Origin of the sequence: Cryobacterium sp. Y11, from assembly GCF_002929535.1 — a bacterium.
In the GTDB taxonomy this organism is placed as follows: domain Bacteria; phylum Actinomycetota; class Actinomycetes; order Actinomycetales; family Microbacteriaceae; genus Cryobacterium.
Genome location: NZ_PJJO01000053.1, coordinates 57,672 through 169,336 on the forward strand (window position 1 = coordinate 57,672; position 111,665 = coordinate 169,336).

Genomic DNA, 111,665 nt, shown 5'->3' on the forward strand with positions numbered 1-111,665 from the left:
GTGTTCTGCGAAACCGGCTGAGGCTGCGGCGGCTTGGGCCGCGCTTCGGCTTGCGATTGGCGTGATTGCGCCGATTGCAGGGCAGCGAGCATACCGAGGGACCGCTTGATGCGGTTCTCAGCGTTCTCGTCGACGTGGCTCGCCGCCATGTTGGCCTCGATGACCGCACGCAGCACTTCCTCGCGTTGAATTTTCACCCCGCGCGGGGCGTCGATTCCGATGCGCACGCTGTCGCCGCGCGCGTCGAGCACGGTGATGACGATGTCGTCACCGATGAGGATTTTCTCCCCGAGTTTGCGTGTCAGGACCAGCATGGACCAAGCCTATCCTTTAGGCCTGCCCCGAACGTGCCGCCCGCCGCCCGCTGGGGGGCGCAGTAACGCGACCATCCATCCATTCCACTGGCAGCCCGAACGACTCCACGGTCGCTGGCGATGTCGTGAACTGCCGTCCAATAGCGGCAACCGCGTCGATCGGAACCACGGCGTTGATCGAGTTCACCCAGCGCGTGCTGTCTTCGGGTTTGCGCCCGGCATCCACGACAACCCAGACCTGGTCAGCGCCGAACGCCTCGAGCGCGGAGGCGCGCTCGGACGCGTCCGCAGTCGGGTCGAAGCCGTAAGCGATGAAGGCGCTGCTGCCGGTTTCGACCCCGCGGGCACGAGTTGCCTGGGCGCCGCGCCGGTCATCCACTCGGTTGGGCCCGACCAGGGCGCCGCTGGTGTACACGTTGCCGCCGCCGGCGAGCCGGTGCATAAGCCGGGCGATGGTGAGAGCGTCCTCGGCGAGGCCAATAATGAGCACGAGGTCGCCCGGCCGGGTCAGCGGCGCCGGAACGGCCAGGTTGGCAACGGGGCTGCGCCCAGCCGCAGCCGCGCCCGCGCCGCCGTCATACACGTCGGGAACCGGCATCGCCGACGGTCGGGTAGTCGCGAAAGTCAGCTCATCCATCAGCGCAGCGAACCCGTCCGATGCCGTCGACAGCTGCGGGCCGGAGCGAGCAATTTCCATTTCGGCGTCGTCGGCGTCGTCGAGCAACGCTGCAATGCCGAGTCGCTTGTTGAGGTCGAGGCCGGAGTGGGCGGAACGTCGCCGGTCTTCCGGCACAGGAACCTCGACGGTGACCTCGTAGTGAAATCGGGCGAAAAAACCGCGGATGCCGCCGACGGTGACCCGATCGGCCTTAATAATGACGGCATCCTTACCGTGCACGATCAGGATTCGCTCCTGAAGCTCGCGCATCGTCGCACCCTCAAGCAGATATCGAGTCGGTCCCACGAACCACACCTACCGTCTCAATAGTTACGTTGGCCGAGGTGACTTCCTGGTACGACAGCACCGGCAGACCGCCGGTTTGGGTCGAGACCAGCCGACGGATGGCCGGTCGCAGCGCCGGAGCACAGACCAGCACGGCTGACAGGCCGCTCGCTTCGACCGTCGCCACCGAGGCACGCACCGAAGCGAGAACCGCTTCGATCCGGGCCGGATCCATCAAAATCTGGGTGCCCTGGTCGGAGGGGCGCATTCCCTCGAGCATGTTTTGTTCCAGGGTAGGTTCGATCATGATCACACGCAGCACGCTTCCGTCGAGATATTGCGAAGTCAGCGCCGGGCCCAGAGCCATGCGTGCCGCCTCGATCAGGCCTTCTGGATCGTTCGAGGTTTTCGCGCGCAGCGACAGCGCCTCGTAAATGCGCGGCAGGTCGTTGATGGGGATCTGCTCGATCAGCAGCCCCTGCAGCACGCGCTGCACCTCAGCGAGCGAGAGCAGGCCGGGAATCAGGTCATCGACCGACGACGGGTTGACCTGCTTGACGCCGTCGGTGAGTATCCGCACGTCTTCCCGGGTGAGCAGTCGGGCTGCATTGGTCGTGATAATCGACGACAGGTGAGTCACGACGACGGAGACCCGGTCGATCACCGTAGCACCGGTCATCTCCGCGCTGTGCCGCATCTCGCTCGGAACCCATTTGCCGGCGAGCCCGAAAACGGGTTCAACCGTCGTGGCGCCCGGCAGCGAATCGAGAAAGTCGCCGAGCGCGAGCACCTTGCCGACCGGCGCAATTCCGCGGCCGTATTCGACCCCGGCAATGCGAATGACATAGGTGGACGATGGCAGGTCGACACTGTCGCGGGTGCGCACCGGAGGCACGACAACACCGAGGTCCATGGCAATCTTGCGCCGCAAACCACGCACCCGAGCGAGCAAGTCGTCCGATGCGCCAGACACGATGTCAACGAGGTCGGGTGCGAGCATGATCTCCAGCGCGTGCACGCGCATCTGCTCGATCAGGTCTTCGGTAGTATCCGTTTTTGCGACGTTCTTCTCAGCCGCGTCGGCCGCCACCTGGGTGGCCGCGCTACTGGTCTCGCGCACCTTCAATCGTTGCGCCAGCACGATCAGACTCCCGCCGACGATAAGAAAGGGCAGCACCGGCATCCCGGGAATGAGCGCCATCAAGATGGCAGCACCGCCGGCGATGACCAGGGCGAACCGTGACTGGGTCAGCTGAGCGGATGCTGTCGACCCGATGTCGGTCTCGGCGTTCGACCGGGTCACGATCATTCCGGTGGAGACGGCCATCAGAAGTGCCGGAACCTGAGTGACCAGGCCGTCACCAATGGTCAGCAGCGCATAGGTGTTGAGCGCGTCGCCGATCTCCATGCCACGCTGCAGCATGCCGATGGCGATGCCACCGATCAAGTTGATGATAATGATGATGAGGCCGGCAATGGCGTCACCCTTGACGAACTTCGATGCGCCGTCCATGGCGCCGTAGAAGTCGGCCTCTGCGGAGACCTCGGCGCGGCGTTCCTTGGCCTCGGCATCGGTAATCAGGCCGGCGCTCAGGTCGGCGTCGATCGCCATCTGCTTGCCCGGCATGGCATCGAGGGTGAAGCGCGCACCGACCTCGGCCACGCGCTCGGCACCCTTGGTGACGACGACGAACTGAATGACGACGAGAATGAGGAAGATGACCGAGCCGATGATGATCGATCCGGCGACGGCGACGTGGCCGAAGGCTTCAATTACCGCTCCGGCATAGCCGTCACCGAGCACCAGACGAGTGGATGCGACGTTGAGGCCGAGCCGAAACAGGGTTGCCACGAGCAGCAGCGACGGAAACACCGAAAACTCGAGCGGCTTCTTGACGAACATCGTTGTGAGCAAGGTGACCAGGCCGAGCATGATGTTGACGATGATCAACATGTCCAACATGACGGCCGGGATCGGCACGATGAGCAGCAGAATAATGCCGACGACGCCAACCGGAACGGCTAGCTTTGCGAGGTTTTTGTTCACGTCAACGGCCTCCGGCTGTCTGGGTCTGAGTGGTCTGGGTCTGGCTGGATGGCATGGGCCTGGCGCTGGAGAACGGCGGCGCCGACATAGTGTGCACGCCGCTTGACGTGCTGCCGCGGGCTTTCAGGGCCATCACAAAGGCGAGCACCCTGGCCACCGCGTTGTAGTGGTCGGCCGGTATCTCCTCGCCAATCTCGCAGGCCGCGTGCAGCGCGCGCGCGAGCGGGATGTCCTGCACGATCGGCACCTTGTCGGTGCCGGCCTGCTCACGAATGCGGAGGGCGACGTGACCGAGGCCCTTCGCGACCACCCGCGGCGCGGACCTGCCCGGTTCGTACTTGAGCGCGACGGCGACGTGAGTCGGGTTGACCAACACGACGTCAGCATCCGCTACCGACGAGATCATGCGGTTGCGGCTCATCATGATCTGACGAGACCGGCGCTGGGATTTGATCAGCGGGTCGCCCTCTGCGGCCTTGTTCTCATCCTTGACCTCTTTCTTCGACATGCGCGTTTTCTTGCGGTTGCGCCGCATGACGACGAATACGTCGGCGGCAGCGAGCACGAGGCCCGCCAGAACTGCTGCCTGTAGCAGGGCCCCGGCACCGTCCGTCGCTGCGACCATAAGCTCAGACACGGGGAGTCCGCCTGCAGTCATGAGAATGGGCATCAGGCCCTGAATGATCAGGTACAGCACGACGCCGACGGCGGCGGTCTTGGCCAACACCTTGACCCCCTCCCACAGTGCCTGGCCGCCGAATATCCGCTTCAGGCCACTGATCGGGTTGAACTGTTCGTATTTTCCGGTGAACTTTTTAAAATGGATGCCGCCCTGCAGCGCCGCTCCGGCCAGCACGACCACCACGACGACGACGAAAAACGGGGTCAGCACATTCACCATCGACATCAGACCGTTTTCGAGCGCCTGCATCGCGACAGCGGGATCTGGAGTGGAGGCGAGGGTGCCGATCATGAACATCTGGTCGGTTCCCGCTGCTGATCCACGCTCGATCGTCATGGGCAACATGATGCCGGCCGCGCCGACGCCGAGCCAGGCGGTGATGTCCTGGGACTTGGAAAGCTGACCCTTTTCACGCACCTCTTTCATGCGTTTCTGGGTGGCTAGTTCGGTCTTTTCACCCGAGTCGTCAGCCATTTATTCCACCCCCATGAGCGCATCGAGCGCCTCACCGGTGAGGGAGGAGACGATCTGGGGCAGGGCAACAAACACGGTCGCCGCGAGAGCGAGGGTGATGAAAATCTTGAGGGGAAAGCCGAGCGCGAACGCGTTGAGGGCCGGCGCGACGCGCGTGAGCAAGCCGAGGCCGGCATCCGCTAGAAAAAGCACGACCAGCAGTGGGCCGGCGATCTGCACGGCCGCGAGGAACATCTGGGTGACGGCGGCGATGAGGGCCTGGGCCGGATTGGTGAAGTCGATGCCGCCGCCGAGCGGCAGCGCGGTGAAGCTGCGGGCGAGGCCGCCGATGATGAGCTGGTAGGCGCCGGAGGCGAACATGAGAGCGAGGGCGGTCATCTGGAAGAGGCGGGTGAACTGGGCGCCGTTGACCATGGACTGCGGGTCGAATCCCTGCGCCATCTGAAATCCGCTGAACATATCAATGAGACCACCAGCCGACTGCACGGCAGCGAAGATGAGGTAGACCAGAAATCCGAGCAGGGCGCCGACGATAACTTCGAGCATGAGCGCGCCGAAGAAGCCGGCGGTGTTCTGCGACACATAACCATCGGCGACACGCGGCGACATGGCCAGGGCGAAGGCGACAGCGAGCATTCCTTTAATACGCAGCGGAATCGCGTTGTAGGAAAACGGCGGGGCGATCACGATGAACGCCACCATGCGCACGCCGGAGAGCATGACCGCTTCGATCCAGGAGTAGTTGAGAACGAATTCCACTCAGCCACCGCCGAGGAGGGAGGGAATCTTCTCAAACATCTGGTGGGTGAATGCAATGGACTCGGCGATCATCCAGTGGCCGCAGATCAGCAGGGCGAACGAGACCGCGATGGCCTTAGGAACGAAGGAGAGCGTGACCTCCTGAATCTGCGTGATCGACTGGAACAGAGAGATGGCAAAGCCAACGACGAGCGCGGTGATGAGCATCGGCGCGGAGAGCTTGGCGGCGAGAATCAGGGCCTGGAGCCCGATATCGAGAACGGCGTTAGTGTTCATGCGACCATCTGATAACTGCCGATGAGCGAGGTGATAATAAGGCCCCACCCGTCAACGAGAATGAACAGGAGAATTTTGAAGGGCAGCGAGATCATCACCGGCGGGAGCATCATCATACCCATGGACATCAGCGCGGCCGAGACCACGATGTCGATGACCAGAAACGGGATGAAGATGACGAAGCCGATGATGAAGGCTGCACGCAGTTCGGAGATCATGAAGGCCGGAATGAGCGTGAGCAGGGTGACGTCAGCGGGATTGTCCGGGTTCGGCTGGTCGGCCGCGCGGGTCATCAACGCGAGGTCTTCACCCCGGGTATTGGCCATCATGAACTGCCGCAGCGGTTCGGAACCGAGGTTGAGCGCGTCGGCGAAGGTCATGGTGCCGTCGAGGTAGGGCTGCAGGGCAACACTGTTAATGTCCGTCAGCACTGGCGCCATGATGAACAGCGACAGAAACAGGGCCAGGCCGGCGAGCACCTGGTTCGGCGGGATCGACGGCAAAGCGAGCGCGTTGCGGGTCATGGCGAGCACGACGAAGATCTTCGTGAAGCTGGTCATCATCAGCAGCAGGGCCGGAGCAACCGAGAGCAGCGTGATGCCGAGCAGGGTGACAATGGCCGACGACGGCGCGCCGTTTGGACCGTTAATATCAACGCTCAGACCGCCGCCACCGCTGTCGGCGGGGTTAGCCGGGTCGCTGGGAGCGGTCGGGTCTGTCGGTGCGGCCGGGTCGACCGTGACCGCATGGGAGGCGTGAGCGCCGAGCCACAACATCACGGCGGTGATCAGTACGACAAACAGAATCACGATGCCGACGCGAGCGTACGTCACCCGGTTCGCCGACAGCACCGTGGTCGACGGCGCAGCGGCGGCACTCAACGGCCGTTCCGAATGGCGGCGGCGGTCTGGGTCCAGGTGGCTGGTGACAGGATCGATCCGGCCAGACGGGAGGCCGGTGCGGCCTGCGTCGACTGCGATGTCTTGCCGGCTGTTTTGCGGCGCGGTCGGAACTCGAGTGGGGTGGTCAGCGCCAGAGTCGAGTCGGGCGCAGCCATGGTGCTGATGGTCTGGTCCGTCGCGGAGTGCAACGAGCGGGCAAAGACGGTCCCTGACGCCTCGATTGGGGCTGGGAACGGTGTGTGGGCGGGGAGAGAGGCCGTCTCGGCTGCGGAGGTGGCGGCATCCGTTTGACTGGCGTCATCGATGGAAACCGTGCTGCCGTGCAGCACACTGACCGCGTGCTCGGTGACACCCAAGACGAGGCGCTGGCCATCAACGTCAACGACCACGACGGATGCCTTCTGGCCAACGTTGGCGCGGCCGACCACGGTGACCAGGTTCGCGGAGACCTTGGCCCGGCCGCCCGTGACCAGACGGCGCTGCAGATACCAGAGCAGGCCGAAGACGACGCCGAGGGAGAGGACTACGCGCAATGCGACCATAACGGTGTCCATATATTAGAGGCCCTCGGCGACGTCGAGAATCTGGGTGATGCGTACGGCGTAGTCCTGGTCAACGACGACGATTTCGCCGTGCGCAATGAGGCGGCCGTTGAGCAGAATGTCCGCGGGGGCACCGGCGGAACGGTCCAGTTCGATGACCGCGCCGGGTTCGAGCGAGAGTACGTCGCGAACGGCCATGCGGGTACGGCCAATCTCAACGGTCAGGGTCATTTCGACGTTGTTGATGCGGCCGAGGTTGCCGAGAGCGGCCTTGTTTAGGGTCGCGGGTCCCCCACCGACAGTGCCGTCGGAACGCAGACGAATGGCGAACCATCCAGTTACGACGCCGACCGCGCTCAGTTCGAACACCTGCGTGTCAGCGGCAAGGAACAGCGCCGAGGCATCTTCACCGCGGGAGTCGCCGAGCACGCCGATACCGAGTACGCTCGCGGCGCTCTCGAGGGCCGGTCGCAGAACGTCCTGGCTGTTGATCAGGGCCGGAACCGAGCCGGACGCTGCATCGAGCGAGGAGGCATCCATGAGCACGATGGCCAGGTCTGCCGAGGACGTTCCGACAAACGATGCCACCACTGCGGAACTGAAGCGGGCGCTCAGCGCGGCACTACCGCTGTGGGCGGTCGCGTGCAGTTGAACGCCGGTGGGCAACACACGCAGCAGCGCGTCGACAGCGGCTTCAGAAACAGACTGGGTGGAGATCATGAGGTACTCTCTTCGGTGTCGATGACGATGCAGGCGAGACGATTACCGTTGGCTCCGACGGCAGCTCTAGCCAGGGCCTGTAGTCCGACGGCGAGGTCGAGCGGGCGATGCTTGGGGTGCGGGATGGGAAGCACATCCCCGACCATGAGCGAGAGAATCTTGCTCGGCAGTACCCGGGTCGGCGTTAACCGCAGCGCAACATCCACCGGTACGGCGGCCAGCTGAGCCTTGAGGTATTCGACCGAGTTGGTCGCGGTGCTGGTCGGGTTAGCTTCCCCGAGCTGCGGCATGAGTGCCGAAGCGGGGATCGCGATTGTAGCCTTCGTGGTGTTGCGCTCAATGCGGATCGAGAACGTCGCCACGATCATCAGGTCGGCAGGGGTGGCCGCCTGGGCGAACTGCGAGTTGTATTGGATTCCATCGACGGCCAGGTCAGCGACCAGCAGCGGACCGAAAGAATAACGCATGTCTTCGAGAGCCTCGGTCATCATCTGACGCATCAGTGCGAGCTCGATCGGGGTGAAGTTGCGTTCTTCCGGAATTTTCTGGGTGCCATTGCCGCCGAGCATGTGGTTCACCCAGGTCAGTCCGGTCACCGTCGGAAGCTGGATGACCGACTTGGCCTCGAGCCCGGCAATCGTGCAGAGCACCATGGCCGTCTTGGACGGCAGCGACGCGGCATACTCGTCGTAGGTGTTCATCTGCACGACATCGCAGGTGATCGTGCACAAAGCCCGAACGCGAGCGGTAATCTGGGTGCCCCACTGGCGGGCGAATGTCTCAAAGGCGAGTTCAAGGACGCGGGCGTGATCGCGCGCTAACGTCGTCGGCCGGCGGAAGTCATATGGCTCCACCGACTTGGGCGTCTTAATGGGCGCACTTCTTTTAATTTGTTCCTGGACCGTCACGTTTGCACTATCGGCCGATCGGGCCTCAATGTTAGCGGTTGAGTAATGGTCGTTTATTTTTGCTGCGGCACCGGGTTAGTGCCCAGCCTTAGCTGGCTCAGTCGACCCTACCGACGTGGCTGGCGTAGCTGGCCCGTCGACCGCCCCGGGGATGAGAGCCCGAACACTGTCGGTCTCACTCGAGAGAAGCACAATGTCGACGCGCCGGTTCTGGGCCATGTCGGCCAGGGTACTTCCGGTCGATGTCGGCCGAGCCGATCCATACCCAACTGCGCCAATCAGGGTGGGATCAACACCACCCTGCTCAACCAGCCGACGAAGTACCTGTGTTGCACGACCGGAGGACAATTCCCAGTCGGTGGCAAAAGCTCCCGACTGGCCGTGCACATCGGCGTGGCCTTCAACCGATATCTGCAGCGCCGAAGCAACAATTTCTGGAGCGGCGGCACTGAGCACCGCAATTGAGATGTCGCTGAGCGCGGTACTGCCGGGCGCGAAGAATGAGTCTATTCCGACCAGCCCCATGGTCAGACCACGCTCGCCAACGGCGAATTCGACCCGATTTGCCATGCCAGCAGAAGTCAGGCTTGTCTGAATATTTTCTCGGATCGTAGTGAGTCGGTCGACCTCGGCGAAAGCTTTTTCAGCGTCGGTCACGGGTGCGTCGGTGAATCCCTCGGCCTGGTCGTCGACCATGTTGCCGGGCACGATGACGTCTTCCGCGGTGTCGACGCTGGCCGTCTTGACCGAGCCGAAGCCGACGGCGAGCGAATTGGCGAGCTTTTCAAATTTTGCTTGATCGATATTTGACATGGCAAACAGCACGATGAACATACACATCAGCACGGTAACCATGTCCATGTACGACGCCATCCAGCGTTCGTCGATGTGTTCTACCTCATCGTCGAGTCCCGTGCGCTTACGCCCGCGCCCACTCATGCTGCTTCGGCGCTGTTTTTAACCGTGGACTTGGACTTCTTGACCTTCCTTCCGGCTGCCTCGCCCGGAATGTCGCCGACCGCTTTACCCTTCGCGTTGGCCTTGGGCAGGTCTTCCGTCGCCACCATGGCACGCAAGCGTTCGCCGAGCAGGCGCGGCTGAATGCCAGACTGCACGGCGAGCATGCCCTCCATCTGCAGGGTCAGTCGGTCGATTTCAATGTCGGACAATCGGCGTAGCCGCGCACCGACGGGCAGCCAGAGAAAGTTGGCCGAGAGAAGTCCCCAGAGTGTAGCCACGAACGCTGCGGCAATCATCGGGCCGAGAGTCTCCGGTGTATCCAGGTTCTCCAGAACGTGGGTCAGCGAGACGACGGTACCGATGATGCCGACGGTTGGCGCGTAGCCGCCGAGGCTGGTGAAGAACCTCGAGGCGCTGCGCCCCGATTTGGCTTTGGTCGCGATTTCGTCTTCGAGCAAAATGCGGAGTTCATCACCGTCGGTACCGTCTGCGATGTTCTGTAGCGCACCGCGCAAGAATGGGTCTGTAACGTTGTCGGCTTCTTGCTCCAACGCCAATAGGCCCGATTTGCGCGCAGTTTCGGCGATTCCGACGACCTGATCGATGACCTGCACCGGCGGCGTGGTCTTGCCCCGAAACGCTCTAGGGAGTGCCTTGAACGCGTTGACGGCGTCGCGAATCGTTCCCCCGGCGACACCCACCGCGATTGTCGCGCCAAATACGAGGATCATCGGCGCTGGGAGCAGGAGGGACGATACGTAGCTGCCCTCGATGGTGAGCATGGCGTACAGGGCGCCGAAGGCGACCACAATTCCGATTATTGTTGCGGGATCCACTAGATCGCCCGTGGGCCGCGCGGTAGGTCGCTCGCCGTCGGGTCGTAGGCGAGGGCAATGACGTGAGCGCGATAGGTCGCGATCTTTTCAATGACCTCGTCCATGGACTCGGTCACGATGAAGTTGGCGCCGTCGACCATGACCAACGTCGTGTCTGGGTTGGCGTGAATGCGTTCAATCAGATCGGGATTAATCGCAAAGTGGCTCTCGTTCAGCCGCGTAAGTACGATCATGAGCTCTTCCCTTTTTATGATGCCTCGAGCGAGGCGTCAACGGCTACTGTCGGTCAGTCCGAGGGTCGCGTTAGCTTGCGTTCGCCCCAGTCCGTTATTAGGAGTCCGCCTCGAGGATCGCCGGATCAGAACGGCAAAGCGCCCCATCCGCTTGGCGGGACCGGCCTCTCCTAAGGGGATGCCGCGACATCCGTTCACGCCCTATCCCTGCGCGACAGGCCGGCCGGCTGCACTGACTGGCCGTCTGGCCGTCTGGCTGTCTAGCTGTATGGCCGTCTGGCTGTGCAGCCCAGCCATGCCGTCGGTTGAGCTCCGCGGCCGATCGCGTCGGGGCTATTTTTCCCAGTTGGGTTTCTCGGCGGGGGTGGCGGCATGGTTTTGGCCGGCGGGTCGTCAGGTTTGGGTGGGTTCGAAGATGAGGGGTCCGCGGGCCCAGGGTCGGCCGTCGATCATGTTGATCTCCCAGCCGGAGGTATCGATGCTGAATGCGCGGCGTTACATAACAGGACGGCGTTATCGATGTTGGCGAGGCCGCCGTGCCGCCAACCACTGACGTGGTGCACCTGCGTCAGGTGCGTCGGCACTGTGCAGCCGGGGTTCGAACGGGACTCACCGGAGTTTTCCATGAATATGGGCGCCATCGCCTCCTTCACAACGATCTACTCGGAATCAAATATAAAAGCGGGGGAACCTCATATCTATTTTTACGCGAATTTCGGTGCGGCAAGGTATTGGCGGGTCTTCCTTCGCGAAGTTACACCCTTGGCCGATCCGCAATTAGAGGGTTCGTGCCATCGAATGCACGGAGGTGGGGGCACGTGTCGTATCAAAGTAATTTTCGAATCTCGTAAATCATTTCGTACAGGTCAGACTCGACAGTTGGAACACCCTCCCGATCCGCCAACAAGGCGCGGGGGGATGCTGGGCCCATGTTGCGACAGTGGGCCCAGGATCAGTCATGGGCCGACTGACCGGGCGCGGGCCCGGACAGTGGGCGGCCCGGATCTCGCGCGGGCCGAAAAATGGGCGACCGGAACGCAGGCACGCACGCAGAAGGGCACCCCCGCTGAAGCGGAGGTGCCCTGTGCTGGTACCGCTGGCTTAGCGCTTGAGGTTAGTGAGCTCCTGCAGAACCTCGTCGGAGGTGGTGATGATGCGGGCGTTGGCCTGGAAGCCACGCTGCGCGACGATGAGGTTGGTGAATTCCTGCGACAGGTCAACGTTGGACATTTCGAGGGCGCCGCTGGAGAGCGTGCCGAGGCCAGCGCTGCCGGCGGTGCCCACGGTCGGTGCCCCGGAGTTGAACGTGGCGCGGTAGGACGAGCCGCCGGCTTTTTCGAGTCCGCCCGGGTTGACGAAGTTGGCCAGGGCGATGCGGCCGATGGCGAGCTGCTCACCGTTGCTGAACAAACCGACCAGGGTGCCGTCGGCGCTGAGGGTGTAGGAGTTGAGGGTTCCGGCGGCGTTGCCGTCGGTGGCGGTGCCCGCGACCGTGCTGAGATTGGCGTAGCCCTCGAGAGCTGACAGGTCGATAGTGACCGTGTTGCCCTTGACCCTGAAGATGGCCTCCGTCGGATCCGCTGCCGAATTCTGCACCGAGAAGGTACCGGCGTCGGACTGCAGGTAGACGCTACTGCCCGAGGCCGGGTCTGTGACCGTCCAGCCGTCGGTTGCCGCGGGCAACGCCGCAGGATCGAAGTCGCGCGTGAATGTAAGCGTCACCGTGCTCGATGCACCGAGCTCGTCGAAGACCACGAAGTCACGCTTAAGTTCCGTGCCGTCGGCGACGTCCGATGGCAGGTTGCCCTGAAAAGCCGCGTTTTCCGACGCTGTCGCTCCAACGATCGCACCGACCGGCAGCGTGATGTTGCTGGTCGGGCCGCCATCGGAGACGACACCGTTCTGCGCGCCCCACCCCTGCACGATGGAACCGTCAGCGGTGACCAGACGGCCGGCGGAGTCGAAGTCGAACGAACCGGCCCGGGTGTAGAAGGTTTCGCCGCCCTTCTGGGTGATGAACAGGCCGTCGCCGGAGATGAGTAGGTCAGTGGACTTGCCCGTGGCCTGCGAGGAGCCCTGCGAGAAGTTGGTCGCGATGCCGGCCACCTGCACGCCGAGGCCGATCTGGGCCGGGTTGGTTCCACCGACCTCGCCCTGCGGGGCGCCAGCGCCGGAGGTCAGCTGCGAAAGGGTGTCCTGAAACTGGGCGGCAGAGGACTTAAACCCGGTGGTGTTCACGTTGGCAATGTTGTTACCGGTGACGTCGAGCATGGCCTGGTGCGAGCGAAGACCTGAGATACCGGAGTAGAGAGAACGAAGCATAAGAATCTACCTTTCAAGAAAACGAATGAATGAAAAAGTGTAAAAAATGGAGGCGGAGCTGAGTTAAGAAGAAGCGGAAGAAGCAGCCGTAGTGACCCCGGAAATGGAGTCGAGGGCGATGGACTTGCCGCCGATAGTGACCTGCGGCACCGCATCCTTGAACGAGACCGAGGAGGCGACGCCCGTGGCTTCGGTGCCGTCGTCCTGCGTGTAGGTAACGGTGTGGCCCACGAGCGCGGCAGCCGAGGAACGCATCTGCAGCGAGAAGCTCTCCTGGCTCGCCGTGGCGAGCTCAGTCATCTTCTCCATCATTGCAAGCTGAGTGGTCTGGGCGATCATCTGATTGGTATCCATCGGCGACGACGGATCCTGATTTTGCAGCTGGGTGACCAGCAAATTCATAAACACCTTGGAATCCATCGATTGGCTCGGCGCGCGGGTGGAGGCGGCGCCCGAATACAACCCGGCGGATGAGGCGGCAGCTACTGCGTCTACAGGCATGGGTGGTCTCTTTCTACGCCATCACGTCGATGGACGATGCTGTTCCGAATCTGAAGGGGCGAAGCGGTTGCTCGCTGTTAGGGATATCGGGGTCGCGCGCGCGTAGGTTTCGCGGCGACTGCTCGGGCCGCGGCTGTTTGGCACCCGGTGAGTCACCGGCCAGGTTTCCGGCCTGATTCTGCGACGAGAGGTCGAGCTGAGCGCTCAATCCCCCGCCGGCCAGGTCGCGGCGCAGGTCGGGCATGATGGCCCGCAACGCCTCACGGGCTAGATCCGTCGGGGCGAACAGCTCCACCCGAATGTTGTCGGGCGAGACGTGCGCGCGCACGGTGACCGGTCCGAGGTTGTCGGGGCTCACTGTGATTGTGAGCACGTGCTCGCCCGGCGCCACATTGGCTAGGGAAAACAGCGGCTTGGCAATCTGTGTGGTCAACGGCACCGGCAGAGCGGATGCCACCGGCGCGGCAGCCGCAACCGGCACGGCCGTCTGCACGGTCGGAGTCGGCGCGATCAGGCCGGGCATCGCGGCCGCGGCCGCGGCATCCGCTGTCACGATGCGAATGTCGCCAAGCTTCGATCCAAGGCCGGTTTCGGCGGCCACTGGGGTCAACAACGCGGCAGCGGCGATTCCGGTCGAGAACGCGGCTGCGGTCGGCGCGACCGGTACGGCTGCCCCCGGCACGGTCGGTACAACGCGAACGGCAGCATTGTCGGCGGCGTTGTCGGCAGCGTTGTCGGCGGTCGCCGAGCCAGTCGTCGAAGCGGCACCCGCAACGGCGGCCGAGCCCATGGACGAGTCCGTGGCCGGTTCCGAGGCCTGGCTCGTGGCCGCACGGCCGGTGGACCCGGTCGAACCCGTGGCGGCGACCGGCGCGGCCACTGCACCGACGAGGCTCGTCGCCGCGAGCGTGGCGGCGGGAACGTTGTCGAGAACGGCAGGGTTCACAGGATCCTCGCTGACGGCGGATTTGGTAGCGGCGACAACTGCGGAGTCGGTGGCGATGAAGTTGTCGCCGAGCGTTCTAGTGCCGATTTGGAAGGCTCCGAGGCCAGGGGCTCCCGGCGCGACAGCGTCAACGGGTGCCGGGGCCGGCGTGACCGCGGCAGTATCAATCGCGCGTGCAATTTCGGCGGCGGGATCGCTCGACTGACCAACCGACGTCTGCTCGGTCGCCGAGCGTGCATCACGATCGGCAGTCGCCCGGTCCCTGTATTCGAGCTCGGCGGCGGCTACAACAAAAATCGCGGCAATGGCCGATGAGTCATTCGCTCGGTCAGAAACGCGGTCTGCAGCGCGATCAGACGAGCGCTCGGCTGCACGATCCTGCAGCGCGACCGGGCAGTCGGCCGCGTTCGAACTGTGCGCCCGATAGGCCGAGGGTCGATCGGTGGCATGGGCGCGATGGGTGGAACGTGCCTGATCGGCAGAACGCGCGTGGTCGTCGGCACGAGCCTGATGGCTGGACCGGGCACGGTCGGCATCCGCTAACGCTGAGCGTTTTGCGGTCGCCAGGTCAGCGACGGAATCGGCCATGGCCGAGGCGAAACCGTTGGTTCCAGCCGAGGGCGTGCCTGCGGCCGAGCCGGTACTCGGTGAACCGGGCAGGCCAGCAGCTCCGCCGGATCGAAATTGATTCAGAGCGAGGCTCATGCCGCGCCGCCTTTCGCCATCGCGGCGAAGGCCGCACTGAGCATGTCAGCGCCACTGGAAGCGCCGGCGGTCGCGGTGGGAATGATGCGACGAATGGTCGTGATCTCCGAATCTGACATATAGACGTCCCGCAGGCATACGTCGCGCCCGGGGTACGGTGCATGAATGATTTTGTTGTCGCCGGCGTAGATGAGAATGTGGTCGCCACCGCCGGTGACGATCAGGTCACCGGGCTGAGCCTCGGCCAGCGACGCCACCTCGGTACCCATCTTCATCTGGCCGGAAACCAGGCGCGGCATGTCTATTCCAACATCGGAATATACCTTCTGCACGAGGCCGGAGCAGTCCATTCCGCTGGCGTTTTCGCCGCCAAAAACATAGGGAACGCCGAGGTACTTCTTCGCAGCGTCGACAACGTTAGTGCCGGTCGCACCGCCGGTGGCGCCAACAGCGGATGTTCCGGCAGCTGATGCTCCGCTGGCGGTCACGGTGCTGAGCGCCGAAGCCATGGAGGCGGCAAAGCTGTCGGCCGAGGTTGTCGAAGCCGAGGCCGTTGCTGCTGTGGCCGTTGCTGCGGCGCTCGTCGTCACGCGTGACCCGCTGGAGAGCTGCTGCATCATCGTCTGGATCTGTTCGATCCGGCCCATTGCGGCGATCATGGTCATTGTGCGTCTCCGTTCCTGGGCGTGCTATCGGTGTCTGCGTCTTGGTCTCGATGCCACCGCGTTGACGCGATTTCATCAAGCACGATTTGTTCTGCGCGCAGGTCATCGGCTTCAACCGTTTCGTGGTGGCGAAGTTCGAGCTTTTCTAGGGCGATCGCCTCGGCGCGGGCGGAGTCGAAACTCGCCTGCGCCTCGCCGAGTGCTGTGGCGTTACTGCGGCCCAGGGCATCGAGGTCGGCGAGCATGCTGCGCGACGACGACCGAGCTGCAGCCATGGCGTTCATCGCGGCAACGGTGTCCGGCGTGATCGACGTGGCAGTGAGTGCCGAACGTGCCCGGCCACGCCGTGCCTCATTGGCCGCAACACGAGCGTTAGCTTCGGCCAGGTCGGCCGCCGCCTGGTCTTGCTGCAGGTGGCGTAGGCGCAGCAGCCCGGCCAGCGGAAAGAGGCGAATCATTGAACGCCTCCCAACCTGCGGGTGAGCCCGGCGAGCTGCTCCCAAGCCGCGTCTGAGGGAGTCTGGTCGTCCATCCGCTGCTGCAGAAACGACTTGATGGCAGCGTCGTGCGCCACGGCGGCGTCGACCAGCGGGTTGGTGCCGGTGCGGTAGGCACCGACGTCGAGCAGATCCTGGGCTGCGGAGCGCGCGGCGAGCACCGTGCGCAGGGTCGTCGCAATGGCGTTGCGTTCGGGTGAGTTCACCCGGGAAGCGACGCGCGAGATCGAGCCGAGCACGTCGATGGAGGGAAAGTGGCCGGTGATGGCGAGTTTGCGGTCAAGGACGACGTGGCCGTCGAGAATGGACCTGGCGGCGTCGGCAATGGGTTCGTTGTGGTCGTCGCCGTCAACGAGCACGGTGTACATGCCTGTGATCGAGCCGACCTGGTCTGTTCCGGCGCGTTCGAGCAGGCGAGCGAGCACCGAAAAGGTCGAGGGCGGGTAACCCCGGGTAGCCGGCGGTTCGCCAACCGAGAGACCGATTTCACGCTGGGCCATGGCAACTCGGGTGAGCGAATCCATCATGAGCATGACGTCTGCGCCGCGCGAGCGAAACGATTCAGCGATGCGGGTGGCGGTGAAGGCCGCGCGGAGGCGCATCATGGCCGGCTCGTCGGAGGTCGACACCACGACAATAGACCGGGCCAGGCCCTCGGCACCGAGGTCATCTTCGAGAAATTCACGAACCTCACGGCCGCGCTCCCCGACCAGCGCGATGACCGACACTTCGGCATCCGTTCCGCGGGCAATCATCGACAAGAGCGACGACTTGCCCACACCACTGCCGGCGAACAAGCCCATGCGCTGGCCGCGGCCGACCGTGGTGAGGGTGTCGAGCACGCGTACGCCGAGGTGCAGCGGCGCGGTGATGCGGGCGCGGTGCATGGCCGATGGGCTGTCATTTTCGAGCGAAACGGCACCGTCGGAGACGAGGGGGCCTTTGCCGTCGATCGGTCGGCCGAGGCCGTCGATGACGCGGCCGAACAGTCCGGCTCCGGTGGGAACGAGCAGGGGGCTGTGCGCGGCGCGCGCGCGGGCGCCGGCCCGCAGCCCCGTCATGCGGCCAAGTGGCATGCAGCGGATGCTGTCACGCGTGGTCGCGACGACCTCCGCGTCGATGCCAGCGGCATCCGTTTCGCCGCCGAGTACCACGAGGTCGCCGATGGCGGAGCGCAGGCCCCGTACCTCGACGCCGAGGCCAACGATCGACGACACGACGCCCATGCGCTCTGGGCGCGCAACCTGTAGCGCAGTGGCAAAAGCGTCGGCGCGCGGGCGCCACACGGTACTCATGAGGTCTCCCCCGCAATGTCGGCGAGCAGAATCTCTCGCGCACGCGCCAGAGCGGTCTCGATACGGGCGTCGAGAATTCCTTCGCTGAACTCGGCAATGGCATCGCCGCGATTAACCTCTGCGTCGGCCACGAACGTGACGCCGCTAAGACGCACGGTCGTTGCGTCAAGCAGGGGTAGGTCGTCGGGATTCATGCGGATGCTGTGGGCCTTCGCGGTGTCCCCGGCCTCGACTGCGCGCATGGCCCGGTCCAAGGCGCGTCGAGCCGACGGTTCGGTGCGGCTGAGTTCGTTGCCGATAATGGCCTCGGTCAATTGCAGCGCGCACGCTACGAGGGTGCTTTCGGCGTCGATAAGTACCGGCAGCATGCGTTGATCGAGAGCTTCGGCTGCGGCGTTGAGCACGCGCACACCGCGATCCATTTTGGCCGCCGCGAGGCGCGCGCCCTGCTCACGTTCGGTCTGCAGGTCGAACTTGATTCGATCGATTTCCACCATCGCCGCGCGCAGGCCGGCCGCGTACCCGGCTGCGTGCCCCTGGGCGCGCGCAGTTTCGTCGGACTTGGACTTTTCTTCGTCGTCGATGCGGGGAAAGCTGATGCGGCCGAACAGTGTGTTAGCTGACATATGCGTCATCCAATCCACGCTGCACGGTAATGATTCCGTGTGCTTCCATGTCGCGAATGGCGCGCACAATGCTGGCGCGGGCATCCTCGACCTGGCTCATACGAACTGGGCCGAGGCTCTTGATCTCGTCGTCGAGCACAACACGGTTGCGCTCGGACAAGTTAGCCCGAATGACTTCGGTAACCGCATTGGAGGTGCTCTTCATGGCCATGGCCAGAACGGTCGTGTCGATTCCACGCAGAATTTCCTGCACGTCGCGACTTTCCAGCTTGACGATGTCGACGAAGGTGAGCATGCGGGAGCGGACTTCTTGGGCTAGGGCCGGGTCGCTCTCTTCGAGTCCTTCAAGCAGGGCGCGCTCGGTGGCGGCATCCGCTTGATTGAGAATATCGACGAGCGGCTGAATACCGCCGATGACTTCGATAACTTCGCGTGAGGCGATGGTGCCGGCACGCTGTTTAAGCGACTCGGTCACGACACGAATTGCTTCGGGGGTGGCACTGCCCATGGTCGCAATGCAGCGGGCAACCTCGGTTCGAAGAGCCGGATCCATGCCGGAGAGCACTCCGGAGGCTTGGTCGCGGCGCAGGTGCGCGAGCACGAGGGCGATGGTCTGCGGCATTTCGCCGTCGAGCAGGTTGAGCACGTTAGCGGATTCGGAAGAGTCCAGAAATTCGAACGCCTTGCTGGCCATCGACGTCGCAACACGCGTCATCATGCCGGCAGAGCGCTCGGCACCGAAGGAGGCTTCGAGCAGGCCCATGGCGAACTCCTGGCCGCCGCGGGCGTGCCGGCCACCGCGCTGGGTCATCTCATGAAATTCCACCATGATAGCCTCGGCGATCTCCGAGTCGACTTTGCGCAGCTGCATGATCTCCAAAGCGATCACTTCGGCTTCACTGTCGGTGAACTGCTGCATGACCTCGGTCGCGCGCTGGCGATCCATGTTCATTAGTACGACGGCAACTTTCTGGGTGCCGGTAAGTGTTACGGGTGCTTTCGGGGCCGGAACGGCCACTTTTTGAGTGGCCATGCTTGCGGTCTCGGTCACGCGTTCTCCCGTTCATCCATCAGGCCGCGCAGCTGTTCAGCCATGCCGCGGGGGTCATTCTGGGCCAGGGCGTCGATTTCGCCGCGACGGATGTCGGCTTCGGTCGGTTCAAAGTTAACCGTACGAATGACCTGGGTAGGCAGATCGCTTGGGTTGAAGAACAGCGAGCCCGGGCCGACAGTCGACGAGTTCGAGGGGTTGGCATTGGGACCGGTGATGGCGCCGACGCCACCGGTGCCGCCGAGCATGCTCTGCGCCTGACTGAGTTCGCCGATTTCAACGGATTCGCGGCTCTGACGGCGCGAACGACGTGCGTAGAACACGAGGCTGATGACAATGGCCGCTATGACGCCCAAGGCGATCAGGGCCGCACGAATGATTCCGGAGAGCGACTCGGCTGCTGCGGCATCGGTTGCTGCCTTCAGCGCGTCGGCGGCTGCAGTGGCCTCCGCCGTGCTGAACGGCACGACCTCAACGGTCACCGCGTCGCCGCGCACGGCGTCGACGCCAGCGGCCGATGACACCAGCGACGTGATGTTCGCCACGTTCAGAGTGCCGGCGGCTGCAGCGTCGACGGCGACCGAAATAGTCTGACGACGGATGGCACCGGCGGGCACCGTACGGTTTTCCGTCACCTTGTTGACGGCGTTGTTCTTGGTGGTCGTTCCGGAGGTGAATGTTCCGTTGCCGTCGGTCGCGGCACCGGTGGCTGCGGTGTCGGTGCCGAGTACACCAGCGGCGGCTCCGCCGGTACCGGTGTAGTTCTCGGTGGCGACCGATTCGTTCAGAGCGGGGGCGTCAACGGGCGTCGTAAATGATTCCTCAACACGGGAGGCGGATTCGGTGGTCAGGTCTGCGGCAACGACGACGGTGGCGTTTCCGACACCGACGACCTTGTCGAGCATCGCCTGCACTGCGCTCTGTACGCCGGTCTCATAGTCGGAGGCCTGCTGGCCGGCCGAACCAGTGGCGCCAACGCCCACGGCGGAGAGCACGGTACCCGCCGAGTCGATGACGGCGACGTCGGTGGCCTTCATACCGTCAATCGACGCGCTGGTCAGGTGCACGATGGCCTGAACTTGGTCGTTCGACAGTGTGGCGCCGTTGCGGGGCTGCACGAAAACGGATGCCGTCGGCGCGTTCTTCTCGGACACGAACACGCTGTCCTTGGGAATGGCCAGCTGCACCGACGCGGCCTGCACGCCCTCCATCGCTCCGATGGTCTGGGCGAGTTCGCCTTCGAGCGCACGCTTGTAGGTCACCGACTGCTGAAACTCGCTCGAGGTAACGCCCATGGTGTCGAGCAGCGAGTATCCGCCGGTGCTCGAGGATGGCAAGCCGGCCGCGGCCGCCTTGATACGTTCGGCGTAGACATCCGCTTCGGGAACCAGAATGCTGGCTCCGCCGTCAGCGAGTTCGTAGCCGACGCCGTCTGCGGTCAGCTGGTCGACGATGCTGCTGGCATCCTCGCCGCTCAAACCGGTGAACAGCGGCGTGTATGCGGGTTTGCTCACCCACATACCGAGAGCGGATGCGCCGAGCACGAGCACGGCGACACCGATGATGGCGACCGTGCGCTGCGCAATGGTGAATTCGCGAATCGCATTGCCGAGCCGGCGAAAGATGGATGTTACCTGACGGGGCATTAGGCCTGCATCCTCATAATCTCGTTGAATGCATCGACGCCCTTGTTACGTACGGCTGCAACGAGCTCCATCGTGAGCTGTGCACGGGTACTGGCAATGGTGGCGGTATGAATGTCATCGAGGCTGCCGTTGACGGCCTGAATGGACAGTTCGTTGGAGGTGGCCTGCAGACCTTGCAGGTTACCGATGGCGCCGACAAGAATATCGTCGAAGCCGGCTGCACTGGTCGCGGTAGAGCCAGAGGAACCCATGACGCCGCCAGTGGTGCTGGCACCGATGGTGGCGGGAGGAAAACCGATTGCGCCAATGGACATTAGCCACGCCCAATCTGCAGTGCTGCTTCGTAAGCGGTCTTGGCCCGGTCAACCACGGCCGCGTTGGCCTGGTAACCGCGCTGGGCCATGATGAGATGGCCCATTTGTTCAGCCATGTCAATGTTGGGGTAACGCACGTAGCCGGCCTCGTCGGCGAGCGGATGCGTCGGCTCGTAGATGAGGGTTCCGGCCGCGTCTCCCAAGTCGGCCGAGGCCCTAACCCCGGAGGTGCCCTGACCTTCTTGAGCCAGCACGAAGCGCTCCTGAAAGGCGGGGCCATCCGTCGCCTTGACCGTGTTGGCGTTGGCGAGGTTGTCGGAGATGGCGTCGAGCCATTTGCGGTGCAGTGTCATTCCACTGCCGGAAATGCTGATTGCATCGGTCATCAGCTGGTCCGTATTGCGCTGCGGATGGCCGATGCGGGGCCGTCAATGGCCCTCGCCGCGAACTGATAGCGCAGCAGGGCATCGATATTGGCGAGCGTCTCGGTGTCGAGGTTCACGTTGTTGCCGATGAGGTTCGTCGCCTCGATGGAACGCGTCGTGGACGCAGTCACCTTGCCATCACCGGCCTGCACGGATTTTGCTAGCGCGTTCTCGAAAGAGACGACCTTGGCGTGGTAGTTCGGTGTGTTGATGTTGGCGATATTGCTCGCGATGGTGCGCTGACGCAGCGCAAGGCCATCCAGTGCGCTGGTGAGCGCAACAGAGGTCACGGAATCTAGCATGACTACCCGTTTCGTCGACGAAAGACATAAACGGCCAATCCTTGGCCCGATTGTGAGCAATCCGTGCTCAACAGTACCTATCGGAGTCCCTAGTCACTTCGTTAGAAGTTCTGTGGAAACTTTTTAAAAATTGTTGCGATACAGCTATTCAGCCGGCGACGTCGAGATAAACGGATGCCCGCGCGTCGCGTTTCGGCGGCACCGCGCGCACCGCGGCAAGGTGCTTCGCGGTCACATTGCGTGCCGTTTCAAGCTCACCAATGAGCTTGTGCTGGTTGTGCACCAAATCCCGCACCCGCTCGGCGAACTCCGCCGGAATATTTCCGAGCCCCCGCGGAACCTGCCATGTGTCGTTGGCCGAGCTTGCCGAGACCGCCATCCCAGAAACGGACCCCGACCGCCCTACGTCGGTGACGCCCGTGATTGCCCGCGCCGCAGCATCCACTCGCAGCTCGAGATCTTCAAGCACAGCCTCCCACGCCGCGCGATTACCCAATGCCGAGCACTCCGCCCATACGAACCGCGGGCGCCGGCGCAGCCGGCAGCATGCCGGCCGCCTCATGCCAGGTCTGCCGCAGCGGTTCGAGCAGCGCGATGCACTCGCGAGTGCGCTCCGAATTGCGGCTCGTGTTCGCGCTCATCATGGCCGTCGACGCATACGTATATAAGGAGAACAGCCCCTCACCGCCGTCCCACGCGTCAACGTTGAGTGACGTGCTCAGCTCAGACACAATCGCCTGCGCGTGCAGGAGATTATCCGACGCGATCTGCCAGTCCTGACGCAGCTGCGCGGCCTCCGCCCGGTTCAGATCGAGCAGCAGGCGGTCGTACAGCATGGTCAGCAGACGCACCGGCGTCGCCGAGAGTACCGCGTCGCGGTTGTAGCGCGAGCGCTGGGCCTGGGTCGCTGCAGTCATTGTCATCGTCGTCACTTCGTCGAGCTGGTTAGTGAGCTCACCTGGGCGGTCAGCCACGCGGATTGTGCGTTCATATTGCTGAGCTGGACTTCCATGGCCGAGTACGTGCGTTCGAGGGTCGAGCGCCGCGAGGCCAGCCTCACATCCCAGCTATCGATCTGGGTGCCAAGGCTCTTCACGAGCGATTCCTGCCCGGTAATTCGCGACGTGATCCTGCCGTCGTACTTATCCGATGCGTTCTCGGCGACGGCCTCGACCCGTGCGGCAATCGTGGCGAGCACGCCCTTCACGTAGTCAGGGTCGGCGGCCATGGCCGTGGCAAACTTGGCCGAGTCGAATTCCATCGTGCCTGACTTCGTGATGCTGATGCCGATCTCCGACGGGGAACGCCCATCGATCGGCTGGCTGGCGGCATTCAAGATTTGCTGCTTCACGTCGCGCACGGTGCCGTCTCCGCTGAACACGCCGGCCGACAACACGGCTTTGCCACTCGAATCGGTGCTGTTCACGACGGCGCTCTTGGTCGAGATCAGCGCGAACACCCCGTTCAGGGCGCTCACCAAGTCGGACGCAATCGTGCTTACTGCGGCATCGTTGCGCGACACGCTGACGGTCACTGCTTCAGTCGAGACAGCGGATGTCGTCACCGACACTCCTGGAAGCAGGTCGCTGAAGGTGTTGGTCGCGCTCGTAATGGCCTGTTCGGCGGCAGTACCCGCCCAGAGCCGCACGGAGGCATCCTGTGCAGCTGTGATTTGCGTCATGCCGGGGGGTGTGATCGCCGCATCATAAGCAAACGAAAATGCACTCGACGCGCCGGTCGAGGTGGCGGTGAACTGCAGGCGATACAGCGCATTGCCGCCGCCATCGGTGCCGGCGGCAACCTTCACGGCCTTCACCCCGGCATCCGACGCGTTCACGGCAGTGACGACATCGTCGAGGCTCGCCGAGTCGGCAACGATGGCCGTCGCGACGCCCGCCGAATCTACGATGGAAAAATTCGATCCCGGCCACACCGAAACGGCACTAGAAACCGATACCTGCGCCTTTGCCAGCTGATCGACGACGATGTCGATCGACCCGGCGGTAGCGGATGCCCTAGCGGTAACGGACACCGCAGTCGAGCTGCTTTTCGCCGCGTACAGGTCGAGCGCATTGGTCGCCGTCGCTTTGCCGGCGAGGGTCGCGAGCGACGCAATCTGAGAATTCAACCCCTGCAGCGCTGTCATGAGCGTGTTTGTGCTGGTGACCTTGGCCCTGAGCTGGTTTTGTGGACCAGCTTCGAGGGTCATCAGGGAGTTGATGAGGGAGGTCGTGTCCAGCCCGCTGATGAGCCCATCGACTGCCATCGACATGGGGTGCCTCTCCTGGTACTCGGTGAATCAGTTAATACGGGGTCTGTATGGCGGCAGCGTTGGGCGAGGTCCAGTTCGCCGGTTCGCTGCCGCCATACAAGTTTGGGGATCAGCCTTAGTCGTGGACCGGCTGGGGGTGGGGCGGCATCGTGAACGCGGCGGCGGCATCCGCTCTGATCAGGGAAAGACCTCGGCCAAGGTTCGGCGAATGCCGTGCGCCTTGGCGGTCAGCGTGATTCGCCGCACTTTGTGTGTCTTCTTGCACGCTAATGATGAGTCCTCCATGAACAAATGATGCTGCACCGGCCCATCCATGGGCCAGCACCATAAGCTATCGACCGCGCACGCGCGCCGGTTAGAAAACGGCACAGAAATCTGGGCGTGAGACCGGCTCGCGGCGGCGCACGATGAGCGCGCCCGATATCGGTGCGCGCTACGGTAACCGGCGTAGTGCTCACCCAGATCGGGCGCCCTCATGAAGCGCCCGGCCAATTGCTCAGCTGTGACCCGCATCACGGGCTCTCCCCCGCCGTCGATCGAGCCTGCCAGAGATCTCCATCGACCAACGCGACCTGTCTCAGGTCGCCGCCGGGCCGCCCACATCCGGCGGCATCCGCTTGACCAGATCCACAATCCGCCCCTCCATCAAGGCGACCCGTTTCTTGCGGCCCCAGTTCTGCAGCTGCTTCTCGCGCCCGTAGGCATCAATCATCAGCTCGTACTCCTCGAAGTAGACGAGCACGACGGGTCGGCGGGCGGCCGTGTAACTGGCGCCGCCCTCTTCTTTTCCGTGATTGTGCTGCCAGATCCGCCGCTCCAGGCTCCACGTGCTGCCGATATAGAACGACCCGTCGAAGCACTTCACCATGTATGTATAGGGCATGGCCATCAGAGTGGCACTGTGCCCGCCGGCCCGTAAAAGTTATCCACAGGCCGGGCAGCGGATGCGAAATGGCTGGCTTCCCGAGACCGCTCACGTCAGTCCACGCGGGTCTCGGCAAGCTCGACCAACGGGATGGGGACGTTCCTGAGACCGGCACACGCCAGTCTCGCGCGGGTCTCGACAGCCCTCCCCCAACCGCTGATCGAGCTCGCCGAGATCTCCATCGCCCAACGCGAGGCATCTCGACGAACCAGCCATCACACTCAGAGATGGCGCCGTTCGCGACGTTGGCCAGCGCCAGTCCACGCGGGTCTCGGCGAGCTCGACCAACGGGATGGGGACGTTCCGAGACCGGCTCGCGTCAGTCGACGCGGGTCTCGGCGAGCTCGACCAACGGGACGGGGACGTTCCGAGACCGGCTCGCGCCAGTCCACGCGGGTCTCGACGAGCTCGACCAACGGGATGGGAGCGACTCGTAGGTCGCCCGCGACACTAAGCGACCTCCACCCCCACCGCTGATCGAGCTTGCCGAGATCTCCATCGACCAACGCGACCATGTCTACGAAACAGAGGTCATGACATGAAAATAGCCTGGCCACAGCCGAGGGGCGACGTCCAATTCGCTCCGCGGCTGCGGCCAGGCTCAGATCAAAATCGACCTGTTCGTTCGGTTGTGCTGGTGTTACTGAAGCAGCTGCAGCACTCCCTGGTTGCTCTGGTTCGCCTGCGCGAGCATAGCGGTTCCGGCCTGTGACAGGATGTTCGCACGGGTGTACTTGACCATTTCCTCGGCCATGTCGGTGTCGCGAATACGCGATCCGGCAGCGGTGAGGTTCTCCTTCGAGACGGCCAGGTTCTTGATGACGCTCTCGAACCGGTTCTGGTACGAACCGAGCTCGGCACGTGCCGTGGAGACGGCCGTGATCTGCTCGTCGATCGCAGTGATGGACGCCTGCGCCTCTGCCGCAGTGTTGAAGCCGAGTAGTACATCGTCGCGAACCATGACGGGACTGCCGGTGGTGCCAGCCGCTGCGGTCTCGATTTGAGCACCGGTCTGGAAGGCGACGGTAGTAATGAGGTCACTCCCGTTGCTTTCCGGATCTATCTCACGCCTCGCGATAACAAGCGTGGTAGCTCCTGTCGGCTCACCGTCCACGAGCACAGGTTCATTCGTCGCAGAGTACGTGCGACTAAAGTCCTCATTGGCATTGAGAGCAGCTGCCAGCTCTACGTCCGTCCTAGCGGTGCCGTCGAGAAAGACGTTAACGTCCTGGTTCCCTGTGGTGAACGTGATCTTGGCGTCCGCGGGCCCGGTACCGGCGTCATCCAGGTAGGAAGCATCATCCGCGATTGCAGTTCTGATTGTGCTCAGGTTTGCATCGGCGAGATCGAAGGACAGCGCCTCACCCACTGTCGTTCCAAATTTGAGCGCGTTAGCTACTTCTCCAATGTCGCTACTCTCAAGATCCACCGACATCTGGCTGGCGGAATTGCCGTCAGCACCGATCTGGAAGTTGAGGATGCTCGTACCTGCGGCATTGGGACCATCCAACAGCTTGGTGCCGTTGAAGTTGGTCGAGTCCTTGATGCGCACGAGTTCTTCGTGAAGGGCGGTGACCTCGGTACTGATCGCGTTACGGGACTGCGCACTGTTCGAGTCGTTACCGGCCTGAACAGCGAGGTCACGCATGCGCTGCAAGATCGAGGTGACCTCGTTGAGCGAACCTTCAGCGGTCTGGATGACGCTGATGGCGTCCTGAGCGTTGCGGCTGGCGACCGTGAGGCCACCGACCTGCGACTTCAGGCCTTCGGAAATTGCGAGACCAGCTGCGTCATCCGCTGCACGGTTGATGCGCAGGCCGCTGGAGAGCTTTTCCAGCGACTTGGACAGGTCGTTCTGCGTTGTTGCGAGGTTGCGGTACGCGTTGTTTGCCGCAATGTTGGTATTTACCTGCATGCCCATGATGAATCCTCCGTGATTGGGTCTAACTATCACCGGCCCATCCATGGGCCAGCACCCCAAGCTATCGGCGCGGGTGCAACAAAGGGTTAGAAGAAATCACGAAAAAGTTTGCGGCACGACGAATAAGCCCGGCGGCATCCGCTGCACGAATTTGCATTCATGAGCGGATGCCACCTTGCCTGGATCCGACTTCGATCCCGCTGGTGACGCCTCTTCAGGTGTTACTGGAGGAGCTGCAGCACTCCCTGGTTGCTCTGGTTCGCCTGCGCGAGCATGGCGGTTCCGGCCTGCGACAGGATATTCGCACGGGTGTACTTGACCATTTCCTCCGCCATGTCGGTGTCGCGAATACGCGAACCCGCAGCGGTGAGGTTCTCCTTGGAGACGTCCAGGTTCTTGATGACACTCTCGAAACGGTTCTGCTGCGCACCGAGGTCGGCACGTGAAGTTGAAACCGTGCCGATTTGGGCGGTTAGAGTCGCAATCTCGGCTGTAGCTCCAGCTGAAGACGAGAAGTCCAATGCGGACGTACCCGCAGCGGCAGGAACATCCGTTCCAGCGCCCGTTCCAGTTGTCGCGTGAGAAAGCGCCAGGTCAACCGTTCCCCCGACCAATGACTTGATGCTCATCTTGTTAGACGAGTCAACACTGGCATAGAGATTGTTCTTGAACTGATCGTCTGCATTCAATGCCGCGGCGAGCTGAGCAACAGTCTGCACGCCGCCTGCCGTGAATGACGCCGTCTTGATAGAGGTGAGCGTGTTGTCAGCATTTTTTATATTGAAAGACTGGACACCGGCAAGTGTTTTTGCAGTCGCATCAGTTCACGCGTTGTAGACCACGGAGGCCGGAGACTGTTTCAGGTTGGCCGCGACTGTTTCAATGTCTGCGAGACCGACGGAGATCGTGTCGTTCGCATTCGCTCCGACCTGAAAGCTTAGGGAGCCACCCTTGAGCAGGTCGTTATCGGTGAAATTCGTGGTATCAGCGATTCGAACGAGCTCTTCGGTCAGCGCCGTAGCTTCCGTCGTAATCGCCTCTCGTGAGGCCACGCTGTTCGAGTCGTTACCGGCCTGAACAGCCAAATCGCGCATGCGCTGCAAGATCGAGGTGACCTCGTTGAGCGAACCTTCAGCGGTCTGAATGACGCTGATGGCGTCCGAGAGTTTCGGCTGGCGACCGTGAGGCCACCGACCTGCGACTTGAGTCCTTCCGAAATTGCCAGACCAGCTGCGTCATCCGCGGCACGGTTGATGCGCAGGCCGCTGGATAGCTTTTCCAGCGACTTAGACAGTTCGTTCTGCGTTGTTGAGAGGTTGCGAGGTTGCGAGGTTGCGGTCAGAGTTGTTTGCCGCGATGTTTGTGTTGACCTGCATGCCCATGATGATTCCTCCGTGAGTGAGTGAGTGAGTGTTGTTAAACCGGCCCATCCATGGGCCGGTACCTACATCTACCGGCCGCCCCCCGAATGGGGGTAAGAAATCCGGCGATTTAATCTCATTAACTTTAATTTCTCCGTTCTCGCTCTGTCCAAGAGGCCCGTCCCGCGCTGGATCCGGCGGCACTTTCACCCGTTCAATCTCGATTCAACCGCGTTGTTACGCGGATGTCGCGGCTCACGCCGTCCACGCCGCCCCGCCTCCCCCAGCCCTTCGGCCCTAAAAACACGCCACCCCCGCTTGCGCGACAGCTCTACTCCCCCGCTGTCGCTCCAGTCAATGCGAAGTCCCCGAGTGGGTGTATTTGTTAAAAACCAGATCAAGACCATATTCTTGAATGAACCACGCGACACGCCGTAGAATTTTTTTTGCGTCGAATTCTTTGACCCCCATATCGAGGTTCAGTTGGTCTATGCCAGCAATCAGTAGAAATCGATGTTCAATGTAGCAACACGCCGTAGCCCCCGTTTTACGCACTTTTCCCTACACCCCATTTCGGGTTGCGCCGTGTCTAGCCCGACATCGACGTCGGAGGCGCTCGTCGGAGAGGGTGCGGCAGCATCCATTTAGGCGCGGCGGAGCTCATCGGGTCTCACGACTCGATGAAGAGCGTCACGGCACGCGTTTGGGAAGCCCGCACTGGTTTGCACACGTGCCGCGAGCTCAAACACGTGCCGCGACGGCACATCAGCCAACTACTGGCCAACTCCCGCGCTCGCTATGCAGAGAAGTCAGCCGCAGGCATCCGTTCCGGGGCTACCGCGCTCTATCAGGCCGGCACGGCCCTCTACTTACGCCTAGGGTCCGAGATGCTCGCTGCGCCAGATCTCACTCGGCCTGCAACGCCATAACAGCCTCGACGTCAGCGACGTTCACAGGGGAACGGTGTCGCGCAGAATGGGCCGGCCAACACGCGCCGCCTGGGCCTGGGCGAACACGGTTTCGTGAGCGATCACATCCACGTGGAGCCCTATCAACCGACTGAGGGCTTCGAAGAGACCGACCAGGTCGCGAGGATTTCCGTCATGAAAACAAACGAAGAGGTCTAAATCAGACGATGGCACGACTTCGCGTCGGGCCACGGAACCGAAGACCGCAGCTGCGGAAACACCGTAGGAAACAAAAACGGCACGGATAGCGTCTCGATCGCGGTCAAGCGACAGTTCGCGGCAGCACCATGCTCCTGGCGAAGCTCCTTTGCCGAGGAGACCGCATCGTGCCGCACCCTTGCAAGAATTCTAGAGCTGCCTCGCCAGCGACCCGCCGGGCCGGCCGAACAGGAACAACAGGTGCGACTCTGCTGTACCGAGAAGTTCGGGGCCGCGACCGATGGTCCAGTCAGCGTCCGTCGCCAACAGCGTGCGCACCCGCAGTACGGCTTTAATCTCGGTCGGTGCAATCAGGCTTCGGCGCAGGGCTACGGCGCCCACTGCCGTCGACGCGACCGGCAATGTCAGACCGAGCGGGCGCGCCAGGTCAATGCCATGTACGACTGCCTCGGTGAGCTCGGAGATACCGTGGCGCCCCTGACCGGCGGCTTTCTCCGCGGCGATCTGCCTGATCTGCGCGATGAGTTCTGCGGGGGGCGCTTCGGCTGCGGCACGGCTGAGCACATCGATGGCCCGGTTGGGGTCGATGAAGTGACCCAGGTAGGCGCGGGCCGCGGTGCTCACCAGCTTCCGGTTTGAGCTGCCGACCCGCCAGATAATGTGACCGGCGACATCCCGAACCCGCCATCCGGTGCAGAGGCTCGGCACCTCCCACTGCTCGGGAGCGAGCCCGGCGAGCAGGTCGGCGGTCGCCGTGAGCGTGGAGACCAGATATTCGCGCCAGTTCGAATTCACGCCGGATTCGTCACCGCGAGGGCGCTGACTGAGCGGGAGGTGCTTTGACAAATCGACCATGCCGTAAAGCCTAAATGTCCAGTCGCCTGAGGTGTCGCATATCGACCCTTTTCGTGCGCGGAACGATCGATCTGCGACCCCTCAGGGCGCGATGAGCCGAAAAACCCCAATCCCGCCGACTCAAGTCGACGGGGCAGGTACAACCCCGCAGCCGCTGGAGCAGCTGCGACGACTACTTACGTGCGGGCTGGAGCAGATGCAGCACGTCGGAGTTCGACTGGTTGGCCTGGGCCGACATGGCTATACCCGGCTGCGCGAGGATGTTCTCCTGCGTGTGCTTGCTCATCTGAGCCGCCATCTCGCCATCACGCAGCGGCGTACTGGCGGCGAGCTTGTTCTCAGTCGCGACCTTCTCTGTAGTCACGGTAGAGGCCTTACCGTTGAATTCGACGGTATCACCGGCACGATCCCGAACACCGCCAGAGAGTGCGACGGTGGGCTGAGCGAGCCCGCTTTGCGACGCTGCCAGGTTGCGCAGAGCCGTCGAAGCGGAGTTCGAAGTGTTGACCTGAATGCTCATGAGTTTGTCTTCCGTGAGATGTTATTATCACCCCGGCCCATCCGTGGGCCGGTGCTGTCTTGTGAAGTGGAGTTACGTATTGAACTGCTACTGCGGGGTCAGGACGCGATCCACGCGGCTTCGGGTACGTCAACCCCGATGAGTGGCCCTCGCACCGCGCGGGTCATCCCCACGGCTGCCAGGTCCGCCAGTCGAGCGAGATAAGCGCTGCGACGGGCTGGCGCGATGCGTGACTCCGGCTCATATACAGCCTCGGTATCATCGGCGTAATGTGTGCTTAGACCATCACGCAACAAGCGGATGGCCTCGGCTCGGGTTTGAGACACGGCCGAATGGGTGGTTCCCAGCTCTGCCGCAATCTCTTTCACCGATCGGTCGTCGAAGTAAACCTTCTCGACGATCTCGCGCATTTTCTCCGGCAGGGCCGCGATGGCAGCACGCAGGTACACCAAGCGCTCGTCGGAGAGCAGCGAAGCTTCGGGCATGGCCGTGTCAGCCACCAGAAATTCGGCGGTCGTGCCGTCAAGTGTCGAGAGCGTTCGAGCGGCGTCCGCCAGGCCCGCCGCAGCGGTCTCCCGATCGACGCCGAGTGCAGAGGCTATTTCTTCAACGTTGGGCGTGCGACCAAGAGCCGCTGATAGCGTGTCCTGCACCGAGAGAGTTTCTTTGATGCGACGACGAGCGGTGCGGGTGGCCCAGTCGTTGGAACGCATTTCGTCGGCGAACGCACCGATGATGCGACGACGGGCGAAGGCACCAAACGGAACCCCAAGATCGGGATTGAAGGCATCCGCTGACGTGATGAGGGCAACCGAGCCGGCCGAGGCCAAGTCGTCACGAGACAGGTGACGGGCCTTGGCCCACAACTCGGAAACGAGGTAACCGACCAGTGGAAGATTCTCGACGACGAGGACATTGCGGTCAGTCCTATTCACAAGCCGGCCCCCCAAAATATTCAACTATCTGTCTCAACGTGCCTGCTTGCGCGACGCACGTGATAGACCCCCACGGCCTGTTAAGTCGAATCTACCCTAAAAAAAGGGTAAATGGGTAGTACTTCTTTGCCCATCTGACGAATTTTCTGTCACTCGAAGTGGGGATTATCACCCATCGGGTCGTCTGGCCATGCTTTCAGGCGGCAGGTTTATAGCAAATTGTTGGTCTTGGCGGTGAATTCCGAAGTCTTTTCCTAACGCATTTGGGTGACCTGCCGAGAGTGGGAGTGAAGGAATCGATGCGGCTACGTGGGTGGCTGCCGGCCTGAACCGGTAAAGGTGGTTGGAGAACTGATGGGCGCCAATGAACTCTCAGCGTTGCTTTGGCGCGAACGCGAACTCCTAGAACTGCTGGTGTTCAAGCTCGAAGAGGAGCAACTGCTGCTGCAGGGTGGCAAGTCACGTTGGTTGCAGCACGCCACCCGAGAGGTCGAACAGGTCTTGAACCTGGTGCGCGAAGCCGGCCTCGGCCGTTCGGTCGAAGTAGCCGCCCTCGCGACCCAGTGGGGAACGCAAGAGGAGTCGACGCTGCGCGAGCTCGTCGCCAACGCCCCGACCGGCCCGTGGGGCGAAATCTTCGCCGCCCACCTCAAGGCCATGGGTGATCTCACAACGCAGATCAAAGAACTGCGCGACTCCAACGAACGCTTTATTCGTAACGCGGCCCGATCGACCCAAGAGACCATGGCCAGCGCGGGCGTCGGTACCAGTGTCGGAGCCAAGACCTACGACGCGAGCGGAGCGACCGGCGCCCCGGTGACGAACGCCCGCATCTTCGACCGAAACCTGTGAGAGGAATGCGATGAGCACCTTCAGCGGTCTGAACACGGCCTACTCGGGACTCGTCGCGGCCAGAAAAGGTCTCGACGTCGTCGGGCAGAACATCTCCAACGCCAACACCGTGGGCTACACGCGGCAGCGGGTGACCACATCGGCCGCCGGTAGCGTGGCCGAAACCGGCCAGCTCACCGGCGGCGCACGCGTGGGCCAGGGCGTCTCCGTCGACGGAATCGCCCGCCTCGGCAATGCTCAACTGGACGCCCACGTACGCAACTCAGCAGCGGCCGCCGGTTACACCGCGGTGCGCGCCAACTCACTGAGCACCCTGGAGACTTCGCTCAACGAACCAGGCGAGAACGGTATTTCCGCCAAGCTCGACAGTTTCTGGGCCGGCTGGCAGGAACTCTCCAACGGCTCCGACTCGGCCACTCCCGCAGCGCTGCTTCTCTCTACTGCCGGAGCACTCACCACCATGGTGGCCCAGGGCTACCAGGCCGTCAGCACCGAGTACTCCTCGGTGCGCGGCGACCTCGGAAGCATGGTGACCGAGCTCAACACCGCCGCCAGCCAGGTGGCCGCTCTGAACACGCAGATACGCACGACCCTCGCCACCGGCGGTAACGCCAACGAGCTGCTCGACCAGCGCGAACTGCTCACCACCACGATCTCGGCGCTCACCGGGGCATCCGTTGTCGCGCAGAGTGACGGCACCGTTAATGTGCTCATCGGCGGCAACGCACTCGTCAGTGGCGGCACGGCGAATGCACTCGCGGTGTCTGGCGGCTCGACTCTCGATGACGCCATGGCTGGCACCGAACTCACCCTGCAATGGGCGGATGCCTCGCGCACGACCCCCGTAACCATCGACGGCGGCGAGATGGCCGGCGCATTGACGCTGTTGGCACCCGGCGGCGACCTCACCCGAGCAGCGGATGCCTACAACCAGTTCACCGTGGACCTCGCAGGCAAGGTCAATGACATTTATACGACCGGCACGAATGCATCGGGTACGTTGTCGAACGCATTCTTCACCTTCGACGAGAACAACGCGGCGAGTACTTTGGCCGTTATTCCTCAAACCGGCTCGGACGTCAACGCTGGCAATATCGCCAACGGCGCCTACGACGGTTCCATCGCCGACACGATCGCCCAGCTCGGCGCCGGCCAGGCCGTTGATTCCACCGGAGACGCCGTCGTCTCCCCCAATGCAACCTGGTCAGACTTCGTCTCCAAGATCGCCGTCGCGACTCAGTCGCAGCTACAGCAGGCTAACCTGGCCAGCACAACGGCCACCTACGCCTCAAGCCAGCAGCTCGCCAACTCCTCCGTCGACCTCGACGAAGAGAACGTGAACCTGCTCATGTTCCAAACCGCTTACCAGGGCGCTGCCCGGGTCATGACAGCCGTGGACGAAATGCTCGATACTTTGATCAACCGCACCGGACTGGTAGGCAGGTAAATCATGATCACTCGTGTCACCGGCCAGACTCAGATGCGCGCGGCCCAGCGCAACCTGCAAGACAACATGGCGCAACTTTCCAAGCTGCAGGAACAGGCCAGCACCCTCAAGGGCATCAACCGATCGTCCGACGACCCAACCGCTGCGGCATCCGCTCTCGCGGTGCGGGCCGAGCAGGCTGCGACAGGCCAGTACAGCCGCAACGCCGACGACGGTGACAACTGGCTCACCACCATTGACTCCGCCCTGTCGGCCACCAGCGACATCATGAATCGCGTTCTCCAGCTCACGGTGCAGGGTTCCAACGGCGCCGTGAGCGCCACTGCGAAAGAATCCATCGCGGTCGAACTCGAAGGCTTGAAGGCCGAGCTGCTCACCCAAGCGAACACCACCTATGTCGGGCGCAGCGTCTTCGCTGGCAATTCGGATGCCGGAGCGGCGTTCCAAGACGACGGCCTCGGCGGCTATAGCTACACGGGCGGGGCGGGTACCGTGGAACGCCGAATCAGCGCCGATACCACTGTGCAAGTGGATGCCGACGGTGCCACCATTTTCGGTGGGAGCGCCGGGGCATCCGTTTTCGACCTGCTCGACAAAGTCGTCGCCAGCCTGCGCGATACCTCGGGTGCTGAGCCGTCAATCGGTAGCCACCTCACGGATATCGACACCCGGATGAGCACAATGACGAGCCAGTGGGCCACCACTGGTGCCCGGCAGACGCAGATCGAACGTGCACAAGAGACCCTGCTGAGCAAGACCGGCGCGCTCGAAACCCAACGAATCGGACTCGAAGACGTCGACCTCACCCAGATCGTGCTCGAACTGCAATTGCAACAGGTTTCTTACCAATCCGCCCTCGCTGTCACCGCCAAGGTATTGCAGCCCACACTGATGGACTTTCTCCGATGAGCTCTTCTTCGATGCCCCCTGTGTCACCCAGCACGGTGTCACCGAGCACAGTGTCGCCGAGCGCTGCGCTGGTAAGCCCGCTGCTGAGTTTCCTCACCCCGCCACCAGGCCTCGACCCGCACACCGACTTTCGGCTCAGCGAAATCGAGGGTGCCTCGGGGTTGTACTCCCTTCAAGCCGCCGCCGAACCCGAGACGCGAATGTTCGTGCTTGACGCCGGCGTCTACCTGCCCGACTACGCCCCGGTACTCTCGACCGAGCAGTCCGATGCGCTGGCGATCGTGGTGCCCGCCGATGCGATCGTGCTCGTCGTGGTCAACCCAGGCGAAGAGGCGACCACGGTTAACCTTATGGCTCCGATCGTCGTCAATACCATCACGGGCGTCTGCGCCCAGTTCATTCTCGACGGCCAGGACTGGCCCCTGCGCGGCGAGCTCGGAGCCCTAGCCGCCTAAGACACTACGCTCGCGCTCAGCTTTCTTTTCGAGCTGTCACCCCTCAGCTCCTCACCTTCGCGAGCTGCCACCGCCACATCCGACCTTCGCGATATGCCACCTTTGGCCTCTCACCGGGTGCGAGCTGCGAACCTGCGCTTCTCACCTTCGCGAGATGCCACCCTCAGAGTCCCATCTCGCGGGCAGCGCGGGAAACTACTGCGACTCAGCTTCGATCAGAGCAGCCTCGAAGGCTACCCAGGGCAGCATGGCGCACTTGACTCTGGCCGGGTAGCGCGAGACTCCCCCAAAGGCTGCGGCGTCGCCGAGAATCTCTTCGTCGGGCTCGATCTTGCCACGGGAGCGCAGCATCTCGCGAAAGTTTTCGAGCAGAGCGCGAGCCTCGGTGACACTGAGGCCGCGCAGCGTATCTGTCAAAATCGAAGCGGATGCCTGCGAGATCGAGCAGCCCTCCCCGGCCCAGACCAGATCGGACACCGCGGTATCCGGTGAAGCGCCAGCGGTCGAGTCAGGGGTATCCGTCTCGGGAGAAGCACCAGCACCGAGCGAGACGCGCAACGTCACCTCGTCGCCGCAGGTCGTGTTGATCTGGTGCGATTCGGCCACGCGCAGGCCGCTCGCGGCGCCGCGGGATACGGCGTCCGTCAGCGGCGCGAGGTCGACGGCTCCGTGCCTAGCTTTAGAGTGCTCCAGAATGATGGTCTGGTAGAGAGTCTGCAGGTCGCTCATCGCTTGACTCCCCCGTTCACGCCGAAGAACGGAGCAACCTCGGCGAGGGTGGCCAGAAACAAGTCGACCTCGTCGGTTGTGTTGTAGAGGTACGTGCTGGCCCGAGTTGACGCGGTCACGCCGAGTCTGCGGTGCAGGGGCTGGGCGCAGTGGTGGCCGACGCGAACGGCGATGCCGGCATCGTCGAGAAACTGGCCGACATCGTGGGCGTGCACGCCGGCGACGTCGACGGCGGCGAGTCCCAGGCGCTCCACGCCGAGTCCGGGGCCAAGCAGGCGTACGCCGTCAATCTCCGCAAGGCCGGTGACCAGGCGCTGGCCGAGCTGGGCCTCCCACGCTGCGACCCGATCCATGCCGGTCTCCCGCAGATAGTCGACGGCCGCGGCCAGCGCGATGGCCTGTGAGATGCGCTGGGTACCGGCTTCGAAGCGCTGCGGCGGCGCCAGGAATTCGGCGTGAGTCATATCAACGGTCGTGATCATCGAGCCGCCGGTCAAAAACGGTGGCATGCCGGCGAGCAGCTCGGCCTTGCCGTAGAGCGCACCGATGCCGGTCGGTCCGAGCATCTTATGGCCAGAGAAGGCGGCGAAGTCCACATCGAGGGCCTTCAGATCCACGGGCAGGTGCGGCACGGTCTGGCACGCGTCGAGCACGACGAGCGCGCCCACCTTGCGGGCCAGGGCCACGAGTTCGGCCACCGGGTTGATCGTGCCGGTGACGTTCGAGCCATGCGTGAAGGCGAGCAGTCTCGTGTGGGGGCCGACAACATTCGCTGCGGCGAGCAGGTCGAGGGTGCCGTCATCGAGTACCGGAATGAAGCGCAGCGTGGCGCCGGTGCGCAGCGCGAGTTGCTGCCAGGGGATGAGGTTGGCGTGGTGTTCCATTTCGGTAACCACGATCTCGTCGCCGGTACCGAGACTGAACTGGCGGGCGGCCAGGCCGCCGAGGCCGAGCGAGGCGTTGGAGAAGCTATAGGTCAGCAGGTTGATGGCCTCGGTGGCGTTGGAGGTCCAGACGATCTCGTCGGCCTGCGCGCCGACGAACGCGGCCACCGTCTCGCGGGCCGCTTCGAACACCTCGGTTGCCTCGACAGCGAGCGTGTGCGCGCCCCGGTGCACGGCGGCGTTGCGCTGCTCGTAGTATTCCTGCTCCGCTTCCAGCACGCTGATCGGGTTCTGCGAGGTTGCGCCGGAGTCGAGATAGGTGAGCGGATGCCCGTTCACGCTTTGGTGCAGCACCGGAAAGTCGTTGCGAATGCGTTCAACATCGATGTTGGTCAGCGGGACCGATTCCTGGTGCAGCGCAGTGGAGCTTGCGGACGATGGAGCGAGAGACGTCATACCCCAAGGATATTCCTTCACCCTGAGTCCGGGTGCCGCACGGCGGTGTATGACAAGGCGGTGGAAAACACGGCTGCACCGTGTGAGGCTTAAGGGGTGACCAAGACTGCCGAAAAAACCGAGCTGCACAGCGCTATCGCACTCGACCGCCCCTGGGTCACCCTGGTCTGGGATGACCCGGTCAACCTCATGTCATACGTCGCATACGTCTTTCGCAGTTACTTCGGGGTTACGCCCCAAGAAGCCGAACGACTCATGCTGCAGGTGCACAACAACGGTAGGGCCGTCGTGGCGACCGGCAACCGCGAAACGATGGAACGCCACGTCGAAGCCATGCACGGCTACGGTCTCTGGGCGACGCTCGCCAAGGCCGAAGAATGAGTGCCATCCAGCGGTTCACCGTGCAGCAGGACGGCGCCCTTCTCGGCCGGTTCGAACCGATCGAGGTCGACCTGCTGCGCTTGGCCACCACCCAGCTTCTGGAAATGCTCGACTCCGGCACCGCCAACCCCGAGCTCGCCGCGACCGACGGAATCTTTGGCCGGCTGCTCCCCGACGCTTACCGCGACGATGACGAAGCGGCGGCCGAGTTTCGCCGGTACACGTCGGTCAACCTGCTCGCGCAGAAGGCACTGAACGCGCAAACAGTGTTGAGCTCGCTGCACAGTGACGTTCGAGCGTCGGACCCGATCGCCTCACTCAGCGCCGATGAAACGGACGTCTCTGCTGCCGACACCGCAGACCGCCAGCCGTATACCGTCAGCATCGACCCAGACGCCGTGCAGGCCTGGCTCCGCAGCCTCACCGACCTGCGGCTGACCCTGGCCGACCGGCTGCAGATCTCCCCCGACGGAGTCGTGAACCTCGCCACCGAAGACACTCCGTTCCTGCGCGAACTGTACGACTGGCTCGGCATGCTGCAGGAAGAACTCGTCTACGCGATCGACATCTGACCGCCGAGTTTTTTTCGGCGCGTCGATCCATGTTTCTTCGGCACGTCGACCAGCGTGAATGCTGCGTTCCTGGTTAGGTAGCCTGCTCTGTGCATCCCGATTACCGTGCGCCCATGGTCGCTCGCACGGCTCGACCCAACCACGCTCAGCCTGACGCTGTTTGGCCTCTCCCGGCACTCGACGGGGCCCCGTGGACGTCTGTGCTGTAACCCGAATCATTCCTGCCCGGCAACGCAGCGATCTTGACTCCCTCGCACCGACCGTCGCGCCGCTGGTCGGAGTATCCGAACTATGCGCCGACTGCACTCGGTGCAGCCCGGCGGGGTGCGCATTCTGCAGTCGATCTAGGCCCCCGATGCCGGCTGAGTACTGAACCCCGAGCAGTGTCACGGGCAGATCGAGGGTGGAGTCGCCCAGGCGATCGACTCTCGCAGGCTGATGCTGTATCGCAGGGGCGAGGCGGTGCTCGAGTCGTAGTCGTTCACCAACGAGATTCGGCTGTCGGCACCGAACAAACACCGATTTCTGTACGATCTGTCGCTGTTCAACGCGTAGAACAACGGTGAGGTTTACCACGCGGCCGACCGGCCTGGGTTTCTATACCGGGCTTGTTTAGGTGCGCTCCGGTACCGAACTGCACAGATTCCCGTCCAAACGGCGCCACAACGCTGAGTTCACGCCGCGAAGACGGTAACCTCCGCTGCTGTACGCAGAACCATTTCGCCCGAGGTCTTTCGCGGTCACATTTGTTACATAGCCGGCGCTCCCACGATTACACCGGCCCGTTCGCAGCTGGGCTCGGCGAGCTTTACGACTCGGTGCGGGGCCGCGGTGTCTACTTTCACAGCTACCTCAACGAGAACGACCGGCCAGGCTCTGGGAAAATCGACGTCGTGCGCTCGATGTTCGGCACGAAGAGCTATCTCGGCACCTACGACGCGGTGCTGGCCGCCGAGCTGACTGGTTCCTTGCCTAGCTCCGGGCGGGCACCCGCGTGAGCGCCGCATAGGCCCGCTCGGCTCCGGATTGCTGAGTTAACGACAGCGCGAGCGCATCGAGGCGGGCCCGCGTGTCAGCGCAGAGGCGCAGCATCCGCTCGCAGGCGACGCGCAGGTCGAGAACCGTAGCGGTATTGGGTGGCAACGAGGTGCCGAAGCCCGCTTCATCGAGGGCGGCCGCGCCGGCGAACTGGTCGGTCGAGAACGGCAGCACGACGAGCGGCACTCCGGCCGTCATCGCTTCGGTGATCGAATTGTTGCCGCCGTGGGTGACGGCGAGCACGGCCTGTTGCAGCAGGCGCACCTGCGGCAGGAACGCGCGCACGAGCCAGGCGGTGGGCAGGGCCCCCAACTCGGTGGGGTCGGTCGCCCCCGTGGCGATGGCGACCCGCACCGGAAGGCAATCGAGGGCAGCGACGACGCGGGCGAGCACGTCACCACGCACCGAGAGAAAACTTCCGAAACTGACGTAGACAACGGGCAGCGAATCGGCTGCCAGCCAGGCCTCGACCTCGGGATCGACGGCCTCGGAGCGCACAGCAGACCCCAGAAATACGTGGGGCGGCAGCTGCCTCGTTCGCGCCGGCGCGTGCAATTCGCCGGGGTAGTTGAGCAATAACATGTCGCCCGATTCTTGAAAGGCGTCCCGGCTCGGCGCTGCATCCGGGTCGAGCTCGCGCAGGGCGTTGTTCCACTGAGCCGTGAAGGTGTCGCGCACGGCCGCGCACTGCACGTGGAGCAGGGCCAGTTCCGAGGCATCGGGCGAGAACACGGCGGGCCAGGCCGGCGGGTAACCGTAGATTTCGGCGGCCACGGGCAGTGCAGACGGATGCCCCAGCACGACATCCGCGTGCGCGACGCCGGCACTGAGCAAGCCCAGCCGCGCGCTGAAAGCCAGGTGGTCGACGATGACCTGGTCTGGCTGCACCCGGGCGACGATGCGCTGCACCTCGCGAGCGATGGCAACCGGGTTGTAGAGCAGATCGCTGCTGCGTGCCTCGGCCTGAAATCGCAAAGTGTCGACCATTCCACGGCGGGTCGCGTCGAAAAATCCCCGCAGGGCGTCGTCTTCGCCAGCGGGCTGCTGCTCGGCTCGGATCGTGCCGGGGTTGGAACCGCGGCCCAGTTGGAGATGCTCGCGTTCGAATCCGAACGCGGTCACGATGTCGGCCGTGGCGGGCCCGCTCGCGACCACGACGCGTTCGCCGGCCTTCGCCCAGGTAACGCCGAGCGTTGCGAGTGGATACAGGTGCGAGGCGTAGTCCGGGCTGATGATCAGCAGGGTCACGAAACGCTCAGTTCCCAGGCGACCGGCTCCGTCGCCACGGCCACGCCGCGGTAAACCTCACTGAGTGCCGACGCCATCGCTTCGATCGTGAACTTGTTCGCGATCATGCTGCGGGCTCGTGCCGCATTGGCGCCACCCTGCGCGCCGCCTGCGAGGTCCAGGGCCGCAGCAATGGAGAGAGCGAGAGCGGTACCGTCACCGGTATCGACAAGAATGCCCGTCACTCCGTGCTCAACGTACGTGGCTGGTCCGCCGCCATTCGGCGCGACCACCGTGAGTCCGGTGGCCATCGCTTCGAGTAGCGCGATTCCGAATTCCTCTTTCATACTCGCGCAGACGTACACCCCAAACGGTGCGGCCAGGCCCGGGCGGCCGTAGCGCACGGCGGCCAGCCACCGGACGACGGTGTCATTGGGGCGATGACCGGCCAGCAGCAGGCCCCGGGCAGCGGAATCGGACAGGGCGGCGCTGGGCAGGACACGGGTCATGCGCTGCAACTCGATACCTTCATCACACGACGGATGCTCCAGGTCGCCTCCCACAATCAGCAGATTGCAGCGAGCGTGCAATTCGGAGTCAGCGTTCCACGCCTCGACCAGGTTGGCCATACCCTTCACTCGGTGCAGCCGACCGACGCTGATCAGCAAGGGGAGGCCTCGCCGAGCGATCGGGAGCGTCCCGAGCAGATTGTCAAGCTGCGTGAAGGCTACCGCTGTGGGTTCCGCCGCTGCTTGGGTATGCGCATCGGCGGAAACCAGCAGACTCTCGCCGGTCAGTCCAAGAGACCCGAGCGCATCCGTGCGGGAGCGATCGATCACCGAGAGATCGATTCCCTCGGGAATGACCGAGTGCCGTTCCGGGTGAGCGTCAATGTCGATGCCCGTCAGACGTTCCATATCATGCTGCAGTCGCGGCCGCGGAAACAGCACGGTGTGAGCAGCATCCGCCGCGAGCCTCTGCACGAGGCGGGCGCGAAACCAGAAATGCTCATCGGCATCGACGGTGCCGAAGTTGGCCCGGGTGAGTGCGCCACTCGCCTCGAGGGAGTCGATCACGCCGTGCGGGTCTGGCGCGACGGTGAAGACGACCGGAATGTCCAGGTCCCGCGCCACCGTTGCAGCGGCGAGGCTGCCGACGTCGGCCATACGCAAGTGAATCGCATCGACTACACCGGCCGAGCGGAGGATGCGTCGAATGCCCCGCTGCGCGGCAACCCGACGCGGCCACGCATCGATCGATGGCACCGCGCCGCCAACGAATGGAATCGCCGCGAATGAGTGCCCACGCCGTGTCTTTCCGATAGATGCCAGGCCGCTAAGCGCCAACTCGTGCGTGCCACGCGACATGGTGATGACCCGTTCTACCGAGTCTTGTTCTGTTGCACGGCCAGTGGTGAAACGTCTGCCAACGAACGGCGCACGAAGAGCGGATGCCGCGGCGCTCTGCGTTCCACCACCCGGCAGGCCACTTGGCCGGGAAACGAGGGCGTCACCGAGCCGTACCAGCAGGGTCGCGATGCCGCCATTATCACCGACACCCACCTGTGAGAGTTCACCGTCGATGTCGGCGTGCAGGAACAGCTGGGCGATCGTGGTGCCGCGGTTCCATTTCGGCCGCGGCGCGTTCGTCGCCGTGAGATCGAACAGGGCCAGCCGGGCTACGGCTGCGAGTTCGATCTCATCGCCGGAAGCTGCGTTGTCTTGCGTGAGAGCGCTGAGCAACCCGAGCACCGCTTCGCTCGGGGATCGGTCGCCGAGGCCGGCAATCGCAGCGGTACGAGCACCCAGGCCCTCGTCGCTATCGGTGGCCACTCGGCGCAGCAGGCGTTCGGGAACGCGGCCGGGAATTAGGCCGATGGTCTCGATGAGGCGGGCACGGGCATCCGTTTCAAAGATGCCGAGCAGCGAACCCTCCAGCAGCAGGGCTACCTGGTCCGCAGCCGAAGAACCCCACTGTTCCAGGGTGCGCTGGGCGAGCATGCCGGAAAAGCCACCCTGCCGAACCAGGGTGACCAGGCCGGCGATCGCGTCGTAGCGCGGCAGCCGGGTGCCAAAAGCCCAGGCGGCATGCTCGCGCAGAAAAGCGGAGTCGTGGTGGAGGAGGGCCACCAGTACCTCATCAGCAGAGTCGTCGAAGACCTGGGCAAGGGCGTGGACGGCAGCGATAGCGGTGAGCTGGTCGCTCACATCGGTCGCGGCCTGGGCGAGCAGTCGCACCGCCCGGGCGCCCCCATCGCGGCTGGCTGCCACGGTGAGGTCGTCGGCGCGTCGAATTCCCTCCAGCAGGGTTGCGGCGGATCGTTGGTCGTCGAGCGCGGTGTGGGTGGCCATCGGCTGCTCCCTTTCGTGAAACTCCTCGAATCAATCGTGGCGATTCGAAGTTGCCACGAGCGAACATGGTGAATTTCGGTACTTTTGAGACAAGAAACGTCAAGGATCCCAGACACGAAAACGAACGAGTCTGGTATAGCTAACTAGGCTAGCGAATTCCCCAGTCGTTATCATCGCATTAATGTGAGCAGCCGGGCTGACAGACTACCCTGAACGGTGCCGAGCACACAGCACTCAAAAAAGAGCCACGCCCCAGTGAATGGGGGCGTGGCTCTCTCTGTTTATATCTGCAAATGCCGGGTTTAGCCGAACAAGGCCGTCACCTTTGCGAGTGTCTGAGAAATGCCAAAGGCTAGCGGGATCCCCACCAGCGCCCAAGCCACGATGACTTTGAGAACCTTCATGCGTTCGCCTTCCTTGCTTGTGCACCGACGAGCGGCTTTTCGGGTTCGTGAAAGTCGGTGTGAACCGGTCGCACGAAAAGGTTCGCCACAAAGCCAACAACGAGCAGCCCAACCATGGTGAGCAGGGCCGGCTGATAGGCCGCTGCCGTCAACTCACCCGGAGCGCCCTGGGCATCCAGGAACGAGTTGACAATGAGCGGACCGGCAATACCGGCCGCCGACCAGGCTGTCAGCAGTCGGCCATGGATGGCCCCCACCTGAAAGGTTCCGAACAGGTCACGCAGGTAGGCCGGAGCAGTAGAGAAACCGCCACCGTAGAACGAGATGATGATGAAGGCCAGGACAACGTAGAGCGCCGTCGTGCTGGACCCGACGAGGGCCAGCAGTACGTACAACACCGTGCCAACGCCGAGATACATCATGTAGATGTTCTTGCGTCCGGTCTTGTCCGACGTGGCCGACCAGGCAAATCGTCCGCCCATGTTAGCAAGCGACAACAGGCCCACAAAGCCTCCGGCAACGGCCGCCGAGACCAACGAGTTGCCGTCGCTCTGTCGGAAGAAGTCCTGGATCATCGGTGCAGCCTGCTCGAGAATGCCGATACCGGCCGTGACGTTGCAAAACAAGACAACCCAGAGCAGCCAGAACTGACGCGTTCGAATGGCGTTCTTGGCTGAAACGTGGTTGCTCGTGACGAGGGCCTTGACCCGCACCTTGGACGCATCGAATCCGGCCGGCACCCAATCAGCAGCCGGAACCTTGATTGTGAAAGCGCCAAACATCATGTACGCGAGATAGATCGCGGCGAGGGTGAGAAAAAGCTTGCCCACGGAATCGCCGCTCGCCACCCAGTTCGCTGCCCCGGAGTTGGGGTCGTAGAAGCTGAGTAGCGCCGTCGACACCGGGCTGGCGATGAGGGCGCCGCCGCCAAAGCCCATGATGGCCATACCGGTGGCGAGGCCCGGGCGGTCCGGAAACCACTTAATGAGCGTCGAAACGGGCGATATGTAGCCGATGCCGAGCCCGATACCGCCGATAAAGCCGTAGCCGACGTAGACCAGCCACAGCTGGTTCGAAAAGATTCCGAGCGAACCGATGAGGAACCCACCCGACCAGAACAGAGCCGCGACGAACATGGCCTTGCGCGGCCCGTTGGTGTCGACCCAGGTACCCATGATGGCCGCCGACAGGCCGAGCATCACGATGGCAATTGAAAAGATCACCCCGACCTGAACCAGGCTGGCGTCGAAGTGCGCCACGAGCGCCGTCTTGTACACACTCGTGGCATAGGCCTGGCCAATACAGAGGTGCACGGCCAGTGCGGCCGGCGGAATTAGCCAGCGATTGAATCCGGGTGGAGCGATTGTGCGGTCTCGGTCGAGCCAGCTCATGGAGATGTCCTTGCTGCCGGTAAGGCGATAGCGACTCTGCTGTGCGTTTCGGCTGTCCACGATGGCCGTGGACGTACTCCGCAAACGGATAGATTGAATAGTCTGCGGAGGTAATTCTAGACGATTCATCGCGAAAATTTCGTTCCGATATTCACACCCATTTTATATTTCGGGGGAATTCCCCTGTGCGGCAAGGCAGGATAGGTATATGACACGTTCAGCTCCCATCGAAGACATCAACGAAGATAATCTCGTTGTCACCGCCCCCAAGACCCACGCGGCAGGTGTCGGAGCCGTATTGGTGGCGCTCGATCGAGGTATCGCCCAGGCCGGTGTCGTGCGCACCGCGCGGTCATTGCTGCGCCTCAATCAACGTGACGGCACCGACTGCCCCGGATGCGCGTGGCCGGAATCTCAGGGACATCGCAAGACCGCAGAGTTCTGCGAGAACGGCGCGAAGGCCGTCGCTGAAGAGAGCACGCTGCGCACGGTGACGCCCGAGTTCTGGGCGGAGCATTCCATCGCCGAGCTCGCTACGAAAACCGAGTACTGGCTCGGAAACCAGGGCCGCATTACGCACCCCGTCGTCATTCGCCCGGGCGACACGCACTACTCGCAGATCTCCTGGGATGATGCCTTCGAGCTCATCGGTGAGCAGATTCGCGCCACAGTGCCCGACCGCACCGTCTTCTATACATCTGGCCGCACCGCCAACGAGTCGGCGTTCATGTACCAATTGTTCGCGCGGTCCATCGGCACCAATAACCTGCCGGACTGCTCCAATATGTGCCACGAGTCGTCGGGCTCAGCGCTGAACCCCACGATCGGCATCGGCAAGGGTACGGTCTCGCTCGAAGATATCCACCAGGCTGAACTCATTTTGGTGGTCGGCCAGAACCCGGGCACCAACCACCCCCGCATGCTGTCGGCTTTGGCCGAATGCAAGGACAACGGCGGCAAGATTGTGGCCGTCAACCCGCTGCCCGAGGCTGGACTGTTCAACTTCATGGACCCGCAGACTCCGAAGGGCGTCGTCGGCAAGGGCACCAACCTGGCCGATGAGTTTCTGCAGATCAAGGTCGGGGGCGATCTGGCCCTGTTCCAGGCGCTCGGCCACCTGCTACTCGAAGAAGAAGCGCGCGTGCCAGGGTCGGTCATCGACCACGAGTTCGTTGCCGCAAACACCGACGGAATCGAGGCCTACCGGGCAGCCCGATCAGTGATCGACTGGGCTGAGACAAAGAAAGCCACCGGCCTGGACCGTGCCGCAATCGAGACCGTGGCCCAGCTGCTCATCGCGAGCAAAGCCACCATCATCTGCTGGGCGCTCGGACTGACCCAGCAGCCACACTCGGTGAACACCCTCAAGGAAATCATCAACCTGCTGCTCCTGCAGGGCAACTTCGGCAAGCCTGGCGCCGGCGCGTGCCCGGTACGCGGACACTCGAACGTGCAGGGCGATCGCACTATGGGTGTGTGGGAAAAGCCGAAGGAGCCCATGCTCGCCGCCCTCGACGCCGAGTTCGGCATCGTATCCCCGCGGGAGCACGGCCTCGACTCCGTCGATACGGTGGATGCCTTCGTGCATGACCGCGTCGACGTGTTCGTCTCCATGGGCGGAAACTTCGCCTTGGCCTGCTCCGACACCGACCTGCTGGAGAAGGCCATGCAGCGCGTCGGTCTCACCGTGCACGTCTCCACCAAGCCCAATCGCTCGCACGTCATGCACGGTGTGACCTCGCTCATTCTGCCGACGCTCGGCCGAACGGATACCGATGACAAGCATCCGTCTGGCCGTCAGGTGCTCTCGGTGGAAGACTCGATGTCGGTCGTTCGCACCACTCAGGGACGCCTCGATCCGGTGTCGGAGCACCTGCTCGCCGAACCGGTGATCATCGCCCGCATGGCCCACGCCACGCTCGGAGACGACCACGCGGTCGATTGGAAGGCAATGGCGGATGACTACGACGTCGTTCGTGATCACATTTCCCGCGTCATCCCCGGCTTCGTCGATTTCAACGTTCGGCTCAAGACCAAGAACGGCTTCGTGCTGCCCAACCCCCCGCGCGATTCGCGCAGCTTTGCCACCGACATCGGCCTGGCGCGCTTCACGGTGAGCCCGATCGAGTACCTGACGGCGCCGGAGGGGCACCTGATTCTGCAGACCATCCGCAGCCACGACCAGTACAACACCACGTTCTACGGGCTTGACGACCGCTACCGCGGCATCAAGAACGGGCGTCGCGTCATCCTCATTCACGAAGACGACGTCACCGAGCTGGGCTTCGCCGACCGCGACATGGTCGATGTGATCAGCACATACCAAGGCGTTGAGCGTCGTGCCGACACGTTCCGCCTCGTGGTCTATCCCACACCGAAGGGATGCGCGGCTGCGTACTTTCCGGAGGCGAACGCGCTCATGCACCGCGAGCTCGTGGCCCGCGAATCGAACACCCCCGGTTACAAGGCCATGACCGTGCGCTTCGTTGCAGCCGGCGCCGACGCCTAGCCTGAGCTAGGCGGCCTGCTCGTCTACCTGTGCGTCGATGATCCGGTCGCCGCCAGCGTAGACGACCATAGAGTTGCCGCGGAGAAAGCCGACCAGGGTCATGCCGACCTCGACGGCGAACTCCGCGGCCAGTGACGACGGTGCCGAGACCGCTGCGAGCACCGGAATTCCCGCCATCAGGGCTTTCTGAGTGAGTTCGAAACTCGCTCTGCTCGACACCATAAGAACCGTGCCGGTCAGCGGCAGCCTGTTCTCCTTGACCGCCCAGCCGATGACCTTGTCGACGGCGTTGTGGCGGCCGACATCTTCGCGCAAAACGAGGAGTTCGCCAGTGGCGGCATCGAACAGTCCGGCAGCGTGGATGCCGCCCGTTTTCTCGAACACGTTCTGCCCGGCGCGCAGCTTGTCGGGAAAAGTCGTGAGCAATTCGGCAGTCACGTGCACCGCGTCATCCGCTATCTCGAAGACTGACTTGGTGCGCACGGCATCGATGCTCTCCTTGCCGCATAAGCCACAGGAGCTGTTGGTGATGAGGGAGCGCTCCAGGCTCGGTGCCGGTGGCGCGACGCCCGCGCCGAGGGTGACATCGAGCACGTTATAGGTGTTGACCCCGTCGATGGCCCCGGCGCAGTAGCGGGCCGAATTGAAGTCGTCGCCCTGAGTAATGACGCCCTCCGAGACCAGGAACCCAGCCGCAAGGTCGACGTCGTTGCCGGGGGTACGCATCGTGACGGCGAGACGGCGGCCGTTCACTCGAATTTCCAGGGGTTCTTCGACCGCCAGCAGGTCCTCACCAGCCAGAGGCTGAGCGCCGACGGTGATTCGGGTAATTTTGCGTCGCGCGGTAATTCTATTCATTCTTAAAGTCTCCCACGCTGGTGCCGTTACCGCACTTCAGCACCGCCGATTAACCGCCAATGTAGGACATTTCAATTTTCTTGGCACCGGATGCCCGCAATTCACTGGTCTTCGCGCTCCGCAACTGCGAATAGCGGTCGGTGCGCTCCCGCCAGAGGTGCGCCATGACGGTGGAGAGTTCGGCGTCGGAGCAGCCACCACGCATAAGGGCCCGCAGATCGTGGCCTTCAGTAGCGAACAAGCAGGTGAACAACTTGCCGTCAGTCGAGACCCGCGCCCGGGAGCAGGTCTGGCAGAAGTTTTGGGTCACGCTCGAGATCACGCCGATTTCGCCGCCGCCGTCCTGGTAGCGCCAGCGTCTTGAGGTTTCGCCACTGTAGTTCGGAGCGATCTCTTCGAGCGGTAACTCAGCATGAATGCGCGCAATGACGTCCTTCGACGGCACGACAGCGCCCATCTCCCAGCCGTTGCTGGTGCCGACGTCCATGAATTCGATAAACCGCAAAATGTAGGGGGTGTCCTTGAAATGGCGGGCCATGGCAACGATGTCCTGGTCGTTTTTGCCGCGCTGCACCACCATATTGACCTTGACCGGGCCGAGCCCGACCGCTTCGGCCACGTCGATGCCGTGCAGTACCTTCGCAACGGGAAATTTCACGTCGTTCATGGTGCGAAACGTGATGTCGTCGAGCGAGTCGAGCGACACGGTGACTCGCTTCAGACCGGCATCCTTGAGCGCCTGGGCCTTGACGGCCAGCGCCGACCCGTTCGTAGTGAGCGCAATGTCAACCTCACGACCGTCGGGGGTGCGTAGCTCAGCCAGCAAGGCAATGAGGTCTTCAAGCCCCTTACGCAGCAGTGGTTCACCGCCGGTCAGCCGAATCTTCTCAACGCCATGGGCGACGGCTACGCGCGCAAGCCGGGTGAGTTCCTCGAAGCTGAGGAGTTCGTCGTGTTCCATGAACGCGAAGTCCCGGCCGAAGATCTCCTTGGGCATACAGTACACGCAGCGAAAGTTGCAGCGGTCGGTGACGCTCAGGCGCAGATCATGCAGGGGCCGGTTTAGCCGGTCGGTCACGATACCGGTGGGCGTTTCAAGGTCCACCGGAATGTCCGCGCGCTCTCGATAGAAACGCGGAGCTGGTTCTGCAAGGTCGGCGCCGGTCATGCTTCCACCCTAACCCCGCGCCCCGCACGGAGATGCACAGAACACCGGTTCTAAGCGGATGCTGATGGACGCCGCACCAAGAATGGCCCGCCCGGGAGAATTCCCAGGCGGGCCATCCACTTATCTGCTGCTAGCCCTTGACGTAGCCATTGGGGTTCAGCACATACTTCGTGGCGGCTCCCGCGTCGAATTCCTTGTAGCCACGCGGGGCATCTTCGAGGCTGATGGCCTGGGCGTTGACGGCCTTGGCGATCTGTACCTTGTCGTGCAGGATCGCCATCATCAGCTGGCGGTTGTACCTCATCACCGGGCACTGACCGGTGGTGAAGGACAGCGACTTGGCCCAGCCGAGGCCCAGCCGAATCGACAGCGAGCCCACCTGGGCGGCCTTTTCTTTGGCTCCCGGGTCACCCGTGACGTAGAGGCCCGGAATGCCGAGGGCACCGCCGGCCGCTGTAACCGTCATGAGCGAGTTGAGCACGGTGGCCGGCGCCTCGTGATCGGCGTCCTTACCGTGGCCACGCGCTTCAAAGCCCACCGCGTCGACACCGGCGTCAACCTCGGGCACACCGAGGATCTGTTCGATCTGCTCCCCCGGCTCGCCTTTGCTGAGGTCGATAGTCTCGCAGCCGAAGCTGCGGGCCTGCGCGAGGCGGTCCGCGTTCATGTCACCGACGATGACGACGGCCGCGCCGAGCAGCTGCGCCGAGACGGCAGCCGCGAGGCCCACCGGACCGGCACCGGCCACGTAGACGGTCGATCCGACGCCGGCACCGGCCGTGTAGGCCCCGTGGAATCCGGTCGGGAAGATGTCGGAGAGCATGGTGAGGTCCATGATCTTTTCGAGCGCCTGGTCCCGATCGGGAAACTTCAACAGGTTCCAGTCGGCGTAAGGAACGAGCACGTACTCGGCCTGCCCGCCGACCCAGCCGCCCATGTCGACGTAACCATAAGCACTACCCGGACGGTCCGGGTTGACGTTGAGGCAGATGCCGGTCTTACGTTCCTTGCAGTTGCGACAGCGACCGCAGCTAATGTTGAACGGCACCGACACGATGTCGCCCACCTTGATGAATTCGACGTCGGGGCCAGCCTCGACTACTTCACCGGTGATTTCGTGACCCAGCACCAGGTTCGCCGGTGCGGTCGTGCGGCCGCGCACCATGTGCTGGTCGGAGCCGCAAATATTGGTGGTCACGGTCTTGAGAATGACTCCATGGGGCACCTTACGTCCCACGTTTTCCGGGTTGACGCCCGGCCCGTCTTTCAGCTCGAAACTCGGGTAATCAATGTCGATTACCTCAACGACACCCGGGCTCTTATAGGCAACTGCTCTGTTTCCCGTCATGAACTACCTTCCTGGTTTTACGCTGATCAGGATGATGTGTTGGCCACGGCCTGATCGGCACTGGATGTTCCTGAACGCTGCGTGTGAGGACAGCTCCCTCACTTCATCACGGCTCGGCTGAAATTACAATCAGTCAATTGCCAGTTCGTGCCCCCCTTTTAGGACTCAGGCACGACCAGACCGGTGGGCGGCTCAGGCCTTCCAGACCTGCACAACGGATGGCCGTGGACCGGCCCAGGCACCGGCCGGCACGGGTGCGCCCAACGGAACGTAGTCGGGGAATCTGCTCGACGGGGCCGCCCAGCTGCCTCGCTCCCCCGGGTGCTGCACGGCGACGTAGACCATCGATTGCTCAGAGCGGATGACCGGACCGCAGGTTTCGGCCTCGCGCGGTACCGAGAGGAACTGCTGCACCCTGCCGCGCTCGGGGCCAGCGAGCGGCACCTTAAACAGTCCGTCACAGTACCCGATCGTGCTCGGCGCGCCGTCGGTGGAGATCCACAGGTTGCCCTCGGCGTCGAAAGCCACGTTGTCTGGACACGAGATGGGCGACACCTTCTCGCTCGGAAAACCAGCAAAGTAGGTGCTCGTGTTCGACGCCGGGTCGCCACAGACCAGCAGCAGGTTCCAGTCAAAGGTCACCGAGGTGGCGTCGGAGCCGGTTTCGGTGATCTCGACGATGTGACCGTCACGGTTGGCGACCCGCGGGTTGGACTCCGTGGCACCCTCCTTGCCGAGCCGGCCGCGATCGGTGTTGTTGGTGCAGGCGACATAGATCTTCCCGGTCACCGGGCTCGGCTCGACGTCTTCGCAACGGTCCATTTTGGTCGCGCCGACGGCATCCGCTACCAGGCGGGTGTTCACGAGCGCATCGTCGGTGCTGAAGCCCGGTACCTGGCAGACGCCGTCGATGACGAGCGCCACCCACTGGCCGGTGCCGTCGAATTGCCCGTCGGCGGGCAGCTGGCCGGTGCCGGTGATCTCCCCGGCCGGCGAGTTGCCGGTGAAGCGGGCCACGTACAGGGATCCGCGGGTGAGGAGGGTCTTGTTGTGGCTGCGCGCCTTCGGGCTCTTCTTCTTGTCGAAGCGGTCGTGGGAGACGAATTTGTAGAGGTAATCGAAGCGTTCGTCGTCGCCCATGTAGGCGGCGACATGGCCGGTCTTTCCGACGATCACGTTGGCGCCCTCGTGCTTGAACCGGCCGAGGGCCGTGTGCTTGACCGGGGGCTCGTTCGGTGCCTCCGGATCGACCTCCACGATCCAGCCGAATCTGTTCGGCTCGTTCTCGTTGCCGGCGATGGTGGCGTCGAAGCGGTCGTCGATCTGCTCCCAGAGCCGACCGGTCGGGCGATTGGCGAGGCCGTAGCGGGCATCCGCTGTGCTGGTGCCCTTGGAGCGAAAGTACCCGTTGAAGTTCTCTTCACCGGAAAGCACGGTGCCCCACGGGGTGGTGCCACCGGCACAGTTCCCGAGGGTGCCAAGCACGGTGCGGCCCGTCGGGTCGGCTTTGGTCTTCAGCAGGTCGCTGCCGGCGGCCGGGCCGGTGACGGTGAACGGTGTGCTCGCGGTGATGCGGCGGTTGAGGGGGTCACCCACGCGGTAGGTCCAGGGTTGACCGGCGCGCTTCCGTTCAAGGGCGACCACGGACATGCCGTGGGCCATCATGGCCACGCGACGATACTCATCCGCTTCGACCGCGGTGAGGGCTGGCGAAAACATGATGCCCTCGTTGGTGTATTCATGGTTGGTGACGAGGATGCCGGCGCGTCCCTTGGGTCCCTTGCTCTCGATGATGTCGAGGTAGTCATTGTTGTAGCCGAACTGGCGGGCCTGCAATGCGGCGCTCTGGTGTTCGGGGTCGAAACGATCGGTGGCGGCGAAGAGCGGGTCGCCCCAGCGGATGATCGGGTTCCAGGAATAGCCCGTCGGAACCACAAAAGAGTCAACGGCGGCCGGAACTGGAGCGATGGGGGCGAACGCGAGGCCGCGGCCAGCAGCACCGGCCGGGCGGCCCGGCACGGCCATAGCGGGAACGGGTTCGCCGGAACCGAGCAGGATGGCGGCAGCGCCGGCGCCAACCCCCACGAGCAGGGAACGACGGCTCAGGGCCACGCCGGCGATGTCGCGAAAGTAGTCGTTCGCGCTCTCGTTCGGTACCGGGTGAAAGCAGGCATCCGCACACTTGAGGTGGCAGGTGACCGCGCTGCGCTTGCCGCGGGTGTGTCCCTCCATCGGCAACAACGGCAGTAACGGCCGGTCCCGGTCGGGGGTGTGCTGGCGGGGGCCGGTGGATTCACGGTGCAGCATGGGGGCACTCCTCGTGGTCGATGCGACGAACCCCGAATTGGGGATAGACCTACCCTCCTGCCGTCCCCTCTCTCGTTCGAGGCCGCCCGGTGTCTGATCGGTGAACCGGACATGAACGCTCGGGGCCGTCTGACCTACAGAACGATGAGCCCGATCACCCAGACGGCAGCGAAGCCCGCGACGCCTTGGATGGCGGTGGCCGGGGTAAGCGTGCGGTACGCGGTCGCGACTGGAATGCGGCTGAGCTGGGAGACAACCCAGAAGAAGCTGTCATTGGCGTGCGAGACGACCATGGCACCGGCACCGATGGCCAGCATCGAGAGCACCTTTCCCAGATCGGAGTCGAGCCCGAGGGCGGGTAACAGCGGCAGGAGCAGCACCGAGGTAGTCACCATGGCGACCGTCGACGAGCCCTGGGCGGTCTTGAGCGCGGCCGAGATTAAGAACGGGACGGCGAGGCCCAGGCAGAGGGTCGAGAGCGTGGTGCCGAGAAAATCGGTGAGGTCGGACGCCGCGAGAATCGCTCCGAAGGCGGCACCGGAGGCGGTGATCAGCAAAATGGGAGCTGAGATACGGATGCCCTCATTCACGCGTTCGCCAAACATCTCCAGTTTTCCCTTACCACGCAGCAGGAACAGCGCGGCAATGAGGCCAACAGCCAGGGCGATGACCGGGGTCCCGAGAAAAATGATGGCGGCGTACAGGCCGGATTCACCGAACGGCAGGGCCGGAAGGTTGGCGATTGAGGCGATGCAGATCAGTAAAATCGGGGCGAGAATCGGTAGAAAGGCCAGGAATGTGTTGGGCAACTTGCCATAGGCGGCGCGGATGGTTTCGTAATCCGAGTCGAGGTCGCTCTCTTCGCTGGCCAGCTCTGGGATCAGCTCAATGTCTTTTTTCAGGAACCGGTTGGCCCAGAGCAGCCCGGCCAGTCGATATCGCCGCGCCGGTGCGTTCGAGAATCACCCCGATGATGGTGCCGAACAGAATGATCAGACCGATATTGCCCAGGGAGGCGCCGAAGGCTGTCGTGATGATCGGGGCGATCTCAGCGACGGAAGGCCGAAGGTAAAACCACCGACCAACGCCGCAGCAAGCAGCGCGAGGAAGGGATTGATTTTCAGCTTCGCAGTAGCGAAGACGATGGCGACGACAAGGGTCACCAGGATAGCGATGCTCAGCATTGAGACGGCCTTTCTCTTTCAGGTTCAAGTTCAGGTGGAACGGTGGCGATTAGCGGGAGTGAAGAAAGAGTGCGACGGCGTGCGCCGTGGTTTCGCGTACCCGTGCGGCCGCATTCTGCTGCAGGTCGTCGAGCGTTGCTGGCCCACCGGCGATCGAGAATGCGGCAGTGACACCGGATGCCGCGGTGTCGGCCGCAGACAGCGCTACCCGCCCGGCGATGACGACGACCGGGCAGCCTGCCGGGGCGAGACGAGCGACGGCGACGGCGACCTTGCCCCCGAGGGACTGAGAGTCGAAGCTGCCTTCACCGGTGAGCACGAGATCGGCGTTGGCCATTTTGTGCGGCAGGCCGACGGCATCCGCTACCAGGGCGGAGCCGGGAACCAACTCGGCCCGAAGCAGCGGCACGAGAGTGGCCGGCATACCGCCGGCCGCCCCCGCTCCAGGCCGGTCGGTCATGTCTTCGCCGGTCATGTCGAGCACGATCGCGGCGAGGTGGGCCAGGCCGGCGTCGAGCCCAGCGATATCGCGGGGCTGTGCACCCTTTTGCGGACCGAAAACGGCAGCGGCACCGGTAGGGCCACAGAGTGGATTGTTCACGTCGACGGCGAGGCGCCAGCGCACGGAGCGGGCGCGTGGGTGCAGCTCGCTCAGGTCAATCGAGGCAATCCGGGCCAGCCCAGCCCCGCCGGGAGCAACGGGGGTGCCGGCAGCGTCAAGAAACCGCGCACCTAGGCCAGCCAACAAACCTGTTCCACCGTCGGTGCTGGCCGAGCCGCCGACGCAAACCAGAATCTCTTCGACGTTTTGTTCGAGCAGCTCGAGGGCGAGCAGACCGACCCCGAAGGTGTCGGCGCGCTGGGGCTGGGGCGCGGCATCCGCGACCAGCGGCAAGCCATTAGACTCGGCCGCCTCGATCAGACCAATGAGACCATCAGCCGAGGTGGTATAGCGAGCCTTGCGGCTACGGCCGAGCGCGTCGACAGTGAGCAGGCTGCGGGGTGTGACTCCCCAGACCATAGCGATGGCATCGAGGGTTCCTTCGCCGCCGTCGGCCATCGGACAGATCGTCAGCTGGGCCTCCGACAAGCCGAGGGCCAGGCAAGCGCCCCGTGCCCCGGCTGCCATGGCGTCGGCCGCATCGGCCGCGCTCAGACTGCCCTTGAACGAATCGGGTGCGATGACCAGTGTGAGCGGCTTCAGCGCCGTGCGACCATTCATTGATTCAGGCTAGAACACAATCGCACACATATTAAGGTGGAACGAACCCACATTTACTCGTGACTGATGTGGTTAAACCTGTGCATCGCGCACATACTGAGCCGAGTCTGCCGCCAGCGCGACCCGCATCGAGACGGCACAACTGAACCGACGAATATTCAGGTCGGTGAGCAGCTCGATGCGATCGAGTCGCTGCACCACGGTATTGCGGTGCACGCCGAGCGCCGCCGCGGTGTGCGCGATCGACAATTCTTCGCGCAGAAACACGCGCGCTGTTTCGCGTAGAACCTCGCCGAGCGGGTCGAGCACCGACCCGGCTACATCGCCCAGTAATTCGTCTGGCAAGACGGCGATGGCCAGTTCGAGACCGAGGGAGTCGAGCGGAATTTCACAGCGCGACTCTCCGGCCGAGGTGCCGATGAGCCCGGGCCGGGCGAGCAGCGCGCTCAGGCGTTCAGCATCATCGGTGAGTTGAACCATTGACGCGCCAACCCGCCCGGTCAAAAACCGCACGGACATGGAGCCGGGCTGTTGCAACCGTTGCTGGAGCAGCGCGAGACCACGAGCGGTCGACGATCCGCTCAACACCCAGACAGCACCGTGAATGTCGGCGGCCACAACTCCGGACACATCGCGCAGTTGACGCAGAAACAACACCGAACGACTGGCTCCAAGATGCAGAATGCCGGTCAGATTCCACGGCGGCTGTAGTGGAGCATCAATACCCTGCAGTGCCGCGATCAGGCGCCCCTCGGTGAGTTTGCGCAGCGACAGGCTCGAGAGGATGTCCCGGGTCGCCGATTCTCGCCACGACGCGTTGTCCCGCAGTCGTTCCTGCATGATTAGCATCTGAACGGTGAGCACGAGCACCTGCGCCACTGGCAACACTTCGGCGGGGGTTCCGGTGACCCCGACCACCGCGACGACGCGTCCATCGAGGATCAGTGGAATATTCACTCCCGGCCGGGTGCCTGGTTGCTCGTCACCGGGAGCAATCTGCACCGTCTCGCCGCGTCCGGCGGCGTTTTGCGCCCCGTCATGCAGGGTGCCGATGCGCGATGCGTCCATCGAGCCGATGATCAGACCTGCGGCATCCATAATGTTGACGTTGTGCACGAGGCTCGGAGCGACCTGCTCGACCAGGCGTTGCGCGAGCGCCCGGGTGATCTGCACAGTATCGGGCAGCACGGCGTCGCTCGGAACGATGTCAGTCACTCGACCATCGTAGATCGAGGCCGGCGGATGGCTCTCACGCAATCTCTTGTGGCGCGTGTCAGTGGGTTAACCTACACTTTTCATATAGAAGATGCATTCTAGAAGAACCTGCTTTGTTCAGCATTTGTTCGAACTTGATACAGCATTTTTTATTATTGGCTCATCAGCTTTTTTGTGACCAGCCGGTACGTATGCACCCGAATACCAGCACCCGAACAGGGAGGCCACCTTGCCCCAGATTATTGATACACCGGTTGACGTAGAGCTGTCCGCTGATGGCGACCCGCGCGCGTTCATCTGGAATCGGTTCGAACACACAGTTATCGGGCAACCGCAAGCGGTGTTCAAACGCACCAGGTGGTGGGAAAACGAAGGAACTCCCACCCGGATCGATACCGAACTGTGGCGACTCGACGCCAGTCGCGGCGGCGAAGAACAGCACCGCTATGACCTGCGCCGCAACGACGACGGATCCTGGATTTTAGCATTGGACTGGGGATGAACACCGGATTGAATTTTGGGCATCTGCACGTCGCCAGTGCCTACTCGACCCACTATGGGGTGACACTTCCCGAAGCCCTAGCCGAGCAGGCGGCCGCGCAGGGTGCGAGTTTTCTAGCCGTCACCGACCGTGACGGACTCTACGGCGCCGTCAAGCACGTGCGGGCGTGCGTTGCCGCGGGCATCCGCCCTGGGCTCGGCGCCGAACTTGCCGTACACGACGACGAGTATCGCCCGCTCGGCCGGGTCGTCGTGCTCGCCCACGGCAGCACCGAGGGTCGCGGGTACGCCGCGCTCTGCCGGGCAGTCAGCGCCGCCCACGGCGGCGGCGGTCAACGCGGCGCGCTCACGTCCGGCAGCACCGGGCCGAGCATTTCGCGAGCCAGGCTCGCCGATCTATCCCAGCTCACCTCCCTCACCGTGCTACTCGGTCCCGACTCCGACGTGGGCCTCGCCATCGGACGGCGCGACAATACGGATGCCGCGGTGCGGCTCGCCCACTGGCAGCGCGCCCTGCCCACCCAGTCCGTCGTGCTCGAAGTCGTCTGTCACCTCGCCGAAAGCGGCACGGTCGGTAGCGTGACCCCGGCCACCCGCATGCTCGCCCTCGCCGAAAACGCTGGGCTGCCCGCAGTGCTCAGCAATGCTGTGCGGTACGGCACCCCAGAAGAAGCGGTCACCGCCGACCTCGCCGATACCGCACGCTTTCTGCGGCCGCTCGCCGAACTCGAAACCCCCCAAACCAACGGCCAGGCCTGGCTCAAACCGGCCGGAGCAATGCATCAGGTGGCCCGCATGGTCGTCGACGCCGGCCTGCACGATGACGGCGCCCTCGAACGGCTGCTGCGTGACACCGAACAACTCGCCGATCGCTGCAGCCTTGACCCGGTGAGTGATATCGGCCTCGGGCGTGCGCGCATGCCGGAGGCGCGCATCATTGGAGTCACCGGCGACCCGGTCACCGAACTGTGGCGGCGCGCCCGAAGCGGCATCGCCGACCTGTACTCGGCGAGCGGCTCGCGCGCGGTCGAGGCCGCCCACGCCCAACTCGCCCACGAGATGAAAACGGTCGAGCACCTCGGCTTTGCCAGCTACTTTCTCACCGTGTCCCGGGTGGCCGACATTATTCGTGGCATGGGCATCCGCATTCAGGCGCGCGGCTCCGGGGTCGGCTCGGTGCTCAACTATGCGCTGCGCACCTCCTCGGTCGAACCGATCGAAAACGGGCTGCTCTGGGAGCGGTTTCTCTCCCCCGAACGCCAGACGCTGCCCGACATCGACATCGACGTCGAGTCGGCCCGGCGACACGACATCTACCGCGAGGTCTTTCGCGCCTTCGGCAGCGATCGGGTCTCGCTCATGTCGATGACCAATGCCTACCGCGGCCGCGGCGCCGTGCGTGACGCCGGCCTCGCCCTCGGTCTGCCCGACGCGCAGATCAACGTGATCGCCAAGCAGATGTGGCGGTTCAACGCCCGCGACTTTCGCCGTGCCCTGGAAGAGAAGCCCGAACTCGAGGCACTCGCCACCGAGGTGCGCGAATCGCAACAACTCGACCTGTTGGTCGACCTCACCGCCAAACTTGACCGACTCCCCCGGCATATTTCGGTGCACCCCTGCGGCGTGATCCTCTCCGACGCCAGCCTGCTCGACCGAACCCCGGTGCAGGCGAGCGGTATGGGCCTGCCCATGTCGCAGTACGACAAACACGACATGGACCCGATGGGCTTGATTAAACTCGACATTCTCGGCGTGCGCATGCAGTCGGCGATGGCGCACGCCGTCGAAGAGCACCACCGGCTCACCGGCGAGAGCATCGACCTCGACCGGGTGCCGCTCGACGATGAGAAAACCTTTGAGCTCATTCGCTCTACCCGCACCCTCGGTATCTTTCAGATCGAGTCCCCCGGCCAGATGGAGCTGGTCGGCAAGCTGCAACCCGAGGTATTCAACGACCTCACCGTCGAGATCTCGCTGTTTCGCCCGGGCCCGATGAAGAACAACATGCCGCTCAAATATCTGCAGGCCCGGCACGGCGAGGTCGCCCCCGACTACATCCATCCCCGGTTCGAACCGATTCTGCGCGAGACCAACGGCGTCGTCATCTTTCACGAACAGGTCATGCGCCTCTTCGACGAACTCACCGGTTGTGGGCTCGGTAAAGCGGATGTCTTTCGCCGGCACCTGGGTAAGCCAGAGCAGCTGCCACAAATTGAGAAGTACCTGCGCGAAAAAGCGCTGGCCCGCGGCTTCAGTGTGAAGGTCATCGACCAGGTTTGGACGGTGTTGGCAGGGTTTGGCAGCTTCGGTTTCGCCAAGGCCCACGGCGCAGCGTTCGCCCTGCCCACCTACCAGTCGGCCTGGCTGAAAACCCACCATCCGGCCGCCTTTCTGGCCGGGCTGCTCACCCATGACCCCGGCATGTGGCCGAAAGACCTTATCGTCGCCGAGGCCCGGGTGCTCGGGGTGCCGGTGCTTCCGCTCGACGTGCAGTCGAGTGCGCTGGACTATCGAGTAGAAGATCTCGCCGACGGGAGCCAGGGCATCCGTTTGGCGCTGCCCGAACTGGTCGGCAGCACGGAGACGGAGCGGGAGCGCATTGCCCGGCATCAGCCGTTTGGGTCACTGCAGGACTTTCGCGATCGGGTGCACCCCCGGCGGCGCACCTTCGAAGCGCTCGCCCGGGTCGGCGCCCTCGACACGTTTATCGACTACGACCGCAGCCGACGGCACGAGCTGCTCGCGCATATTCAGTCGCTGCGAGGCACCGCCGTGATTATTCGCGCCGACCAGCTGGCGTTTGAGGTGGAGCTGCCGGTGCCGCGGTATTCCGGACTGCGCGAATCGGGTGGGCGAACCGGCGCCATCACGTCGCTCGAACTGCGCGGCCGCACCCAGACCGATCTGGAGCTACTCGATCTGAATCTGGCCGTCTCGACTCACCAGATGAAGCGCTTTCACGCACTGTTCAAGGAGCTCGGGGTCACCCCGGCGAGCGAACTGGGCAACCTGCCCGGCGGCACAGAGGTGCTGCTTGCCGGAGTGCGGCGGGCCACGAATACGCCGCCGATGCGCGGCGGCCGCCGGGTCGTGTTCATCAGCCTCGACGACGGCACCGGCCCGGTAGCCAACGTCGTGTTCTTTCACGATGCGCAAGAACGGGTCGGCGGTCAGGTTTTTCAGACCAACTACATGCTCGTGCGCGGTCGCACCAGGCGCTCGGGCGCCAGGGGTGTCTCGGTGACCGGGGAGAATATTTGGGACCTGTTCGACGTGGCTCGGCAGGTGAAGGAGCGGCACGCCCGCGAACGGGCGGCGGCCGAGGAGGCGGCCAGCGCTGCCGCCTATGCCGCCGAACTCGCGGCGCAGGAACGGGCGCTTAAGTCGGCGAGCCCGGGCGGTATTCTTCACAATCTGCGGGCGGCCCAGAGTGCGTGACCCTGCGGTAACGGCACGACCGGTGTGTTGGGTTGCTATTGGCCGGCCGCAGGCGGAGCTGTCTCGGGTGGAGCCGGCTCGGCTGGCGGCACGACCGGAGCAACCACCGGTGGGGCCACTACGAGCGGTGCCACGACCACGGGCGGTGGAATGTATTTCGGTGCGAGTTCGTCGAAGGCGTCACCGCCGTACTTCGCGTTGACGGCCGACATCACGACCGGCCACATGCGGTGCCGCGCTGTCGCGATCTGGTCCTTGCCAAAATACTGACGCCGCTGACTGAGTGCTCCGGTCAGGCTCACCACCGCGACCACCGTGGCCACCTTCGTGCTGGCACCGCTCATCCAGGTGTCTTTGGCGCCATCCGTTGTTCCGGTTTTTCCGATCATCGGCACTTGCGGCTTCGTGTTCGTGTTCGATTGCTGCCCGGTGCCGCGGGTCATGACCAGATGCAAGGCATAGGCCATACCGGCGGCGACAGTGGTGTCAACCGACTCCGTGCAGACCGACCTGGGCACCGGCAGCTCCACGCCGTCGGGACCAACGATGCGGTCGATAGCAATCGGCGAGCACGTCACGCCTTTGTTAGCGATGCCGGCGAAGGCCACGGCCATCGTGAGCGGTGCGATCTCGTTGGTGCCGATAACGGATGCCGCCGTCTGCGACAGTGGGTTGCCGGTGGCTCGGTGCATACCGAATGCCTCTGCCGTCTGGCGAATACCGCACAGGTCGACCTTCTTGGCCATGCCAATATAGCCGGTGTTGATCGAGCCGATGGTAGCCTGCAACGCGCTGTAGTTGGCGCCGGACTCGTTGGCGTCGTTGCGCGGGTTCCACGGTGGTATCTCCTTGTCGTAATTCTGCGGCCCCAGGCAGCTGTCTTGAAAGGTTCCCCACTTGGCTTTGCGCCGGGAATCGACACGTTCATTGAGTGAATGGCCCTCCTTGAGCCACTCAGCCAGGGTGAATACCTTGTAGGTCGAGCCGGGTTGGAATCCGCTCGACCCACCCTCGGCAAAGTCGGTCGCATAGTTAATTCCGGTGTAATTGGCTCCAGTCGCCTGCACAGCCGGATCCTGGCTGTAGTCCTTGTTCTGGGTCATCGCCAACACCCGACCGGTGCCCACCTGCACGCTCGTGATCACCGCACCCACATCGCCGCCGGCGTAGACCTTGGGAACCTGCTGGTTCATCGTGGTTACGGCCGCGTTCTGCACGTCGAGGTCGAGGGTCGTGAACACGTCATAGCCGCCGCGACGAAAGTTGAGCATGCGGGTGGCGGCATCCGCTCCGAAGGTGGGATCGGTCTGCAGAATCTTGGTCACGTAGTCGCAGAAGAAGGCGTTGCCCAGTGCGGTCTGGCAGCCGGTGCTCGGCTCGGTGATGATCGGCTCGACCGGTGCTGCCACCGCGGCGTCATAGTCGGCCTGATTAATCTTCTTGTAGCGCAGCATCTCACGCAAAATGTAGTCGCGCCGTAGTTTGTTGGCCGCATAGCCGTTAGCGGCGCCGTTGCTCTCGCTCGCTGGGTAGTCCAGCTGAAATTTGACCGGGTTGTTGACAATGGCCACGAGGCTGGCGGCCTGTGTCACGGTGAGGTTAGCTGCGGTGGTGTTGAAGTAGTAGTTCGCGGCGGCTTCGATGCCGTAGACGGTGCCGCCGAACCCGGTGATATTGAAGTATTGGCGCAAAATATCCTGCTTGCTGTACTTTTTCTCCACTCCGATCGCGAGCCGCATTTCCTTGAGCTTACGTTCGGGAGTTGTCTTTGTTGCAGCGTTGTAACAGGCGTCGTGGGCACGCGTATCGGTGATGATCTCGCACTTTTGCACCAGTACGTTCTTAACATATTGCTGGGTAATGGATGATCCGCCCTGGGTATCACCGCCGGCCACCGTCGTTGCCGTGGCACGTAGGGTGCCCTGTACGTCGACTCCGCCATGCTGATAGAACCGGGGATCTTCTCCCGACACCGCGGCATCCTTGACGAATTGGCTGATCGCATCCCAGCCCACCTCGATTCGATTCTGGTCATAAAACGAGGCGAGAAGTTCGAAGGTTCCGTCAGTGCGTGTTGCGAAGATGTCGCTCTTTTGCGACAGCGGCTCAATGTCGACGTAGTCCGGCAGGTTCTCGAATACCGAGATGGTGTTCGTGGCCGCGATGCCGGAGAGTGCAATGACCGGAGTCACCGACACGGTCACGAGCACCCCGGCCGCGACGCTCATGGCCACAAAACCGAGCAGTCCGCCCAGCGCTCCGCGAAACGTGCGTCGCCGTGACTCGGCCGCGCCGCGTGGAACCTGTGTTGTTTGCACCACCACGGTAACTCCCAGCTGAGTGCACATCGGTGTGCAATGAAAGCTCATGTTAGTCAGGTGCACGCCATTGTGTCGCAGCTGGTCGTTACGAAAACGTATCGGCTTGATACCGCTTTGCGCGTATTCTCCCTGCAAGGGCGTTGGAGGGGGTGCATGCGAACGTTTGGCATTGAAGAGGAATTCATCTTTCTCAAGCCGACCACGCTGCGGCCGGCCAACGTGGGTGAGGCGCTACACACCGAGCTACTCGGCCATTCGGCGGTGTCTCGATTTGTCAGTCATGAGTTTCTTGCGGCGCAGATCGAACGATCGACGCCGGTCTTTGATCGCTTCGAACAGGCATCCGCTGACCTACTCGCGTTTCGGTTTCGCCTGGCCCGCGCCGCCGAGGCCCGCGCCGTTCTCGCATCTGGCGTCGGAGCGCCTTTGCAGACCGAAGGCTGGCCGGAGGTGACCAATGCGGAGCGGTATCACACGGTCGAGACCGAGTTTTGGGGGTTGGTGCCCGATCACCTCATCAATGGACTGCACGTGCACGTCGGCATTCCCAACCGCGACACCGAGATTCACGCTCTCAATCGGGTGCGCGTCTGGCTACCGACGTTGCTTGCGTTGGCCGTCAATTCGCCGTTCTGGCTCGGGGCCGACACCGGCTTCTCGAGCTGGCGCAGCGTGCACATGCGCCGCTGGTCGACGATCGGCTGCCCACCGATATTCACGGATGCCGCCGATTACGACCGCAGAATTCGCCGGCTCGTCGGGGTGGGCGGCACCTACGATCTGCGCACCATTTCGTGGAATGCGCGCCTGGCCGAAGACCACCCGACCGTGGAGATTCGCGTGTGTGACGCCCAGTTGGGCGCGCCGTCGACCCTGCTGCTGGCCGCCCTCACCAGTGCGGTCGTCACGACAGCACTGCGCGGCGGCAAGGATATCGGAGCTGAACGCCAGCGGGCAGCGATGCGAGCCGGAGGCCAGTCGGCCTTGGCCGCCCTGTTCGGGCACGCGCGCACCGCGCACGTGTGAGGTAGACCCGACAGTCCTTGGTGCCAGACACCAACCTGTAGATGGGCGAACGCGCACCAGTCATGTTCACCCCGATCAGCTACCGCAGGGCATACGAAGACGGCGCCATCACGACCCACGGTGGCGCTAGCAGGGAACCCTGAGCTGCCGCGGACATTTCGGACGCACCGAATTCTCCACCACCGACACCGAGCCTGCGCGAGATGCCACTTCTGGCCCCATGAGAGTTTGCTAAGGGGCTAGAAGTGGCATCTCGCGAAAACCATGGGGCTAAAGATGGCATCTCGCGTCCCCGCACCACCTCATGGGGCCAGACCTGGCATCTCGCGGCGATTGCGTGAGCACACCCAGCGTCCGCTCGGCAACACACCTCGACCCGCGCCATGTCGATGGAGTCCTAGCGGGATTCGCCCCACGACACCAGCCTGTGGATAACTTAAACGGGAATGTAGCAATCCGGTCTACTGTGACCCCATGCGAAACCCGTCGCGTCACCGCTCTCTAAAAACCGCTGCGTTCGGCGTCGCCCTGCAGTTTCTGGCGCTCGGCACGCTGAGCGGATGCATGGCCACTCCCGCGCCGCCCGACACGTCGCCGCCGACCGCCGAAACTACCCCTGCGCCGACCAAGGCCGCACCAATCTTCGCGTCGAACGACGAAGCTCTCGCCGCCGCGACCGCTGCCTACGCTGCGTACTCGACTGAAGTGGACGATTTTTTCACGAACGGCGGACGAGATCCTGTCGCGGCCGTTGGCTCCCTGGTCAGTAAGCGATATGAACCAGAGGTACTCGCCGGGCTTGACGATTTTGCGAAATCTGGAAATGTTGGCCGAGGTGTCTCCACCTTTGACACCATTTCCCTCGTGAGCTATTCCGATGTCCTAGCTGGGCACGCCCAGGTGGACCTCTATCTTTGCTCGGATTTTTCAGGTATACGAGTTTTCGATGCGTCCGGGACAGACGTCACTCCAGCCGGACGACCCGAGCGAGTTCCACTTCAAGTCGGATTCGTCTCCAGTAAGGGCGAACCAGCCAAACTCCTTATCGACAGGGAAGACTCATGGTCCGGTCAAAACTTCTGTCAGTGATCCTAATCTTCATGACATCGATATCCTCGCTCGCTATTTCCGCTGCTGACGCCGATGCCGATGCTGACGTCGCCGTAGTCGATTGCAGTCGTCTAGGCCGAATGAATGGGAAATGCCCGGACACGAGAGGGGTCGCAAATGACGACAGCGTCAACCTGACTGCGGAAGCTACGGGGACGTCAGATGGCAAAGGTAGAGCAACTCGGGCTGGCGGCGGCTCAACGGGCGGCTCCGCCGAAGTAGAGAAATGTGCGCGCCGCAACCCAATGTCGCCAGAAATCGAATGGGTTCCCTGCGGCACCGGCACGTTCACGATGCTGCAAGGACACCCTGAGTGGTCACCATCCATCGCGGAACCCGGTCCGGCTTGCACCCTCTGCTCCGCCGACACCGTCGTGCGAGTCTCCGACCTTGAAAACTTCCCCGCCTATCCAGCCCCGACATCCATGGAACCCAATGGCTGGGCCATCGTCGGACTCGCCGCAAACTTCTGGGTGAACGCATCCACTCAAATCGGCGAAGGACTACTACTCGGCCAGCCAGCACAAGTCATGTTCACACCAATCGCCTACCACTGGGACTACGGCGACGGCGCCACCGCGACCACCGCAACTGGCGGAGCGAGCTGGGAAGCGCTCGGCCTCACCGAATTCTCCACCACCCCCACCAGCCACCAATACACGATCAAGGGCACCTATCCTGTCGTGCTCACGGTCACTTACCACGCCGACTACAGCTTCGGCGACCAAGGCTGGCGCCCCGTCGACGGAACCGTCACGGTACCCTCAGTACCATTCACCGTCGTCGCCGCGAAAGAATCCACCGTACTCGTTGCCGAGGACTGCCTCGCCAACCCCCACGGCCCCGGCTGCTAACCGTGGCGCGCGGTGATCGGGAGGTTACGGCAGCAGACGGTCGCCGGCTTTCTTGGGCAGGCGCGCAGCCGCAGCTTGGGCGATGGCGGCAGCGGCCTCGTTGGCGAGGGCATCAAGATCGACGCCGTTGATTGAATCGGCAACGGATGCTTCGCCAGCAGCCGAGCGGGCCGCATCCGTAGCGGTCGCCACCGACGTCGCCACCGAAGTCGCGGCGGTCGCGGCGGTCGAGGCCGACGGTGCGGCTGGCACCGACGGCGACGTCATGACAGAATCCGTCGATGACGTGTCCGTCCACGCAGCAACCGGCGCGGTGGATGGGCCGGCGTGGGCCGGCGAGGCGTTCCGCAAAGCCGCCCCGGCAGTTCCACCGAGCAGGCCGCCCAGCAGGTCCTTGATGCCGATACCCATAGTGGAGCCGAGCACAGCGTCAACCTCGCTGAAACCCGACGCGACGTTCTTGGACAGCTGACTGGCACCATCCGTTGAAATGACGGTGAGCTGGTCGATGTTGCCCATAGGCGCGGCGAGCTCGTGCGCGATCTGCGGCAGCATCTCCACCAGGCGCAGCTGAATGAGCGCCTCAGACTGCTGAGCAACGGCCTCGGCCGAGAGCCGGGTGGCCGTCGCCTCAGCGGTACCGCGGGCGAGAATGGCGTCGGCCTCGGCCTGACCCTCTGCACGGGTGGCGTCGGCGTTGGCGACACGGCTGTCGCGATCGGCGGTGGCTTTGGCAACGGATGCTTCGGCGGCAGCGATCGCGGTCACCCGGATGCGGTACGCATCGGCATCGGCGATCGCGTTGACCTCGGACTCCAGCTCGGCCTTGCGCAAGCTCGCGCGGCGCTGGGCCGTGAGCTCCTGCTCCTGCACGATGGCCTGCTGCGCCTTTGCCTCGGCGAGCGGCTTCGATGCAGCAGCTTCGGCGGAGGCCTTGTCAGTGTCGAGCTGCAGCGCGGCCTTCCGCAGAGCGAGCGTGTTTTGGGCTTCCGCGATGGCCTGCTCGGCGGTGATCAGGGCTTCCTGCGACTCGCGGTTCGCGACGTGCTCGGCCACCTCCGCCTGGCGGCGCACCTTGGCCTGCTCGGCACGGCCAATGTCTCGAATGTAGTCATTCTCGTCGGTGATGCCCTTGATCTCGAACGAGTCAACGTCAAGGCCCTGGTTGGCGAGGGATTCGCGGGCGGTGGCGAGCACCGAAGTGCCGAGCTCGTCGCGCTTCTGAATGACCGTCATCACGTCGGTCGCCCCGATCGAGGAACGCAGCGAACCGCTCAGTACCTCCTGAGCGAACCCATCGATGTTCTTGTCCTGGCCAAGAAAACGCTGGGCGGCGGCGCGAATGGCTGCGGGGTCGTCGCCGACCTTGACGATGGCGACGGCTTCGACGGAGAGCGTGATGCCGTTGCGATCCTGCGCGACAGCGGTAATCTCGATCGCCCGGCTGCGGAGGCTGATCTTGAACGCCTTCTGAAAGAAGGGGGTGATGAACACACCCTGCCCGTGCACCACGCGCTGGCCGGATTCCTCGAGCGTGGCACCATCGACGATGGTTTTGCGGCTCTTCTTGCCGGTGATAATGAGGGCCTCATCGGGCCCGGCATTCTTGTAGATCGTCTTCGCGTAGATCAGGCCGATGAGCAGTACAACGACGATCGTAAAAATGATCCCGGGGATCGGGCTGAACAAGAAATCGAGCATGGGGTCCTTCCGAGGCGCATGGCGCGTACATCGTTTCGGCGATCCGGTCACGAGACCTCGGCGCAGAGCTGTTCTCCCAGTGTCGCAGGGCGCGGCGCAGGATGCGAAAGATGTCGACAATAAGCGGCTGCCGTCGGCCCGTCGCCCCCGTCGGGGCACTTTCACGGTGCGCGCGGACTGCGCCGCTGCGCGGGAGGCCCAACTCCCGCTCACTGGCGCAGCACCCGCGAATCGCGTGGCGCGGGACTTCCGGCCAGGCCGTGCCTCCCGCGTACTGGCGCAGTTCCCGCGTACGGCGACACGGCCCAACGGATGCCCGGTGCCGCAGTTCCCGCGCAGCGGCGCAACTCTAGCGCAGTGCTGCAACTCCAGCGCGGCCGACCTGCTCAGACCGCTGCCCCGTTCGGCTAGCCGTCGATGAAGTCGGCGGCGGCGCGCAGGAACGCGGCGGCCGCGAGGGCGCGCGCTGCGGCATCCGCTTCGCGAGAGGCCACGATACCCGTAACGCCAGCACTGCCGGCGGATGCCCCCGGCGCGTCATTCCCGGTGCCACCACCACCGGCGCTGACTCCGACAGCGACGCCGAGCAGTGCCGTTATCGTGTCCGGCAGGGGGCCGGGTGCGGCGCCAAGCGGGTCGGCGGGCGGGTCGGTAGTCGGATCGGCAGGCGGCAGGTTCGCCGGTTCCGCCGCCGCGGCCATGAGCGGAGCCAGGAAAACCCGGGATTTGGCGGCGCGCGGACCGTTGAAATCGGGGTTCTGCCGCGCCTGGCTCAAAAATGTCTCCCGCACCTTGGCCAGAAATTTCCCGTTGGTCAGCCGATTCGCGCTCGGAACGACGAGGAGGCTCGCGGCAACGGTGAAGTCGCCGTGCCCGCCCGTCTCGTATGCTACCTCGGCGGGTTTGCAGGCGCTGAACAGCACCTCCCGCGCCAATGCCCGCTTGCCGGCCCGGGCGGGCGTGCCGCGCTTGGCCCGATAATTCTTGCTCGTTGCCTCGTCGGGAATAATGAACCGAGCTCGACGCCCGTGCGGGGCGGATGCCGCGCTGAGGTCGGCGACATCGGCCGGCAGCAGTTGCAACCGACGCTGTTCATCGCCCGAATGGTACGAATCAAAGAACACAGTGAAGCTCACCCCGTCGGGTAGCTGGTCGAAGATTTCCCCGAGGTCGTCGTCGATGATCAAGTTGCCGTCACGAAAGTCGATCGGGCAGAGGGCTTCGTCGTACTTCTTCTCGGCGTTGCCGGCCTCGGCATCCGCTACGCAGCCGTCGAGGGCATCGCCGCCGGGATAGGCGTTGATGCGGACACAGAGCGCGTGGTGCGTGCCGGCTGGCCGGGGCGCGGCAGGATCGGGCACCGGCCAGAGCTCGTCTCCGCGGCTGCGGATGACCGGGAATGATTGAACGTGTGAGCTGCCGGTGACCCGGCGGGCCACGCTGTCCATGGTGGGAATGTCGTTGTCGAAATCACCGTGGCTGGTCGACGTGCTTCGGCTGGTTACCGGGCCGCTCGTCGTTTTCGACCAGATGATGTCGGCGGCGCCGCCGAGACTGGGCGACCCGCTCGTGCCGGACAGCCCGAACAGTTTGGCCAGCACCGGGTCAGCCCGTAGGCACTCTTCGAGGCCGAGAATCGGCGAGAATTCTTTGGGCTCGAACGAGGCCCGAACGAGGTAGAGCAGGGACTTTCCGTAGCCGCCGAGGCAGGTATCGTCGCGTTCGAGTTTCTCGGTCATGGTGAACACGGCGAGCGATTGCACTCCGCGGCCGATTTCGGGCACGAGCTGCTTTTCGAAGATGTCGGTGCGCACAGCTGGGGCGAGCAGACTGAGCGTGTCGAACGGCGGCACTCCCACCGTCAACGCCGTCGGCATAAAGAAGGAGTGAAAGATCGACCCGGCGCTATGCCCGACGGCGTGCAGGCTGATCGTTTCCGGGTGGGCCGTGCAGTAGGCGCAGAGCGCCTCAGCGACGTAGCAGGCCCCGCCGTCGCCGGCCGACGCCGCCTCGGCCGATCGTTTCATCTGCCCCCAGATCGCCTCACCCTGCCCAAATCGCGCGGCGAGTTCCAGCACCCGATCCTTGGCGTCGTCAAGCCAGCCGCGCCGGCCCATGGCCCAGTCCCCGGCGGCGCTCGTGATGGCCCCAGCGAGACTGGTCTCCCAGACGAAGTGAATGGGATAGACGCCGTTGGACTTCCACCAGTTGACCTGAACCTGAGCGATCCGCAGCCCGGCCTGTTCATCGACGAGCCCGCCGTGGGCGTGGAAGACGACCGGAACGACGCCGTCATGCTCAGCCACGAATGCCGGCAGGTACCTGGAGAAGATGGCGTCGACACCGTTCTTGATGCTGTGGAATGCTCCACTCGACGAGAATTTGCCACCGTTCAGGTTGATCACGTGCGGCCGCAGCCGGTCGAGTTCGGTCTGCGAAAGCGACAGCGGCGGTTGCCGCGTCGCCACGGTCATCTGTTCGGGAACGGCGCCGTTCCTCTCACGGTCAAGTGCCTCTGAAACAGGGGTGGGACGTTAGAGATTATGGCGCTGACGTGTTACTACCAGGTTATCTTCGCCTGAGCCTTGACAGACCCGGTCGATGGTTGGAAATTACCGATCAGAACGGATGCTGTAGGGGCCGCCATGACAACTGGTATCGATCCGGGGCTCAGCGCTGCCGGACAGGGCGGCCTGCAGATCAACCTGACCGTTTTGGCAGAGGGTCCGTTCACGACGGTCCCCCGCAACCCTTCGACGGACGAACCAGAGCTACTGCTGACGACGACCCTGCGGGTTCCAGTTCAGCGCATCGGACCTGGACCGCGCAGCGTGCGGTTCGACGTGATCGTGCGCCGTTCAGGCGAGAAGCCGTTCAGGCGAGAAGCCGTTCAGGCGAGAAGCCGTTCAGTCTCAACCTCGGTTCCCCCACCCCGCCGTGGATGATCCTCGATGAGAAGCCACCCGACAATCTCGAGGTACTGCTCGGGGACAGCCGGTCGACCACGGCGGTGCCACTCGCTCTGATTCGCGACCTCGTGGCCCACGAAGTGACGCACGCATCGTCGACGGCTACCGACCAAAGTGGGCAGATGCCAACACCGAAGCCGATCAGCTCGCCCTGCACGAGGCCATCGCCGACTTGGTGGCGTTGCTCTCGGTGTTCTCCACCCGCGTGCTGGTCGAACAGTTGCTCACCACGACGGCTGGCGACAGCCTCGATCTGGATTCTCTCGACGAGAAATCGCCGCTCCGCAAACTGTTTCGCCTTGGCGACGGACTTTTCAAACGCCGGGCGGTGCGGCCGTCCCTGAACGACAGCACGGCCGGCTGGCGCACCCTGCACGATCCGTACGCCCGCGGCGGGGCGGTCGTTCAGGCGCCGCTGCGAGTGGTGTCCCGGCGCTGGCTGCAATGACTCGACGCGCCAGGCGGCCGCCCGCGCCTGCAGCAGGTGGACCGCGCCGGGGCATCCGTTGGCCGGCAGGTACTGAGCATGCTCATTCGAAGCCTCGGCTATATGACGCCGGTCGATGTCACCTGGGAAGACCTGCTGCGCGGCATTCTCGCCGCCGACACCGCTGTCGTGCCCGACGACGACCTCGACTATCGCGGCGCGGTCGTCACAGCATTTGCCGAGGCTGAAATCGTCCTGCCGACGCCGACCGATCTGTCGGGAGTGTCGACCTTTGTGGGCTTGCGGTATCCGGTTCGCCGAGCCGCACTGTGCAGCGCCCCGGAGGAGATCGTGCGATTTCTCTGGGAAAATCCCACCGTGCTCGCGGCGGCGGGCAACTGCGTTTTGACGAGGGCGGGCGGCACACAACGCGCACGACGGTGGTCCGTCGTGAGCTCGACATCGTGAACACGAGGTGCTCGCCCGATGTGTTGGCCCGGTCGAGCGCCTCGCTCAGTGCCCCGCAAAGAGCGTCTTTGGTCGCGGCGCGGTCGGTCGGTCAGTACGGTGATACTCGTGTCGGCGAAACCGAAAGCCATACCGAGTAGGGCGTTGACGTCTTCGGCATCGTTCACGTAGCCCTTTAACCAGCTGCTCATTGGTAAATTCTCGAACCGATTGATTCCCACGCAGCGGGCGAATTGCTTCATAATGGTCCGATCTGGCGGGGCCGGCTGCAAGCGGATGCTACGGGTACCGACCGAGGGTCTTCGACAGTCGACTGTAGTGCGGCCGGTGTTACCGAACAGTTACTGCGCGTTCTGGCGCGTGCTGGGCGCGGTACCGCATCCGTTTTGTGCCCAAAACGGCATTGACAACCTCGTCGAGGCTGGCCATTCTGGGCCGTAGAAGAACAGTGCGCTGCGGCTCGGACGGTAACCGTCGTCGATCAACTGCGCGAGAGCGCCCAGCGCCTGCTCGTGCGCTGCCACCTCGCCGAAAATAATTATGCGTCGGCGCTGCGGGTGTATCGCAACTTTCGCGCCCACCTGCAGCGGGAGCTCGGTGTCGAGCCGTCGGCCCATTTTGCCGAGTTGCTCGGGCTGGATTCCCTGAACGGTGATCCCCGACTGCTGGTGCGGGCGTTGAGAACCAGCTGAGCACATCCGCTCACAGGTTGTTCCCACTTGGTTCCCACCTATGATCGATCGGTGACCGAAACAGCCATTCCCCGCCCGTTCCGCCCCCAGTCCCGCTGGGTACGCAGCGTCGGCCTGATGATTTTCTTCAGCCGTTGGCTGCAGGCGCCCCTCTATATCGGTCTCATCATCGCTCAAATCATCTACGTGATCGTGTTCATGGTTGAACTCATCAACCTCGGTAGTGATGTCTGGACCTCGCTGACCGTGCCCGGCGACGACGGCGGCATCCACGTTGAAGAAGCCGCGATCATGCTCTCGGTCCTCGGCCTGATCGACGTTGTCATGATTGCCAACCTGCTGATCATGGTCATCATTGGCGGGTATGAGACGTTCGTCTCCCGGATCAGCATCGAAGGACATCCTGACCAGCCGGAGTGGCTCTCTCACGTCAATGCCAACGTGCTCAAGGTCAAGCTCGCCATGGCCATCGTGGGAATTTCATCGATCCACCTACTCAAGACCTTCATCGAGGTCGGCGACCTGGCCGCGCGCGGCATCCCGGTCTCCACCGACCCGACCGAGACCATCACCGGAAATGTCTACACCTGGGACGGCGTGCTCTGGCAGGTCATCATTCACATGGTCTTCATTCTCTCGGCGATTGCGCTGGCCTGGATCGACCGCATGTCGCAGTCGGGCCATGCCCCCGCCGCCACGGTGAACCCGGGGCTCCCGGTCAGCCCCGAGCCGGTCGCGGCCCTGGCTGCCGCGCCTGCGCGCCGCCAGCTCGAAGGCCACGCCGCGCCTGCCACCTCCACCGCGATCGCCGTGCACCTGTCCCAGCTCGGTCAGCTGCGTGATGCCGGTGTGGTGACGGATGCCGAATTCCTCGCCAAGAAGACGGAATTGCTCGCCCGCTACTAGAAGTTGGCCTCGCCTGTGTACGTAAAACCGGTAGATTTCGCGACACGCCGTGATCTGAGATGGGACGGCGCGGCGTGTCTCATTTTTGCCGGTTTTACGTGTCGGGCAAGCGGCAGCCGTGCACGCAATCGCCGCAGTCGCACGCGTCATGGGCTGTTAGTACCGTACGTCGAGCGGATGCGGTTAGCGCTTGAGTCCCGGAAACTCGTCGTCACGCCACTCGTTCGGCAGGCGGGTGCCGGCTGCGGCCGCGTCGTCTTCCCGCTCGCGCAACTCGACCCGGCGAATTTTACCGGAGATGGTCTTGGGCAGCTCGAAGAACTCCACCCGCCGCACCCGCATGTAGGCAGGGAGCCCGGTACGGGCGTGCAGCAGCACGGCTTCGGCGGTTTCAGCCGTCGGTGCCCAGCCCGGTGCCAGATGAATGTAGGCCTTGGGAATGTTCAGTCTGGTGGCATCGGGCGCTGGAACAACGGCGGCCTCGGCGACGGCGGGGTGCTCGAGCAGCACGCTCTCCACCTCGAACGGCGACACCTTGTAGTCGCTTGATTTGAACACGTCGTCGGTGCGGCCGATGAAGGTAAGGTAACCGTCGGTATCCATCGTGGCGACGTCGCCGGTGTGAAAGAAACCACCGCGAATGGCGTGCGCGGTGAGGTCGGGTTCGCCGTGGTAGCCAGTCATGAGGTTGACCGGGCTCTGCGAGAGGTCGAGGCAGATCTCACCCTCATCGGCGGGTAGCTCGGTGATCGGGTCGAGCAGCTTGATCGAGACACCGGGCAGTGGCAGGCCCATCGACCCGGCCTTGAGCTGCGATCCTGGCCCGTTTCCCACGATCGCGGTGGTCTCAGTTTGGCCGAACCCGTCACGGATGGTCAGCTTCCAGCCGTCATCGATCTGCCGAATCACCTCCGGGTTCAGCGGTTCGCCGGCGGAGAGCAACTCACGCAGGCTGGCCGGCCGAGGGCCGACATCCGCTTGAATGAGCATGCGCCAGACCGTCGGCGGCGCGCAGAAGGTGCTGACCTTCGCACGGTGCAGCTGCGCGATCAGGGCGGCCGGGTCGAACTTGGAATAGTTATAGACGAACACGGTTGCCTCGGCGATCCACGGGGCGAAGAAGCAGCTCCAGGCGTGCTTGCCCCAGCCGGGCGAGCTGATGGCGAGGTGCACGTCGCCGGGGCGCAGGCCCAGCCAATACATGGTCGAAAGGTGGCCCACCGGGTAGGAGGTCTGCGAGTGCAGCACCATCTTGGGCTTGCTCGTCGTGCCGGAGGTGAAATAGATCAGGGACGGGTCAGCGGATGCGACGACCGTCACGATGGGCTCAGGGGTGAGGTCGTAGGCCTGGGCGAAGTCGGCCCAGCCGAGGCGCGCGGCACCGACGCTGATTCGGGTGTAGTCACCCGGAACATCGTCGAACTTGGCCGCGTCGGCCGAGTTGGCGATCACGTGGGCGACGCCGCCGCGACGCACCCGGTCGGTCAGGTCGTGCGAGGCGAGCACCGCGCTCGTCGGCATGATGACAGCGCCGACCTTCATGATGGCCAGCATCGCCTCCCAGATTTCCCGCTGGTTGCCGAGCATGAGCATGACGTGGTCGCCTTGCCGCACGCCCTGCCTGCTCAGCCAGGTGGCAACCTGATCGGAGCGGTGCGCCATCTCGGCGAAGGTGAATTTCTGCTCGCTGCCGTCTTCTTCGACGATCCACAACGCGATCTTGTCGTTGCCGCGAGCCAGCACATCGAACCAATCAGTGGCCCAGTTAAAGTGCTCACCGACGTCGGGCCAGCGAAACTCCCGCGCAGCGCGGGCGTGATCGCTCCGCAGCGCGAGCAGTTGATCGCGTGCAACACGGTAATTAGTCGTGCTTGTCTGGTCTGTGCTCATCTGGTCAGTCATGCGCCGTTGTCTCCTCGTGCCGCCGCGAAACGCGTCGCCAGGGTGAAACGGCGACAGGGTGAAACGGCGACAGTCCATTCTCGCAGGGTGACGGACCGGACGCGCCTTGCAGCCTCATCCCGCGCGATAGTCTGCGTAGGATGACATCGACAACACCGGCCCCGACCACGATGGTCACCGCGGCCGAGATTTTCGAGCGGGTTGACTTTCTTACGGCGGTGCGCGCCGTGCAGAACGCACTATCGACCGGGCTCGATCCGGCGCAGGACTTCGCTCGCCAGGTGCTCGCGGTCGCGAACGGCCAGCTGCTGATCATGCCCGCCGAAGCGTCCGATTTTGTCGGCATCAAGGTCGCGTCGGTCGCGCCGGGCAACCCCGCTGTCGGCCAGGACCGCATTCAGGGTGTTTATCTGCTGCTGGATGCTCTCAACCTCACCCCGATGGCCCTGCTTGACGGCGCCGCGATTACGACGCTGCGCACCCCGGCGGTGTCGGCGGCAGCGGCCGATTACCTCGCCCCGGCCCGCGTGGAGCATCTCCTGGTGTTCGGATCGGGGCCGCAGGCGTGGGGGCATATCGAGGCGATGCGGGTCATCCGCTCGATCGGCCGGGTCACGATCGTGGCGCGCGACCAAAACCGCGCTGAACTGTTCGCCGCGCGCGCGATCGCGAGCGGGCTGCCGGCGCGGGTCGGTACCGCCGGCGACGTCGCCACGGCCCAATTGATTGTCTGCGCGACCACCGCGCGCACCCCCCTTTTCGACGGCGCACGGGTGCCCACCGATTGCTGCATCGTCGCGGTCGGTTCGCACGAAGCGGATGCGCGCGAGTTGGACTCCGCGCTCGTCGCCCGCTCGCAGGTCGTCGTCGAGGACCCGGCGACCGCACGTCGCGAGGCCGGCGATGTCATCATCGCGCTGGCCGAGGGTGTCATCGCCTCGGGCGACCTCGTGCCGCTGCGGGCTATCGTGACGGGGACCGTCGCCGCCGCGACGGATCGGCCGCGCATCTTCAAGAGCACCGGAATGTCGTGGGAAGACCTCGTTATCGCGACGGCCGTGTACCGGGCAGGCGTGGGCGTGGGCGTGGGCGGAGCGGCGTAGAGCACTGGCCTATCGTTATGGGGTGACCTTTTCGATTCGTTCCCTCGTACCCGCCGACCTGCCGCGACTACTCGCGCTCAACAATGCCGCCGTTCCCGCGGTCAACGAGCTGGATGCGTCGGCGTTGGCCGCCCTGGTCGAGCACAGCCACCTCGCGGTCGCGGTCGTCGCTGACGACGATGCGGCTGCTGATGTACTCGGCTTCGCCATTTTGTTTGTCGCGGGGGCCGCCTATGAAAGCGAGAATTACCGCTGGTTCTCCAACCGTTCCACTGATTTTCTCTACGTCGACCGCATCGTCGTGGCAGACGGTTTTCGCGGGCAGGGGCTCGGCCAGGTGCTCTACGACGCTATCTTCGGTGCGGCCCGCCGCGAGCTGCTGGCCGAGGTGCTGTGCGAGGTCAACCTTGAACCGCCGAACCCGGGTTCGCTCGCGTTCCACGGCCGCCTCGGGTTCGCCGAGGTTGGCCAGCTATCGACGAAGGGCGATACCGTCGTCGTGAGCTTACTGGCGGCATCCGTTTAAGCGGACCCTGTGATCGTGCGGCCAGCCTCGGGCTGCTCGGCCGCAGCTGCCGGCCGGGGCAGGTCGAGGTGTTCGCGGATAGTCTGCAGATCAGCGATCAGCACGAGCTGACGATTGTTAATCGCGAGCAGGGCGTCAATATCAGTCTTCGCGGCAATGTTGGTGTCGAAGTCGTGCTGCGCCAGGGCCGCCGCGATCGCATCTTGCCGTTTGGCGGAGATGAGCAGGATCGCGCCCTGCAGACCGGCGAGCATGCTCAGAAATAAGTTAAGCAGAATAAAGGGGTAAGGATCCCAGCCGTTCGCGAATGAATTCGCCACGGCCCACAGAATCACGAACAAGACGAAGCCACCGACAAAACGCCAACTGCCCATGGAGTTGCGCATGGTGTCGGCGGCCCGCTCCCCCATGGTTAAAGACTTCTTGTGCTGCTGATGCCAGGTAAAGCTGGAGCCGCGCCGTGCGCTCGTCGTCTTCGGGGCGGGCCCAAGGTCGTGGGATCCGCCGGACTGTGGAGGAACGGAATTCAGGGGAACATTATTCATTGGCACGGTATTCATTGGCACAGTGTATGACCGGCACAAACGTGAACGAAGGGTGTCTTTAAGACGACCGCCACTTGACATAAGACTCTTTGTATACCCCTGATTCCCGGCCAAAATTTATTGCGGTTGTCTTGGCTGCGCCCTCATCGACCGCACGGACCACACTGATCCGACACAGACTGCTCGGTATGCATAATTTGCCTGCGAATGCAAGGGGCAGCGAACTTAAGTGGATCCCCCTAGTGTCATGCTGACGCGAGTTACCACTTGCGCAGAAACAAGCCAAGGGACCCCTCCATGCGACTTACCTGCCCGTTTTGCAAGTCCTCGGCCCGCCTGAAACCCAATCCGGCGCACGCCCTGCACATTGCCCTTCCCCTCTATGTTTTGAAGTGCACCGGCTGCGAGCGCACCAGTATTCGTGTTGAACCAGTGCGCCTGCCGCACGTCGCCCTCGCTGGGCACGCCTCGGCCTAGCCCCTTCGCGGCCGGGAACAACCGTTCCCGGCGCATCCATTACCCGCGTGAGCGTGCGAGGGTGCAGCTCCGACTGCGATTGCAGATACTCACCAACGCGCCTTCTTGCATCCACCGCTGCGGCAATCCCGAACAGCGACTCGGGGCGAAATTCCGGTGAGAACGCTACGCTGGCGGCATGATCGATGGAGACCGTGCCCACAGCTCAGATCTGGCCCCGAGCCACCGAGGAACACCGCTACCCGGCTACGTCAACGACTGGGTATCGACCCAGCGTTGGTTCGGCAACAAGGGTCAGATTCCGGCCCTACGCAGCATCGGTCACATTTCCCTGGCCTGCGCGGAACCCGGAGTCACCATCCGCGTCGACCTCGTTCTGGACACCGCAAGTCTGAATCTGACCCTGTACCAGCTGCCAACCACCGAACGCCGCGCCGAATGGCCCGACGGTGCGGCGGCCTTGATTACGGTGCGCAATCCCGGATCCAACCGGGCGCGCTTCATCTACGACGCGCCCCACGATCCAGCGTTCGCCGGGGCGCTGCTCTCGTTCATGGAGAACAACGGCGTGGCTGCCGCTTCCCCGCATCCCCTGATCGACGGCGTTGCGGCGAGCGCGCGTGGCGAGAACCTGCGGCCGGGCGTCGACGCCGCGTCACAGGGCACCGTCACGTCGAGCCGGGTGCTGAGCGGCGAGCAGTCCAATACATCGATCATCGTGCAACAGGCGGACGCGGCGGGCAGGCCGACCACTCCAATCATTTGTAAGGTTTTTCGCATTATCCACGCCGGAGAGAATCCGGATGTGACGGTGCAGGCCGCCCTGGCCGGCGCCGGATCGCTACGGGTGCCGCAGCCGTTTGGCGCCGTCCTGGGCCAGTGGGATGACCCCGCCGAGCCGGGAAGTAGCGCCGTTGGGCATTTGGCGTTCGCCCAGGAGTTCCTACCCGATGCCCCCGACGCGTGGCGCACTGCGCTGATCGCTGCGGCCGCCGGCAACGATTTCACCGGCCCCGCGCGGCGCCTCGGTCAGGCCACCGCCGACGTGCACCAGGATCTAGCACGCAGCCTGCCCACCGTCGAAGCCACACCAGAGGTCATCGCTTCGGAGATGGCCAAAATTCGCCAGCGTTGCGCTCTCACGCTGCTGGAGGTGCCATCCCTGGCTAAACACCGCGCCGCAATCGAGGCGGTGTTCGTGCGGGCAGAAGGGGCATCGTGGCCACGGCTGCAACGTATCCATGGAGACTTTCACCTCGGTCAGGTGCTCGATGCGCCAGGCCGCGGCTGGGTACTGCTCGACTTTGAGGGCGAACCGCTGCGCACTCTGCGGGAACGCACCAAACCCGACGTTCCGCTGCGCGACGTTGCTGGCATGCTGCGCTCCTTCTCCTATGTCGCCGGAGCTATGACGAAAACGCCGGCAACAGTCTTGGACGCGACCGAAGTGGGGCCCAGCTCGACTATTCCCGACTGGGCCGCAGCCTGCCGCGACGCTTTTCTCGACGGCTACGCAGAACGTTCTGGCATTGAACTAGCTGATCAGAGCGCCCTGCTCGCGGCATTCGAGCTCGACAAGGCTCTGTATGAGGCAGTCTACGAAATTCGTAACCGTCCAACCTGGCTTCCCATCCCGCTCGAAGCGATCGAACGGCTGGTCGGCGCGCGCCCCGCGACATGATTGACAAATCACGGTCGGATCACCCCCGTCAGAAGGCGGACCGGGACTGTTTCGCCTTCGGTGTAGGCTTGGCGCGATCACGGCTGGCCTCACCGCTGCGCCGCAGGGCTTCCATCAGGTCGAGCACCTCGCCGCCCTCGCCATCATCGTCGTCGGGAGCACGCGTTTTTTCGGTCTCGACGGCATCGCCGTGCTTCAGCTTGGTCTCAATCAGGGCCCGCATGTGGGGCCACAGTTGACGCATGAACGCCAACAACCAGGTGGCATCGGTCGATGCACACCGCATTACGCTCACCCAGCTCGACAAGGTGCTGTATCCCGAGACCGGCACCACCAAGGCCGACGTGCTTTCCTACTACGCTGCGATCGCCGAGGTGCTCATTCCATATGCGGCGAACCGACCGGCCACCCGCAAACGCTGGGTACACGGCGTCGGCACAAGCGAGGACCCCGGGCCGATGTTCTTTCAGAAGAACCTCGAACCGGCGGCGTGACGATCCGGGATCACGGCGAGTATGAGCTCGAGAAGTGGCGCGATGATGAGCTCATCGTTAGCCTGCATGGAGAAGCCGATGCCGGGCTCGGCGGCACCGCCCGATTCGCCCTGATCCGAACGAAAGACGGACGAGGCAGGGCGGACAATTGGTTGATTCACCGGATGAAGCCCGCCGGTGCCGCCGGCAACTCACGCACGAATGCCCGACCAGCAGCCGCCCACAGCGCTCACACGCCCTCGAAGAACGCTTACTCCGCTATGCTCGCCGTTGCCGGGTCAGAACCCGAACTCGACGATGCTGCCTGGGCCTTAGAGATAAAGTGGGACGGCATGCGTGCTGTCGAGTATGGCCAGGACCTTCTAGTCAGACGAGGTATTGGGCGCAAAACACGGTTGCAAAACCACGTCAGATGAGTGCGTCTCGGGCGTTTGAGCAATGCCGTGGGCGGGTACAGTGTGGGCATGAAGCTGACCGCCATCGACCCGCCCACCCGTAGTTTTTCGCGCTGGCTCACCGACGAAGAAATCGGTCGCGTGATCGCCCACAAGCGCAGCTGGCGGCAGGCACCCGACGGCAGTGTATTCGCCGGCAAGATTCGCAAAACGCGCATGGCCGCCTCCCTCGAGCACCTCGGTGCTGCCGCCGTCGCCAACGGCTGGGCCAGCCGGCCGCGCACCGAACCGAGCGACAGCAGCGGCCCGACGCACATGATGTGGGGCATCATCGACGCCCGTACCGACGCCGAAATCGCCGCGGAGCTGGGTGGGGAGATCTAAAGCGGCCAGTTCAGCTCGAGGCGCGTAGCGTAGAGCTATGAGCCTCACACCCAGCTATATACAACCCGGCCTGGACTTCAACCGCGACACCAACTACATCGAGGACCGCATCACGCGGGATGGCCGGGACGGCTGGCCGGTCGAACCGGGCCGCTACCGACTGGTCGCCGCTCGCGCCTGCCCGTGGGCAAACCGCACCACGATCGTGCGCCGACTGCTCGGGCTGGAAAGCGTCATCTCACTCGGTCTGCCCGGCCCCACCCACGACAAGAACAGCTGGACCTTCGACCTCGACCAGGGCGGAGTCGACCCGGTGCTCGGCATCGAACGCCTACAGCAGGCGTTCTTCGCCCGTTTTCCCGACTACCCGCGCGGAATCACCGTGCCCGCGATCATCGATGTACCAACCGGCAAGGTCGTCACCAACAACTACCCGCAAATCACCCTCGATTTCGAGACGGAGTGGGTGAAATACCACCGCGCGGGCGCTCCAGACCTCTACCCGCAGGGCCTGCGTGCCGAGATTGACGAGGTCGCCGAACTGATCTTCCACGATGTCAACAACGGCGTGTACAAGTGTGGCTTCGCCGGCAGCCAAGAATCGTATGAGCGGGCCTACGACGCCCTGTTCGCCCGACTGGATTGGCTCGAGGAGCGCCTGACCGGGCAGCGGTATCTCGTGGGCGACACGATTACTGAGGCGGACATCCGTTTGTTCACGACCCTGGCACGTTTTGACGCGGTCTATCACGGGCACTTTAAGTGCAATCGCAACAAGCTCAGCGAGATGCCGGTGCTGTGGGCCTATGCCCGCGATCTGTTTCAAACGCCCGGCTTTGGTGACACGATCGATTTCGACCAGATCAAGAAGCACTATTACGTGACCCACGTCGATATCAATCCCAGTGGCATTGTGCCCAAGGGGCCGGATGCTGCCACCTGGCTGGCACCGCATTCTCGTGCCGATCTCGACGGCCGACCATTCGGCACCGGCACCCCGCCGGAGGCGCCGCTGCCCACCGAGCGCATCACGAACTGAAGCGGCAGGACCACAGAGAAGTACGGGGACCACGTGCGAACTAGCACCGTGGCCCCCAAAAACATGTCGGTCCTGTTAGCGCGGCCTACGAGATGTAGTTGAACTCGTCGGGGTTCGGGCCCGTGCGCTCGTCGCGGTTCAGGGCGGTGATCGCGACGATATCCGCCTCTGTCAGGACGAAGTCGAACAAGGCGAAGTTCTCGTCGACTCTGCTGCGGGTAACCGACTTCGGAAACACGATGTCGCCCCGTTGCAGGTGCCAGCGCAGGGTGACCTGAGCCGCGGACTTACCGAGACGGTCGGCGATCTCCGTAATCACCGGGTCAGAAAGGACTGCGCCCTGTGCGAGCGGCGACCAAGCCTCGGTTGCAATGCCGTGCTCAGTATTGAATGCCCGAAGCGCGTCCTGGGTGAGGTACGGGTGAACTTCGATCTGGTTGACGGCCGGCACGGTTTCGGTCTCATCAAACAAACGCTGCAGGTGCTCACGCTGGAAGTTGCTCACGCCAATGGTGCGCACGCGTCCGGAGCGCTGCATTTCTTCCATTGCCTTCCAGGTCTCGACGAAGTCTCCGACAGCCGGGAGAGGCCAGTGGATGAGAAAGAGGTCGAGGTAATCGAAGCCGAGGGCGTCTAGGGTGCGGTCGAAAGCGGCCAGAGCGTCGGCACGGTCATGAAACCCGTTGTTGAGCTTGCTCGTGACGTAGATTTCAGATCGGTTCAGGGCAGACTCTGCAATGGCTTCACCGACTTCTTTTTCATTGCCGTACATCTCGGCCGTGTCGATGTGTCGGTAGCCGGCCTCAAGAGCAGCAAGGGTCGCCGCCTTGGTCGTCTCCGGAGTGACCTGAAAAGTGCCAAATCCGAGCTGCGGAATCGTGGTGTCGTTATTGAGAGTGACGGTCGGGACTGCGGTCATGGATGTATCTCCTCGTTCGAAATTTAGTGCGCCGCTGGCTCTTTCGCCGCTGGTATTACCCACCGACTATGAGGCTGCCCGGTCGGTGTAGAAACGTCAACCTCTCACGGCGAACGTACCTAACCGCGTGCACCCTAGCCAAAACCACCCTACCGAAGGAGATATTCCGTGCGCATATTGGCCCGGTTACACTCCCAGCCAGTACACAGCGTTGGCGCATTGTCGCGCGGTGCCACCGTCGGGTGCGCGGATCGCCTCCTGTACCCGCTGCAGCCAAATTCATCTGTCGCCACCGGGGCTCGCCGCACGCGTACGCTGATCATGTGCCCCCAGTCGTGACCATCCGTTGATGGTGTCGACGCACCCGGACCGCGCTGCGGCATCCGCCGGCTGGAGCGGGCACGTGCACGGCAGCTCCGACTATCGCAAGCTGCTCGCCGGCTTGTTCTTCGCTGGCATCGCCACCTTCGCCCAGTTATATTCGCCGCAGGCTGTGCTCGCACACATCGCCGACGATGTCGACGTCAGCGCAGCGGATGCTGCACTGGTCATCTCCGCATCGACGCTCGGCCTCGCCGTCGGCGTGATTCCCTGGTCACTCGTAGCCGACCGACTCGGGCGGGTACGGGCCATGTCGATCGCCGTGATCGCGGCGACGGTGTTCGGATTGCTCGTGCCGTTCGCGCCCACCTTTTCGCTGTTGCTCACCGGGCGTTTTGTCGAGGGGTTGATGCTCGGCGGTGTACCGGCGATCGCGATCGCCTACCTGAGTGAGGAGATTGAGCCGCGTCACGCCGCCCGCGCGGCTGGCACCTACGTCGCAGGAACCACGATCGGCGGGTTACTCGGGCGCATCGTGGCTGGACCCATCACCGAACTTGCTAACTGGCGGGTCGGTGTCTTCACGGTCGGAGTACTCTGCGCTTTCTCGGCCGCACTCTTTATCTCGTTGGTTCCGGCGCCCCGCGGCTTTGTGCCGCGCCGGTTTGTGCCGCGGCTCGCTCGCAAACGCGGGGTCCGGAACCACGGTACCCATCTGAGCCTGATCACGCTACTGCGCGCCAACCTCACATCACCGCGCCTTTTCGCACTCTATGCGCAGGGGTTTCTGCTGATGGGCGGTTTCGTCGCACTCTACAACTACCTCGGCTTTCGGCTTGCCGACGACCCGTTCAACCTGCCGCAGGCCCTGATCAGCTTGGTCTTCATTGCCTACCTGGCCGGCACGTGGTCGTCGGCCCAAGCCGGCATCCTTGCCGCTCGATCCGGGCGCTGGGCGGTCTTGCTCAGTTCGCTCGTATGCATGACCGCTGGAGTACTACTGACCCTGTCGACCATGCTCGTGATCGTTCTGCTTGGTGTCTTGCTGGCCACGGCCGGGTTCTTCGCCGCGCACGCCATCGCCTCGGGCTGGACCGGTGCCACGGCTCAGATCGGTCGCGCGCAGGCGTCGTCACTGTACAACCTCGCGTACTACGCGGGATCGAGCCTGTTCGGCTGGCTGGGCGGCGTGTTCTTCGTACAGTGGGGGTGGGGCGGCACTGTGGCCATGGTCGCCGGGCTCGCCGGGCTCGCGGCCGTGATCACCGTTGTCGCGCTGCGCCCTCAACCGAGGCAGCCCTAACACCACGATTTTCGCAGGATATCGTTCTACCATCGAATCATGATTGAACCAGTGGAACGCGACCCCGTCGGCCCCGACCAGGAATCCGTCTGGGACTACCCCCGCCCACCCCGCATCGAACATACCGGGGAACACATCACCATCGAACTCGACGGTGTGACCATTGCCGATACGAGAGATGTCGTGCGGGTGCTCGAGACCAGCCATCCACCGGTGTATTATCTGTCGCGAAGTGCCTTCACGCCGGGCGTGCTTCAACCGGCTGCCGGTCATTCTTACTGCGAGTTCAAGGGCGCTGCCGGATACCTCTCGGTTGGCTCCCGCGCCCGGTCCGCCTGGTTTTATCCCACACCAAATGCGGGTTTCGAGTCTCTCACCGACCGCGTCGCTGTCTACCCGGGGGTAATGGACCGGTGCACCGTCGACGGTGAAACGGTGCGCGCACAAGACGGCGACTTTTACGGCGGCTGGATAACCGAAAAAATCGTCGGGCCATTCAAGGGCGCGGCGGGCACCATGGGCTGGTAGCCCACGGAGCAACACGATTTCATTGCACGGGATTTCTCAGCTTGGGGTAGCCTCGGACAAATCAGGCATCCGACGTACTCGAAACTGAAGGAGTTGCTGTGACCCACAACGCCGTAGACGACGAGATTCTCAAGCAGTGGATCCGTCGCGTCAGTCAAGCACTGCAGATTGTGGACCTCGAGGTAGACAACGACCTCGTGCTCACCGTCGCCGATGACGCTACCCATGCGGTGAATCCAATGGCCGCCCCGATCACGACGTTCATGGTCGGCTATGCCGCCGGTCTCGCCGCAGCCAACTCGGCGATGCCCTCACGCACAGCCGTGGCTCGGGCTGTGGATGTGGTGACCGCCGTCTGCCGGCAGCCCGAGAAGGAACACCCCGACGCCACCGGCTGGGTGAACACCGCGCAGTAGCGTCAAGATTCACGCAGCACGCTCCAATCGAATGATGACAGCCTTCGACACCGGTGTGTTGCTGCCATCGGCGACACTATCGAGCGGCACGAGCACGTTCGCCTCCGGATAGTAGGCGGCGGCGCAACCGCGTGGCGTCGGGTATGCAACCAGCCGATAGCCGCGTAACACGCGGTCGACGTTGTCACTGAACTCGCTGTGCACGTCGACCAGATCGCCATCGACGAAGCCAAGGGTGAGTAGATCTTTGTTGTTGATGAAGACCACACGGCGACCCTTCTTGATACCGCGATAGCGGTCATCGAGGCCGTAGATGGTGGTGTTGAACTGGTCGTGACTGCGCAGCGTCTGCAGCACCAGACGCCCGGGCGGTACTTCAAGATATTCCAGGGTGTTCGTGGTCAGCATGGCCTTGCCGATCGGGGTGTTGAAGGTGCGCGAGTCCCGCGGGCCGTTCGGCAACATGAATCCGCCCTCCTGCCGGATGCGTTCGTTATAGTTCTCAAATCCCTCGACCACGTGGGCGATGTGGTCACGGATACGGTCGTAGTCGGCCTCGAATCCGGGCCAGTCGACCGCGACCGAGTCGCCGAGCACTGCGCTGGCCAGGCGCGAAATAATCGCGACCTCCGAGAGCAGGTTTGGTGCGACCGGCTCGAGCTTTCCCCACGACGGATGCACCGCGCAGACCGTGTCCTCCACGGAGACAAACTGCACCCCGCCGGCCTGCGCGTCGATTTCGGTGCGCCCCAGGGTCGGTAGTATCAGCGCCTCCTCGCCGGTTACAGCGTGCGAGCGATTGAGTTTGGTGGAGATCTGCACGCTCATTTCGGTGCGTTGCATGGCGGCCTCGGCAATGCCGGTGTCGGACATGGCTGCAACGAAGTTGCCGCCCAGCCCTACCCACACCTTCAACTTTCCGTCGCGCATCGCCCGCACTCCGTAGACGGCATCAACACCGTGCTCGCGCGGCGGGTTGAAACCGAACTCGGCTTGCAGGGCATTGAGGAAAGCCGGCGGCATCTGCTCCCAGATGCCCATGGTGCGGTCACCCTGCACGTTGCTGTGGCCGCGAATCGGTGAGGCACCGGCACCGGGCTTGCCGATGTTTCCGCGCAGCAGCAGCAGGTTGATGATTTCTTTGACGGTATCTATGCCTTTTTTCTGTTGCGTCACCCCCATCGCCCAGGTGATGATCACCCGATCAGCGGCCAGATAGCGTTTGGCCAATTCGTCGATTTGTGCCGCGCGCAAGCCGGTCGCGGCCAACACCATTTGCTCGTCAAGTTCGGAAAGATGCTGCCGCAGCTCGGTCAGCCCGTGGCAATGTTCGTCAAGAAAAGCTTGATCGAGCACGGTTCCTGGGGCAGCGTCCTCGGCGTCGAGCACCCGCTTCGAGACGGCCTGCAGCAATGCCATGTCGCCGCCGAGGCGAATTTGCAGAAACTGGTCTGCTATCTCGGTGCCATGGCCAATCACCCCGCGCACCCGCTGCGGGTTCTTATAGCGGCGCAGGCCGGCCTCGGGCAGCGGGTTGATCGCAACGATCTGCGCGCCAGCATCTTTGGCTTCTTCGAGCGCGGTGAGCATGCGTGGATGGTTGGTACCGGGGTTTTGACCGATGATGATGATGAGGTCGGATTTCGCAAAGTCGTCGTAGCTGACCGTGCTCTTGCCAATGCCGACGGTCATGCCCATGGCCCAGCCGGTGGATTCATGGCACATATTGGAGCAGTCCGGCAGGTTGTTGGTGCCGTAAGCGCGCGCGAACAGCTGGTAGGCGAATGCGGCCTCATTGGAGGCGCGGCCACTCGTGTAGAAGGCGGCTTGGTCGGGCGAGTCAAGACCGTTGAGTTTGGCGGCGATCATGCGAAATGCCTCGGGCCAGCTGACCGGACGGTAGTGGTCGCTGCCGGCTGGCTTGTAGACGGGTTCGACCAGGCGCCCCTGCATTCCGAGCCAGTACTCACTCTTCTCTTGCAGGTCGTGCAAGGAATGCTCGGCCCAAAAACTTGTCGGGATGGTGATCGGGGTGGCCTCCCAGGTGACAGCTTTGGCGCCGTTCTCGCAGAACTCAAAGGCCTTGCGGTGCCCGGGGTCGGGCCAGGCGCAGCTCATGCAGTCGAATCCGTCTTTCTGGTTCAACGCCAGCAGGGCGCGCATTCCCCGCGCAGCGCCCATCTGGGTGATTGCCGGCTGCATGGAGTGCAGCACGCCCGGTACGCCGGCGGCCCAGGATTTGGCGTGGGTGACCTCGATGTCGATGTCGGTGACGTCGTTGATCGGGGGTTCACTGCTCATGCTGCACCGCTCTCGTTGCGTTATCGCTTCGCCGCCCATACGGTCGACGCTGGCACGATACACCCACGGAGTTGGAAGCATCCGGTTGGGCCGTGATTATGTCACTAATACCCCCATGGGTATAACATGGGGGTAATTCCGAATGAAAGGCACCCACCATGTGCAGAGCCGTCACCTGCAAGACCTGTCAGAAGACCACCTGGGCCGGGTGCGGCCAGCACGTCGACCAGGTCATGACGGGTGTTCCGCGCGCCCAACGGTGCGAGGGCCATATGAAAGAGAAGTCCACCGGCGGCTTCTGGGCACGTCTGCTCGGCCGGTAGCAGCGGCGCCCTGGTCAAACCCTCGATTGAACACGTACACTCAGGGCACATGACTTCTCCGAAAACTGGCGGGGCCGCATCGCGCTCGCGCCATTCGCTGCCGCGGCTGCTCGGCCGGCTGGCCCTCGGCGCCGTGCTGCTTCTGGCTGGAATTAGCCACCTCACGTTCAACCGGGAGGCATTCCAGGCTCAGGTTCCGGCGTGGGTGTTGCTGGACCCGGACCTGGTCGTCGTACTCTCGGGAATAGCCGAGATATTACTGGGAACCGCGTTGCTTACGCTGCACCGGTGGCGGGTACCCGTCGGCTGGGTTGTCGCCTTGTTCTTCGTGGCCATCTTTCCGGGCAACATCTCACAGTTCGTCACGGCGACCGACTCCTTCGGACTGAATACAGATGTGTCGCGGGGCATCCGCCTCGCCTTTCAGCCGCTGCTCGTACTGTGGGCACTCTGGGCTACCGATGCGTGGCGAGCCTGGCGCAGCCGGGTGGCGGCCCGGCCTCCGGCACAGCGATAGCGGGAGTATGCCCGCCATCGATAGTGTTGGTCGCATGGACCCGCTATCCTTTCGCTGCGCGACGACCGATGATGTTTCGGCCTTACTGGTATTGGTGACAAGCGCCTATCGGGGCGATGCGAGCCGGCAGGGCTGGACCTGTGAGGCCGACCTCATCGACGGGCAGCGCCTCGACGCCGATATTCTTCATGGAGACCTCAGTCGCGCTGACAGCCTCGTTCTTCTCGGTGAACGTGGAGGCGATCTGGTCGGGTGCGCGCACATCGCGAAGGACGTGGGCGATACGGCCTATTTTGGTATGTTCGCCGTGCGCCCAACCGGCCAGAGCCAGGGCGACGGCAAACGCATCCTGGCCGAAGCGGAACGCCTGGCTGTCTCGGAATGGGATTCAACTGTGATGACGATGACGGTCATCGATGTGCGGGACTCCCTCATCGCGTTCTATGAGCGGCGAGGCTATCGACGAACCGGCGTGCAGAAACCCTTTGACTTCGACACACGCTTCGGAGTACCTAGGCGCGACGATCTACATCTCGCGGTGCTTGAAAAAGTTCTGCAGCACGGCTCACCACCCAGCCTTTTGGAGGTGCAAGCATCAGCCGGTGATCCCGCCCCGTTCGGGTTGTGACGAATGGCAGGCCGCTTTGCGCATCAGGGCGCGGTACTGGTGGGGCGTGAGCGCAACCACATGCCCGATGCGGGATGAAACGGCAGCAGGAAATGTAGGAGGAGGCCCGACAGGACCGTGACGGTTACCGCTCCAATGGCCGCGAAATTAGTGAACTGTGCCTCAACGTTAACCCCGGCCAACGTCGTCACGGTCCATCCGAGCGCCCACAGCGTGGCCATGCCCAGGGCCCACAGCCAGCGTCGGCGCGTGCGCGGCGGTAACCCCATGGCCTGCGCGGCACCGAGCACGATCCCGGTGATAGCTCCCATCAAGGCTAGCTCCGGCAGCGTCGTGCGATAGTCGACCACCGTCGAGCCGAGGAGCAGACCCACACCCAGCCCGATCCCGGTCAACGGAACCCAGTTCAGCGGATTGAGACGACGCCGACTGGCCAGCACCTGACCGAAGCCGATGACGACCCCACAAACCGCGCCACCGATCAGGGCCGATACGGGGTTACTGACGCGCCCCCCGGCGGCCGTGCCGGCCAAACCTGCGATCGGGAACGCAAGAAATCCTACGCTCCACAGCAACCAGGTCGAGAAGAATGTGGGGTTTCGGAAGCTCGGATTGCGATGGAGTCGCCGCATTCTGGTCACGTTTCTGCTCCAGTCCACGATACTGGTCGGTGAGTGCAGCCCACGTCCTTGAGATGAATCTCGGACCGGCATGCAGACATGCTACGCCCAAGCTAGTGCGGCCAAACAGGGTGCGGGGATAGCCAAACAACGCGGTACCTGATCGGCGAACGCGGCTTGGGCAACGATACGTGCGTTTTCGCATGCAGAGCCGCCCGGACTGCGCTTAGGCCACAAGTACCTCCGGTGACGCTAAGGGCGTGATGTAGGAGTAACCGGTGGCCGTGTTCTTGGTGACCGACAGCACGAGTTGCATGGATGGTTCAAGCGCGGTGACCTTGTCGAGCGGGGCTCCGACGATAAGTTGAAAGCCGAGCCCCTTCCACGCGGCGACGGCTCGACCGGCGAACTCAGCGTCGGATTTGACGAAACCCTCGTCGAGAAACACCGGCGCGAAGCGCGGCCGGGTGCGGCTTTCATCGCCGAGCTGAAAACGTAGGGCCGCGCCGACCACGAAGGCCACGAGCTCCTGCGACTCGCCACCGCTCTTTCCCCCGAGGGACGAGTAGGTGCTGACGCGGGTGCCCTCCTGCGTCACGCGAACAGCCGTGATCTCGACATGCTGGCGCACGTCGAGCAGCACATCGCGCTGGGAAGTGGTGGTGCCCTCGGGACGCCGAATCACAGCCATGAACTGCTGCAGCCGGGCGAACCGATCCTCGGTTTGATCGTCGGTGAATTGTTCCGTCGCACCGGAGGAGAGCGCTTTGAGCTCCTTGCGGAACGCGGTCGCGTCGTCGCGGTGCAGTCGGCGCAGGGAAATCTGTAGGCGGTCGCGGGTTGCGCCGAACGGCAGGGTCGCGAGGATCTCATTGATCGGCCGTAATCGATCTTCGATCTCTTCGATGGCCGTGTTGAACGCGCCGGTGAGCGGCACAAGGTCCTGCCCGCTCCACGCGGAGAGCCGGCGTTTCCATTCTTGGCGACGCTCGGAGAGACCGAGTGTGCGGATGGCATCGAGAATATCGGTGTAGCTCGTGACCGATTCGAGCGCGACACCGATATTCGGATCGGGCCAGCGAGCCTGGTACGTCTCGAAGATGCCGATCATAGTGGCGCGGTCACGGGCGGCACCGTCACGATCCTGCGCCGACTGGTTGATCAGCCGCTCACGCAGGCGTTTGAGGCCACCGGGGAAACCGGCGAGGTCGTTGTGGTCAGTGACGCGCGCGAACTGTTCATCGAGGTGCAGAGAATGTTCCGGCGACAGGGTCAGCGAGTCGCTCTGTTCGATCTGTTCGAGTCGATCATTGACCGCATCCTGTGCGTCGACGATGCTGCCCTGCTCATCGCTGAGCACGGCCCCGGCCTGCTCGGTGCTGTGCTTGATTTTCTGGGCAGCATCCAGCTCGAGGGCGAGCCGGGCCCCTTCGTTACTCAGGGCGCGCAGAATATCGCTGCTGGCCAGCATCCGCTCTTGCTCCGATTTCTTGCCCTGAATGCGTTCGGCTGCCGCCCCGACGTCAATGGTCAGCCAGTCGGTGTCGAGAATGTACTGGTGAGCGGCCTGTCGGTCGCGCAATGCACCGAGTTGCTCGGTAACAGCGGATGCCCGCCCCGCGATCGCGTCAGCTGCCAGCGACTGCGCGGTCAGCTCTACGGCGATGTCATCGAGCCGGGCCCGGCTGGAAAAACCGATGATCGACTTCTGGCCGGTGTTCCAGCCATGGGCGCCGCGGGAACCGTTGCGCGTCTGCCCGCTCGGGGTCACTCGTGCACCCTCACCAACCAACTCGGACGGGTTGGCCACGCAGAGCGCGTCGAGGCTCGACGACCGAAGGCGCGCCCGCACCCAGCTGCTGAACGGCGAGTCCTTCAGATCGAGCTTGCCAGACACGTAGCGGGCGTCGCCGGTCACGGTCTGATGCTGCTCCAACGCCACACCCTCGAAGTGGATGCGCAGAGGCAGCTGCAGTGGGTCGATCGCCGCGCTCAGGTGCGCGAGGCGAGTCTCGTCGACGAGCAAAACCCGAACGACCGACGACAGGGTCATCTCGGCGGCCTGCCGCCACTGTTCCTCACCGGCGGTAATGTCGATGAGTTCGGCGACGAACGGCAGTTCCTGGGCCGGAATTCCCGCCGCTTCGGCGATCAGCAGCCGGGCTTGATGCAGGGGCTGGGGCACCAGGCTTTCGCGCCCGGTCAGAAATACGCGTTCCCTTTTGAGTAGGCGGATGCCCTCCTCCACGGGGTACGCCTCACGCTGCTGTGCCGCACGCGTCGCCTCCAGGGCAGACTCGGCGGCGGCGAACTCGGCGGCAAAGCGGGTGGCCTCCTGCTGGGCGGCCGCGAAGGTAGCAGCCGAATCGATCGATGCAGCCAGAACATGCACCCTGTGATCGAAACTCGCGTGCTCCCGCGCCACAGTGTCGCGCTGGTCGCTGAGGTGCACGAGCTCGGTCTGTAGCCGTTCGAGCACATCACCGCCGTTGTCGCGCTCCTGCTGTTGCACGTCGACAACCTGGATTTTCAGCGCGGTCTCGGCGTCGCGCGCCTCTACGAGGGCGGTCTGATTGTCACGGCGGGCTACCCGATTGGTGTCGGCGGCAGTCTCGAGCAGGGTGTGTTCGGTGCGCAGCTGCCACAGCACAAACGGGGTGTCCCCAGCCCGGTGCACGCCGAAGGTGTCGACCAGTTCGGCCTTGTTGGTTGCGGCCTGGTAAGCCTGCTGCAGTTCGGGGAGGCGTTCGAGTACCTGGGCCTTTTGCGCTTCCGTGACCATGGCACCGTAGGAACGTTCCAGGTCTTCGAAGTGGTCGACCGCCTTGTCGGCGGCAGCGAAGGTCGCGGGCTCTTCGAGCACCATCGACTTGTAGAGTCCGTCGACCGTTTTCACCTGCTGGCCGGCCTGGATGCGGGCGAGCAGGCGCAGGGCCTTGCCGCCCTCGCCGTTGGCGCCGATACCGAGCCGGGTGTACAGGGTTTGGGCGAACGCCGCGTAGGTATCGAATACGTCGAGGCCTTCGAAGCGGGCCTTGAGGGCGCGCTTGTCGAACCGGTTCTCGGCGCAGGAGGCGAGGTCGCGTAGGTCAAGGCATCCGTCGGTCGTGGCCATTTTCATGGCGACGTCGGCGAATTTATGGGCGCCAGGCGGGACGAAGTAGGCCCGCAACACGGTAAACCGGCGCTCGTTGTCGTCGATGAAGGTCAAGGCGATGGCGCCCCAGGTAGCCTCGTGCGCGCCGCGCAGCACCTGGTCGGTCAGCTCGCCGGTTGCCGCTTCCCGGTTGGCGTCGGTCTTGCCGCGCAGGTAGGTCATCAGGTTGCGCTGGTCGTGGCTGCGGGCACGGCCCGAGCCGGCATCGTTCGAGGCACCGTTGAACGGGGTGTCCGAGGGCATCATCAGCGCCAGGTAGGCGTCGAGCAGGCTGCTCTTGCCGGTGCCTGACGCACCGGAGACGAGCGTGGCCGCGGCACTAAAGTTGATCGTGTGGTGACCGTGAAATCCGCCCCAGTTGACCAACTGCATGGATTCGGCCCGCCACTGGGTAGTGCCCTCGGTGGCGCCGTCGATGTAGAACAGCGGGGAATCGTTCATGCGAGGGGCTCCAGGGGCGAGGCGGCGAGCGGTTCGGGGTCGTCAGCACGGTTTTCCTGACGCAACCAGTCGAGCAGTTCGCCGAGACGTTCCACCGACAACAGCACTTCGATCACGGCCGAGATACGAAATCGGTCTGGGTCGCTGGTCTTCAGCAACACCCTCGCTTTGGCGAGGCTGTCGACCGCGGCAGCGGCCTTTCGGGCGTCACCGGAAAGATCGGTGGCGTATTCCGGGCGAAAGTGCGCAACGTTCTCGACCAGGTTGTCCCGGTCGACGAGCACGATCTCTTGGCCGTTGGCCCGTTCACTGCGAAAGCGCTGGCGCAGCAGCACGAGCAGAATTGTCTCCTCGCGGGTGTAGGCCACGTCATGCAGCAGCGTGGGAAACCGCTCGCCGCCCTCCGCGAGGGCCTGCCGCTTGAAGGCGACCTCGTAGTGGTGGTCGACGTGCAGGTCGAGGAAGACGTCGTTGAGGCGGGACTTGAGCAGGCGCTGCGACTTCAGCAGGGTCTGCCATTCGACGGGCTGCAGGGCCGCCGAGATATAGCGGTGTTTCAGCAGCAGCACGAGGGTACGACGCTGCTCTACGCTCAGCCCGCCCTCGTCGCCCTCGAACAGGGACAGGGTCTGGGGGTCGCTGTCGATGTCGGTGGCGGTGCCAGTGGCCTCAGCCGAGAAGTCGTCAATCATGCTGGGAACCCAAATTCTGGGCGGCCAGAGCCGCCGTGTCGTCGTCGGTCAAGATGCGTCGCGGCACGTCGAAGACCCGCACCGAGCCATCCGGTCGTATCGTTTGAAAACTCTCCAGGCTGACCGGGCCGGCCGACGTGCTCAGCTGGGCGGCCAGTTGCAGCAGGCCGAGAATTTCGACCGGGCGGCGCAGGCTTGCATCGAAGCTGTTGAATGCGCTGCCAACGGATGCCGCCTCCCCCGCCGCAACAGCGGCCACGAGTGCGTCGCGCAGATCTTCGAGCAGCGGCCCGCCCTGCAGGCGCAGGTCGCCCAGGCTCGGGGCTGTGGGAGCCGCGTCGGACACGTCGGCCAGCGCGGGCGGCCCGAGGTGGGCAATCGGATCGTAAAACCGTTCGCGCAAGTGTTCCACCTCGAGTGTGCCGGACATGAGCTCGGTGGTGACAGTGGAGCGCGGGCCGGCGGTCTGCATCCAGACGGCGAGTTCGCGATTGACGCCCCGCAGCACGAGCTCAAGCTCGCGGTCTTTCACCACGTCGTGGTTGACGATGTGCTCGCGCAGCGTGGTCGTGAGCCCTGTGCGCTGGGTGAGAACGTCATCGATGCCCTTGCGCAGCAGTGTCACGGTGCTCATGAAGCTTCGGCGTTCGTTCAGAGTCAGTTCGAGGGCGAACGGATGCAGCAGAATCGTCTCCAGATCGGCCTTGAGCCCCTGCATGAGGGTGTCGTTGCGCAGCAGGGTGAACGCGCCCTCGAAGGCGCGACCCTCAGCGGTCGACGACATGAGGGCATCCGTTTTGGTCAGGTAGTCGTCGAGAACCTCGCTGATCGGGCGTTCCTCGCCGCGAAAGTCATTGACGATCTGCCGGTGCATGGCCGCGACCGACTCTTCGACCCGTTTGAAGTCGCTCGGGAGTTGCTGGATCAGGTCGATGAGGTTGGCGTAGCCCTCGTGCATCTGCTCGTTCGAGGCCGCCGCGACCAAGCCTCCGGCGGCAAGGCGATCGCGTTCGCTGGTCAGTTCGTCGATCTGCTGGTCGAGGCGGCGCATCCGCTCTTCGCGATCGGGGTTGGCCTCTGTGGCTCGGTGGCGCACGGTGTCGACGATCGTACCGAGGCGGGATTCGCTGATCAGTGCACGATCGCTGGCGAGACCGTCCACGAGGAGCAGGGCTTCGAGCGCGTGGCTGGTGAGCGAGTAGTGCTCTTCGCTCCCGTCACCCGCGTCGCGGATCTCCCGGTACAGCCAGAGGTCGTTCATCCACTGCACGCAGAGGGCGCGCCCGGTCTTCTCGGGGGCATCGACACCGGTGCTGCGGAGGTCGGCGAGATAGGCATCCACTTGGGTGTGGAGCAACTCGCACGCCACGCTGCGGCGGTCCCGGCTGAACGAGCTCTTGAACACCGCGAGCACGAACGGCGCCCATTTGCGGTCAAGTAGGCGCAGGGTGGGTTTGTCGAACGCTTCGCGCACCCGCGCCAATTCGACTGCAATATCACTCACTAGGCGGTTCCCTCGCCGAGCGGGGCGTCGCCGGCCAGATAGAGCCGCTGCGTGGCCCGGGTCATCGCTACATAGAGTGCGCCGGCGCCACGCTCGGAGGCCGCGAGAATGGCAGCCGGGTCGACGACGATGACCGCGTCAAACTCTAACCCCTTGGCATCCTGCGGCGTGAGCAGCGCGATCTCGCGGCTGAGGCCAAGCGCACCAACGCCGAGCAGATCGCCGAATTCAGCCCGCAGAGTGGATTCTAGGTCGTCGAGAGCGGCATCGACGACGATCACGGCCAGGGTGCCGCCGGCGCCGAGCGCGCGGTCGCGGCGCACCGCCACCGCGGCGTCCGCTACCGTTTCGACCGGCCACTCACTCGACCGCACCGTGCGGGACGGCGTGATCGGCAACCGGTGCGAGATCGCGACGGTTTCGGCCGCCGTGGCGATCTGGCTCGGCGTGCGATAGTTCACGGTGAGTTCTTCGAGCCGCCAGCGGTCGGCTTCTGGCGAGCCGTCGAGCACCGGCTGCAGCGCCTCTTTCCAGCTAGCGGATGCCGCGGCGCTGGCCGCCTGCGCGATGTCGCCGACGATCGTGAACGACCGGCGCGGGCCACGGCGCAGCACCAGCCTCCACTGCATCGGGGACAGCTCCTGCGCTTCGTCGATGACGACGTGGCCGTAGGTCCAGCTGCGGTCACGCGCCGCGCGCTCACTGGTGGTGGCCCGTTCATCGAGTTCGGCGAAGCTGGCCGCGAGATCTTTCGCGTTGACGAGCCCCTTGACCTGCATGTTTTCAATGGCCGTTTCGGCGTTCTCCACGTCACGTTTGCGCTGTTCCTTGAGCGCGCGTTTCTGCGCCTGGTCGACCGCGTTGTACTCACCAAGCAGCTCGGCCGCCTCGTCGAGCAGGGGAATGTCGGCGATCGTAAACTCGGCGCCCCGCGAACGGGCGAGCAGCTTGCGCTGGGCGTAACGCCAGCGCGGGGTCAGCTCCTCCAACCATTGCGGCCGCGCATAGAGATCTTGCAGCAGCTTGTGCGGGGTCAGCGGCAGCCACGCGGTGTTGAGCGCGACGCGCACATCGTCGGCCAGGCGCAGGTCCTCACGCAGCATCGGCAAGTCCGTGTCGTCCATGGAGCGGCCCTGCTTCTGCAGCTGCTCCAGCCAAACCCGGGAGAGCGCGTTGATGGCGGTCTTTACGAAGGTGACCCTGGCCTCGTTGTGGGTCTTGCCGGTGCTGCGCGCACGCGCGATCGCCTGGGCCACGAGCTCGGGCTGCAACACGATGCGGTCGTTATTTACGACAAGCACCTGAGCGGTGGAAGGAGTGCGCTGCCGGGAATGTACCGCCCGGGCAATGAGATCAGCCATGAACGCCTGGCCCTTGAGGGCCGCGACGGCGGGGGCATCCTCTTTGGTCGCTTCGACGCCAGGAAAGAGCTGACCGACCGAGGCGAGTACAACGCCGGTCTCGCCGAGGGAGGGCAGCACGGCCTCGATGTACTGCAGAAACGAGCGCGACGGGCCAATGATGAGCACTCCACTGTCGCGCAGCCGATCTCGGTGCGTGTAGAGCAGATAGGCAGCGCGGTGCAGCGCCACGGCGGTTTTTCCGGTGCCGGGGCCGCCCTGCACGACGAGAACACCGGCCAAATCAGAGCGGATGATGCGGTCCTGCTCCGCTTGAATGGTCGAGACGATATCGGCCATGTGCCCGGTACGCTGCGCGGTTAGGGCCGCGAGCAGGGCGCCCTCGCCCTGGTGCGTGGTCGCATCCGGGTTGGCGAGCAGCGCGGGATCAAGAATCTCGTCTTCGATACGGATGATGTTGCGCCCCTTGGACAGCAGGTGGCGGCGGGCCCTAGCCCCGAGCGGCGTGGCGGCGGTGGCCTGGTAGAACGCGCTCGCCTGCGGCACCCGCCAATCCAGCAAAAGCGGCTTGTGGTCTTCGTCGCGCAGGCCGACCCGGCCGATGTAGCGGTAAACCGAGTCGCCGGAGTTGTCTGGTATGGTTTCGAGCCGACCAAAGGCGAGCCGGTCGTCGACCTCACGCAATTGCACGATGCGGTCCTCGTAGAGGCGGGCAAAGGTGTCGCGTTCGCTCCGGGACTGATGGTTGCCGCCGACGTCAAGGCGCCGCACCTCGATCAGCTGGTGTTCGGCCTCTTTTGCCAGCGCGTCCAACCGCTCATACAGCGACTGGACATAGTTCTGTTCCTGAACAAGCTCCTGGTCGATCACGCACGCACCCCTTAAACCGAAGTCACTAGTTTAGTCGCGGTCGGTGTGGGCCTTGCTGTGTGTGTTGAGCCGCGCGTCGAAGTCCCGGCCGGGCATGCCTCGTTCCCTGAGGTCTTGATCGGTGAACGTCATCTCCGGCGTATTGCCGCGATGACGAGATCATTCTTTGAGCCTGAGATTCTGCTCGTTGGTGGATACGCGCGCGCAGCCTATGAGCATCCCAATCATGCTTCTGAGCGTGTCCCGTATGTCCCCCGCTCATCGGCATTTTCTCGGGCGGACTACTGGAACTGCCGCGCTCGCTGATTGTGCACCACCCGGGAAAGACGACGTGTCACCGATTCCGTGCCTCACCACGTAGACGAGGCTGCCGCATCCGGACGACTGCGACAGCTGTGCGGATCACTGGCATTGCACGGCGGCTCGGCCGGATATAGCCTGATTTCGTCGTGAAGGGGGGAGGCCGTCAGATGAGAATGTCGACGTATAGTTCGTGCGGTTGTTGAACACCGTCGGATGTGTATCCGACATCGAGCTTGCGGTTCCCGAGAGTCAATCCCTGCTCTTCAGCCCAGTCATAAATGGTCTGGAAACCGCCTGCGATGGTTGCCACCGTACCGTCATGCCGGTGGTGGACGAATCTTCCACTGGGAAGGAGAGCCACAGCCATACCATCAGGCACTGAAACTTCGGCGGCGACAGCTACTGATCCAATAGTCTCGCGGTAACGGCCGTCGCCTAAATGGTTGCTAGCCTCGACGAAGACGCCTGTGCCTGAGTCGGGCAGCTCGTCTTGACGGGAAAACAGCTCGCGCCAGGCCGCAGGCATCTCGGAGCGTAGCTGGCCGAAGTAAGCGACAACTTCGATTCCGATGACAGCAGTCTCGCCAAGTTCAACAATCTCCATTGATGCCTCCCTGGCTTGGCCCCAAACGGTTTACTCATGTATCCAAAAATGATACGGCCTCGCCACTCTAGTCAGAGGGACTGTTCTGCCTGCAGTGCTCGGCCACGCGGGTGCTGGGATCGTCGAGGCTATTGGGGAGGGCGTGATGAGTGTCGAAGTGCGCGACCATGTGCTTCTGAGCTTTTCCAGTTGTGGGGTGCGTTCTCCCTGTGTCTCTGGGCATCCCTGATTCAACTTTCTAGATCACAATGCCGTGTCCAAGAACAGTGAAGCACGCCACTATGCCGACATCGGCATAGATTGATGATATGGACCCGCTGCGCCACGGCGGGACGGACCGGCTGTTCGGTGGGGTGCGGGCGCCATCGCCGTTGGGGACGTTGCTGCGCACGTTCACCTGGCCGTGTCCGCTAGCCCGACGCGGTCGCCGCCGGGATGGTCGTCGGGCTGGCCCGGGACAGCCCACTGCTGGCCGGCGCCGACTAGGTCGCCTACATCAATGCCCGCCCCACACGACACACCGGTCACACGCCAACACCACCTCAGGTCACAGGCCCCATCAGCCTACTTTGCCGAGACCCTGCGCCCTGGTCCTGGCAGCGATTGCCCACGCCAACGGCTCACACGAGCACTCCGGCGTCGACTTCAACGAGGACGGCACACCCCCCGAGGATTCTCCCGCCGGCCCTCGCTTTATCCCTGGCCAGAGGCCCACTGAACAAACCCGATCACCAACGATCCTTCATGGTTGTGTGCTTAGCTGGCGGATTGGCGAACTTGCCGGTCATCGAGCGGCTGGGTCAAACTGACTTTGGTCGTTGTGGTCAGGGCGATTGCCTGGCAGTCGGTACTGCCGGGGAGTGCACCTTCTGTCAGGTCGAGAGTGACATCTTTCATGGCCTCCGTGACAGTTGCATGAATGCCGGTACATGATGCTGGTCCCGCTAGGAAGGTGACCTCAATGGTGGTTGGCGTCACCTCGCGCCATGAATCCCAGACCAGCACGCTCGGCGATACCAGATCGTCGCGTGACGTCATGGTCTGGGGTGTGGCACTGCCGCTTTGAGGTGGGTGTGTGGCGGTGGACCCCGCACCTGGAGACGGTCCGGAGCCTGAGCAGCCCGCAAGAGCAACGGTGATCATCATGACTCCAGCTATCATTTTTACTCGCGTGATCCACCGCCTGGGCATTACCAGTCTCCGTTGGTTGCATTCTTCATCGTCTTCACAGCATTGTTGAAATAGGGGGCCCAGTTTTGGCCAGTTGTACTATTCCATGTCGACGTCACCGATCTCACATATCCGAGCCCTGACGTGTTGTTAAAATCATATGGCCACGGGCCTGACCCAGAGCGTTCGTAATGATGCTCATGACAAATCCCTTGACTGCATGATGCTTCCCTCATTTTTGGCGAGTCTCGTAACCGAATACTGCTTCTTGTGCAGATCGTATGAGCAGATAAGTCGAAGTCACAAGTAGGCATAAACGACGACTTGCACTGTCCCGATCTGAGACATATCGGCATAACCGCGGCGAGCCCTCCATGGAAACCTCGCCGCGATCCAGGATCGTCGCCAGTAGCCGGTAGGCGTCGAGGATCTCTAGCCGGCGGCTCGGACGTAAAGCACGAAATCTGTGGCTTTCGAATTTATATGGGACCCCCCTGACATAACCGTCGGTTAAATGCGGGCCCGGAAACACGGGTTTATGCCCGCCAAGGCTGAGCATGGCGAGGGCGATGAGGGCGTCGGGTGGTGATGTGAAGCCGAAGGCGATGCGGGTCATGAGGCGGATCTTGGTATTCATTGTTATCTGGACGCGTCCGTTGGAGAGGCCGTGCTCGATGGACGCCAGGATCGCCGGCTTCACGATGCTTCTTTGGAGTTTGACGAACGAGGGGATGCGGCAGCGGCGGGTCCAGCCGACCCATTTGTCGAGAGCTTCGATCGCTTCAGCGAGAGGCATCTTGAAGATCACGCGGAGGCCTTCCTTCAGGTAGTAATCGCGGGCTAGCCGCGGGTCGGTCTGCACGATCCAGGCGAGCTTGGCTTACTGCTTCTCGGTTGAGAATGCTCATCTCGATGTCAGCGAATTGCTCATTTGGCTGTCAGTGTCCAGGTCGATTCGTGCGGCCAGGGTGGAGATTGTTACGGGAATCTGTGCCTTTTGGCACCCTTTGGCGGCGATCTGTGATCACTGAATGGCGATCGAGCTAATTCTGCGAGACTCTAGAACGACCCCACAGTCTCGTATCCGTAGGGCGGCTTCAAGGGGTCGTAGCAACATCGTATGAGTGAGGTGTTGTTGATGGCGTCGAGAGTGGTGTTGAAGGATCGCGAAAACTTGTTTTGGGATCGGGTCCGTGAGGGATGTCGGCTGCGGCCGCGTGCGAATCTATAGGAGTGAACCGCAGACAGGGATATCGGTGGATCAAGGCCGCTGGCGGGCGAATACCCGTTCCGACCGTTGCGTCTTCGGGACGCTATTTGGGCCAAGAGGAACGTCTGCGCATCGCAGATCTGCGGCTTGGTGGTGCCGGCGTTCGCGCGATCGCACGGGACCTGGGGGCGCTCCGCGTCGACGATTAGTCGGGAGTTGCGTCGCAACTCCCACCCGACAACGCGCAACTACCGGCCGTATGCCGCGCAGAAACGCTGCGTGATTAGAGCGGGCCGGCCCAAGCCGAGCAAGCTCGACGACCGACTGCTTGCCGCTGCCGTTGAGGAGCGGTTGCGGAAGAACTGGAGTCCGCAGCAGATCAGCGGCGACCTCGCGGTCGTGTTCGCCGGCCAAGACGAACTGCAGGTCTCCCACGAGACGATCTATCACAGCCTCTACGTTCAAAGCCGTGGTTACGTCGGAGTTCACCTGCACCGGCACCTGCGGCGGGGCCGATCAGCGCGAAAACCGCGGGCCACGCAGCTGACCGCGGTGGGTAAAATTCGCGACAAAGTGATGCTGAGCGAACGGCCCAAAGAGGCCAACGACAGGCTGGTCGCCGGTCATTGGGAGGGCGATTTGATCGTCGGTTCGGCATCGGGATCGGCGATCGCGACTTTGGTTGAACGCACGACCCGGTTCGTCATCTTGGTACACCTGCCCAACGGCCTGCTGCGCCAGTACTTCCCGAAAGGCACCGATCTGAACGCTCACAGCGCCAAACGCCTCCTCGAAGTCGCCACTGAACTCAACGAGCGGCCCCGCAAAACCCTCAAACGCAACGCCCCAGCCAACCTGCTCGGCGAGCTAGTCTCGAAGAAGGAAATAACCCCTGTTGCTTCCACCACTTGAAATCGCCCTAGAGTTTCGAGACAGGCGACTCCTACTCTGTGTCCTGCTGCGCCCTAACTGGCGAATCGTGAATCACTCGGTCTATCCAGTGACGCCTCGGCAGAGTCAAGATCGTGTCGCGATGGAACCAACCTAGTTCGATGATCTCGTCAAGGTCCGGGGCGGCGTTGCTGAGAAGTTCGCATTCATACGCGATCGTCATGTAGCCGACCTGGTCGCCGTTGGGGTAAGTCACCATCATCGGCTCGCCGCCGTACGCACCTATGATGGCGTTGATCTGAATGCGTGCGCCGGTCTCTTCGAAAACCTCGCGAGCGACTGCATCCGATGGTTCTTCCCCGGGTTCGACTCCCCCACCGATCAGGCTCCACAAACCGGAGTGCGCATGCCGAGCTAATAAGAACTGTTCACCGTCACGGATTACGGCCGTAACTCCGGGAAGGAGCAAAAAGTCGTTCCCGATCCGAGTCCGGATTGATTCTATGTAGCTAGACATTGGCATTGCGGCAGTCTATTCGCCGCGCTGCTCTCGATACTCCTGCCCGCCATACACGGGGCTCGGATGTCTCGTAACCTCGCCGACCGTGCCCGGCCCCCACGGCGGCACCGAGCCGGGTGAACTGCGCCAGCAGGTCCGGAGCCGCTACGTCACTGTTGGCAGAAGTCCTGCCCTCGTCGTGGTTCGGCCCCAGGAAGACCCCGGCATGACTCCTACACATCGTGGCGGCGGCAGAAATCCGGCCGCGTGAGTGCGGGCATCCGTGGTCGCCGACGCACGATCTGCAGGAGTTGTGCCGCCCGTCCTCGAGGGCAGGCCGCGAAAAATCACTCGCCCCCGACCGGCACCGTTGCTCTCAGCAGCCAACCGTTGCTGTCGGGGCCGGCTGCCAACCGCCCACTGACCTGCTCCAGGCGTTGACGCGACCGGACCATGCCGCGGCCACCCACCGCTGCGCCGCGGGACCCGCTTGCAGACGAGGCAACATTGGCCACGACGAGTTCGACGACCTCGGAGCGACCGTCGATCACGATGCGCGCTGATCGTGAATTCGGCGCGTGCTTGATGATGTTCGTTACCGCCTCGATGGCGATCTCGGTGAGTATCCGTTCGATGACCGGAGAGAGGGGCAGCGTCGTGGGGGGCACGGTCACGACCGTCGCAATTCCGGCGTTGCGCAACAATGCCGCGAGCGACGAGAGCACGTCGACGAGACGTCCGTCGTAACGGGTGGCCCCTGCACCGTGCGTCGACGTTTCGCCGTCACGGATCAGTGCGAGCAACGACTGGATGCTGGTGAAGGCGCGTTCCGCGGAATGCTCAATCGTGGTCAGCGATACCGTGCGCGCAGCGTCATCCGGTTGGAGGGGCAGTGCTCGCGCGTGAAACAGCACGAGCGTGAGGTCGTGCGCGATGCCATCGTGGAGTTCGTCAGCGATCTTTTCCTGCTCCGCATGCGCCAGCAGGCCCAGTTCGTTCATGATCCGTCCGCGCTCGGCGATCAGGATGGCTTCACGAGCAGCCACGATGCGGAACGTGAGACCGGCCAGAAGCGCGATCACGGCGATGGCGGCGACGCCGTAGAAACCGCCTTCGGCCAGGACCGTGCCGCTGACCACCGTGTGCACTGAGAGCACGACCAGCAGCGTCGCGTACGCACTGAGTACCAGCGGAACACAGGTGGCCGAAACGAGGGCCAAGGCGATGGTCATCTCGAGGAGATCTCCCCCACTCCCGAGGAAGATCACTCCGACGCCACCGGCAACCATCACCACGCAGGTTGCCACCAGCGAATTCCAGGCGAAGGCGGCCACACCCGCGTAGAGGACCAGCGCCAGAAGATCGGAGCGAGTGAATTCCCGGGCCGCAATGATGAAGCCGAGGTTGACGCACACGAGAACAGCGACCGTGAGAATCAGCAGAACGCGAACCACCGGATGGAGAGCGTGTTGGTGCCAGAACTTACGTGTTCGAAGAATGCGTCTGATGGAGGTCAGGGACGCTTCGCCAGTGGACAGCACTCGACCGCCGGTTAACTGGGCGAAGTCATCAGGCGCAAATACCGCTGAACTGACACAGCCAGTCTCCGAAATCAGCGGTCGCGTAAAGCGCGGCAGCTGCAGCAGTTGCGACGGGGCCCACGGTATAGAAGTAAAGGGGCACTGTATTCATCTCCTCGGTTGTTCACGCGATGGATCGGGGCCAGCCGTGCAACCCGGACGTATCGTTCATATCCTACGTTTCGACGCCGACCCAGATGTGACGCTGACCGGGAAGTATGGTCCCAGGTCCACGGGTCGAGGAAGGGCTCTGCGATATTGTCGTGCCTCACGTCAAGTTACTCGCGAAATAAGTTCTGCGTGCCTCACGTAAAGCGCTCGCGAAATGTCCTGCCGAGTGGGGTGCTTGCGCGTAGGTTTTCGCTTCGGCCAAGCTGACCAGGTGGTGCTGGATGCGGGTGATCTGGTCGGTGAGGGCGGCGAGGCCGGGCTGCCAGTCGATGGCGAGCACATGGGTCATGATCGGGATCGCTTCGGCATGCCGGTTCTTCCTCGACCTCGTGGTCGATTTCCCGCCCGGACGCAGCCTTCGTTTAGGCGGCGCCAGCAGCCGGTCGATCGTCGCGGCGCTCATCTTCAGCAGCTGTTCCCGCTCCTCAGGGCCTACCTGATCGGCAACCTCCCTGAACGCCCCGCTAGCGGTGTGGTTTTCCATGTTCGTCACCGTGGCTTCCATGACCGCGGCCGTCGGCCCTCGACCAGCCGGTCACGGATCTCGCCCTTGCCCTTCTTCGACGCCGACCCAGAGGCCCGCGCTTCTTTCTTTGTGATCTCTCTACGCGCAGACAACGACAACCCAAAATCCCATCCCTCCAGCACATCAAAGTGCCCGAATCGGAGACAGAGTTCTCGTGAGTATTTTCTAAATGAGGCACGCACCCATTTCGCGAGCACTTGAGAGGAGTCTCGTCGATATCGTTAGTACATGGGGGTTGCCGTTAGAGTACTCATCGTCGACGATGATGACTTGGTACGTCACGCATTGCGTGCGTTCCTCACGCATGATGACCGCGTTGTCCTGGTCGGCGAAGCAACCGACGGCTCCGATGTCGTTCAGATCTGCGAAGCGGTGTCACCCGATGTCGTCCTGATGGACATCAGGATGCCCGTCGTTGGGGGAATCGAAGCGACCCGGCGCGTCCTAGGCTGGAATTCGCGCTGCCGTGTCGTCGCTCTGACGACCCTCACGACGGAATTGACCGCTATCGAAGTTCTGCGTGCGGGAGCCTGCGGCTATCTGCTCAAGAGCTCTCGTCCGGCAGAGATCATCGACGCCATCCTGTCCGCGCACACTGCTGAGCGAGTGGTCTCCCCCGGAATGCAGACGCCGATCGTCAGAGACACGGTCGCGTCGGGTGACCCGGGAATCATCCGCTCGACCGGTTTGAATGATCGTGAGCTCCAGATTGTCCAGCTGATCGCGACGGGCTTGTCCAACACGGACATCGCCGAAGCACTCAGCTACGCCGAAGGGACTGTCAAGGCGGACATCCGCCGCATCAATCAGCTCTGGCAGGTGCACAACAGGTTGCAGATCGTGCTTCGGGCTACCGAACTCGGAATCGTGACTCTGTGACGGACGCTGACGGATCGTCCTGACACATCGCTCTCGATCACTTCCGATCGCTAGCCCCTGGGCCAGAGTCCCCGTTTCTGCTTGGTCGGCGGCACCGATCGGAGTCACACTTTTTATGACCGACCTCGTCAGCGTCGGTCAAACAAGTGACACCCAGTGCAATGACGGAAAGTTGAGATCGATGTCGATAAGCATTCAATCCAGAACGAAGTTCACCAGTGGCCTGGTGGTGGCCGCATTGGCCGTTGCCCTCACGATCACGGCGCAGGCCAGGCCAGCCGCAGCGGCGACCATTCCTGAGACCGATCGCGCATCCACGAGCGCGCAGACACAGACCGCCGAACAGTGCGAGGTGAGCGCCGACTCGTCCAGCGACACAGCGGCCGCTGAGATGACGCAACTCGACCAAACAGCATCCGTCGAGGTCGCAACGAGAGTCGCGGTGCTCGCAGCGGATGCGGGGATCACCTCGCACACCGCGGCCGAGTTCGTGCAGCGAGACGAGGTCAAGGCCTACGCGATCCACATTGACGGCGTCACGGCCACGTCGGTGACCTTTCCCATCACCGGAGACCGCTTCGTGCAACCGAGCAACTTCTCGTTTATTTTGGACGACACGGGAGCCATCAACCAATACTCCGAGTCGACGGTCGTCGAGCTCGACAGCGGAATTTTCGATCTGACCACCTATGTTGACGGGGTGCACGTGCATTCCACGCAGGTGGATCCGAGCACTCTGGTCGGAGTCGCGTCAGCATCTTCCTTCAGCACCGCAGCAGCCAGCCCGAACCAGTGCATCATGGTCGTGCTCGGAGTGGGCGCCATCACGGCCGGAATCATTCTGGTCATGTGTGGCGGGTCGTGCTCTTTCCCGTATACAACTCCCACAGCCATCGTCTGTGCCGCGTGCGTTGCCGGAATCGCCACCGTGGGTGGCGGCTCGGTCGCGGCCGTCATGGGCTGCTTCTAAGGAGATGGCACGATGAAACGCACAGTTCCACGGTTTCTCGTCTTCTTCACGGTGATGGTGGCAGCCGCTTTGGCTCTCATCCTGGTGCTGCCGGCCAGCCTGGGTTCGGATGCCTCGATCCCCGCCGGGGTTCCCATCGCACTGGGCGCGCTCTTCGTAGTGAGCTCCTTCCTGGCCTGGCTGGTTCGGCCCAACTGGAAACAACTGGCAGCGCAGTCGCCGCAGTAGCAGTCAGGCCCGCCACCCTCGCGCCAAACCGTGAGTTAAGCATCCGTTTTCGGCGGGCAAAGCCATGCCGAACTCACGGTTCGACGAGCGGGTCACGCTGACCGGGCGGTGGCGTTCCGGCGACGCTGGCGAACCAGCATCCCAGCAGCAACAACAGCAGGTCGAACCCGGCAGACGCAATGCCGCCGGTCTGCATCATCGGGTGTGAAGGGAGTGTCTCGGTAACGGTGTTTCCGGCGTTTTTCATGAGTAGGATTCTGCGTTCGGCCAGCGGTCACGGAAGGTGATGGCGAAGGCGTTGAGTGCTGACTTCCACCTCATCGTCCAACGAGCTCGGCCCACTCCGGTGGGGTCGAGACGTCGAGTGACCAGATACAAGCATTTTAGAGCGGCCTGCTCGGTGGGGACATGTCCTCGAGCACGCACCGCCCGCCGATACCGTGCATTAAGCGACTCGATCGCATTCGTGGAGCAAATCACCTGACGAATCTCGGAGTCGTAGGACAGGAACGGGGTGAACTCTCCCCACGCGCACTGGCCACAACCCCGCCACGGGCCAGAAATCACCATCCAAACGCTTAACTGAACGGTATTGGGTTTAGCCTCAATCCACCGCTCCGCCATCTCAGCGGCGTGGTCAGTGAGGTACCCACGGCGAACATGGCCGCCGACTCGGCGTCTAAGTCGGCCCTTGCCGCGTGGGGCAAGGCCACCGAGCGGGAACTGCGCCGTGCCGGCATCCGCGTTTTCGATGCCCGTCCCGCGCACACCGAGACCGGACTGGTCACGCGCGCCCTCGAAGGCAGCGCACCCAAACTGGCAGCAGGCCTTGACCCCGCAGCCGTGGCTCGCCGTATCGTTGCCGGAATCGACGACGGCGAGCGCGACCTGCCGAGTTCGGCGTTCACCGGCGCAGAAGCCAGCTAGCCCTGCGCGACCAGCTTGACCCGCCGGGCCCTACCAGGTCGTGCGCTCCCTCTCCTGAGCGACGACCTGGTCGCGGTCGACGAGGCGGCGCAGGCCGGCCAGGGGTTGGCTCATGCGGTGATTCCCACGAATGCGGGGCTCCACCCGATCAAGGANTGCGGTGATTCCCACGAATGCGGGGCTCCACCCGATCAAGGAATGCCCAGTATCCAGCCGTGAAGGGGCAGGCATCAGGACCCAGCCGTACCTTGGGATTGAAGCGGCAGGATTTGCAGAAATCCGTCATCTTCGAAATGTAGGCACCACCAGAGGCATAGGGCTTCGTGGCGACGATTCCACCGTCGGCGTGCTGGGACATGCCCACGACGTTGGCCGGCATCACCCACGGTGTTCCATCGACAAAAGCGTTAATGAACCAGTCGGAGAGCGCCGCCGGCTGGTAGCCCCGTTGCAGGGACCAGTTCCCCAGAATCATCAGTCGCTGGATGTGGTGGGCCCAGCCGGTGCGATTGACCTCATCGAGCACATGGCTGAGGCATCGAGCTTCGACCGACGTGCTGCTCAGCTTCAGAAACGCCGGGGGCAGGGGCTCATGGGCCGCCAGAAAGTTGCTCTCGGCGACGTAGTTCTCACCCAGATGCCAGTACAGGTGCCAGACCCAGTCGCGCCAGCCCATGATCTGTCGCACCACCGATTCGACGCTCGCCAGCGGTGCCCCGCCCCCGTGCGCACTACCGTCGTGATAGGCGGCGACGACCGCGTCGATCACCTCCTGCGGATGCAGCAGCCCGAGGTTCAGGGGCACGCTCAGCCGGGAATGGGCCATCTCGCTGTCCCCGATCAGCGAGGCGTCCTCGAACGGCCCGAAGTCGGCCAGCCGGGTCTCGATAAAGTCATCGAGCGCGGCGAGGGCTTCCGCCCGGGTGGCGGCGAACTGGCGCGGCCCGTCAGACCCGATCAGATGCACGCGCCCCTCGGCCACGAGCCGGTCCAGGTCGCGGCGCACCTCGGCGTCGATGTCGTCTTCGACGGGAGCCCAGACATCCGGCAGTCCCAGACTGGCCGCACCCTTCGGCGGCGGCTGCCGGTTGTCGTGGTCGAAGTTGAAGCGGCCACCCTCCGGCTCGGTGCCACGCATCAGCACCCCGGTCGAGGTGCGCACACTGCGGTAGAACTGCTCGAGCACCAGCCGTGACGCCGGGCGGCCGTCGGCCCACTGCGCGAAGTCGTGCTCACTCGTGACAAAGCCTCGACTGGGCAGCACGGCAGCGCCCAGCTCGGTGACCAGGGCTCGGGCGCCCCAGGATGTGGGGTTGATCACCTCGAGGTCGCGCCCTGCCAGAACGTCCCGGTAGTGCTCGGCGTGCAGGAACTCGACGCGATCACCGAGCTCGCGGGCTCGGTGACGCAGCGCACTGAGGATCAGGTGGGCTTTGGCCCGGTGATAGGTGCGCCGTCCCAATACGGCAGTCGCTTCGACCAGTACGATCGGACCGCCATCGTCGTAGTGGGGGCCGAGCTGATCGGCGAACAGAAAACGTGGCAGGGACATGCCGCCGAGTCTAGCCGCGACGATTCCCTACCCCGACAAAAAAATCGCCCGCGGCCTAAGCCTCAATACCGTTCAGTAAGTACTTGAATGGTATTGAGGCTAAGGACGGGTCTTTGCGCTGGCTTGCTGCTTGTGGTCAGATGTTGCCAAGCATGTCGATCGCTGCAGGCCAGGGATAACCCTGGATGGCTTTCTCAAAAATCGGTGCCGCTACCCGCTCAGCGAACGCCTTTTTCGTGGTCATGTCGAATAAGTGCACTCCGCATGGATGAGTGTGTCGTCGTGGTAATGGTGTATCGCGTGTGCTGCCTCGTCAAAGCACGCACATGGGGTGTTTCTGATCGGTTGGCGTGACCCATGCCACCAAACTGTCCGTCCTGTCATCATCGTTGTCGGTTTACTGATTCCCGCGCCGGGTCAGCACTCCGGGACATCGAAGCTGGTCGCACTGGGTTCGATAATGAGATGCTCGAGCACCTGTACGCCTGGCCCGCTTCTATGGTGCTGGCCCGGACGATCGTGCTGTTCGCGGCCTTCGTCGCCCCTGTCTGGTTAGCTGGTTGGGTCGGTGATGAAACCTTCGTCGATCATCCAGGCGTAGGCCACATCGGCGGGTTCGGCGCCTTCGACGTCGACTTGACGGTTCATGCTGCGCAGAACCTCGTCGGTGAGTTTGGGTGATATTTTGGCGAAGATCTTTTCCAGGCCGGGGTGCGCCTTGAGCGTTTCAGTGTAGAAGATCGGTGCCACGTTGTATGCCGGGAAAAATGCGAGGTCGTCGGTTAGGACGGTGAGGTCGAGTGCGTCGAGGCGGCCGTCAGTTGTGAAGACTTCGCCGAAGTTGCAGGCGCCGTTGTCGGTTGCGCTGTAGATGGCGCCGGTGTCGTAGATGCCGATGTTGCTGTCGGGCACGCCGTTGGCGGTGCCGCGTTCTAGTCCGTAGTGGGCGAGCATGGGGTTCATGCCGTCTGGCCGGGAGTTGAATTCGGACTCGACGCAGAAGGTGCGTTCCGCGACGGGTAGTGCGGCAAGTTCGGACATGGCTGTGATGCTGCCGAGGTCGGCGACTGCCTCACTGCGTACGGCGAGGGCGTAGGTGTTGTTCATCGGTGCTGGTGCGCCCCAGGTGACACCGTTTTTGAGGTCGAGGTCGTGTACGGCTTGCCACATTTCGTCCTGGTCGGTGATTGCCTCAGTCTGGCCAAGGTAGGTCAGCCACGTGGTTCCGGTGTAATCCCAGAGCACGTCGGCCTGGCCAGAGAGAAGCAGATCACGGGCTGGCTGGCTGCCCGGCACGTTACTGAGGTCGGTGACGTCGAATCCGGCGGCGGTTCCGGCGAGCACCGCAATTTTGCCGAGCAGTAGTTGCTCGGTGAAGTTTTTGGATGTGACTGTGAGGTTGACGCCGTCGGCGCCGTCGAGCGGGATGATCGACCCGGGTCCAACCGCGGGAACATATGAGGTCGCCGGCTGCAATCCGCAGCCGGTCAGGGTGACGGCGGTCAGGGCGAGGATGCCCGTGGCAAGGCCCCAGCGGCCGAGGGACCCGCGGCGGGCGCGAGGATGGGTGGAGGAAGAGGGGCGGTGCATCTAGAGTCCCTTCGGGCGGGCGATGTGTTCTACGACGCGGCCGACCCAGTCGATGAGGAGCGCGAGCAGTGCTACGAGTAGGGCTCCGGTGACGAGTACGGGGGTGAGGCTGAGATTGACGCCGGTGGTGATGAGGATGCCCAGTCCGCCGCCGTTGACGAACGTGGCCAGGGCTGCGGTGCCCACTAGGAGGACGAGGGCGGTACGCACGCCCGACAGCATGACCGGCACGGCGAGGGGAAGTTCCACGCGAAAGAGTACGGCTGTGGAACTCATTCCCATGCCGCGACCGGCTTCGATGAGGCGAGCGTCGACCTGCTGCAAGCCGACCATGGTGTTGCGCAGTACCGGGAGCACTGCGTAGAGCACGAGGCTCAGCGTCGCTGCCCAAAATCCGAAGCCGACCCAGAAGGCGAGGAGTACGACGACGCCGATTGCGGGGGCGGCTTGTCCGACGTTGGCGATGGCGAGTACCGGAGCGGTCAGAAACCGCAGGGGCCGCCGGGTCAGGGCGATTCCCACGGGAATCGCGATGACCAAGACGATAACTGCCGCGAGGAGGGTGAGTTGGATGTGCTCCACGGTGTAGACCCAGAGCGCGTCCGGAGCGAGAGTGGTCAGTTCGACCGGCGAAAGGTTAGCTGTCAGCAGCCAGATCACGAGCGCAAGGAACGCGAGCAGGATGCCGGCAAGTTGGTAGATCAGTCCCCGCCAGGATTGCCATACCGCGCGGGCGTGACTGATCGGTGCGGCCAGCGTGGTGGGGTCGCCGGGTGTTTCAACGGCGGAGTCGCCGTCGGCGATGCCGGCTTCTGTATTCAGGGTGCGGGTGTTCATTGAGTGGCCCGCACGTTAGCGTCGTTGCTATCGGTGTCGCTCGGGTTGGCGTTGGCGGCGGGTGCTTGTGCTTGGAACACGCCGGTGTTGAGTCCGACGGGTGCGTGGTCTGATTCGAGCACGGCAGCGGTTTGTGACCGGGTGATGGCGTCCA

The 111,665-nt window shown here is 63.5% G+C and carries 107 protein-coding genes and 6 pseudogenes (1 of these 113 only partly in view); 39 read left to right on the plus strand and 74 right to left on the minus strand.

Features of this window, described 5'->3' with window-relative positions:
• The 37 genes and pseudogenes from csrA to CXY75_RS06935 form a co-directional block, all read right to left on the minus strand.
• A protein-coding gene (gene csrA, locus CXY75_RS06765; protein WP_104082067.1) for a carbon storage regulator CsrA crosses the window boundary here: on the minus strand, positions 1 to 314 show its 5' portion. It extends 76 nt beyond the left edge of the window; the window shows 314 of its 390 coding nt (coding positions 1–314); the start codon lies at positions 312 to 314; its stop codon lies off the left edge, out of view.
• A 16-nt stretch (positions 315 to 330) separates the two neighbouring features.
• Positions 331 to 1,278, minus strand: a complete 948-nt coding sequence (locus CXY75_RS06770; protein WP_146069391.1) for a hypothetical protein — start codon at positions 1,276 to 1,278, stop codon at positions 331 to 333.
• On the minus strand, positions 1,253 to 3,304 hold the full coding sequence (locus tag CXY75_RS06775; protein WP_104082069.1) for a flagellar biosynthesis protein FlhA: 2,052 nt from the start codon (positions 3,302 to 3,304) through the stop codon (positions 1,253 to 1,255). Before CXY75_RS06775 ends, CXY75_RS06770 begins: the two co-directional genes overlap by 26 nt.
• Before the next feature lies 1 nt (position 3,305).
• On the minus strand, positions 3,306 to 4,460 hold the full coding sequence (locus tag CXY75_RS06780) for a flagellar biosynthesis protein FlhB (RefSeq protein WP_104082070.1): 1,155 nt from the start codon (positions 4,458 to 4,460) through the stop codon (positions 3,306 to 3,308).
• Entirely contained in the window at positions 4,461 to 5,219 is a 759-nt protein-coding gene (locus tag CXY75_RS06785) for a flagellar biosynthetic protein FliR (RefSeq protein WP_104082071.1), read from the minus strand. It lies immediately after the preceding gene.
• Positions 5,220 to 5,495: a flagellar biosynthesis protein FliQ gene (fliQ, locus tag CXY75_RS06790; RefSeq protein WP_104082072.1), complete on the minus strand. Its 276-nt coding sequence runs from the start codon at positions 5,493 to 5,495 to the stop codon at positions 5,220 to 5,222.
• On the minus strand, positions 5,492 to 6,271 hold the full coding sequence (fliP, locus tag CXY75_RS06795) for a flagellar type III secretion system pore protein FliP (protein WP_104082162.1): 780 nt from the start codon (positions 6,269 to 6,271) through the stop codon (positions 5,492 to 5,494). The genes fliQ and fliP overlap by 4 nt, the downstream gene beginning before the upstream one ends.
• Positions 6,272 to 6,372: 101 nt before the next feature.
• On the minus strand, positions 6,373 to 6,939 hold the full coding sequence (locus CXY75_RS06800; protein ID WP_158251144.1) for a flagellar biosynthetic protein FliO: 567 nt from the start codon (positions 6,937 to 6,939) through the stop codon (positions 6,373 to 6,375).
• A 15-nt stretch (positions 6,940 to 6,954) separates the two neighbouring features.
• Positions 6,955 to 7,659 (minus strand): flagellar motor switch protein FliN, encoded by a 705-nt coding sequence (gene fliN / locus CXY75_RS06805; RefSeq protein WP_104082074.1) that lies wholly within the window; start codon positions 7,657 to 7,659, stop codon positions 6,955 to 6,957.
• Positions 7,656 to 8,567 carry a flagellar motor switch protein FliM gene (locus CXY75_RS06810; protein WP_233201780.1) on the minus strand — a complete coding sequence of 304 codons (912 nt, stop codon included), beginning with the start codon at positions 8,565 to 8,567 and terminating at the stop codon, positions 7,656 to 7,658. Before CXY75_RS06810 ends, fliN begins: the two co-directional genes overlap by 4 nt.
• A 75-nt stretch (positions 8,568 to 8,642) precedes the next feature.
• Complete coding sequence (locus tag CXY75_RS06815) at positions 8,643 to 9,506, minus strand: flagellar motor protein MotB (RefSeq protein WP_104082075.1); 864 nt, start codon at positions 9,504 to 9,506, stop codon at positions 8,643 to 8,645.
• Positions 9,503 to 10,363: a motility protein A gene (locus CXY75_RS06820; protein WP_104082076.1), complete on the minus strand. Its 861-nt coding sequence runs from the start codon at positions 10,361 to 10,363 to the stop codon at positions 9,503 to 9,505. Before CXY75_RS06820 ends, CXY75_RS06815 begins: the two co-directional genes overlap by 4 nt.
• Positions 10,363 to 10,596, minus strand: a complete 234-nt coding sequence (locus tag CXY75_RS06825) for a flagellar FlbD family protein (RefSeq protein WP_104082077.1) — start codon at positions 10,594 to 10,596, stop codon at positions 10,363 to 10,365. Before CXY75_RS06825 ends, CXY75_RS06820 begins: the two co-directional genes overlap by 1 nt.
• Before the next feature lie 449 nt (positions 10,597 to 11,045).
• Positions 11,046 to 11,237 carry an HNH endonuclease signature motif containing protein gene (locus CXY75_RS20985; protein ID WP_146069392.1) on the minus strand — a complete coding sequence of 64 codons (192 nt, stop codon included), beginning with the start codon at positions 11,235 to 11,237 and terminating at the stop codon, positions 11,046 to 11,048.
• A gap of 460 nt (positions 11,238 to 11,697) precedes the next feature.
• A complete protein-coding gene (locus CXY75_RS06830; protein WP_104082078.1) occupies positions 11,698 to 12,918 on the minus strand; it encodes a flagellar hook protein FlgE in 1,221 nt (406 codons plus the stop codon).
• Between the two features lie 63 nt (positions 12,919 to 12,981).
• A complete protein-coding gene (locus tag CXY75_RS06835) occupies positions 12,982 to 13,419 on the minus strand; it encodes a flagellar hook assembly protein FlgD (RefSeq protein ID WP_104082079.1) in 438 nt (145 codons plus the stop codon).
• Positions 13,420 to 13,432: 13 nt separating this feature from the next.
• Positions 13,433 to 15,070: a flagellar hook-length control protein FliK gene (locus tag CXY75_RS06840; RefSeq protein WP_104082080.1), complete on the minus strand. Its 1,638-nt coding sequence runs from the start codon at positions 15,068 to 15,070 to the stop codon at positions 13,433 to 13,435.
• Positions 15,067 to 15,735, minus strand: coding sequence for a C40 family peptidase (locus CXY75_RS06845; RefSeq protein ID WP_104082081.1), 669 nt, complete (start codon positions 15,733 to 15,735; stop codon positions 15,067 to 15,069). The genes CXY75_RS06840 and CXY75_RS06845 overlap by 4 nt, the downstream gene beginning before the upstream one ends.
• A complete protein-coding gene (locus tag CXY75_RS06850) occupies positions 15,732 to 16,193 on the minus strand; it encodes a flagellar export protein FliJ (protein WP_104082082.1) in 462 nt (153 codons plus the stop codon). The genes CXY75_RS06845 and CXY75_RS06850 overlap by 4 nt, the downstream gene beginning before the upstream one ends.
• Entirely contained in the window at positions 16,190 to 17,527 is a 1,338-nt protein-coding gene (locus CXY75_RS06855) for a FliI/YscN family ATPase (protein WP_104082083.1), read from the minus strand. The genes CXY75_RS06850 and CXY75_RS06855 overlap by 4 nt, the downstream gene beginning before the upstream one ends.
• The gene (locus CXY75_RS06860; RefSeq protein ID WP_158251145.1) at positions 17,524 to 18,153 is read right to left on the minus strand and encodes a FliH/SctL family protein; all 630 of its coding nucleotides are present in this window, start codon (positions 18,151 to 18,153) and stop codon (positions 17,524 to 17,526) included. Before CXY75_RS06860 ends, CXY75_RS06855 begins: the two co-directional genes overlap by 4 nt.
• Positions 18,143 to 19,204: a flagellar motor switch protein FliG gene (gene fliG, locus CXY75_RS06865; protein ID WP_369826692.1), complete on the minus strand. Its 1,062-nt coding sequence runs from the start codon at positions 19,202 to 19,204 to the stop codon at positions 18,143 to 18,145. Before fliG ends, CXY75_RS06860 begins: the two co-directional genes overlap by 11 nt.
• Positions 19,201 to 20,850 carry a flagellar basal-body MS-ring/collar protein FliF gene (fliF, locus tag CXY75_RS06870; RefSeq protein ID WP_104082085.1) on the minus strand — a complete coding sequence of 550 codons (1,650 nt, stop codon included), beginning with the start codon at positions 20,848 to 20,850 and terminating at the stop codon, positions 19,201 to 19,203. Before fliF ends, fliG begins: the two co-directional genes overlap by 4 nt.
• Positions 20,850 to 21,164: a flagellar hook-basal body complex protein FliE gene (fliE, locus tag CXY75_RS06875; RefSeq protein ID WP_104082086.1), complete on the minus strand. Its 315-nt coding sequence runs from the start codon at positions 21,162 to 21,164 to the stop codon at positions 20,850 to 20,852. The genes fliF and fliE overlap by 1 nt, the downstream gene beginning before the upstream one ends.
• The gene (locus CXY75_RS06880) at positions 21,164 to 21,553 is read right to left on the minus strand and encodes a flagellar basal body rod protein FlgC (RefSeq protein WP_104082087.1); all 390 of its coding nucleotides are present in this window, start codon (positions 21,551 to 21,553) and stop codon (positions 21,164 to 21,166) included. Before CXY75_RS06880 ends, fliE begins: the two co-directional genes overlap by 1 nt.
• Positions 21,550 to 21,891 carry a flagellar basal body protein gene (locus CXY75_RS06885; RefSeq protein ID WP_104082088.1) on the minus strand — a complete coding sequence of 114 codons (342 nt, stop codon included), beginning with the start codon at positions 21,889 to 21,891 and terminating at the stop codon, positions 21,550 to 21,552. The genes CXY75_RS06880 and CXY75_RS06885 overlap by 4 nt, the downstream gene beginning before the upstream one ends.
• A gap of 148 nt (positions 21,892 to 22,039) precedes the next feature.
• Complete coding sequence (locus CXY75_RS06890) at positions 22,040 to 22,360, minus strand: hypothetical protein (protein ID WP_146069393.1); 321 nt, start codon at positions 22,358 to 22,360, stop codon at positions 22,040 to 22,042.
• A gap of 19 nt (positions 22,361 to 22,379) precedes the next feature.
• Positions 22,380 to 22,814 carry a flagellar export chaperone FliS gene (gene fliS / locus CXY75_RS06895; RefSeq protein ID WP_104082165.1) on the minus strand — a complete coding sequence of 145 codons (435 nt, stop codon included), beginning with the start codon at positions 22,812 to 22,814 and terminating at the stop codon, positions 22,380 to 22,382.
• A gap of 5 nt (positions 22,815 to 22,819) precedes the next feature.
• Positions 22,820 to 24,163: a flagellar filament capping protein FliD gene (gene fliD / locus CXY75_RS06900; RefSeq protein ID WP_104082090.1), complete on the minus strand. Its 1,344-nt coding sequence runs from the start codon at positions 24,161 to 24,163 to the stop codon at positions 22,820 to 22,822.
• A gap of 577 nt (positions 24,164 to 24,740) precedes the next feature.
• Positions 24,741 to 25,052: a GIY-YIG nuclease family protein gene (locus tag CXY75_RS06905; RefSeq protein WP_233201781.1), complete on the minus strand. Its 312-nt coding sequence runs from the start codon at positions 25,050 to 25,052 to the stop codon at positions 24,741 to 24,743.
• A 676-nt stretch (positions 25,053 to 25,728) separates the two neighbouring features.
• Positions 25,729 to 27,009 carry a flagellin gene (locus CXY75_RS06910; protein ID WP_104082091.1) on the minus strand — a complete coding sequence of 427 codons (1,281 nt, stop codon included), beginning with the start codon at positions 27,007 to 27,009 and terminating at the stop codon, positions 25,729 to 25,731.
• 221 nt (positions 27,010 to 27,230) lie between these two features.
• On the minus strand, positions 27,231 to 27,728 hold the full coding sequence (locus CXY75_RS20990; protein ID WP_369826693.1) for a flagellin: 498 nt from the start codon (positions 27,726 to 27,728) through the stop codon (positions 27,231 to 27,233).
• Between the two features lie 105 nt (positions 27,729 to 27,833).
• Positions 27,834 to 28,351, minus strand: a pseudogene (locus CXY75_RS20465) (hypothetical protein).
• Between the two features lie 969 nt (positions 28,352 to 29,320).
• Positions 29,321 to 29,611 carry a nucleotidyltransferase domain-containing protein gene (locus CXY75_RS20725; RefSeq protein ID WP_104082092.1) on the minus strand — a complete coding sequence of 97 codons (291 nt, stop codon included), beginning with the start codon at positions 29,609 to 29,611 and terminating at the stop codon, positions 29,321 to 29,323.
• A gap of 75 nt (positions 29,612 to 29,686) precedes the next feature.
• Positions 29,687 to 30,352: a maleylpyruvate isomerase family mycothiol-dependent enzyme gene (locus CXY75_RS06925; protein ID WP_104082093.1), complete on the minus strand. Its 666-nt coding sequence runs from the start codon at positions 30,350 to 30,352 to the stop codon at positions 29,687 to 29,689.
• A gap of 172 nt (positions 30,353 to 30,524) precedes the next feature.
• The gene (locus CXY75_RS06930; RefSeq protein ID WP_104082094.1) at positions 30,525 to 30,872 is read right to left on the minus strand and encodes a flagellin; all 348 of its coding nucleotides are present in this window, start codon (positions 30,870 to 30,872) and stop codon (positions 30,525 to 30,527) included.
• Positions 30,873 to 30,970: 98 nt separating this feature from the next.
• Positions 30,971 to 31,807: a sigma-70 family RNA polymerase sigma factor gene (locus CXY75_RS06935; RefSeq protein ID WP_104082095.1), complete on the minus strand. Its 837-nt coding sequence runs from the start codon at positions 31,805 to 31,807 to the stop codon at positions 30,971 to 30,973.
• Positions 31,808 to 32,161: 354 nt separating this feature from the next.
• Between CXY75_RS06935 and CXY75_RS06940 the strand changes: the two genes are divergently transcribed.
• Genes CXY75_RS06940 through CXY75_RS06955 form a run of 4 tightly spaced genes read left to right on the plus strand, consistent with a single transcriptional unit; the run spans position 32,162 to position 35,470 of the window.
• Positions 32,162 to 32,659 carry a flagellar protein FlgN gene (locus CXY75_RS06940; RefSeq protein WP_104082096.1) on the plus strand — a complete coding sequence of 166 codons (498 nt, stop codon included), beginning with the start codon at positions 32,162 to 32,164 and terminating at the stop codon, positions 32,657 to 32,659.
• A gap of 10 nt (positions 32,660 to 32,669) precedes the next feature.
• On the plus strand, positions 32,670 to 34,106 hold the full coding sequence (gene flgK / locus CXY75_RS06945; protein WP_104082097.1) for a flagellar hook-associated protein FlgK: 1,437 nt from the start codon (positions 32,670 to 32,672) through the stop codon (positions 34,104 to 34,106).
• Positions 34,107 to 34,109: 3 nt separating this feature from the next.
• Positions 34,110 to 35,015: a flagellar hook-associated protein FlgL gene (gene flgL / locus CXY75_RS06950; RefSeq protein ID WP_104082098.1), complete on the plus strand. Its 906-nt coding sequence runs from the start codon at positions 34,110 to 34,112 to the stop codon at positions 35,013 to 35,015.
• Positions 35,016 to 35,035: 20 nt separating this feature from the next.
• On the plus strand, positions 35,036 to 35,470 hold the full coding sequence (locus CXY75_RS06955; RefSeq protein WP_233201782.1) for a flagellar assembly protein FliW: 435 nt from the start codon (positions 35,036 to 35,038) through the stop codon (positions 35,468 to 35,470).
• Positions 35,471 to 35,665: 195 nt separating this feature from the next.
• Here the strand turns inward: CXY75_RS06955 and sufU are convergent, their stop codons facing one another.
• Both sufU and CXY75_RS06965 read right to left on the minus strand, forming a co-directional pair.
• Entirely contained in the window at positions 35,666 to 36,199 is a 534-nt protein-coding gene (gene sufU / locus CXY75_RS06960; RefSeq protein ID WP_104082100.1) for a Fe-S cluster assembly sulfur transfer protein SufU, read from the minus strand.
• Positions 36,196 to 37,539 (minus strand): aminotransferase class V-fold PLP-dependent enzyme, encoded by a 1,344-nt coding sequence (locus CXY75_RS06965; protein ID WP_104082101.1) that lies wholly within the window; start codon positions 37,537 to 37,539, stop codon positions 36,196 to 36,198. Before CXY75_RS06965 ends, sufU begins: the two co-directional genes overlap by 4 nt.
• Before the next feature lie 96 nt (positions 37,540 to 37,635).
• Here CXY75_RS06965 and clpS point away from each other — a divergent pair, with 96 nt between their 5' ends.
• The 4 genes and pseudogenes from clpS (at position 37,636) to CXY75_RS20070 (ending at position 39,490) form a co-directional block, all read left to right on the plus strand.
• Positions 37,636 to 37,920: an ATP-dependent Clp protease adapter ClpS gene (gene clpS / locus CXY75_RS06970; RefSeq protein WP_104082102.1), complete on the plus strand. Its 285-nt coding sequence runs from the start codon at positions 37,636 to 37,638 to the stop codon at positions 37,918 to 37,920.
• Complete coding sequence (locus CXY75_RS06975) at positions 37,917 to 38,492, plus strand: DUF2017 family protein (RefSeq protein ID WP_104082103.1); 576 nt, start codon at positions 37,917 to 37,919, stop codon at positions 38,490 to 38,492. Before clpS ends, CXY75_RS06975 begins: the two co-directional genes overlap by 4 nt.
• Positions 38,493 to 38,810: 318 nt before the next feature.
• Positions 38,811 to 38,915: pseudogene (locus CXY75_RS20805) on the plus strand (molybdopterin cofactor-binding domain-containing protein); the annotation flags it as partial.
• 323 nt (positions 38,916 to 39,238) lie between these two features.
• A complete protein-coding gene (locus CXY75_RS20070; protein ID WP_199182397.1) occupies positions 39,239 to 39,490 on the plus strand; it encodes a hypothetical protein in 252 nt (83 codons plus the stop codon).
• On the opposite strand, the gene CXY75_RS06985 is transcribed toward CXY75_RS20070, so the two are convergent.
• The 3 genes from CXY75_RS06985 to CXY75_RS06995 form a co-directional block, all read right to left on the minus strand.
• Entirely contained in the window at positions 39,465 to 40,778 is a 1,314-nt protein-coding gene (locus CXY75_RS06985) for a nucleotide disphospho-sugar-binding domain-containing protein (protein ID WP_104082104.1), read from the minus strand. The two genes, CXY75_RS20070 and CXY75_RS06985, sit on opposite strands and share 26 nt — an antisense overlap.
• On the minus strand, positions 40,775 to 43,108 hold the full coding sequence (locus tag CXY75_RS06990; RefSeq protein WP_104082105.1) for a glycosyltransferase: 2,334 nt from the start codon (positions 43,106 to 43,108) through the stop codon (positions 40,775 to 40,777). Before CXY75_RS06990 ends, CXY75_RS06985 begins: the two co-directional genes overlap by 4 nt.
• 400 nt (positions 43,109 to 43,508) lie before the next feature.
• The gene (locus CXY75_RS06995; RefSeq protein ID WP_104082167.1) at positions 43,509 to 44,903 is read right to left on the minus strand and encodes an OFA family MFS transporter; all 1,395 of its coding nucleotides are present in this window, start codon (positions 44,901 to 44,903) and stop codon (positions 43,509 to 43,511) included.
• A 208-nt stretch (positions 44,904 to 45,111) separates the two neighbouring features.
• Between CXY75_RS06995 and CXY75_RS07000 the strand changes: the two genes are divergently transcribed.
• On the plus strand, positions 45,112 to 47,412 hold the full coding sequence (locus CXY75_RS07000) for an FdhF/YdeP family oxidoreductase (protein ID WP_104082106.1): 2,301 nt from the start codon (positions 45,112 to 45,114) through the stop codon (positions 47,410 to 47,412).
• 6 nt (positions 47,413 to 47,418) lie between these two features.
• On the opposite strand, the gene fdhD is transcribed toward CXY75_RS07000, so the two are convergent.
• The 8 genes from fdhD to CXY75_RS07035 all read right to left on the minus strand — a co-directional run bounded on the left by fdhD (position 47,419) and on the right by CXY75_RS07035 (position 56,714).
• Complete coding sequence (gene fdhD, locus CXY75_RS07005) at positions 47,419 to 48,270, minus strand: formate dehydrogenase accessory sulfurtransferase FdhD (protein ID WP_104082107.1); 852 nt, start codon at positions 48,268 to 48,270, stop codon at positions 47,419 to 47,421.
• 49 nt (positions 48,271 to 48,319) lie between these two features.
• Positions 48,320 to 49,438 carry a GTP 3',8-cyclase MoaA gene (gene moaA / locus CXY75_RS07010; protein WP_104082108.1) on the minus strand — a complete coding sequence of 373 codons (1,119 nt, stop codon included), beginning with the start codon at positions 49,436 to 49,438 and terminating at the stop codon, positions 48,320 to 48,322.
• Positions 49,439 to 49,568: 130 nt separating this feature from the next.
• Complete coding sequence (gene fdhA, locus CXY75_RS07015) at positions 49,569 to 50,786, minus strand: formaldehyde dehydrogenase, glutathione-independent (protein WP_104082109.1); 1,218 nt, start codon at positions 50,784 to 50,786, stop codon at positions 49,569 to 49,571.
• A 192-nt stretch (positions 50,787 to 50,978) separates the two neighbouring features.
• A complete protein-coding gene (locus CXY75_RS07020; RefSeq protein ID WP_104082110.1) occupies positions 50,979 to 53,093 on the minus strand; it encodes a PhoX family phosphatase in 2,115 nt (704 codons plus the stop codon).
• Between the two features lie 134 nt (positions 53,094 to 53,227).
• Positions 53,228 to 54,025, minus strand: a complete 798-nt coding sequence (locus CXY75_RS07025) for a GntP family permease (RefSeq protein ID WP_369826697.1) — start codon at positions 54,023 to 54,025, stop codon at positions 53,228 to 53,230.
• Positions 53,979 to 54,305, minus strand: a complete 327-nt coding sequence (locus tag CXY75_RS20470) for a hypothetical protein (RefSeq protein WP_233201783.1) — start codon at positions 54,303 to 54,305, stop codon at positions 53,979 to 53,981. Before CXY75_RS20470 ends, CXY75_RS07025 begins: the two co-directional genes overlap by 47 nt.
• A 21-nt stretch (positions 54,306 to 54,326) precedes the next feature.
• Positions 54,327 to 55,499, minus strand: a complete 1,173-nt coding sequence (locus CXY75_RS07030; protein ID WP_104082111.1) for a glycerate kinase — start codon at positions 55,497 to 55,499, stop codon at positions 54,327 to 54,329.
• Between the two features lie 72 nt (positions 55,500 to 55,571).
• The gene (locus tag CXY75_RS07035) at positions 55,572 to 56,714 is read right to left on the minus strand and encodes a sugar diacid recognition domain-containing protein (protein WP_158251146.1); all 1,143 of its coding nucleotides are present in this window, start codon (positions 56,712 to 56,714) and stop codon (positions 55,572 to 55,574) included.
• A gap of 229 nt (positions 56,715 to 56,943) precedes the next feature.
• On the opposite strand from CXY75_RS07035, the gene CXY75_RS07040 reads away from it, so the two are divergent.
• Both CXY75_RS07040 and CXY75_RS07045 read left to right on the plus strand, forming a co-directional pair.
• The gene (locus tag CXY75_RS07040) at positions 56,944 to 57,216 is read left to right on the plus strand and encodes a hypothetical protein (RefSeq protein WP_104082113.1); all 273 of its coding nucleotides are present in this window, start codon (positions 56,944 to 56,946) and stop codon (positions 57,214 to 57,216) included.
• Entirely contained in the window at positions 57,213 to 60,653 is a 3,441-nt protein-coding gene (locus CXY75_RS07045) for a DNA polymerase III subunit alpha (RefSeq protein WP_104082114.1), read from the plus strand. Before CXY75_RS07040 ends, CXY75_RS07045 begins: the two co-directional genes overlap by 4 nt.
• 35 nt (positions 60,654 to 60,688) lie before the next feature.
• Here CXY75_RS07045 and CXY75_RS07050 read toward each other — a convergent pair whose 3' ends face one another.
• Positions 60,689 to 62,977: a transglycosylase domain-containing protein gene (locus CXY75_RS07050; protein ID WP_158251147.1), complete on the minus strand. Its 2,289-nt coding sequence runs from the start codon at positions 62,975 to 62,977 to the stop codon at positions 60,689 to 60,691.
• Positions 62,978 to 63,127: 150 nt separating this feature from the next.
• Between CXY75_RS07050 and CXY75_RS07055 the strand changes: the two genes are divergently transcribed.
• The 3 genes from CXY75_RS07055 (at position 63,128) to CXY75_RS07065 (ending at position 65,964) form a co-directional block, all read left to right on the plus strand.
• Positions 63,128 to 64,000: a YbdK family carboxylate-amine ligase gene (locus CXY75_RS07055; protein ID WP_158251148.1), complete on the plus strand. Its 873-nt coding sequence runs from the start codon at positions 63,128 to 63,130 to the stop codon at positions 63,998 to 64,000.
• Between the two features lie 474 nt (positions 64,001 to 64,474).
• Complete coding sequence (locus tag CXY75_RS07060) at positions 64,475 to 65,089, plus strand: hypothetical protein (RefSeq protein WP_104082117.1); 615 nt, start codon at positions 64,475 to 64,477, stop codon at positions 65,087 to 65,089.
• A gap of 266 nt (positions 65,090 to 65,355) precedes the next feature.
• Positions 65,356 to 65,964 (plus strand): hypothetical protein, encoded by a 609-nt coding sequence (locus CXY75_RS07065; RefSeq protein ID WP_104082118.1) that lies wholly within the window; start codon positions 65,356 to 65,358, stop codon positions 65,962 to 65,964.
• Between the two features lie 24 nt (positions 65,965 to 65,988).
• On the opposite strand, the gene CXY75_RS07070 is transcribed toward CXY75_RS07065, so the two are convergent.
• Complete coding sequence (locus CXY75_RS07070) at positions 65,989 to 67,665, minus strand: flotillin family protein (RefSeq protein WP_104082119.1); 1,677 nt, start codon at positions 67,663 to 67,665, stop codon at positions 65,989 to 65,991.
• Positions 67,666 to 68,072: 407 nt separating this feature from the next.
• Complete coding sequence (locus CXY75_RS19780; protein WP_158251149.1) at positions 68,073 to 70,139, minus strand: caspase family protein; 2,067 nt, start codon at positions 70,137 to 70,139, stop codon at positions 68,073 to 68,075.
• Positions 70,140 to 70,310: 171 nt separating this feature from the next.
• On the opposite strand from CXY75_RS19780, the gene CXY75_RS07080 reads away from it, so the two are divergent.
• The 5 genes from CXY75_RS07080 (at position 70,311) to CXY75_RS07100 (ending at position 73,127) form a co-directional block, all read left to right on the plus strand.
• Complete coding sequence (locus tag CXY75_RS07080; protein ID WP_104082120.1) at positions 70,311 to 70,610, plus strand: hypothetical protein; 300 nt, start codon at positions 70,311 to 70,313, stop codon at positions 70,608 to 70,610.
• Positions 70,611 to 70,806: 196 nt separating this feature from the next.
• Positions 70,807 to 71,082, plus strand: a complete 276-nt coding sequence (locus tag CXY75_RS07085) for a hypothetical protein (protein ID WP_146069394.1) — start codon at positions 70,807 to 70,809, stop codon at positions 71,080 to 71,082.
• A 78-nt stretch (positions 71,083 to 71,160) separates the two neighbouring features.
• A complete protein-coding gene (locus CXY75_RS07090; protein ID WP_146069395.1) occupies positions 71,161 to 71,529 on the plus strand; it encodes a hypothetical protein in 369 nt (122 codons plus the stop codon).
• A 512-nt stretch (positions 71,530 to 72,041) separates the two neighbouring features.
• Positions 72,042 to 72,221 (plus strand): BTAD domain-containing putative transcriptional regulator, encoded by a 180-nt coding sequence (locus tag CXY75_RS20995; RefSeq protein ID WP_369826694.1) that lies wholly within the window; start codon positions 72,042 to 72,044, stop codon positions 72,219 to 72,221.
• A 51-nt stretch (positions 72,222 to 72,272) separates the two neighbouring features.
• Positions 72,273 to 73,127 carry a TIGR00645 family protein gene (locus tag CXY75_RS07100; protein WP_233201785.1) on the plus strand — a complete coding sequence of 285 codons (855 nt, stop codon included), beginning with the start codon at positions 72,273 to 72,275 and terminating at the stop codon, positions 73,125 to 73,127.
• Positions 73,128 to 73,310: 183 nt separating this feature from the next.
• Here CXY75_RS07100 and CXY75_RS07105 read toward each other — a convergent pair whose 3' ends face one another.
• Positions 73,311 to 75,029: an AMP-binding protein gene (locus CXY75_RS07105; protein WP_199182398.1), complete on the minus strand. Its 1,719-nt coding sequence runs from the start codon at positions 75,027 to 75,029 to the stop codon at positions 73,311 to 73,313.
• A 140-nt stretch (positions 75,030 to 75,169) separates the two neighbouring features.
• On the opposite strand from CXY75_RS07105, the gene CXY75_RS07110 reads away from it, so the two are divergent.
• Positions 75,170 to 76,132: an ornithine cyclodeaminase family protein gene (locus CXY75_RS07110; RefSeq protein WP_199182399.1), complete on the plus strand. Its 963-nt coding sequence runs from the start codon at positions 75,170 to 75,172 to the stop codon at positions 76,130 to 76,132.
• 22 nt (positions 76,133 to 76,154) lie between these two features.
• Complete coding sequence (locus tag CXY75_RS07115; RefSeq protein WP_233201786.1) at positions 76,155 to 76,658, plus strand: GNAT family N-acetyltransferase; 504 nt, start codon at positions 76,155 to 76,157, stop codon at positions 76,656 to 76,658.
• Here the strand turns inward: CXY75_RS07115 and CXY75_RS07120 are convergent.
• On the minus strand, positions 76,655 to 77,218 hold the full coding sequence (locus CXY75_RS07120) for a DUF1003 domain-containing protein (RefSeq protein ID WP_369826695.1): 564 nt from the start codon (positions 77,216 to 77,218) through the stop codon (positions 76,655 to 76,657). The genes CXY75_RS07115 and CXY75_RS07120 overlap by 4 nt on opposite strands.
• Positions 77,219 to 77,500: 282 nt before the next feature.
• Here CXY75_RS07120 and CXY75_RS19435 point away from each other — a divergent pair, with 282 nt between their 5' ends.
• Positions 77,501 to 77,680, plus strand: coding sequence for a hypothetical protein (locus tag CXY75_RS19435; RefSeq protein ID WP_146069396.1), 180 nt, complete (start codon positions 77,501 to 77,503; stop codon positions 77,678 to 77,680).
• Positions 77,681 to 77,858: 178 nt separating this feature from the next.
• Complete coding sequence (locus tag CXY75_RS07125; RefSeq protein WP_104082125.1) at positions 77,859 to 79,361, plus strand: phosphotransferase; 1,503 nt, start codon at positions 77,859 to 77,861, stop codon at positions 79,359 to 79,361.
• A gap of 28 nt (positions 79,362 to 79,389) precedes the next feature.
• Here the strand turns inward: CXY75_RS07125 and CXY75_RS07130 are convergent, their stop codons facing one another.
• Positions 79,390 to 79,584, minus strand: coding sequence for a hypothetical protein (locus tag CXY75_RS07130; protein WP_104082126.1), 195 nt, complete (start codon positions 79,582 to 79,584; stop codon positions 79,390 to 79,392).
• A 19-nt stretch (positions 79,585 to 79,603) separates the two neighbouring features.
• On the opposite strand from CXY75_RS07130, the pseudogene CXY75_RS07135 reads away from it, so the two are divergent.
• From CXY75_RS07135 to CXY75_RS07150, 4 genes and pseudogenes are all read left to right on the plus strand, one after another.
• A pseudogene (locus CXY75_RS07135) lies at positions 79,604 to 79,852 on the plus strand (hypothetical protein); the annotation flags it as partial.
• A complete protein-coding gene (locus CXY75_RS07140) occupies positions 79,852 to 80,271 on the plus strand; it encodes a hypothetical protein (protein WP_104082127.1) in 420 nt (139 codons plus the stop codon). The pseudogene CXY75_RS07135 and the gene CXY75_RS07140, both read left to right, overlap by 1 nt.
• Positions 80,272 to 80,319: 48 nt before the next feature.
• The gene (locus CXY75_RS07145) at positions 80,320 to 80,634 is read left to right on the plus strand and encodes a hypothetical protein (protein WP_146069397.1); all 315 of its coding nucleotides are present in this window, start codon (positions 80,320 to 80,322) and stop codon (positions 80,632 to 80,634) included.
• 37 nt (positions 80,635 to 80,671) lie between these two features.
• Positions 80,672 to 81,673 (plus strand): glutathione S-transferase family protein, encoded by a 1,002-nt coding sequence (locus CXY75_RS07150; RefSeq protein WP_104082129.1) that lies wholly within the window; start codon positions 80,672 to 80,674, stop codon positions 81,671 to 81,673.
• An 85-nt stretch (positions 81,674 to 81,758) separates the two neighbouring features.
• Here the strand turns inward: CXY75_RS07150 and CXY75_RS07155 are convergent, their stop codons facing one another.
• Complete coding sequence (locus CXY75_RS07155) at positions 81,759 to 82,592, minus strand: aldo/keto reductase (protein WP_104082130.1); 834 nt, start codon at positions 82,590 to 82,592, stop codon at positions 81,759 to 81,761.
• Positions 82,593 to 82,941: 349 nt separating this feature from the next.
• On the opposite strand from CXY75_RS07155, the gene CXY75_RS07160 reads away from it, so the two are divergent.
• The 3 genes from CXY75_RS07160 to CXY75_RS07170 all read left to right on the plus strand — a co-directional run bounded on the left by CXY75_RS07160 (position 82,942) and on the right by CXY75_RS07170 (position 85,160).
• The gene (locus CXY75_RS07160; protein WP_104082131.1) at positions 82,942 to 84,216 is read left to right on the plus strand and encodes an MFS transporter; all 1,275 of its coding nucleotides are present in this window, start codon (positions 82,942 to 82,944) and stop codon (positions 84,214 to 84,216) included.
• A gap of 39 nt (positions 84,217 to 84,255) precedes the next feature.
• Positions 84,256 to 84,744, plus strand: a complete 489-nt coding sequence (locus CXY75_RS07165; protein WP_104082132.1) for a DUF427 domain-containing protein — start codon at positions 84,256 to 84,258, stop codon at positions 84,742 to 84,744.
• A 98-nt stretch (positions 84,745 to 84,842) separates the two neighbouring features.
• A complete protein-coding gene (locus CXY75_RS07170; protein ID WP_104082133.1) occupies positions 84,843 to 85,160 on the plus strand; it encodes a DUF6457 domain-containing protein in 318 nt (105 codons plus the stop codon).
• Between the two features lie 9 nt (positions 85,161 to 85,169).
• Here CXY75_RS07170 and CXY75_RS07175 read toward each other — a convergent pair whose 3' ends face one another.
• Positions 85,170 to 87,461, minus strand: coding sequence for an FdhF/YdeP family oxidoreductase (locus tag CXY75_RS07175; RefSeq protein WP_104082134.1), 2,292 nt, complete (start codon positions 87,459 to 87,461; stop codon positions 85,170 to 85,172).
• 158 nt (positions 87,462 to 87,619) lie between these two features.
• On the opposite strand from CXY75_RS07175, the gene CXY75_RS20075 reads away from it, so the two are divergent.
• The 3 genes from CXY75_RS20075 to CXY75_RS07185 are packed head-to-tail and all read left to right on the plus strand — an operon-like array spanning position 87,620 to position 88,929.
• Positions 87,620 to 87,784 carry a hypothetical protein gene (locus tag CXY75_RS20075; RefSeq protein ID WP_199182400.1) on the plus strand — a complete coding sequence of 55 codons (165 nt, stop codon included), beginning with the start codon at positions 87,620 to 87,622 and terminating at the stop codon, positions 87,782 to 87,784.
• Between the two features lie 49 nt (positions 87,785 to 87,833).
• The gene (locus CXY75_RS07180; RefSeq protein WP_104082135.1) at positions 87,834 to 88,301 is read left to right on the plus strand and encodes a DoxX family membrane protein; all 468 of its coding nucleotides are present in this window, start codon (positions 87,834 to 87,836) and stop codon (positions 88,299 to 88,301) included.
• 34 nt (positions 88,302 to 88,335) lie between these two features.
• Positions 88,336 to 88,929, plus strand: coding sequence for a GNAT family N-acetyltransferase (locus tag CXY75_RS07185; RefSeq protein ID WP_104082136.1), 594 nt, complete (start codon positions 88,336 to 88,338; stop codon positions 88,927 to 88,929).
• Positions 88,930 to 88,952: 23 nt separating this feature from the next.
• Here CXY75_RS07185 and CXY75_RS07190 read toward each other — a convergent pair whose 3' ends face one another.
• The 6 genes from CXY75_RS07190 to CXY75_RS07215 form a co-directional block, all read right to left on the minus strand.
• On the minus strand, positions 88,953 to 89,570 hold the full coding sequence (locus CXY75_RS07190; protein WP_146069398.1) for a hypothetical protein: 618 nt from the start codon (positions 89,568 to 89,570) through the stop codon (positions 88,953 to 88,955).
• A gap of 205 nt (positions 89,571 to 89,775) precedes the next feature.
• Positions 89,776 to 93,147 (minus strand): ATP-binding protein, encoded by a 3,372-nt coding sequence (locus CXY75_RS07195; protein ID WP_104082138.1) that lies wholly within the window; start codon positions 93,145 to 93,147, stop codon positions 89,776 to 89,778.
• Positions 93,144 to 93,839, minus strand: a complete 696-nt coding sequence (locus CXY75_RS07200; RefSeq protein WP_104082139.1) for a DUF4194 domain-containing protein — start codon at positions 93,837 to 93,839, stop codon at positions 93,144 to 93,146. The genes CXY75_RS07195 and CXY75_RS07200 overlap by 4 nt, the downstream gene beginning before the upstream one ends.
• Positions 93,832 to 95,343, minus strand: coding sequence for a DUF3375 family protein (locus CXY75_RS07205; protein WP_104082140.1), 1,512 nt, complete (start codon positions 95,341 to 95,343; stop codon positions 93,832 to 93,834). Before CXY75_RS07205 ends, CXY75_RS07200 begins: the two co-directional genes overlap by 8 nt.
• Positions 95,343 to 97,574 (minus strand): UvrD-helicase domain-containing protein, encoded by a 2,232-nt coding sequence (locus CXY75_RS07210; protein ID WP_104082141.1) that lies wholly within the window; start codon positions 97,572 to 97,574, stop codon positions 95,343 to 95,345. Before CXY75_RS07210 ends, CXY75_RS07205 begins: the two co-directional genes overlap by 1 nt.
• 466 nt (positions 97,575 to 98,040) lie before the next feature.
• Positions 98,041 to 98,481, minus strand: a complete 441-nt coding sequence (locus CXY75_RS07215) for a GyrI-like domain-containing protein (RefSeq protein ID WP_104082142.1) — start codon at positions 98,479 to 98,481, stop codon at positions 98,041 to 98,043.
• A 94-nt stretch (positions 98,482 to 98,575) separates the two neighbouring features.
• Between CXY75_RS07215 and CXY75_RS07220 the strand changes: the two genes are divergently transcribed.
• Positions 98,576 to 98,710, plus strand: a complete 135-nt coding sequence (locus CXY75_RS07220) for an alcohol dehydrogenase catalytic domain-containing protein (RefSeq protein WP_304481709.1) — start codon at positions 98,576 to 98,578, stop codon at positions 98,708 to 98,710.
• A gap of 527 nt (positions 98,711 to 99,237) precedes the next feature.
• Here the strand turns inward: CXY75_RS07220 and CXY75_RS07225 are convergent.
• Together CXY75_RS07225 and CXY75_RS07235 are read right to left on the minus strand one after the other, a co-directional pair.
• The gene (locus CXY75_RS07225) at positions 99,238 to 99,519 is read right to left on the minus strand and encodes a hypothetical protein (protein ID WP_104082144.1); all 282 of its coding nucleotides are present in this window, start codon (positions 99,517 to 99,519) and stop codon (positions 99,238 to 99,240) included.
• Positions 99,520 to 100,171: 652 nt separating this feature from the next.
• A pseudogene (locus CXY75_RS07235) lies at positions 100,172 to 100,528 on the minus strand (transposase); the annotation flags it as partial.
• A 404-nt stretch (positions 100,529 to 100,932) separates the two neighbouring features.
• Here CXY75_RS07235 and CXY75_RS07240 point away from each other — a divergent pair.
• Positions 100,933 to 101,773 (plus strand): annotated as a pseudogene (locus CXY75_RS07240) (IS30 family transposase).
• 31 nt (positions 101,774 to 101,804) lie between these two features.
• Here the strand turns inward: CXY75_RS07240 and CXY75_RS07245 are convergent.
• From CXY75_RS07245 to CXY75_RS07255, 3 genes are all read right to left on the minus strand, one after another.
• On the minus strand, positions 101,805 to 102,275 hold the full coding sequence (locus CXY75_RS07245; protein WP_369826696.1) for an NUDIX domain-containing protein: 471 nt from the start codon (positions 102,273 to 102,275) through the stop codon (positions 101,805 to 101,807).
• 323 nt (positions 102,276 to 102,598) lie between these two features.
• On the minus strand, positions 102,599 to 103,705 hold the full coding sequence (locus tag CXY75_RS07250; protein WP_233201787.1) for a sensor histidine kinase: 1,107 nt from the start codon (positions 103,703 to 103,705) through the stop codon (positions 102,599 to 102,601).
• 394 nt (positions 103,706 to 104,099) lie between these two features.
• Positions 104,100 to 104,507, minus strand: a complete 408-nt coding sequence (locus CXY75_RS07255; RefSeq protein ID WP_104082146.1) for a hypothetical protein — start codon at positions 104,505 to 104,507, stop codon at positions 104,100 to 104,102.
• 249 nt (positions 104,508 to 104,756) lie between these two features.
• Here CXY75_RS07255 and CXY75_RS07260 point away from each other — a divergent pair, with 249 nt between their 5' ends.
• The 3 genes from CXY75_RS07260 to CXY75_RS07270 all read left to right on the plus strand — a co-directional run bounded on the left by CXY75_RS07260 (position 104,757) and on the right by CXY75_RS07270 (position 106,605).
• A complete protein-coding gene (locus CXY75_RS07260; protein ID WP_104082147.1) occupies positions 104,757 to 105,407 on the plus strand; it encodes a response regulator transcription factor in 651 nt (216 codons plus the stop codon).
• Positions 105,408 to 105,588: 181 nt separating this feature from the next.
• On the plus strand, positions 105,589 to 106,377 hold the full coding sequence (locus CXY75_RS07265) for a hypothetical protein (protein ID WP_146069400.1): 789 nt from the start codon (positions 105,589 to 105,591) through the stop codon (positions 106,375 to 106,377).
• Positions 106,378 to 106,389: 12 nt separating this feature from the next.
• Positions 106,390 to 106,605 (plus strand): hypothetical protein, encoded by a 216-nt coding sequence (locus CXY75_RS07270; protein WP_104082149.1) that lies wholly within the window; start codon positions 106,390 to 106,392, stop codon positions 106,603 to 106,605.
• Between the two features lie 73 nt (positions 106,606 to 106,678).
• Here the strand turns inward: CXY75_RS07270 and CXY75_RS19785 are convergent, their stop codons facing one another.
• The gene (locus CXY75_RS19785; RefSeq protein WP_158251151.1) at positions 106,679 to 106,852 is read right to left on the minus strand and encodes a hypothetical protein; all 174 of its coding nucleotides are present in this window, start codon (positions 106,850 to 106,852) and stop codon (positions 106,679 to 106,681) included.
• A pseudogene (locus tag CXY75_RS07275) lies at positions 106,849 to 107,136 on the minus strand (transposase); the annotation flags it as partial. The pseudogene CXY75_RS07275 and the gene CXY75_RS19785, both read right to left, overlap by 4 nt.
• A 102-nt stretch (positions 107,137 to 107,238) precedes the next feature.
• Here CXY75_RS07275 and CXY75_RS07280 point away from each other — a divergent pair.
• Positions 107,239 to 107,532, plus strand: a complete 294-nt coding sequence (locus tag CXY75_RS07280) for a hypothetical protein (protein WP_104082150.1) — start codon at positions 107,239 to 107,241, stop codon at positions 107,530 to 107,532.
• A 148-nt stretch (positions 107,533 to 107,680) separates the two neighbouring features.
• Here CXY75_RS07280 and CXY75_RS07285 read toward each other — a convergent pair whose 3' ends face one another.
• From CXY75_RS07285 to CXY75_RS07295, 3 genes are all read right to left on the minus strand, one after another.
• Entirely contained in the window at positions 107,681 to 109,084 is a 1,404-nt protein-coding gene (locus CXY75_RS07285; RefSeq protein ID WP_233201788.1) for a cryptochrome/photolyase family protein, read from the minus strand.
• 552 nt (positions 109,085 to 109,636) lie between these two features.
• Positions 109,637 to 110,674, minus strand: coding sequence for a glycine betaine ABC transporter substrate-binding protein (locus CXY75_RS07290; RefSeq protein WP_104082151.1), 1,038 nt, complete (start codon positions 110,672 to 110,674; stop codon positions 109,637 to 109,639).
• Positions 110,675 to 111,511 carry an ABC transporter permease gene (locus CXY75_RS07295; protein ID WP_104082152.1) on the minus strand — a complete coding sequence of 279 codons (837 nt, stop codon included), beginning with the start codon at positions 111,509 to 111,511 and terminating at the stop codon, positions 110,675 to 110,677. It lies immediately after the preceding gene.
• Positions 111,512 to 111,665: the final 154 nt, after the last annotated feature.

Bases quoted from the DNA above. Each gene is read 5' to 3' on its own strand.
- CXY75_RS06780 (WP_104082070.1), bottom strand. From the start codon at position 4,460: ATGGCTGACGACTCGGGTGAAAAGACCGAACTAGCCACCCAGAAACGC.
- fliQ (WP_104082072.1), bottom strand. From the start codon at position 5,495: ATGAACACTAACGCCGTTCTCGATATCGGGCTCCAGGCCCTGATTCTC.
- fliP (WP_104082162.1), bottom strand. From the start codon at position 6,271: ATGTTGTGGCTCGGCGCTCACGCCTCCCATGCGGTCACGGTCGACCCG.
- CXY75_RS06800 (WP_158251144.1), bottom strand. From the start codon at position 6,939: ATGGTCGCATTGCGCGTAGTCCTCTCCCTCGGCGTCGTCTTCGGCCTG.
- fliN (WP_104082074.1), bottom strand. From the start codon at position 7,659: ATGATCTCCACCCAGTCTGTTTCTGAAGCCGCTGTCGACGCGCTGCTG.
- CXY75_RS06815 (WP_104082075.1), bottom strand. From the start codon at position 9,506: ATGAGTGGGCGCGGGCGTAAGCGCACGGGACTCGACGATGAGGTAGAA.
- CXY75_RS06825 (WP_104082077.1), bottom strand. From the start codon at position 10,596: ATGATCGTACTTACGCGGCTGAACGAGAGCCACTTTGCGATTAATCCC.
- CXY75_RS20985 (WP_146069392.1), bottom strand. From the start codon at position 11,237: ATGGCGCCCATATTCATGGAAAACTCCGGTGAGTCCCGTTCGAACCCC.
- CXY75_RS06830 (WP_104082078.1), bottom strand. From the start codon at position 12,918: ATGCTTCGTTCTCTCTACTCCGGTATCTCAGGTCTTCGCTCGCACCAG.
- CXY75_RS06835 (WP_104082079.1), bottom strand. From the start codon at position 13,419: ATGCCTGTAGACGCAGTAGCTGCCGCCTCATCCGCCGGGTTGTATTCG.
- CXY75_RS06840 (WP_104082080.1), bottom strand. From the start codon at position 15,070: ATGAGCCTCGCTCTGAATCAATTTCGATCCGGCGGAGCTGCTGGCCTG.
- CXY75_RS06845 (WP_104082081.1), bottom strand. From the start codon at position 15,735: ATGACCATGATCGCCGCAATGGGCCGGATCGAACAGATCCAGACGATG.
- CXY75_RS06850 (WP_104082082.1), bottom strand. From the start codon at position 16,193: ATGATTCGCCTCTTTCCGCTGGCCGGGCTGCTGCGCCTACGCCACCTG.
- CXY75_RS06855 (WP_104082083.1), bottom strand. From the start codon at position 17,527: ATGAGTACCGTGTGGCGCCCGCGCGCCGACGCTTTTGCCACTGCGCTA.
- CXY75_RS06860 (WP_158251145.1), bottom strand. From the start codon at position 18,153: ATGTCAGCTAACACACTGTTCGGCCGCATCAGCTTTCCCCGCATCGAC.
- fliF (WP_104082085.1), bottom strand. From the start codon at position 20,850: ATGCCCCGTCAGGTAACATCCATCTTTCGCCGGCTCGGCAATGCGATT.
- fliE (WP_104082086.1), bottom strand. From the start codon at position 21,164: ATGTCCATTGGCGCAATCGGTTTTCCTCCCGCCACCATCGGTGCCAGC.
- CXY75_RS06885 (WP_104082088.1), bottom strand. From the start codon at position 21,891: ATGCTAGATTCCGTGACCTCTGTTGCGCTCACCAGCGCACTGGATGGC.
- fliS (WP_104082165.1), bottom strand. From the start codon at position 22,814: ATGACAATGACTGCAGCGACCCAGGCCCAGCGCTCGCGCTACAACCGC.
- fliD (WP_104082090.1), bottom strand. From the start codon at position 24,163: ATGTCGATGGCAGTCGATGGGCTCATCAGCGGGCTGGACACGACCTCC.
- CXY75_RS06905 (WP_233201781.1), bottom strand. From the start codon at position 25,052: ATGGCCATGCCCTATACATACATGGTGAAGTGCTTCGACGGGTCGTTC.
- CXY75_RS06910 (WP_104082091.1), bottom strand. From the start codon at position 27,009: ATGGGCATGCAGGTAAATACCAACATTGCGGCAAACAACGCGTACCGC.
- CXY75_RS06925 (WP_104082093.1), bottom strand. From the start codon at position 30,352: ATGGTCGATTTGTCAAAGCACCTCCCGCTCAGTCAGCGCCCTCGCGGT.
- CXY75_RS06930 (WP_104082094.1), bottom strand. From the start codon at position 30,872: ATGAGCATTCAGGTCAACACTTCGAACTCCGCTTCGACGGCTCTGCGC.
- CXY75_RS06940 (WP_104082096.1), top strand. From the start codon at position 32,162: ATGGGCGCCAATGAACTCTCAGCGTTGCTTTGGCGCGAACGCGAACTC.
- flgK (WP_104082097.1), top strand. From the start codon at position 32,670: ATGAGCACCTTCAGCGGTCTGAACACGGCCTACTCGGGACTCGTCGCG.
- flgL (WP_104082098.1), top strand. From the start codon at position 34,110: ATGATCACTCGTGTCACCGGCCAGACTCAGATGCGCGCGGCCCAGCGC.
- sufU (WP_104082100.1), bottom strand. From the start codon at position 36,199: ATGAGCGACCTGCAGACTCTCTACCAGACCATCATTCTGGAGCACTCT.
- CXY75_RS06965 (WP_104082101.1), bottom strand. From the start codon at position 37,539: ATGACGTCTCTCGCTCCATCGTCCGCAAGCTCCACTGCGCTGCACCAG.
- CXY75_RS06975 (WP_104082103.1), top strand. From the start codon at position 37,917: ATGAGTGCCATCCAGCGGTTCACCGTGCAGCAGGACGGCGCCCTTCTC.
- CXY75_RS06990 (WP_104082105.1), bottom strand. From the start codon at position 43,108: ATGGCCACCCACACCGCGCTCGACGACCAACGATCCGCCGCAACCCTG.
- CXY75_RS06995 (WP_104082167.1), bottom strand. From the start codon at position 44,903: ATGAGCTGGCTCGACCGAGACCGCACAATCGCTCCACCCGGATTCAAT.
- CXY75_RS07000 (WP_104082106.1), top strand. From the start codon at position 45,112: ATGACACGTTCAGCTCCCATCGAAGACATCAACGAAGATAATCTCGTT.
- fdhD (WP_104082107.1), bottom strand. From the start codon at position 48,270: ATGAATAGAATTACCGCGCGACGCAAAATTACCCGAATCACCGTCGGC.
- moaA (WP_104082108.1), bottom strand. From the start codon at position 49,438: ATGACCGGCGCCGACCTTGCAGAACCAGCTCCGCGTTTCTATCGAGAG.
- fdhA (WP_104082109.1), bottom strand. From the start codon at position 50,786: ATGACGGGAAACAGAGCAGTTGCCTATAAGAGCCCGGGTGTCGTTGAG.
- CXY75_RS07020 (WP_104082110.1), bottom strand. From the start codon at position 53,093: ATGCTGCACCGTGAATCCACCGGCCCCCGCCAGCACACCCCCGACCGG.
- CXY75_RS07030 (WP_104082111.1), bottom strand. From the start codon at position 55,499: ATGAATGGTCGCACGGCGCTGAAGCCGCTCACACTGGTCATCGCACCC.
- CXY75_RS07045 (WP_104082114.1), top strand. From the start codon at position 57,213: ATGAACACCGGATTGAATTTTGGGCATCTGCACGTCGCCAGTGCCTAC.
- CXY75_RS07055 (WP_158251148.1), top strand. From the start codon at position 63,128: ATGCGAACGTTTGGCATTGAAGAGGAATTCATCTTTCTCAAGCCGACC.
- CXY75_RS07060 (WP_104082117.1), top strand. From the start codon at position 64,475: ATGCGAAACCCGTCGCGTCACCGCTCTCTAAAAACCGCTGCGTTCGGC.
- CXY75_RS07065 (WP_104082118.1), top strand. From the start codon at position 65,356: ATGTCGCCAGAAATCGAATGGGTTCCCTGCGGCACCGGCACGTTCACG.
- CXY75_RS07070 (WP_104082119.1), bottom strand. From the start codon at position 67,665: ATGCTCGATTTCTTGTTCAGCCCGATCCCCGGGATCATTTTTACGATC.
- CXY75_RS19780 (WP_158251149.1), bottom strand. From the start codon at position 70,139: ATGACCGTGGCGACGCGGCAACCGCCGCTGTCGCTTTCGCAGACCGAA.
- CXY75_RS07080 (WP_104082120.1), top strand. From the start codon at position 70,311: ATGACAACTGGTATCGATCCGGGGCTCAGCGCTGCCGGACAGGGCGGC.
- CXY75_RS07090 (WP_146069395.1), top strand. From the start codon at position 71,161: ATGCTCATTCGAAGCCTCGGCTATATGACGCCGGTCGATGTCACCTGG.
- CXY75_RS07105 (WP_199182398.1), bottom strand. From the start codon at position 75,029: ATGACTGACCAGATGAGCACAGACCAGACAAGCACGACTAATTACCGT.
- CXY75_RS07110 (WP_199182399.1), top strand. From the start codon at position 75,170: ATGACATCGACAACACCGGCCCCGACCACGATGGTCACCGCGGCCGAG.
- CXY75_RS07120 (WP_369826695.1), bottom strand. From the start codon at position 77,218: ATGAATACCGTGCCAATGAATAATGTTCCCCTGAATTCCGTTCCTCCA.
- CXY75_RS19435 (WP_146069396.1), top strand. From the start codon at position 77,501: ATGCGACTTACCTGCCCGTTTTGCAAGTCCTCGGCCCGCCTGAAACCC.
- CXY75_RS07125 (WP_104082125.1), top strand. From the start codon at position 77,859: ATGATCGATGGAGACCGTGCCCACAGCTCAGATCTGGCCCCGAGCCAC.
- CXY75_RS07130 (WP_104082126.1), bottom strand. From the start codon at position 79,584: ATGCGGGCCCTGATTGAGACCAAGCTGAAGCACGGCGATGCCGTCGAG.
- CXY75_RS07145 (WP_146069397.1), top strand. From the start codon at position 80,320: ATGAAGCTGACCGCCATCGACCCGCCCACCCGTAGTTTTTCGCGCTGG.
- CXY75_RS07150 (WP_104082129.1), top strand. From the start codon at position 80,672: ATGAGCCTCACACCCAGCTATATACAACCCGGCCTGGACTTCAACCGC.
- CXY75_RS07155 (WP_104082130.1), bottom strand. From the start codon at position 82,592: ATGACCGCAGTCCCGACCGTCACTCTCAATAACGACACCACGATTCCG.
- CXY75_RS07160 (WP_104082131.1), top strand. From the start codon at position 82,942: ATGGTGTCGACGCACCCGGACCGCGCTGCGGCATCCGCCGGCTGGAGC.
- CXY75_RS07165 (WP_104082132.1), top strand. From the start codon at position 84,256: ATGATTGAACCAGTGGAACGCGACCCCGTCGGCCCCGACCAGGAATCC.
- CXY75_RS07175 (WP_104082134.1), bottom strand. From the start codon at position 87,461: ATGAGCAGTGAACCCCCGATCAACGACGTCACCGACATCGACATCGAG.
- CXY75_RS20075 (WP_199182400.1), top strand. From the start codon at position 87,620: ATGTGCAGAGCCGTCACCTGCAAGACCTGTCAGAAGACCACCTGGGCC.
- CXY75_RS07180 (WP_104082135.1), top strand. From the start codon at position 87,834: ATGACTTCTCCGAAAACTGGCGGGGCCGCATCGCGCTCGCGCCATTCG.
- CXY75_RS07185 (WP_104082136.1), top strand. From the start codon at position 88,336: ATGGACCCGCTATCCTTTCGCTGCGCGACGACCGATGATGTTTCGGCC.
- CXY75_RS07195 (WP_104082138.1), bottom strand. From the start codon at position 93,147: ATGAACGATTCCCCGCTGTTCTACATCGACGGCGCCACCGAGGGCACT.
- CXY75_RS07200 (WP_104082139.1), bottom strand. From the start codon at position 93,839: ATGATTGACGACTTCTCGGCTGAGGCCACTGGCACCGCCACCGACATC.
- CXY75_RS07215 (WP_104082142.1), bottom strand. From the start codon at position 98,481: ATGGAGATTGTTGAACTTGGCGAGACTGCTGTCATCGGAATCGAAGTT.
- CXY75_RS07225 (WP_104082144.1), bottom strand. From the start codon at position 99,519: ATGACGTCACGCGACGATCTGGTATCGCCGAGCGTGCTGGTCTGGGAT.
- CXY75_RS07245 (WP_369826696.1), bottom strand. From the start codon at position 102,275: ATGCCAATGTCTAGCTACATAGAATCAATCCGGACTCGGATCGGGAAC.
- CXY75_RS07255 (WP_104082146.1), bottom strand. From the start codon at position 104,507: ATGGAAGCCACGGTGACGAACATGGAAAACCACACCGCTAGCGGGGCG.
- CXY75_RS07260 (WP_104082147.1), top strand. From the start codon at position 104,757: ATGGGGGTTGCCGTTAGAGTACTCATCGTCGACGATGATGACTTGGTA.
- CXY75_RS07265 (WP_146069400.1), top strand. From the start codon at position 105,589: ATGTCGATAAGCATTCAATCCAGAACGAAGTTCACCAGTGGCCTGGTG.
- CXY75_RS07270 (WP_104082149.1), top strand. From the start codon at position 106,390: ATGAAACGCACAGTTCCACGGTTTCTCGTCTTCTTCACGGTGATGGTG.
- CXY75_RS19785 (WP_158251151.1), bottom strand. From the start codon at position 106,852: ATGAAAAACGCCGGAAACACCGTTACCGAGACACTCCCTTCACACCCG.
- CXY75_RS07290 (WP_104082151.1), bottom strand. From the start codon at position 110,674: ATGCACCGCCCCTCTTCCTCCACCCATCCTCGCGCCCGCCGCGGGTCC.
- CXY75_RS07295 (WP_104082152.1), bottom strand. From the start codon at position 111,511: ATGAACACCCGCACCCTGAATACAGAAGCCGGCATCGCCGACGGCGAC.